Genomic DNA, 112202 nt, shown 5'->3' on the forward strand with positions numbered 1-112202 from the left:
GTGTCAGTGGAACTTTGGCAGCAGTGCGTGGAGCTTCTGCGCGATGAACTGCCTGCCCAGCAATTCAACACCTGGATCCGTCCGCTACAGGTCGAAGCCGAAGGCGACGAGTTGCGTGTATACGCACCCAATCGCTTCGTACTCGATTGGGTGAATGAAAAGTACCTCGGTCGCCTGCTCGAACTGTTGGGTGAACATGGCAACGGCATTGCGCCCGCCCTTTCCTTATTAATAGGCAGCCGTCGTAGTTCGGCCCCTCGCGCCGCGCCTAATGCACCGGTAAGCGCTGCTGTGGCTGCATCTCTTGCTCAGAGCAGCCAGGCTCAGCCTGTTGCTGCTCCCGCTCTTGCGATTGCAGAACCGGTGATATCCACAGTGGCCGAGCCTGTACTGGTTCATGACGCGGCTGAAGCAGCCTCGCGTGACAGTTTCGACGCGATGGCAGACAGCGCCTCGACACCTGCATCAACCGGCCGGACCGAACAACGCACTGTCCAGGTTGAAGGTGCTCTCAAGCACACCAGCTACCTTAACCGGACCTTTACCTTCGAAACCTTTGTCGAAGGTAAGTCGAACCAATTGGCTCGCGCGGCTGCCTGGCAGGTTGCCGACAACCCCAAGCATGGTTACAACCCGCTATTCCTCTATGGTGGTGTTGGCTTGGGTAAGACCCACTTGATGCATGCTGTGGGTAACCACTTACTGAAGAAAAACCCGAATGCCAAGGTGGTGTACCTGCATTCGGAGCGATTCGTGGCCGACATGGTCAAGGCGTTGCAACTGAACGCCATCAACGAGTTCAAGCGTTTCTACCGTTCGGTCGATGCCTTGTTGATCGATGACATTCAGTTTTTCGCGCGCAAGGAACGTTCGCAGGAAGAGTTTTTCCACACCTTCAACGCGTTGCTCGAAGGTGGCCAGCAAGTCATTCTCACCAGTGACCGCTACCCCAAGGAAATCGAGGGCCTGGAAGAGCGCCTGAAGTCACGTTTTGGCTGGGGCCTGACGGTGGCCGTCGAGCCGCCGGAACTGGAAACCAGGGTCGCGATCCTGATGAAGAAGGCCGACCAGGCCAAAGTGGAACTGCCGCATGATGCCGCGTTCTTCATCGCCCAGCGCATTCGCTCCAACGTGCGTGAACTGGAAGGTGCATTGAAGCGTGTGATTGCTCATTCGCACTTCATGGGCCGTGACATCACCATTGAGCTGATTCGTGAGTCGCTCAAGGATCTGCTGGCGCTGCAAGACAAGCTGGTGAGTGTGGATAACATTCAGCGTACTGTCGCCGAATACTACAAGATCAAGATCTCTGATCTGTTGTCCAAGCGTCGGTCGCGTTCTGTAGCGCGTCCGCGTCAGGTAGCCATGGCGTTGTCCAAGGAACTGACCAACCACAGCTTGCCGGAAATCGGCGACATGTTTGGTGGCCGTGACCACACTACCGTGCTGCACGCCTGTCGCAAGATCAATGAATTGAAGGAATCCGACGCGGACATCCGCGAGGACTACAAGAACCTGCTGCGGACGCTGACGACCTGATGGTTGTCTGCGCAGCTAATTGAAGGCAAGGGACTAGACCATGCATTTCACCATTCAACGCGAAGCCCTGTTGAAACCACTGCAACTGGTCGCCGGTGTCGTCGAGCGCCGTCAGACCTTGCCGGTGCTGTCCAACGTATTGCTGGTCGTGCAAGGGCAGCAGTTGTCGTTGACCGGCACCGACCTTGAGGTCGAACTGGTTGGCCGTGTGCAACTGGAAGAACCAGCCGAACCCGGCGAGATCACTGTCCCGGCGCGTAAGCTGATGGACATCTGCAAAAGCCTGCCAAACGACGTTCTCATTGATATCAAGGTCGATGAGCAAAAACTGTTGGTCAAGGCCGGCCGAAGCCGTTTCACCTTGTCCACGTTGCCTGCCAATGATTTCCCTACTGTGGAAGAAGGCCCAGGCTCGCTGACCTGCAACCTGGAGCAAAGCAAGCTGCGTCGTTTGATCGAACGCACCAGTTTTGCGATGGCCCAGCAGGACGTGCGCTACTACCTGAACGGTATGCTGCTTGAAGTTTCTACCGACACACTTCGCGCTGTTTCTACCGACGGCCATCGCCTGGCCCTGTGTTCGATGCATGCTGCAATCGGGCAGGCTGACCGCCACCAGGTTATCGTGCCACGCAAAGGTATTCTTGAGCTTGCACGTCTGCTCACTGATCCAGAAGGCATGGTCAGTATTGTTCTTGGGCAGCACCACATCCGCGCCACCACAGGTGAGTTCACTTTCACCTCTAAACTGGTCGACGGAAAATTCCCTGATTACGAACGCGTTCTGCCCAAAGGCGGTGACAAGCTTGTAGTCGGCGACCGCCAAGCGCTGCGTGAAGCCTTCAGCCGGACTGCGATTCTCTCCAACGAGAAGTACCGTGGTATTCGCCTGCAACTGGCTGCTGGTCAGCTGAAAATCCAGGCCAACAACCCTGAGCAGGAAGAAGCCGAAGAAGAGATCAGCGTGGATTACGAAGGTAGTTCGCTGGAGATCGGTTTTAACGTGAGCTATCTGCTGGACGTGTTGGGCGTCATGACCACTGAGCAAGTTCGTCTGATTCTGTCTGACTCCAACAGCAGCGCGCTGCTGCAGGAAGCGGGCAATGACGATTCTTCCTACGTTGTCATGCCGATGCGTCTGTAATCCGTAGCAGGCCAAATGTCCCTTCGACGGATCATGGTCACCGCGGTGCGTAATTTGCACCCGGTGACCCTCTCACCCTCCCCCCGCATCAACATTCTCTACGGCGCCAACGGCAGTGGTAAAACCAGTGTGTTGGAAGCCGTGCATCTGCTTGGCTTAGCCAGATCGTTTCGAAGTACCCGCCTTAATCCGGTAATTCAATACGAACAGCCCGCCTGCACTGTTTTTGGTGAAGTGCAGCTAGCAGAGGGCGGTACAAGTGCCTTGGGCGTATCGCGCGAGCGACAGGGAGAATTTACCATCCGCATTGACGGGCAGAACGCCAGAAGCGCTGCGCAACTGGCCGAATTGCTTCCACTGCAGTTGATCAACCCGGATAGTTTTAGGCTCCTGGAAGGCGCGCCCAAAATCCGCCGGCAGTTTCTGGATTGGGGCGTGTTCCACGTGGAACCTCGGTTCATGCCTGCCTGGCAACGGCTGCAGAAGGCGCTGCGACAGCGGAACTCATGGTTGCGGCGTGGTACACTTGACCCCGCTTCGCAAGCCGCCTGGGACCGGGAATTATGCCTGGCCAGCGCGGAAATAGATGAATACCGTCGCAATTACATCACGGCCTTGAAGCCCGTCTTCGAGCGTACCCTGAGCGAACTGGTCGAGTTGGACGGGTTGACCCTGAGCTACTACCGAGGCTGGGACAAGGATCGGGAACTGCAAGAAGTCCTCGCCTCCTCCGTCCTTCGCGATCAGCAGATGGGCCATACCCAAGCCGGTCCTCAGCGTGCTGATTTACGCCTTCGTCTTGCTGCCAATAATGCAGCAGACATTCTGTCGCGTGGTCAGCAAAAGCTGGTGGTGTGCGCACTACGCATAGCCCAAGGCCACCTCGTCAGCCAGGCTCGCCGCGGTCACTGTATTTATCTGGTGGATGACTTGCCGTCCGAGTTGGACGACCAGCATCGTCGCGCGCTGTGCCGCTTGCTAGAAGAATTACGCTGCCAGGTGTTTATCACCTGTGTAGATCACGAATTACTGAGGGAAGGCTGGCAGACGGAAACGCCAGTTGCTTTGTTCCACGTGGAACAAGGCCGTATCACCCAGACCCACGACCATCGGGAGTGAAGGCATGAGCGAAAATCAAACGTACGACTCCTCCAGCATCAAGGTGCTGAAAGGTTTGGATGCCGTGCGCAAGCGTCCCGGCATGTACATTGGCGACACCGATGATGGTAGCGGCCTGCACCATATGGTTTTCGAAGTGGTCGACAACTCGATCGACGAAGCCCTTGCTGGCCACTGCGACGACATTACCGTAATTATTCATCCGGACGAATCCATCAGTGTGCGCGATAACGGTCGCGGCATTCCGGTCGATGTGCATAAGGAAGAAGGCGTTTCCGCAGCTGAGGTCATCATGACCGTACTGCACGCCGGTGGTAAGTTTGACGATAACTCCTACAAAGTTTCCGGCGGCCTTCACGGTGTAGGTGTTTCGGTGGTGAACGCGCTGTCCGAAAAACTGGTGCTGACGGTTCGCCGCAGCGGCAAGATCTGGGAGCAGACTTACGTTCATGGCGTTCCACAAGAGCCTATGGCTGTGGTGGGCGACAGTGAAACCACCGGTACTCACATTCACTTCAAGCCTTCGGCTGAAACCTTCAAGAATATCCACTTCAGCTGGGACATCCTGGCCAAGCGGATTCGTGAACTGTCTTTCCTTAACTCCGGTGTCGGTATCCTGTTGAAGGATGAGCGCTCTGGCAAAGAAGAGTTCTTCAAGTACGAAGGTGGTCTGCGAGCTTTCGTGGAGTACCTGAACACCAACAAGACGCCGGTCAACTCGCAAGTATTCCACTTCAACGTCCAGCGTGATGACGGTGTGGGTGTTGAAGTCGCGCTGCAGTGGAACGACAGCTTCAACGAGAACCTGCTTTGCTTCACCAACAACATTCCGCAGCGTGACGGCGGTACTCACTTGGTGGGCTTCCGCTCCTCCCTGACCCGCAGCCTGAACAGCTACATCGAACAGGAAGGCTTGGCCAAGAAGAACAAGGTCGCAACTACTGGTGATGATGCGCGTGAAGGCTTGACCGCGATCATTTCCGTTAAGGTGCCGGACCCTAAGTTCAGCTCCCAGACCAAGGACAAACTGGTTTCCTCGGAGGTGAAAACCGCCGTGGAACAAGAGATGAACAAGTACTTCGCCGACTTCCTTCTCGAGAACCCGAACGAAGCCAAGGCCGTTGTCGGCAAGATGATCGACGCCGCTCGCGCCCGTGAAGCAGCGCGCAAGGCGCGTGAAATGACCCGCCGTAAAGGCGCACTGGATATCGCCGGCCTGCCAGGCAAGCTCGCGGACTGCCAGGAAAAAGACCCTGCCTTGTCCGAACTGTACCTGGTGGAGGGTGACTCTGCGGGTGGCTCCGCCAAGCAAGGTCGCAACCGTCGCACCCAGGCAATCCTGCCGCTCAAGGGCAAGATCCTCAACGTCGAGAAAGCACGTTTCGACAAGATGATCTCGTCCCAGGAAGTCGGCACGCTGATCACTGCATTGGGCTGTGGTATCGGCCGTGAAGAGTACAACATCGACAAGCTGCGTTATCACAACATCATCATCATGACCGATGCTGACGTTGACGGTTCGCACATCCGTACGCTGTTGCTGACCTTCTTCTTCCGTCAGTTGCCGGAGCTGGTCGAGCGCGGCTACATCTACATTGCCCAGCCACCGCTGTATAAAGTGAAGAAGGGCAAGCAGGAGCAGTACATCAAGGACGACGAGGCCATGGAAGAATACATGACCCAGTCCGCCCTTGAAGACGCCAGCCTGCACCTGGACGAATCGGCGCCAGCCGTTTCCGGCGTACAGCTGGAAGCTTTGGTGAATGAATTCCGTGCAGTCATCAAGACGCTCAAGCGCCTGTCTCGCCTCTACCCGGAAGACATCACCGAGCACTTCATCTACCTGCCGGAAGTCACCTTGGAGCAGTTGGCCGATCACGCTGCCATGCAGGCTTGGCTGGTCAAGTTCCAGGCGCGCTTGAGCAATGCCCAGAAGTCGGGCCTGGTTTATCAAGCCAGCCTGCGCGAAGACAAAGAGCGCAATGTCTGGCTGCCAGAAGTGGAAGTAACCTCCCACGGCCTGGCCAGCTACGTCACCTTCAACCGTGATTTCTTCGGCAGTAATGACTACCGTTCGGTGGTTAACCTGGGCACCAAGCTCTCTACACTGCTGGGTGAAGGCGCGTACGTGCAGCGTGGTGAACGTCGCAAGGCGATCAATGAGTTCAAGGAAGCGCTGGACTGGCTGATGAACGAGACCACCAAGCGCCACACCATTCAGCGATACAAAGGGCTGGGTGAAATGAACCCGGACCAGCTGTGGGAAACCACCATGGACCCAACCGTGCGTCGCATGCTCAAAGTGACGATCGAGGACGCAATTGCTGCTGACCAGATCTTCAACACCCTGATGGGGGATGCGGTGGAGCCACGCCGTGACTTCATCGAGAGCAATGCGCTGTCGGTATCGAACCTGGACTTCTGATCAGGTACAGCCTCAAAAACAAAGCCCGCTTTCGCGGGCTTTGTTTTTTGTGGAGCCTCTGCCATTCAAGATCAATGCACCTTGATGGGCCCTTGGTTCAATCCGTTGATTGCCTGCTGGGCAACCTCACGCGCCTGGCGCAATACGTCGTCCTTCCACTGTGGTTCGTCGATGTAGAACGCATCACGTAATTGCTGTTTGATTTGCTGGCGCCTGGGCTCACCGATACGAGGGTTGTTGTGCAACCATTGCTCGGCTCGCAGCGCATCCAGTACCTGTGAACCTGGCAAGGTCCCGAACTCCAGCGTCAGCGCCGTGAAATCTGCAGGCGTGCATTCACCCGCCGCGCCGTACACCATCAGCCCGCTGAGCGGCACCGATACGGACTGCCCCTCTTGTGACGAACGAACACCCTCCCCCCACCAACGCCTTGCGCGTTCAAGCATGGGGGAGTCGGCCGGCCCGGAGTAGATGCGTTCACCGTAACCCTTCGGCCCGAGCCCTGTGTGGATATCGAGCCAGACCAGATGCTGGCATTGGCTGGCATGTTGGCGGACGACTGTGCGTATCGCATCGTTGCTCCACGTTGGTGATGTGCCGGTGTAGAACAAGCCGTCGGGATGACTGTGCTGCCCGCTGGATACTGCTTTCTGCAATCGCTTGCGCCCAAATCTCACCAGTTGTGAAAGCAGGTGCAGCCGATTAGCCAACGTCCCCGGCCAGCGTCTTGGAATCATCACAGAGTGCAGCGCTGAATAGTCAGGGTTGTGCGCCCGGGCCTGGCTGAAGTCACGAAAGTTGCGGTTCAGGTCGACGTTCTCGTGAGTCCAGCGGCGAAGCCAGGAAAACCCGTAAGGGTTGGCCGCATGCAGGTACACCACCGCACATCCGGCGTCTTTGGCCTGGCGCTGGAACTCTTCATCTCGCAACAACGCTATCTGAACGGCTGACCCGCAAAAGCCCTCAACGCCATGGCATCCACTGCTGATCAACACCACGTGCTCGGCGTCGAGTGAGCCACTGCGCGCCACATCGATGGCCAGCTCTTCATTTTCGGCACCCCGCAATGGGTGCACGTGAGACTCGACTGGCAAACCGAGATCGGCGCAGGCTTTCAGGAACTTGTGTCGCGCTTGCGCGTACGTCTGTGAAAAGCAGGCAGCAGAGTTCATTGCAGCTCCGGGTTTTTTTATGAGTTGACCCGGCCAGCGCGCAGCCGCATGCCGGCCTGAGTTCAGGAAAATTGAAAAGGGGGAAAAGGCCGCGAGACCGCGGCCAGGCAATCAGCTGGTATGCAGCGCGTGTTGCAGTGAAGATTCGTGGGTTTGCAGGTGGTCACGGGTGCGCTCTGGCCGCACGAGCCAGAAAGCACTTAACGTGCAGACGATGATGAGTGCGCCGATCAGCGCCAGCGCAGACTCAAAGCCATGCGCGATATCACCACCGCGCAATGCCACCATTTGCCCCACCAGCCAAGGCGCAAGCATGCCGGCGCTGGTCACCCCACCAATATGAATCGACAGCATTGAACCTCGGCGCTCGCTGGGTGCAATAAAGGCGACGATGGTATTTGCAAACGTAGGCAACACATTGATCAGCACCGCGCCAATCGCGTAAAGCGCAAGCGTTGCCATCATGTGCCCGTGGGCCTGCGTGATCAGCAGGAAAGCCAGGCCGGCAATCAGGCAGCAGGCCAGCGGCAATACCACCATTGCCGATTGCGGTTTGGTGCCTCGCTTGAGTGCCCTCTGGGAGAGTGCCGAGACGCCCAGGTTACAGAGGATGACCGCCAGGGTAACGCCCATGACCACGTACCCCGATTGCATCGCGGTCATGCTCAGCCCTTTTTGCAGATAAACAGGCACCCAGCTGTAAACCAGCGCGTTGGGCAAAAAGCCCATGAAGCCAACCAAAGTAATACCGAGGAAGGTGCGGTTGAGCAGCAACCGGCGGTAGCCCGGCAAGGGTTGCCCGGCGTTGTTGCTCACCTCATCCACCTGGGTTCCTTCGCGCCCGAAGACCAACCACAGCAGCATCCACGCCAGCCCGATCAGCGCCAGCGCCAGGTAGGCCATGCGCCAGCCGACCTGGGCAATCAGAAACGGCAGGCTGACCGCGGCAAGTACAGCGCCGAGCATGATTGAAACCTGAATCAGCGATGCCGGCATTACCCGTTCGGTGGGGCCGAACCATTTGAAGCAGGCGTGTTGAGTAACGGCCGTGCCTGGGCCGGTACCGGCACCCAGCATCAAGCGGCTGAGAACCAACGCGGCGAAACTGCTGCTGATGCTTACAAGCAGCTGCGAAACCATCCACACCAGCGACATGCCCACCAGGATCCAGCGGCTGGGAAAGCGGTTGGCAAGGAAGCCCACCGCCACACCGGAGATTGAATAGAGAAAAAAGAACGCGCTGCCGACGAAGCCGAATTCAGCAGGCGTAAGCTTTAACTCATCAATGATCTGGGCGCCGGCGAAGGCAAAGATACTTTTGTCCAGCACGCTGATGATCATCACTGCCATCAGCATCACCAGCACGAGATTACGACGGGAGAACGGCATACAGGGCTACTCCAGGTTTCATGCAGGCAGGATGCCGCAGCCGCGGATCGCTGAATAATGATCTATCGGCATGCTTATCAGGGTTGGTTATGGAGCGGTGAACGCAACACTTGCGGGTTTTTGAAGGCATAGACGATGTCGTCGACGAGCATCTGTGTTTCACGGGTCATCAGTTCCGCAGGCCGGCAAACCAGGGAGATATCGGTGCCAGGCACGCGCTCTGCAATCGGCAGCATGTCGAGGTTGCCAGACACTACGGGCAAGTCGAACACTCGACGTGACCAGATACTCACGGCATCGGTGGTGGCCGCGAGCTCGGCATACAGCACCACTGATGCGCAGACAATCGTTCGCTCTGGCGGCTTGACGCCGTACTCTTCAAACATGCGACCGGCCAGTGAGGTATCCAGCGCATCGGGCAGTAGCCATTCCTGGTCGAGCAACTCGCTTAAGGAGCGGACCTTCGACAGCGGGTGGCCTTTGCGCACGGCCAGGGTGGTCGGTTGGGCGTACAGCTCATGCCATTCGAAGCCTTCGACGCTGCGCACAGGCGGGTGTGATGTCAATGCCAAGTCCAGCTGACCCTCACGCAAACCTTCCAGCAGCTTGGCCGGGCGCAGTTCGTGGATCTGCAGTTGCACTTTCGGGTAACGCTTGCGATAGCTCTGGATGCAGCTGACAAACTGTTGGCTAGGTGTTACGGGTGAAACGCCGATGGTCACCTTGCCGTCCATGGTGCCCTTAAGCGTCTCGATCTCGTCCCGCGCTCGGCGCACTTCCTCGACGACCAGGCGTGCGCGGCGGACCAGGTGTTCACCGTAGAGGGTGGCGGTGATGCCACGATTGGATCGCACCAGCAGGGGCACGCCCAGTTCCGACTCCAGTTCCTTGATGCTCTTGGAAAGCGCCGGCTGAGAGATATGCAGTAACCGTGATGCCTCCTGGATACTGCCACTTTCGCAGATCGCAACGATTGCGCGCAGTTGATGCAATTTCATGGGCACACACCTGAAGCTGGGGGAAGCGAACTAGAGCATAAAACGCAGTGACCGACGAGTCCGCGCCCACGGGTGCCTTGCGAGCCCGTGGGCGTAGCGGGTTGTTAGCGAATGCCGGTAGCACGCAAGGCGTTCGGGGTGAACTCTTTGCTCGACGCGTTCAGCGAGAAGTCGTAGCTGCCCTTCTGCTCTTCGTTACGCAGGCCCGAAACGGTGTAGCGGCCGTTCGTTACGTCGTAGTGCGTCTCGGCCGTCAACCAAGGGAACTGCTGGTCATAAAAGAACCGTGCATGCCCTTCAGAAACCCGCCACAAGTTGCCGCGTCCGTCGTAGGCATCGGCTTCGGCAACCTGCCAGCTGTCCTCGTCGATGTACAGGTCGCGCTTGCTGTAGATATGGCGCTGGCCTGGCTTCAGCGTGGCGACCACATGCCAGACCCGGTGCAGTTCATAACGGGTATGGTCGGGGTTGAGATGGCCGGGGCGAATGATGTCGTCGTACTTGAGCTTCGGCGAGTCCAGGGCATAGCTGTTGTAGGGGATGTAGACCTCCTTCTTGCCCACCAGCTTCCAGTCATAGCGATCTGGCGCACCGTTGAACATGTCGAAGTCGTCGTAAGTACGCATGCCCTCAGCACCTGGGCTGTCATAGCCAACCTGAGGCGCGCGACGCACCCTGCGCTGGCCGGCGTTATACATCCACGCCATGCGCGGCTCGGCGACCTGGTCGAGGGTTTCCAGTACCAGCATCACGCTGCCCGCCCGCCGGGGTGGCGAGAGGATTTCCTGGCGGAAGTAGAACAGGATGTTGGCCATTTTCTGCGGGTCGTAATCCTTCAGCCCGAACGGGAAGGCAAACTGTTCCTTCATCATGCTGACGGTATAAGTGCCGTTTTCTTGCGGGTTCATCTGCGCGGTGTTGCGCAGGATCGAATCGCCCCGATAACGGGTGATGTGGTTCCAGATCACTTCCAGCCCGTTTTGGGGGATCGGGAACGGAATCGACATTTTGAAATTCTGCAGGCCGTTACCGCCTTCTGCGAGCGTGGTGCGTGTGGCGTTTTCCTTCACGGCGGCAAACACTTTTGGCGGCAGTGTGACGCTGCGATGCGTGGTGTACACCGGTATGCGATAGGTGTCCGGGAAGCGCTCGAACATTGCCAGCTGACCGGGTGTCAGGCGTGCCTTGTACTGTGCGGCGTTCTGCGCGGTGATGACGAACAGTGGTTTTTCGCCAGCGTAGGGGTTGGGGATAAAACCGCCAGCGTCCACTGCACCGGTGCTGGCCGGAAGGCCTCCGGTCCATGCCGGGATGCTGCCGTCGGCGTTGCCGGCTTTCTCGGCGCCGATGGGGGTCAGGTCACTGCCCAAGCGCGCGGCTTCCTGCTCGGATACCGCCGCCATCACCTGGCTGGCCAACAGGCTCAGGGCCAGGCAGCTGTTGCGAATCAAGGCTTTGCGAATCATGGTCTACCTCCAGAAACAAAGGGACGTTAGAAACTCACGCCCATGCTGACGGCGAGGAAGTCGCGGTCGGTATTGGTGTTGAAGTCACCGCCGAAGTAATCGGTGTAACTGATGGCGAGGTTGTAGCGGGTCATGTACTCGGCATCCAGGCCAACGCTTATCGACTTGTCCCCTTCGTTGAAGGTCGGGCCAAAACCCTCTACGTCGTGGGCGAAGGACAGGCTTGGGCGAAGTACGACGCCGCCGATCAGGTCGGCGTATTCCAGCGTGGCCCGCAACCGGTAGCCCCAAGAGTCGGCGGTGTAGAAGCCTTTGCTGTTGCATTGGTCAGGGTTGGCGGAGTTGGCTACCTGGCGGCACAGGTTGTTGCCGGAAATGCCACCTAGCAGCGGAGCGCTGCCAGCCCCCGCCAATTCGCCATTGCCATACACGCTGCTGCGGCCAAAGCGCAGGTCCGAACCATCGGTCGCACCCAAGTCGGCGATGTGGCTGTAGCCGAATTCGCTCACCAGCGTCAGCCGGTCTGCACCGATGAAGGTCAGTTGGTCGATGGTGCGGGTCAGCGTGACCTGCGCCTGAGTGAAGGGCTTGCGTACATAGCCGTTGATCAGCGAGCCATAAGCGGAGCTGGCGAAACCAGTCTGGAAGACGGGCAGGCCTGCATTGACCAGTGGGTTGGTGGCGGCGGAACCGAGAGTGGCGGCTGCCGAAACATCACTGGCGTTCAGAGACATGGGCATGTTTGGCCGGTAGCTGATTTCGCCCGCTACGGCGGTGGCGCCGACAGTCGTGCTGAAGCTCAGGCCGTACAGGCGAATGTCTTCCGGGTATTCAAGGTAATACCGCGCTGTACTCACACCACCCCGCCCCGCAAGCCCGCCAACAGGGTCGACCAATGCGCCACGGCCCACCGACCAGGTGCTGGTTGGGGTGCGGCTGTGATAGTTCATGGCGTAGAAGCCAAACTCAGTGTCGTTGAGCTCCGGCACCATCCAGCGCAGGGCCACGCCGAACTGGCCGCTGTTGCGCGGATCCTTGTCCGACAGCCTTGGCACATAACCGTAACCACCGAGCACTCCGGTGCCGTCAGTGTCCCGGTCGAAGTCACTGCCGTTGATTGCCATATTGATGTCGCAGCCCTTGGCGGCCACATCGCTGCTGAAAAAGGTGCCGCAGTTGTCTGCGACGGATTTTTCCCACTGCAACTGGTAAAACGCTTCGACGGACAGGTTGTCGGTCAGGCCCTGGTTGAAATAGAGCATGTTGACCGGAATCAGCGCTTCCTTGACCTCCGAGCCAGGGCGGCGCAAGGCTGAGACATCGACCGGGTTGATGCTGTTGATACCGTTCTGGATAAACGTGCTTTCACCCCAGCTGACTACTTGGCGGCCTGCGCGCACGGTGCCGGGCAGGTCGTTGAGGTTGTAGTTGTGATAGACGAAGGCATCCAGCAACTCGACGCCCGACGCTTTGGCAGCGTTGTCCCGGTGGCTGTCGTCGATGTCATAGAGTGGGCGACTTTCGTCTTTCAGCTCGAAGTCATACCAATACTTGCCACGTACGAACACGCCGGTATCGCCGTACTTGAGCTCAAGGTCGTGCACGCCTTTGAAGATCTTCGAAAAGGTTTCGCCCTTCTTGAAATTCAGACGGCCGTCGTCGGAAGTCTGGGTGGACGCGGTCCCCCCATTGCGACTGCCGATGAATGCGCGGTCCGGGCTGTCCATCGCCCAGCTCGCCCCGATGGACAGGCTGGAGTCGAAACGCCCTTCGATTTCCCCAATGTTGAACGTAACGGCCTGCGCGCTGGTTGCCGCGAGTGCCAGGCTGACTGCCAGCGGTAGTGCGCGAAGCCCAAGGCCCGCGACGCCGGTTGTTATTTTTTTCATAGTGCTCTGCGCCTTGAACTTGCTGTTCATGAGAAAGCCTCCCCTTCGGCGGGGCGGTTGCATGGTAAGCAGCGAGTCACATCGACGGCTTCTGAAAAAAAGTGATGCCCATAGCCAAATGAGAGGGTGGCCGGTGTTGATAACCGGCGGCTATCGGGATGAACCGTATTCAATCTGATGCCGTGCAGGCTTGCCCTATAGTCCGGTCGTTTCTCACCCCTTCCGAGGTTGACCATGAAGATTGCCCTGACCGGCGACAGTATCCTGCAGCGACGCCTGCACAGCCGGGATGACCAAACGCTGAGCCCCTTGTTTGACCTGATCCGCGCGGCAGATGTGAGCTTTACCAACCTTGAGGTGCTGCCCAACGACTTTGCCGGTGACCCGGCACTGGAAAGCGGTGGCTCACATTTTGGTGCTCCGGCCTGGGTGCTCGATGAGTTGGTCGAGGGTGGTTTCGACCTGTTCTCAACCGCCAATAATCACAGCCTGGACTACGGCATCAGCGGCCTGCACGCTGCTCACGAACAGTTGCGTAAACGTGAACTGCTGTTCGCTGGCACCGGGCGCAACCTCGAGGAAGCCCGCCGCCCGGTGTACTGCAGCACACCGGCTGGTACCGTTGCGTTGCTGGCCTGTAGTTCGACCTACGGCAAGGGCCAGGAAGCCAGCGACCAAAGCCGTGATATGCCGGGGCGCCCGGGCCTTAACCCTTTGGGCTACGACACCCTGCATGAAGTCAGTACCGAGCAGATGGCCCAAGTGCGCCAGCTGATTGCTGACCTTGGTCTGGATCGTCTTTACCAAGGGGCGGTGGATTTGGGCTTTGCTCATCCCCTGCCTGACCCTTCGCTTCAGGTGTTCGGGCCGTTTACCCCGTTGTTGTTCCGTGAAGGCGCCAGCACCCGGCTACGCACGCTCGCGCGCAAGAAAGACTTGGATGGCATTTTGCGCTGGGTCGAGGAAGCACGGTTGACCTCGGACATTGTGATGGTCAGCCTGCATGCCCACGAACTGGGCTACAACGATGAGGGCGAATGGGACCTTGAGGTGCCTGCTGAATTTATCCAGCCGGTGGCGCGCAAGCTGATCGATGCGGGCGTTGATATCGTTGTTGGCCATGGCCCGCACTTGCTGCGTGGCATGGAAATTTACCAGGGCAAACCAATCTTTTACAGCCTGGGCAATTTCATCGGCCAGAACGAATTGGTAGAGCGGCTGCCGGTGGATAGCTACGACCAATTCCGGGTCGACCGACAGCAGACGCCATCCAAGGTGTTTTTGCAACGCACCCGTAACGATACGCGTAGCTTCCCGTCTGACGCGCGATTGTGGGAGAGTATTGTGCCGATCTGCACTTTTGACGGCCGCACGCTGACAGGTATTGAATTGCACCCGGTGCACCTGGGGCTTGGTGAAGCCATCCACCGTCGAGGTCGACCAAGGCTGGCGGCAGGTGAACAGGCCAGAGCCATTCTGCAACGCTTTGCGGCATTGTGTGCGGGCTATGAAACCACGCTGGAAATAAACGCAAACACGGCTCGCGTGGTGCTCTGAAAGTATTTGCACCCTACCAATGTCAGCCCCGTTAGTGAGCTGACATTGGCGTTTTGATATTTCACAGCCAGCGATAACTTGGCCATGTTCCACGTGGAACCTTGGTTTTGCAGGTGCCTCAATATCCGCTGAGGATGTTGACGATCACACCGCTGGCGATGGCGACCAACACGTAGTCACCGTTTACATACAACCAACGATGGTCGTGAGGTGGTGCGTACAGGTGGCGTGAACGCCAGTCAGTCACCCAATACCGGTCACCCCGATAGATCGGCTCTACCACCCTGCCCCGCTGCCACTGTTGATGCGGTACCGGCATGCCGGGTTGCGGGCGGAAGTTTGGGTTGTGGTAAGCCGGTGCGCGGCCATTGTCGTGCCTGCCATTTTGTTTGGGTTGCCCATGCGGCGGGTTGCCCTGGTGTGAAGGCCCGCCATCGTATCGGTCGGGAGGGCCAGGCTGCGCGAAGCTGGCCAGTGGAGCGCCGAGCATCAGTGTGGCGCAGAGCACGGTTAGGGTTTTCTTCATGAATGCTGTTCCTATGCAGGTTAACGCTCGGCGCAAGTGGCCATCGCGCCAGGTGCGGTTAACTGATCTGACAGCGGTTTCTGCGTTGTGCTGCAGGCACTGAGGTAAAGGTCAGGTAAAGGTGGGTAACCGCTAGCCTTTACACTGCACCCAGCCCCAGCGCCTTCAAACGTCGATACAGTGTGCGTTCACTCAAGCCCAGATGACGCGCCAAATCACTGCGTGAGCCTTTGAACTGTTCCAGTGCCTGAGCCAGCTCGCCAAGATCGTGGGCCTTACCAAATGCCTTGGAAACAGACGGCGGGTGCGCAACGTCTTCCGGCAGATGCTCCGGCCGAATCAACCCATCGTCTGCAAACAGCCGAGCCCTCTCAAGCATGTTGCGCAATTCTCGGATGTTGCCCGGGAACGGATGCAGCCGCATGTGCGCGAGCGCTTGTTCGGTCAGCGTAGAGATCGGCTTGCCCGGCATACGCTTGAGCAGGCTTTCGGCGAGCAACGGAAGGTCTTCCAGACGCTCGCGCAAGGCAGGCAGACGGATAGGAAACCCACTGATTCGGTAATACAGGTCTTCGCGGAATGTGCCTGCTGCCACCATTTGTTTCAGCGGCTTATGGGTTGCTGAAACCAGCCGGAAATCTGCGTGAACCGTGCGCAGGCTGCCCACAGGGCGGAAACTGCCGGACTCGATCAGCCGCAGTAACTTGACCTGCATCGCCAAGGGTACTTCTCCAATTTCATCGAGGAACAACGTGCCACCATGTGCCGCCTCGGCCAAACCGATCTTGCGCTGATTGGCGCCCGTAAACGCCCCCTTCTCATAGCCGAACAGCTCACTTTCGAACAACGACTCCGTCAGCCCCGTGCAGTCGACCACCACCAGCGGCCCATTGGCGCGCGGGCTGCCCATATGGATTGCACGGGCAAACAACTCTTTGCCCGTGCCTGATTCACCCTGCAGCAACACCGGAATTTGCGCGGGTGCCGCCCGTTGCAGGCTGGCCAGTGCGGACTTGAAAGCAGGTGCTCGCCCGACCAGGCCTTGTTGTTGAGGCTGGGCTGAAGCCAGCGTGATACTGGTCAGGCGCTCGACAAAGGCAACCACCGCACCCTGCTTGTCCAGAATCGGCCGAAGCTCCACATCCACATGTTCGGGGCCACGGGGGGTGTGATGAATGTGCAGCACCCGCTCTGGCACCTTGCTGTCCCAGGCCTTGCGCATCGGGCAGTGCTCCCCGGCTTGATCGCATGGCATAGCGTAATGATGGGAAACCCGATGGCACTTTTGCCCGATCGGCGCTTGGTCGTTGTGGCCAAACTGCCGCCTGTATGCGGCATTGGCAGCAAGGATGTTGTAGTCGGTGTCCAGCACGATGGCAGGCAGCGCATCGTGTTCGAGGTACGAAACCAAGGCTAGGATTAGGGTATGGGGTTCAGGCATGACAGCACCGGATTGAAGACGCGCCCGAGAGTAACAAGGACTGCCACTCACTGCCATTGACTGTCAGTCGACTGCCAAGCGGACTGCCATTTCGCCATGCCGTTGTCACCGTTGCCCCGATTTCATGCGCTGTTGCGAGCGAGAACGCCTGGCATGCATCTTGATAAACCTCCTTTCACTGCCTGGAGCCTTTGACGGAACAGGCGGACAATCTGGAGAACGCGATGATCATCGGCAACAACCTGCAAGTGGAAGCCTTTTTCGACAAGGCAACCTCGACTATCAGCTACCTGGTGTTGGACCGTGAGACCAGCCACTGCGTGCTGATAGACAGCGTGCTGGATTACGACCCCAAGTCCGGCCGTACTGGCACCGAGTCGGCTGATCGATTGATCGGGCGGGTAGCTGAGCTGGGCGCCAAGGTGCAGTGGATTCTTGAAACACATGTTCACGCCGATCACTTGTCTGCTGCTGCCTACCTAAAATCCAAGGTTGGTGGGCATACCGCCATTGGTGCGCGAATCACCCAGGTCCAGAAAGTCTTCGGCGCGCTGTTCAATGCTGAGCCGGACTTTGCGCGGGACGGCAGCCAGTTCGATGTGCTGCTCGAAGATGAGGAAGGCTTCCGTATCGGTAACTTGCGAGCTCGCGCCCTGCACACGCCCGGCCATACGCCGGCCTGCATGAGTTACGTAGTGGAGGATGCAGGTGAAAAAGCGGTGTTCGTAGGCGACACCTTGTTTATGCCCGACTACGGCACTGCCCGCTGCGACTTCCCTGGCGCTGACGCCCGAACCTTGTACCGCTCGATACGACGATTGCTGGCCTACCCCGATCAAACTCAGCTGTTCATGTGCCACGACTACCTGCCAGGTGGGCGTGAAATGAAGTACGTCACCACCGTAGCCGAGCAGCGCGCCAACAATATCCACATCCATCAGGGCATCGACGAAGACAGCTTCGTGGCCATGCGTGAGGCGCGCGACAAAAGCCTCGACATGCCCGTGCTGATTTTGCCATCGGTGCAGGTGAACATGCGCAGTGGTCAGCTACCCAAGCCGGAAGAGAACGGAGTGCGCTACCTGAAGATCCCGTTGAACAAGTTCTGAGCGCACTGCCCCGCCATAAGATTTAAGGAAGTAACATCCCATGCCTGCCTTGCAACCCCCCGCCAGCGCCAACCATCACAAGGTGGTTGTCGTCGGTGCTGGCGCCGCCGGAATTGCCACCGTTGCCAGTTTGATTGCTCGTGAACCGTCGCTGGACATCGCCCTCATCGATCCCGCCGAAGTGCATTACTACCAGCCCGGTTGGACCATGGTTGGTGCGGGTGTATTCGATGCGCCAAGTACTGCTCGCGCCATGGCCTCAGTCATCCCGCGCGGCGTGCGCTGGGTGAAGGCGAAGGTGCGAACCTTTGACCCATCCGGCCAATCGGTAACCCTCGAAGACGGCCGCGTCATCTCCTATGAACAGTTGGTGGTCTGCTCTGGCCTCAAGCTTGACTGGGAGGCCATCGACGGCCTTGTCGACACGCTTGGGCGTAACGGAGTGACCTCCAACTATCGTTTTGACCTGGCGCCCTACACCTGGGAACTGGTGCGCAAGCTGAAGCAAGGACGCGCCCTGTTCTGCCAGCCACCCATGCCGATCAAATGTGCTGGCGCGCCCCAGAAAGCACTCTATCTGTCTTGTGACCACTGGTTACGCAGCGGCCGATTGGGCGCCGTCAAGGCTAGCTTCTTCAATGCAGGCGCTGTGCTGTTCGGTGTGCCTGACTATGTGCCAGCCCTGATGGGTTACATCGACAAGTACGGCGTTAACCTCAGTTACAGCCACCGGCTGACAGCGGTAGATGGCCCCAACCAACGTGCCACGTTCATTTGCACGCTGCCTGACGGCAGCACGCAAACGCGTACCGAGCCCTTCGACATGCTCCATGTGGTGCCACCGCAGTCAGCCCCCGACTTCATCCGCCAAAGCCCGCTGGCGGACGCTGCCGGATGGGTTGATGTCGACCCGCACACCCTGCGCCACCGCCGCTTTGGCAACATTCATGCACTGGGTGATGTGGCCAGCACCAGCAATGCCAAGACTGCCGCGGCGGCACGCAAGCAGGCACCGGTGGTGGCCAATAACGTGCTGGTGGCTTTAGGCAGGTTGCAATCGCTTGCCCACTACGACGGCTATGGTTCCTGCCCACTGACTGTCGAGCGAGGCAAGATTGTCCTGGCTGAGTTCACCTATGGGGGCAAGGTGGCACCGAGTTTTCCGCACTGGCTACTCGATGGTTGCAAGCCCACTCGTTTGGCGTGGTTGCTAAAGGCAAAGCTGCTGCCGCCGCTGTATTGGTATGGGATGCTCAAGGGGCGTGAATGGCTGGTGCGGCCCAAGCCGTTGGCGAACGAGGCAAGCCAGTGATTGAACATCAATTGTTGGGCGCCGGCTTAGGCGCGATCATTGGCGCGGTGTTGGCACTGACCGGCGCGGGTGGCGGCATTCTGGCTGTGCCACTATTGGTGTTTGGGCTCGGGCTTTCGATGGTCGAAGCCGCCCCCATCGGTTTGCTTGCAGTGGGCCTGGCCGCTTCGGTAGGTGCCGTGCTTGGCTTGCGTGAGGGGTTGGTGCGCTACCGTGCTGCATTGTTTATTGCGCTCATTGGTATAGCTGCCGCACCTTTGGGGTTGATGCTCGCGCATCGTTTGCCTAATACGCCATTGGCACTGATTTTTGCCGCCGTGCTGGTTTATGCCTGCTTGCGGATTTGGCGCAAAGCGGCCAAGGCATTGCGCGGGGAAGGCAACGAGGCCCATCGCTACATTGAGCCTTGTGTGCTCAATCCGCTGCAGGGGCGGCTGCGCTGGACCTTGCCGTGCGCACGCGCACTGGCCTTCACGGGAGCGATGGCGGGGCTGCTGTCAGGGTTGCTCGGTGTAGGGGGCGGCTTTGTCATCATCCCTGCGTTAAACCGTTACACCAACCTGCGCATGACGAGCATTGTTTCGACATCATTGGCGGTTATTGCACTGGTTTCCACGGGTAGCGTGGTCAGCGCCAGCATCGCTGGGCTGATGCACTGGCGTATTGGTGCGACTTTCGCTGTTGGCGCGGTGGTGGGTTTATTGCTGGCGCGGCCAATGGCCACCCGTTTGGCCGGGCCACGCCTGCAGCAGATGTTTGCCGTGGCGGGCTGGTTGGCGGCTGTGCTGCTGGCTGGCAAGGCGCTACTCGGCCAGTAAGTCCGCCTGTTCGGCAGCGCACAGGGCCAGCAGGTAGTCCCAGACAACCCGAAGGCGCACCGACTTGTGCAGCTCGCGCCGTGTGCAAATCCAATAGCTGCGCTGGATGGTTTCGTTGGGCAGTACGCGTACCAGCGTGGGGTCGTGGCGGGCCATGTAGTTGGGTAGCACAGCAATTCCCAGCCCGGTTCGGGCGGCGGTTTGCTGGGCGATCACGCTGGTACTGCGAAACACCACGTTAGGTGCCCGGCAGAAACTGTTGAGAAACAGTAGCTCCTGGCTGAACAACAAATCGTCCACGTAGCCAATCCAGCTGTGGCGGGCCAAATCCTCCCGGTTGCGCAGCGGTGGCGAGCGGTCCAGGTAGGCTTGGCTGGCATACAGTGCCAAGCGGTAATCGGTGAGCTTGCGGGTAATCAGCAGGTCCGCATTCGGCCGTTCCAGATGAATGCTGATTTCCGCTTCGCGATTAAGGATGCTCACGAACCGCGGCACGGCCACCAACTCCACTTCCAGCCCCGGGTAGCGAGCAAAAAGCTCACTCATGCGAGGCGTGAAGAACATGATGCCAATGCCTTCTGTCACGCCCAGCCTGATTTTGCCCAGCGGGGTAATGGCCTGGGTAATTTCTTCCTGCGCCAGCAGGGCGACATTCTCCATGGCTTCTGCATGTTTGAGCAGTGCCTGGCCCGAAGGCGTCAGCTCGTAACCCTGGGCATGTTGCACAAACAACGGCGTACCCAGGCTCTTCTCGATGCTTTCGATATGCCGGGCGACGGTGCTGTGAGTGGTATTGAGGCGCTTCGCTGCAGTCAGCAGGCGACCGCTGCGCTGCAATTCGAGGAAAAACCGCAGATCGTTCCAGTCGAACATGCTGATCCTTGTGGCTGTGCTAAAACGCACAACAGCTGCGCGAAATCTCGTGTTTCCACAGCGAAAATAATCAATAAGATGTAGGACGACAAGAACAATAATCAGGCGCGAGGTTGCACATGCCGTCAGCCGATTCTGTCTTTGATTACGTGGTCGTAGGTGCCGGTCCCGCCGGCTGCCTGTTGGCCAATCGCCTCTCCGCCGACCCTTCCTGCCGCGTCCTGCTGCTCGAAGCCGGTGGCCGTGACAACTATCCCTGGATTCACATTCCTGTCGGATACCTCTACTGCATTGGCAACCCACGAACCGATTGGTGCTTCAAAACCGAAGCACAGCCGGGGTTGGGCGGTCGCAGCCTGGGTTATCCAAGGGGCAAGGTGCTGGGTGGTTGTTCCTCAATCAACGGCATGATCTACATGCGTGGCCAGGCCGCCGACTACGATCAATGGGCCGAACAAGGTAATGAGGGGTGGGCCTGGAAAGACGTGCTGCCGTTGTTCAAGGCAAGCGAAAACCACTTTGCCGGCGCCAGCGAGCACCATGGCAGTACCGGAGAATGGCGCGTTGAGCGCCAGCGCTACAGCTGGCCGATACTCGATGCCTTCCGCGATGCCGCCGAGCAGAGCGGCATTGGCAAGGTTGATGACTTCAACACTGGTGACAACCAAGGCTGTGGATATTTTCAGGTCAACCAGCGAAGCGGTGTGCGCTGGAACGCTTCCAAGGCTTTTTTACGCCCCATCAAGAATCGCCCCAACCTTACCGTCCTGACGGGTGTGCAGGTTGATCAGGTATTGCTCAACAATACCCGTGCGCGTGCTGTGAAAGCCCTGTGGCAAGGCGCGTGGCATGAGTTCGGTGCGCGTCGCGAAATCATTCTGTGCGCGGGTGCCGTGGGTTCGCCCGGCATCCTCCAGCGCTCAGGCATTGGCCCGCGCAAGCTTCTCGAAAGCCTCGGGATTGGCGTGCGTCACGACATGCCCGGCGTGGGTGGCAACCTGCAGGACCACCTGCAACTGCGGCTGATCTACCAAATTCGCAACACTCGTACCCTCAACCAGATGGCCAACAGCCTGTGGGGCAAGGTGGGCATGGGCCTGCGCTACCTCTACGACCGCAGCGGCCCGCTGGCCATGGCGCCGAGCCAGCTGGGCGCTTTTGTGCGTTCAGGCCCGGAGTACGCCACCCCTAACCTGCAATACCATGTGCAACCCCTGTCGCTGGAGCGATTCGGCGAGCCGTTGCACCGCTTCCCGGCCTTTACCGCTTCAGTATGCAACCTGCGCCCTGCCAGCCGAGGGCGCATCGATATTTGCAGCACGGACATCAACAGTGCGCCGCGGATCGACCCGAACTACCTCAGTGACCCGCAAGATTTGCGTGTGGCCGCCGCCGCCATTAGCCTCACCCGTCGCATCGTTCAGGCCCCTGCCCTTGCCGCATTCGAACCTAAGGAGTACCTGCCAGGCCCTGCGCTGCAAACCGAGCAAGACCTGTTCGACGCTGCCGGCAAGATCGGTACAACCATCTTCCACCCGGTCGGTACGTGCCGCATGGGCAATGGTGATACGGACGTTGTGGATAACCAGCTGCGTGTGCATGGCATCCCTGGCCTGCGCGTGGCGGATGCTTCGATCATGCCGCAGATCACTTCCGGCAATACCTGCTCACCCACTCTCATGATTGCCGAAAAAGCGGCACAACTGATCCTTAAAGGAGCTGCCACCCAGACCTACTTAAACGAAGACGCGATACCGACGCCCTGACCCGGGTGCGTGCAGTAGCGGCAGCTTGCGGTCGAAGGCTGCCGACAGTGGAACAACAAGAATAATCACTGTGGCCTGCGGGCCGAGGACAGCAACGATGTCGGATTACATCCAGGAGCAGGGTGCGGCTGCGAGCAGTTCCAGCCGTCGTGAAGAACGCAAGATCATTTTCGCGTCATCCCTCGGGACAGTGTTCGAGTGGTATGACTTTTTTCTCTACGGCGCGCTGGCCGCGGTCATCAGCAAGCAGTTCTTTGCTGGTGTGAACGACACCACCGCCTTCATTTTCGCACTCATGGCCTTTGCTGCCGGCTTCCTGGTGCGGCCCTTCGGCGCGCTGGTATTCGGCCGCCTGGGTGACATGATCGGGCGCAAATACACCTTCCTTATCACCATCGTGCTGATGGGTCTGTCGACCTTTGCGGTTGGTCTTTTACCTACTTACGCCAGCATTGGTATTGCCGCACCGATCATCTTGGTGATCCTGCGCATGCTTCAAGGGCTGGCGCTGGGCGGTGAATACGGCGGCGCTGCTACTTATGTGGCGGAGCATGCCCCACCAGGAAAACGTGGTTTCCATACGGGCTTCATCCAGTCCACGGCAACACTCGGCCTGCTGCTGTCGCTGCTCGTGGTATTGGGCAGCCGCTATATCAGTGGGGATCAGTTCGAAACGTGGGGCTGGCGCCTGCCCTTCCTGCTGTCGATCGTGCTGCTGGCGATTTCCACCTGGATCCGCATGAGCATGCACGAGTCGCCAGCCTTCGTGAAAATGAAGGCTCAGGGCAAGGTCAGCAAGTCGCCTATACGTGAATCGTTCACTTCCTGGCCCAACCTCAAGGTCGTGCTCACTGCCCTTTTCAGCATCAACGCAGGGCAAGCTGTCACCTTCTACACAGCGCAGTTCTATGTGCTGTTCTTCATGACCCAGATGCTCAAGATGGACCCGGCCCAGGCCAACACCCTGTTGATCATCAGCGTGGTGATTGGCGCCCCGTTCTTCGTATTCTTTGGCTGGCTATCGGACCGAATCGGGCGCAAGCCGATCCTCATGCTTGGCCTGTTGCTGGCCACGGTACTGTACTTCCCGATGTTCAAGGCCTTGAGCCATTACGCCAACCCGCAAATCGATGCAGCCAGCCGTCAGGCGCCCATTGTGGTCACCGCTGATCCGCAAACCTGCACCTTCCAGTTCGACCCGGTTGGCAAGGCGCGCTTCGACAGCCCGTGCGACAAGGTCAAGACGTTCCTGGTCAAACAGGGTCTGCCTTACAGCTCGGTGAATGTGGCGGGCAGCGCGGTGGTGGTGAACATCGGTGACAAGTCCATCAACGGGTTTGATGAAGCGGCCATGCGAACCGCAATTGAACAGGCTGGCTACCCGGCGAAGGCGGACCCGGCGCAGGTCAATCAAGTGATGGTAGTGGTGCTGATCGTGGCGATGATCCTGATCGCGACCATGACCTACGGCCCGCTGGCAGCGGTGATGGTCGAGCTGTTCCCGACCCGCATCCGCTACACCTCGATGTCCCTGCCCTATCACATCGGCAATGGCTGGTTCGGTGGTTTCCTGCCGACGGTATCGTTTGCGCTTGTGGTGTACACAGGGGACATTTTCTATGGGCTTTGGTACCCAGTGTTAGTGACCGGGATCAGCCTGGTGGTGGGGATCTTCTGCCTCAAGGAAACCAGAGACGTGGATATCGACAAGGTCTGAGATAGCCATAAAAAAACCGGCTGTAAAAGCCGGTTTTTTTATGCCCCGAAAAAACTTATGCACGATTTTCAGAAAAATGTCATACAAGGAAATAAATAGCTAATTCATGCACTTAGCATCGACTTCAAGCATTTCATCCAAAAATTGCACACAAGTTATCCACAGATGGTCAGGCAATTTGCTCTTGCGGTTTTTCGTCCACCGGAGGCAGTGACCCCATTGCCCGCTGAGTGGCTTCGTTCCACGCTGCCGCGCGATCATTAAGCTCGGCAATGGCGCGTGGCCCTGTCCCTTCTGCGTACATTGGCTTGCCAATCACCACTTCGATGGTGCCCGGGCGCTTGCCCCACCCAGCCTTGGGCCAGAACTTGCCAGCGTTGTGGGCGATCGGCAGAACCGGCAGCCCGGCGTTCACCGCCAGCGCTGTACCGCCTCGGGAAAACTTGCCCACCGTACCGAATGGCACGCGAGTGCCTTCCGGGAAGATCAATACCCACACCTTCTGCTTGAGCAGCTCGTCACCCTTGCTGGCCACCTGGCGCAGGGCTTCCTTGGGGTTGTCGCGATTGATGGCGATCGGCCGCAACATAGCCATGGCCCAGCCAAAGAATGGCACATACAGCAGTTCACGCTTGAGCACCTGGCTCAGTGGCGAAAAGTACTGGGAAAGGAAGAAGGTTTCCCAGGTGCTCTGATGGTTCGACAGGATCACGCAAGGCTCATTCGGCACGTTCTCGGCGCCGGTGACCTTGTAATCAATGCCAAGAACAGTGCGGCTCAGAAACACCGCACAGCGGCACCAGTAAACGTTGATGAACTTGTAGCGCTTGGGGAACGACAGAAAAGGCGCGACAAAAAAGCTCAGGGAGCACCACAGCAGCGAACTGGTGCCCAGCAGCAGGTAAAAAAGAAAGATTCTGATCGCCTGCAGGATCGACATAGTGGCATGTACCGTTGCGGGCTTGCCCGCCTAAGAAAAATGCGCCAACGAAGGCGCATCGTTTAAATTAGTTCTCTGGCGATAGCTGCCAGATCGTCGAAAATGAGTGTAGTTTCAGGGACACCTTTTTCCAGGGTCCGCTCGCCCTTGCCGGTTTTCACCAACACGGGTTGTGCACCGACGGCCAGGGCGGCCTCCAGGTCACCTTTGCTGTCGCCGACGAACCATACACCGCGCAGGTCGGCCTGGTAATGGTCGGCGATTGCCCGCAGCATGCCGGGTTTGGGCTTACGGCAATCGCAGCCTTCGTCCGGCCCGTGCGGGCAATACACGATATGGCCCACTTCGCCGCCCAGTTCGGCCACCAGCACGCGCAAACGCGCATGCATGGCGTCTAGGGTTTCCAGCGGGTAATAGCCGCGTGCAATGCCGGACTGGTTGGTGGCAACGGCCACCGTCCAGCCAGCTTTGCTCAACTGCGCGATTGCCTCGATCGAGCCGGGGATCGGGATCCACTCCTCCAGCGACTTGATGTAGGCGTCGGAGTCTTGGTTGATCACCCCGTCACGATCGAGAATCAGCAGTTTCAAGGCTTACCCCAGCAGCGAAATGTCGGCAACGCCCAGGAACAGGCCGCGCAGGCGGCTGAGCAGGGCATAACGGTTGGCACGTACCTTGGCGTCCTCGGCGTTGACCATCACCGCCTCGAAGAAGGCGTCGACCGGGTCACGCAGGGCTGCCAGGCGGGCCAGCGACTCACTGTACTGGCGTGCGGCAGCCATCGGCTGCACGGCCTGGTCGGCCTGCTGGATGGCCGAGTACAGGGAGAACTCGTTGGCGTTGTCGAAGTACTTGGGCTCCACCTGCTCGGCGATGGCACCTTCGGCTTTGCTCAGCAGGTTCGACACGCGCTTGTTCACCGCCGCCAAGGCTTCGGCTTCCGGCAGCTTGCGGAATGCCTGCACGGCCTGTACGCGCTGGTCGAAGTCCAGGGCAGAGCCCGGCTTCAGGGCACGGACCGACAGATAGGTCGCCACGTCGATGCCTTCGTCTTCATAACGCGCACGCAGACGGTCGAAGATGAACTCCAGCACCTGATCGGCCAGGCCGGCAGCCTTGACCTTGGCACCGAACTGCTTGACCGCGAACTCGACCGCGGTGGTCAGGTCCAGGTCCAGTTGCTTCTCGATCAGAATGCGCAGCACGCCCAGGGCGGCACGGCGCAGGGCGTACGGGTCTTTGCTGCCGGTGGGAAGCATGCCGATGCCGAAAATGCCGACCAAAGTGTCGAGCTTGTCGGCAATGGCCACGGCAGCACCGGTCAGGGTCTGCGGCAGCTCGGCGCCAGCACCACGCGGCATGTACTGCTCGTTCAGGGCCAGGGCGACGTCTTCCGGCTCGCCGTCGTTCAGTGCGTAGTAGTAGCCGGCAACGCCCTGCATTTCAGGGAATTCGCCGACCATTTCGGTGGCCAGGTCGCACTTCGACAGCAGGCCGGCACGGCCAGCGCGCTGGGCGTCGCCGCCGATCAGCGGGGCGATGAAGGCAGCCAGTTTGGAAACACGCTCGGCCTTGTCATAGACAGTGCCCAACTGAGCCTGGAAGACCACGTTTTTCAGGCGCTCGTTGAAGGTTTCCAGCGGCTGCTTCTTGTCTTGCTTGAAGAAGAACTCGGCGTCGGTCAGGCGTGGGCGCACGACCTTCTCGTTACCCTGCACGATCTGCTTGGGGTCACGGCTTTCAACGTTGGCCACGGTGATGAAGCGTGGCAGCAGCTTGCCTTCGCTGTCCAGCAGGCAGAAGTACTTCTGGTTGTCCTGCATGGTGGTGATCAGGGCTTCTTGCGGCACCTCGAGGAAACGTTCCTCGAACGAGCACACCAGCGGCACCGGCCACTCGACCAGCGCGGTCACCTCGTCCAGTAGCGCCGGCGGCACGATGGCAGTGCCTTCCTGCTGCATGGCCAGCTCGGCGGTACGCTTGCTGATCAGCTCGCGGCGCTCGGCGAAGTCTGCCAGCACGTAGGCTTTGCGCAGGTCTTCGGCGTAGTTGGCCGGGGTGGTGATGACCACGTTTTCCGGGTGGTGGAAACGGTGCCCACGGGATTCACGGCCAGCTTTCTGCGACAGGATGGTGCAATCCACAACCTGGTCGCCGAGCAGCATCACCAACCACTGGGTTGGGCGCACGAACTCTTCACGGCTGGCAGCCCAGCGCATGCGCTTGGGAATCGGCAGGTCGTTAAGCGAGTCTTCGATGATGGTCGGCAGCAGGCTGGCGGTGGCTTTACCCGGGATGTGCTGGGAGAAGCGCAGCTTCGGGCCGCTCTGGTCGATTTCGGACAGCTCAACGCCACACTTCTTGGCAAAGCCCAGCGCAGCCTGAGTCGGTTGGCCTTCTGCGTTGAACGCCGCCTGCATGGGCGGGCCGTCGATATTGATGCTGCGGTCTGGCTGCTGCACATCGAGCTGGCGGATCAGTACGGCCAGGCGACGTGGCGCGGCGTAGACCTGCTTGCCGGTGTAGTTCAGGCCAGCGGCCTGCAAGCCTTTCTCGATACCGGCCAGGAAGGCGTCACCCAGCGAAGCCAGGGCCTTGGGTGGCAGCTCTTCGGTGCCCAGTTCTACCAGGAAATCTTGAGCACTCATTGTGCAGCCTCCAGCTTCGCCAACACTTCGTCACGCAGTTCAGGGGTGGCCATCGGGAAGCCCAGGCGTGCACGGGCTTGCAGATAGCTTTGCGCCACGTCCCGGGCCAGGGTACGTACGCGCAGGATGTAACGCTGGCGCTCGGTTACCGAGATGGCGCGGCGGGCGTCCAGCAAGTTGAAGGTGTGCGAGGCCTTCAGGACCATTTCGTAGGTCGGCAGCGGCAGTTCCAGCTTGATCAGGCGGTTGGCTTCGCTTTCGTAGAAGTCGAACAGTTCGAACAGCTTCTCGACGTTGGCGTGCTCGAAGTTGTAGGTCGACTGCTCCACCTCGTTCTGGTGGAACACATCGCCATAGGTCACCTTGCCGAACGGGCCGTCAGCCCATACCAGGTCGTACACCGAGTCGACGCCTTGGATGTACATGGCCAGGCGTTCCAGGCCGTAGGTGATTTCACCGGTAACCGGGTAGCACTCGATGCCGCCAACCTGCTGGAAGTAGGTGAACTGAGTCACCTCCATGCCGTTGAGCCAGATTTCCCAGCCCAGGCCCCAGGCGCCCAGCGTCGGCGATTCCCAGTTGTCTTCGACGAAGCGGATGTCGTGGACCAGCGGGTCCAGGCCGATGGCTTTCAGCGAGCCGAGGTACAGCTCCTGGAAGTTGGCCGGGTTTGGCTTGAGCACCACCTGGAACTGGTAGTAGTGCTGAAGGCGGTTGGGGTTTTCGCCATACCGCCCGTCGGCAGGGCGACGGCTAGGCTGCACGTAGGCGGCGTTCCAGGTTTCTGGACCCACCGCGCGCAGGAATGTAGCGGTGTGGAAAGTGCCGGCGCCTACTTCCATATCGTAGGGCTGAAGCACCACACAACCTTGAGCTGCCCAGTAGTTTTGCAGGGCGAGGATCAGGTCTTGGAAGGTACGCACGGCTGGCGTAGGCTGGCTCACGAAATTCACCTGTATCTGGGGATGCGGATGTAAAGAGCGGGAGTATAACCTGATTCGCCTCGCCCTCTACTCATTGGAGCCTTATGCCACGCTGCTTTTGGTGTACCGACGATCCGTTGTACCAGGCCTACCACGACCAGGAATGGGGAACGCCACAGCGTGACCCGGCGTTGCTCTTCGAGATGCTTTTGCTCGAAGGGTTCCAGGCGGGGTTGTCGTGGATCACCGTTTTGAAGAAACGCGAGCGTTACCGGGAGGTGCTGCATGGCTTCGACCCGGTGAAACTGGCGCAGATGAGTGACGAGCGGATCGAGGAATTGATGCTCGACGCCGGCATCATCCGCAACCGCCTCAAGCTCAAGGCTGCCCGGCGCAACGCGCAGGCCTGGCTGGCTGTGGATAACCCGGGCGAGTGGCTTTGGTCGTTCGTCGGCGGTAAGCCGAAGATCAATCACTTCAATGATCGCAGCCAGGTCCCAGCCGTTACCGACGAAGCCAAGGCCATGAGCAAAGCATTGCAGAAGGCCGGCTTCACCTTTGTGGGCCCGACCATTTGCTACGCCTTCATGCAAGCCACCGGCATGGTCATGGACCACACCACCGATTGCGATCGCTACGCCGCCTTGTTGCGCTGAGGGGTTACAATGCCCGCCTTGCTGAAATAAGGAATTCGCCTGTGGAAAAGTTCAAGGGCGCCCTGATGGTCGGGGTGCTGCGTCTGTTTGCCAAGCTGCCCTGGGGCGCGGTGCAGCGCGTCGGCGCCGGGATAGGCTGGCTGATGTGGAAAGTCCCCAATGGCTCGCGCAATGTCGTGCGCATCAACCTGGCCAAGTGTTTCCCGGAGATGGACCCTGCCGAGCGTGAGCAGTTGGTGGGCCGTGCACTCAAGGACATCGGCAAGTCTTTTGTCGAAAGCGCCTGTGCCTGGATCTGGCCACCGCAGCGTTCGCTGGAGCTGGTCAAGGAAGTGCATGGCCTGGAAGTGCTGGAGCAGGCCTTGGCCTCGGGCAAGGGCGTGGTCGGCATCACCAGCCATCTGGGTAACTGGGAAGTGCTCAACCACTTCTATTGCAACCAGTGCAAACCGATCATTTTCTATCGCCCGCCAAAGCTCAAAGCCGTGGATGACCTGTTGCGCGAACAGCGCGTGCAGATGGGCAACCGCGTGGCGCCTTCGACCAAGGAAGGCATTCTCAGTGTGATCAAGGAAGTGCGCCGTGGTGGCCAGGTGGGTATTCCGGCTGACCCGGAGCCGGCTGAATCGGCTGGGGTGTTCGTGCCTTTCCTGGGTACACAGGCGCTGACCAGCAAGTTTGTGCCGAACATGTTGGCGGGTGGCAAGGCGGTAGGCGTTTTCCTGCATGCCCTGCGGTTGCCGGATGGCTCGGGCTTCAGAGTGATTCTGGAAGCGGCGCCTGAAGCGATGTACAGCACGGATGTGACCGAGTCGGCGGCGGCCATGAGCAAGGTGGTTGAGCGCTATGTGCGCGAGTACCCAAGCCAGTACATGTGGAGCATGAAGCGCTTCAAAAAGCGCCCGGCTGGCGAGCCGCGCTGGTATTGAGCATTTCACCGTTCCTTGTAGGAGCGGCTTTAGCCGCGAACACCGGCGAAGCCGGTGCCATGCACCGCGTTGCCTGCTTCGCGGCTGAAGCCGCTCCTACAGGGGCCGCGTCAGCTTGAAGCTTTGTTGAGCTTCTTCAGGAACACGGTCATCTCTTTCTCGGCCTGCTTGTCCCCATGCGCCTGCGCCGCTGCAATCCCCTCCTCCCAAGCCTTGCGCGCCGCCGCAAGGTCACCCTGCTGCTGATGCGCCTTGCCCAACAGCTTCCAGGCTGCCGAATACTTCGGGTCCTGCTCCACGCACCGCGCCAGGTGCACGGCCGCCTCGGCACCATTGCCCTCATCCAGCCAGGCTTTGCCCAGGCCAAACCGCAACAGCGGGTTGTCCACACCCTTGGCCAGCATCTTTTCCAGCGACTCGCGCATGCCGTTTTTCCTTAGAAGAAGGTCAAGCCGACGTGGAACAGTTTTTCCACATCGCGGATCTGCTTTTTATCCACAACGAACAGGATCACATGGTCACCCGTCTCGATCACCGTATCGTCATGGGCGATCATCACTTCTTCTTCGCGAATGATTGCGCCAATGGTGGTGCCCGGTGGCAGGTTGATGTTCTCGATGGCCTTGCCCACCACCTTGCTCGATTTCGCATCGCCATGGGCCACCGCTTCGATCGCCTCTGCCGCACCACGACGCAGCGAGTGCACGCTGACGATATCGCCACGGCGCACATGCGCCAGCAGTGTACCGATGGTGGCCAGCTGCGGGCTGATGGCGATGTCGATATCGCCACCCTGCACCAGGTCGACATAGGCCGGGTTGTTGATGATGGTCATCACCTTGCGGGCACCCAGCCGCTTGGCAAGCAGCGACGACATGATGTTGGCCTCGTCGTCGTTGGTCAGGGCCAGGAAGATATCGGCGTCGGCGATATTTTCTTCCAGCATCAGGTCCTTGTCCGAGGCGCTACCCTGCAGCACCACGGTACTTTCCAGGGTGTCGGACAGATGACGGCAGCGGGCCGGGCTCATCTCGATGATCTTCACCTGGTAGCGGCTTTCGATGGCCTCGGCCAGGCGTTCGCCGATCTGGCCACCACCGGCGATGACCACGCGCTTGTTGGTTTCGTCGATGCGGCGTAGCTCACCCATCACGGCGCGAATGTCTTTTTTCGCGGCAATGAAGAACACTTCGTCGTCCGCCTCGATCACCGTATCACCGCGCGGGGTAATCGGCCGGTCGCGGCGGAAGATGGCCGCCACGCGGGTGTCGACGTTTGGCATGTGCGCACGGATCTGGCGCAGTTGCTGGCCTACCAGGGGGCCGCCGTAATAGGCCTTTACTGCCACCAGCTGCGCTTTGCCTTCGGCAAAGTCGATCACCTGTAATGAGCCCGGGTGCTCGATCAGGCGTTTTATGTAGTTGGTAACCACCTGTTCGGGGCTGATCAGCACGTCCACCGGAATGTGGTCGTTGTCGAACAGCTCTTCGCGGGTAAGGTAGGCCGATTCACGCACCCGGGCGATCTTGGTTGGGGTATGGAACAGCGAGTAGGCCACCTGGCAGGCCACCATGTTGGTTTCGTCGCTGTTGGTAACGGCCACCAGCATGTCGGCATCGTCGGCGCCGGCTTGGCGCAGCACGGTCGGCAGCGAGCCGCGGCCCTGTACGGTGCGGATGTCCAGACGGTCGCCCAGATCCCGCAGGCGCTCGCCGTCGGTGTCGACCACAGTGATGTCGTTGGCTTCGCTGGCCAAGTGCTCTGCCAGCGTGCCGCCGACCTGCCCTGCGCCGAGGATGATGATCTTCATCCGCTAGTTCCTACCCTTCTTGTTCTTAACCGCGCGAGGCGGCGATTTTGATCAGCTTGGCATAGTAGAAGCCGTCGTGGCCGCCTTCCTGGGCCAGCAACTGGCGGCCGTGAGGTTGGCGGATACCGGCTTCGGTAGCCAGGTCCAGCTCACGGGCGCTCGGGGTGCGGGCGAGGAAGGCGTCGATCACTTCGGTGTTCTCGGTCGGCAGGCTGGAGCAGGTGGCGTATAGCAGCATGCCGCCTACTTCCAGTGTCGGCCACAGGGCATCGAGCAGTTCGCCTTGCAGGGCAGCCAAGGCAGGGATGTCGTCTGCCTGGCGAGTCAGCTTGATGTCCGGGTGACGGCGGATTACACCGGTGGCTGAGCACGGGGCATCGAGCAGGATGCGCTGGAACGGTTTGCCATCCCACCAGCTGGCAGTGTCGCGGGCGTCGCAGGCGATCAGCTCGGCGTCCAGTTGCAGGCGGTCGAGGTTCTCGCGCACGCGGGTAAGGCGTTTGGCTTCCAGGTCGATGGCCACCACATGGGCCAAACCGGCTTCGGCTTCGAGCAGGTGGCAGGTTTTGCCACCGGGGGCACAGCAGGCGTCGAGCACACGTTGGCCGGGAGCCAGTTCAAGCAGGTCGGCGGACAGTTGCGCCGCCTCGTCCTGAACGCTCACCCAGCCTTCGGCAAAGCCCGGCAGACCGCGCACATCGCAGGCTTCGGCGAGGACGATGCCATCACGGCTGAACTGGCAGGCGCTGGCGCTGACGCCTGCCTCGGCCAGCAGTGCCAGGTAGGCGTCGCGGCTGTGGTGGCGGCGGTTGACCCGCAGGATCATCGGCGGGTGGGCGTTGTTGGCAGCGCAAATGGCATCCCACTGCTCGGGCCAGAAGGCCTTCAGCGACTTTTGCAGCCAGCGCGGGTGAGCGGTGCGTACTACCGGGTCACGTTCCATACCTGCCAGCAGTTCTTCACCTTCGCGTTGTGCGCGGCGCAGCACGGCATTGAGCAGGCCCTTGGCCCACGGCTTTTTCAACTTGTCGGCACAGCCGACGGTTTCGCCGATGGCGGCATGGGCCGGAATGCGGGTGTAGAACAGCTGATAAAGGCCGACCAGCAGCAGCGCCTGCACGTCGGCGTCAGCGGCCTTGAACGGCTTCTGCAGCAGTTGCGCGGCCAGCAAGTCGAGGCGTGGCTGCCAGCGGGCGGTGCCGAAAGCCAGGTCCTGGGTCAGGCCACGGTCGCGTTCTTCGACCTTGTCCAGTTGCGCCGGCAGCGAGCTGTTCAGCGAGGCCTTGCCGCTGAGTACGGCGGCAAGGGCACGGGCGGCGGCGAGGCGAGGGTTCATTGACCAAGCACCTTGCCGTTGGCGAATTTCTCGCGGCGGCTGTTGAACAGGTCGCTGAAGTTCAGAGCCTTGCCGCCGGGCAGTTGAAGGCGGGTCAGGCTCAGCGCGCCGTCACCGCAGGCAACGACCAGGCCGTCCTTGCTGGAAGACAGGATTTCACCTGGGGCACCTTTGCCTGTGGACAAGTTGGCGGCCAGTACCTTCAGGCTTTCCCCGTCCAACGTGCTGTGGCACACCGGCCATGGGTTGAAGGCGCGTATCAGGCGCTCCAGCTCGACCGCCGGGCGGCTCCAGTCGATGCGTGCTTCGTCCTTATTGAGCTTGTGGGCATAGGTGGCAAGGGCATCATCCTGCACCTCACCGTGCAGCGAGCCGTCGGCCAGGCCGGCGATGGCTTGCACCACCGCAGGCGGACCCATCTCGGCGAGGCGGTCGTGCAGGCTGCCGCCGGTGTCTTCGGCGCTGATCGGGGTGACTACCTTGAGCAGCATCGGGCCGGTATCCAGGCCTGCTTCCATGCGCATGACGGTCACGCCGCTTTCGGCATCGCCCGCTTCCACGGCGCGCTGGATCGGCGCGGCGCCGCGCCAGCGTGGCAGCAGCGAGGCGTGGCTGTTGATGCAGCCCAGGCGCGGGATATCCAGCACCGCTTGCGGCAAGATCAGGCCGTAGGCCACTACCACCATCAGGTCGTGCTTGAGCGCAGCGAGTTCGGCTTGCGCGTCGGCATTGCGCAGGGTTGGCGGCTGAAACACTGGGATGTCATGGGCCACGGCCAGTTGTTTGACCGGGCTCGGCATGAGCTTCTGGCCACGGCCGGCCGGGCGATCGGGCTGGGTGTACACGGCCACGATCTCGTACGGGCTGTTTAGCAGGGCCTTGAGGTGTTCGGCGGCAAACTCTGGAGTGCCTGCAAAGACGATGCGCATGGAGTTCTCGCTTCAAAAAAGAAAAAGGCTTGCCGGAGCAAGCCTTCTGGAAGGGTGGGATCAGGCTTGCTGGCGGTGCTGCTTTTCCAGCTTCTTCTTGATCCGGTCGCGCTTGAGCTGCGACAGGTAGTCGACGAACAGCTTGCCGTTGAGGTGATCGAACTCGTGCTGTACGCATACGGCCAGCAGGCCTTCGGCTTCGAGTTCGAACGGTTTGCCATCACGGTCCAGGGCCTTGACCCGTACGCGCAACGGGCGGTCGACGTTCTCGTAGAAGCCCGGCACCGACAGGCAGCCTTCCTGGTACTGGCCCATGTCGTGGGTCAGCTCCTCGACCACAGGGTTGATGAACACCCGCGGCTCGCTGCGATCTTCGCTGAGGTCCATGACCACCAGCTGCTTGTGCACGTTGATCTGGGTTGCGGCCAAGCCGATGCCGGGCGCTTCGTACATGGTTTCAAACATGTCGTCGATCAGCTGGCGCAGGGCGTCGTCGAACTCCGTCACCGGTTTGGCGATGGTGCGCAGGCGCGGGTCCGGGAATTCGAGAATGTTCAAGATGGCCATAAGGTCAGGCAGTCACTGTGCGTTCGGTTGAAAACTGAGCACACATAATAAAGGGAATTGGGGCGTTCGGCACCTGCCAAAGCTCGGCTAGGGTCTCTATAGGCTTGATAGCTACCAATCAATGGACAGCTTTTCAAAGTGTTACCCACAAAGTTATCCACAGTTTGTGCCACGTAAATGGCCCTGTTTTGATCAAGGATGATCCCCATGCTCACCCACCATTCGTCGCATTGCCCGCCTGCTGAACTGGAAGCGCGGTTGCGCCTGCATCGCCTTCCGGAAACAGGATTGCGTCGCTTTCATACCTTGCTGGAAGCCTTTGGCAGTGCTTCTTCGGCGCTGACTGCACCTGCGGGGGCGTGGCGTGCCTTGGGGGTGCCTCAAGCGACCATCGATGCCAGGCGAAGTGCTGAAGTACGCGACGGCGCGCTGGCTGCAATGGCCTGGCTAGAGCGTCCGGGCCAGCATTTGTTGATGTGGGACAGCCCTGGTTACCCGGCTTTATTGGGAGAAATTGATGATGCGCCACCGCTGTTGTTCGTGGCGGGCAACCCTGCGTTACTGGAGCGGCCGCAAATCGCAATCGTGGGCAGCAGGCGTGCCACACCCACCGCGCTGGATACGGCGAGGGCGTTTTCCCGCTATTTGTCCCAAGCCGGTTTTGTGGTCACCAGCGGGCTGGCGCTGGGCATCGATGGTGCCGCTCATCGGGCGGCATTGGAGGCTGGCGGGACTACGATAGGCGTGCTCGGTACCGGTCTTCAAAAACTTTATCCACAGCGCCATCGTGACCTTGCCAGGCAGATGCTCGACTTGGGTGGCGCGCTGGTTTCCGAGTATCCGCTGGATGCCGGGCCGCTGCCTGGCAACTTTCCACGGCGTAATCGCATTATCAGCGGCATGTCGCTGGGTGTGCTGGTCGTCGAGGCGAGCCTGGCCAGTGGGTCGCTTATCACCGCGCGACTGGCGGCTGAACAGGGGCGTGAGGTGTATGCCATACCTGGCTCGATTCACCATCCTGGCGCCAAGGGCTGCCACCAACTGATTCGCGATGGCGCGCTGTTGGTGGAGAGCGTCGAGCAGATTCTGGAAACGCTCCAGGGTTGGAAGAATTTGCCGCCAGCAACTGTGGATAAACCCGACCACCCATTGCTTGCGCTGCTGCTGGCGGCACCGCAAACCACGGAAGCCTTGGCCCATTGCAGCGAACAGCCGCTGGCCCAGGTGCTTGCGCAACTGACTGAACTGGAGCTTGAAGGCCGGGTCAGCAATGAAGCCGGGCGTTGGTTTGCCCGCGTGGGCTGAGTAAACTGCGCGCAAGGCATATTTGGTGGAGAGAAAAATGGTGAGCAGTTGGCGTGTGCAGCAAGCCGCACGTGAAATCCGCGCGGGCGCGGTAATCGCCTACCCGACCGAAGCGGTCTGGGGCCTGGGCTGCGACCCGTGGAACGAAGACGCGGTGTACCGCCTGCTGGCGCTGAAGTCGCGGCCTGTGGATAAAGGCCTGATTCTGGTTGCCGACAACATCCGCCAGTTCGACTTCCTGTTCGAAGACTTCCCTGAAGACTGGATCGACCGCATGGGCGCCACCTGGCCGGGGCCGAACACTTGGCTGGTGCCGCACCAGGACCTGTTGCCGGAGTGGGTGACGGGGCAGCATGACACCGTTGCGCTACGGGTCAGCGACCACCCGCAGGTGCGTGAACTGTGCGCGCTGGTGGGGCCGTTGATTTCCACCTCATGCAACCCTGGCGGGCGCCCGGCGGCGAAGACGCGGTTGCGGGTGGAGCAATACTTCCATGGCGAGCTGGACCTGGTGCTCGGTGGGGCGCTGGGTGGGCGGAAGAACCCGAGCGTGATCCGCGATCTGGTCACTGGCGAAGTAGTCCGCGCAGGCTGATGTAGGAGCGGCCTTGTGTCGCGAAAGGGCTGCGAAGCGGCCCCAGATTTCAGTGCAAACGCATAAATTGCCGGGGCCGCTTCGCGGCCCTTTCGCGACACAAGGCCGCTCCTACACGAGGTATGCAGACTCTTTTGGCTGCACGCCATGCTGATAAAGAAATTTCCTACTCTCTGCGTCCGAATTCATCACCTTTCCATCAGATACCCTCGCCTCTAGCTTGCTAACCATGCGTTGCATGGGAGCTTCTGGAGAAATGCCGCTTTTTGAAAATGCCGAGTACCTTATAAGGGCGAATCTTGAGCAGCTTGCGTCCAACCATCGGGTCAGGGCGGTGGAAATAGGGACATTCACCATTGATCAGTTCGAAGCTATCAACAGGCAGAAGGAATCGCAGGATTTGCCGCTCTTGGAGGATCCGGGCATCGTTTTCATAGGAAGCCATGCTTACCGAAGCCGGGTAATACGAGATGGGTACACCATTGATGACATGGTTTTGCAAATCAAGTCGGCACTGGCGACGACGTCGATCTGGAAAAATGCTACGCACATGACCGCTCTTCGCAGCACCATTGCCCGTGATGATGGCTATGGCAATGAAATTTTTGATGAGGCGATTTTTGAACTGACGGCTCGCAAGCCCAAGGCAGAGCTGTATTCCATCATCCCGAAAGGGGATAGAAACAAACCCAAAAAATAAAGGCCGCTTAAGCGGCCTGAATGATGAGGCTGCACTCGCCCGGATAACTTGAAACTCAACCGGCGCACCAGCACAACCTCAGTGTCAAAGGCTACGCTTCCGAATCTGTTGGGTCAAGCCGATGCCTTGCGCCTTAACGGTGTTATGTGCGGCATGCGGTTTTTGTGATTTCGGCCCAAATGGCAGTGCGGGTTGAATTTCGGAAATTTCCTACAGCCCGTATCTAATACCATCACCTTCTCAGTAGGAACTCCTGTCTCTAGGATTCAGACCGTCGCCGAATAACTTGGCGATCGGGTGTGGTAACCCGGGTGATCTGGAGATACAGCCGCTATGGTGGCTGTACGCGGGAGGCATTTGCCTGCCGGGGAAGCTCCAGCCCGGTTTACCACCCCGCGTACAGCTGCCACCCATTCCGTGTGGTAACGGTTTGGTGTCAGCTCCTATGACTGGAGCGAAAGATGAAGAAGCTTGTACCCGATCCACCCATCCCCTGCACGTCCACCCGCGCCTTCGGCCGCTGAGACGCCGGCCATCCCCCACTCTTCACCGTAAACCCCGACATTCCTGCCGCCGACGCCCTGGTCCACGTAGCGCTTTACCTGCGCAGCGCCTACGAAACGGGCTACAAGGCACTCGATTACCTGCGCGAGGAAGGCCGAGGCATGTACTGGTCGAACCTGCACGCAATCGAAATGGCGGAGGGGCTGGTGGAAGCGATGCTGGATGGCATTGAGTCCGGATATTCGTCAAACAGCACTGCTGGCTGAGCGGACGTATTCGCGGGGCAAGCCTCACCTCAACGGCGTTGGCTTCATAATTATGCTGCCGAGGTCGGGGCTTGCCCCGCTTATTGGCCACAGAACCATACTCAGCAGAAATCTCCTACAGACACGATGGACACTGATCACCTCCCCGCTTGAAGTCATTCAATTTATGCTTCATGCCCTCAACGTATCCGACCATGAGTGGTTGAGGTTTGTACTTAGGCTTGTACAATGTTTTCAAGCCTATTACCCAGCCCGCCTCGCTGGGTTGAGAGAAACCTCCAGGCTCAGTCTGGGAAGGATTTGATGAAATGCATGTACTGACTTTTAGCCAGGCTCGCGCCGACCTGAAGCAGACAATGGATGACGTATGCCGTGACCATGAACCCGCGATAATCACACGCCAGCGCGGTGAGCCGGTGGTCATGATCTCGCTTGAGGACTACAACGGGATGCAAGAGACCTTGTATCTGCTGAGTTCTTCCGCCAACGCTAAGCGCTTGCGTGCGTCCATCGATCAGTTGCGGTCGGGTAATGCTGCTACCCATGAGCTGTCCCTAGATGAACATGAAGTCAAAACAACGCAACAAGACTGAAGCTCGTAACACAGTAAGCGTTGCGTTCACTTCGGAAGGTTGGGAGGATTACTGCCATTGGAAAGATGCAGATACGGACGTGTTTGCAGCGGTCAATGCCTTGATCAAGGAATGCCTACGTACTCCCTTCAGAGGCACGGGTAAGCCAGAGCCGCTGAAGGGCGATCTTTCAGGGTTCTGGTCCCGACGTATTACTCGCGAACACAGGCTGGTCTACTTCTTCGAGGGTGGGCGGCTCACCATATTGCAGTGTCGATATCACTACGATGATTGATCGTCTCCCGCCCCTGTAGCGGGCTGGTCCCGCGAATGGGCCGCAGAGCGGCCCCAATTACGTTAAGGCAACAATACAGTCGACCCCACCGTACGTCGCGCCGATAACTCAGCCTGCGCCTTCGCCGCCTCGCTCAACGGATACCGCTGCTGGATATCCACAACCAGCTTGCCACTGGCAATCATCGCAAACAGGTCATTCGCCATCGCTTGGGTGTTTTCGGCGTTGTTGGCATAGGTCGCCAGCGTGGGCCGGGTGACGTACAGCGAACCCTTTTGCGACAGAATCCCCAGGTTCACCCCGCTCACCGCCCCGGACGCATTGCCAAAGCTCACCATCAGCCCGCGCGGTTGCAGGCAGTCGAGCGAAGTCAGCCAGGTATCGGCCCCGACACCGTCATAGACAACCGGGCACTTTTTGCCGTCTGTCAGTTCCAGCACGCGTTTGGCAACATCCTCACGGCTGTAGTCGATGGTTTCCCACGCGCCCAGTGCCTTGGCCCGTTCCGCCTTCTCGGCTGAACTCACGGTACCGATCAGCCTGGCGCCAAGCGCCTTGGCCCATTGGCAAGCCAAAGACCCCACACCGCCTGCCGCCGCGTGGAACAGGATCACGTCACCCGCTTTAACCTCATAGGTCTGCTTCAGCAGGTACTGCACCGTCAAACCCTTGAGCATCACCGCCGCCGCCTGTTCAAAGCTGATGCTGTCAGGCAGCTTGACCAGGTTGGCCTCCGGCAGTGTGTGCACTTCGCTGTAGGCGCCCAGCGGCCCGCCGGCATGGGCCACGCGATCTCCGACCTTGAGCCGGGTCACGCCCTCGCCCACTGCCTCGACCACACCCGCCGCTTCAGTACCTAGCCCCGAGGGCAAGGAAGGCGGCGCATACAGCCCGCTACGGAAATAGGTGTCGATGAAGTTCAAGCCGATCGCATGGTTACGCACTCGCACCTGTTGCGGCCCGGGCGGGGCAGGTTCGAACTCCACAATCTGCAGCACTTCCGGGCCGCCATGCTGGCTGAACTGGATACGCTTGGCCATCTCGCACTCCTGTTGTCGGGATCGGGAAAGGCCTTCTATCGGACGCCTTTGCCTGATCGCCGTCAACTGCGGCGTGCCGCCTGCCGGTGGTATGCTACGCGGCGAATTCTTCCCTGCCCGTTCCTGGTGACCCGATGACTAGCCGCACCGAGGCCGTGAAAGCCTACCTGCTCGACCTGCAAGACCGCATTTGCTCTGCCCTCGAAACCGAGGACGGTGGCGCCCGCTTTGTCGAGGATGCCTGGGTGCGCGAAGCCGGTGGCGGGGGCCGCACGCGGGTGATTGGTGAAGGCAAGGTGATCGAGAAAGGTGGCGTGAACTTCTCCCACGTGTTCGGCGCCGGGTTGCCGCCATCGGCCAGTGCTCACCGCCCCGAGCTGGCGGGCCGTGGCTTCGAGGCCTTGGGCGTGTCGCTGGTGATCCACCCGCACAACCCGCATGTGCCAACGTCCCACGCCAACGTGCGCTTCTTCATCGCCGAGAAGGAAGGCGAAGAAGCGGTGTGGTGGTTCGGTGGCGGTTTTGACCTTACGCCTTACTACGGCAACGAAGAAGACTGCATACATTGGCACCGCGTCGCCGAGCAGGCTTGTGCGCCATTTGGTGCCGATGTGTACCCACGCTATAAAGCCTGGTGCGATCGCTACTTCCACCTCAAGCACCGTGGCGAGCCACGCGGCATTGGCGGGTTGTTCTTCGATGACCTCAACGAGTGGGACTTCGACACCTGCTTCGCCTTCATTCGCGCCATCGGCGATGCCTTTGTTGATGCGTACCTGCCGATTGTACAGCGTCGCAAGGACACGCCTTACACTGCCCAGCAGCGTGAGTTCCAGGAGTACCGCCGTGGCCGCTATGTGGAATTCAACCTGGTCTACGACCGGGGTACCCTGTTCGGCCTGCAGTCGGGCGGGCGCACCGAGTCGATCCTGATGTCGCTGCCGCCGCAAGTGCGCTGGGGCTACGACTGGAAGGCCGCACCCGGCAGCGAGGAAGCGCGCTTGACCGAATACTACCTGCAAGACCGCGACTGGCTTGGCCAGTAAGCCTGTGGATAACCAAGGAGCCGTCATGGATCAGTACGTCGTTTTTGGTAACCCCATTGGCCACAGCAAGTCGCCGCTTATCCACCGCCTGTTTGCCGAGCAGACCGGGCAGCAACTGGAATACGCGACCTTGCTGGCGCCGCTGGACGAATTCAGCGATTGCGCGCGCGGCTTTTTCAAGCAAGGCAGCGGTGGCAACGTTACTGTGCCGTTCAAGGAAGAAGCTTATCGCCTGTGCGACAGCCTGACCCCCCGTGCCCAGCGTGCTGGCGCGGTGAACACCTTGAGCAAGCTGGCTGATGGCAGTTTGCAAGGCGACAACACTGATGGCGCGGGCCTGGTGCGTGACCTGACGGTGAACGCCGGGGTTGAGCTGGCAGGCAAGCGCATCCTCGTGCTTGGGGCCGGTGGCGCCGTGCGTGGTGTGCTGGAGCCGATTTTGGCCCACAAGCCGCAGACGCTGGTGATCGCCAACCGCACGGTGGAAAAGGCCGAGCAGCTGGCGCGTGAGTTTGATGAGCTAGGGCCGGTGGTGGCCAGCGGGTTTGCCTGGTTGCAGGAGCCTGTGGATGTGATCATCAATGCGACATCGGCAAGCCTGGCCGGTGAGATGCCGCCGATTGCCGACAGCCTGGTCGAGGCTGGGCGTACGGTTTGCTACGACATGATGTATGGCAAGGAGCCGACGCCGTTTTGCCAGTGGGCCAGCCGTTTGGGTGCTGCCAAGGTGCTTGATGGGCTGGGCATGCTGGCCGAGCAGGCGGCGGAGGCATTCTTTATCTGGCGTGGGGTGCGGCCGGATACGGCGCCTGTGCTGGCCGAGCTGCGCCGGCAGTTGGCTCGGGGCTGAGGTTGTTGGGGCCGCTTTGCGGCCCATCGCGGATGAATCCGCTCCTATAGGCTGATCGCGGGCCCTTGTAGGAGCGGATTTATCCGCGATGGGGTGCGAAGCGCCCCCTTCACTCTTCAAACTGAATCGGGCAAAGCTCCACCCCTTCGAGCTTCTGCAACTCCTCGATCACTTGCGGCCTAGCCCGGTGCAGCGTCAGGCTACCGCCCGTGCGTATCAGCCGCCTTGCCTCGCGGTGCAACATATCCACACCCGAGTAATCGATGAAATTCACCTGCCGCGCATCAATCACCACATGCGGGCCTTGGCAGCGTTGCAACCGCACCTGCAGGTAATGCGCCGCACCGAAGAAAATCGACCCGCCCACCCGCAGCACATCAGCCTCCCCTTCCCGGCTCTGCTGCACCCGTGGCCGCGACGTGCGCTTGAGGTAAAAGAACAGCGATGCCAGCACCCCGGCATAGATCGCCGTTTGCAACTCCAGCAGCAAGGTTGCCGCAGCGGTCAGGGCCATGACCAGAAATTCCGACCGGCTGACCCGGAACAACGCCCTGATAGCCCGATGGTCCACCAGCCCCCAACAGATCAGCAAAATGCTGCCGGCCATGGCCGGGATGGGCAGGTGTGCGATCAACCCGGCACCGGTGACGGCGAACAACGCCACCCACAGCGCCGAAAATACCCCGGCCATTGGCGATCGGGCACCCGCGTCGTAGCTCAGGCCCGAGCGAGTGAAAGACCCCGAGGACAGGTAACCGGAAAAGAACGCGCCGACGATGTTCGAGAGGCCCTGGGCTCGGATTTCCTGGTCGGCGTCGATCAACTGTTCGGAGCGCCCAGATAACGAGCGGGCAATCGACAGGCTGGTAACCAACCCGAGCATGCCCACCGCCACGGCGCTAGGTAACAGGCGCAGCATGAGCTCGACGTCCAGAAGCGGCAGCGGGCTCAAAGGAGGAAGCTGGCCAGTGAACGCGGGCACACGGGGGACATGGCCAAAAAAGCCCGGCATCAGCCAGGCCAGCAGGCTTACAACGATCAGACTTATCAACAGGCTCGGCCAGCGTGGCCGCCAGAGTTTCAGGGCCATGCCGATCACGACCGTTGCCAAGCCCAAAAGCAGTGACGGCAAGTCGACGTCACCTGCATGGCTGGCCAGGTCCTGCACGGTCTTTAGCGCCGTGGCCTGGCTTGGCAGGTCCATGCCCAGCAGGTTGGGTAACTGGCCCAAAGCAATGACGATGGCTGCGCCCAGCGTGAAGCCGAGCACCACTGAATGAGAGACGAAATTGACCAATGCGCCGAAGCGCATCAGGCCGAGCAGCAACTGGAAGATGCCGCCGAGAAACGTCAGCAGCAGTACCAAGGTCACGTAATCGGCGCTGCCCGCCACGGCCAGCGGGCTGATGCTGGCGTAGAGGACGATGGAAATGGCGGCGGTCGGGCCGCAGATCAGGTGCCAGGATGAACCCCACAGGCAAGCGATGAGTACCGGAACGATGGCCGCGTAAAGCCCGTATTCGGCAGGCAGGCCGGCGATCAGGGCGTAGGCGATGGATTGTGGCAGGGCGAGGATGGCACCGCTGAGGCCTACCAGCAGGTCTTGGCGCAGGCTGCGGCCGGTTTGGCGGGGGAGCCAAGCCAGGAAGGGCAGCAGTTGGTGGGCTCGGGGCATGCATTGATCCTGTTCAAAAGCGCAGGCGAGGGCTTTGCCCTCGTTTCGCGACACAAGGCCGCTCCCACAGGCGATTGTGTTCCGCTGTATGAGCAGCCTAACAGACGAAAATCAGAGTTTGGCCTTCAACCTTTGCGCAGCATCCGCGCCTTTTAATGTAGTCACGCCCGCCAGCCACACATCCAGTACTTCAGGATGTGCCTTCACCCAAGCCCTGGCGGCCTCATCAAAGCTGATCTTTTTATCCACAACCTCGGCCATGATGCTGTTTTCCATGTCCAGCGTGAAGCTCAGGTTACTCAGCACTTTCGCTGCATTCGGGCAGGCTTGTGGATAACCTTTGCGCGTCAGGGTAAACACTTCACCCTTGCTGCCAAACCATTTTTCCCCGCCGGTGAGGTAATGCATCTTCAATTTCACGTTCATGGGATGGGGCGTCCAGCCTAGAAACGTAATGAACTGGTTCTTCTTCACTGCACGGTCCACCTGCGCCAGCATCGCCTGCTCGCTGGACTCCACCAGCTTCCACTGGCCGAGGTTGAACTCGTTCTTGTCGATGATCTCTTTCAGCGACAGGTTGGCCGGCGCGCCGGAGCCGATCCCGTAAAGCTTCTTGTCAAACTGGTCGGCGTGCTTCTGCAGGTCGGCAAAGTCTTTTACACCGGCGTTCCACACATCGTCCGGCACGGCCAGGGTGAACTCGGTGCCTTCGAGATTGCGCGACAATTGCTGCACATCGCCTGTGGCAATGAATTTGTCATGGAAGCCTTGCTGCGCTGGCATCCAGTTGCCCAGGAAGGCATCGACCTTGCCGTCCTTGAGGCCGCCATAAATGATCGGCACCGCCAGGCTGTCGATTTTTACCTGGTAGCCGAGGCTTTCGAGCAGCAGGCGGGCTACTGCGTTGGTCGAGGCGATGTCGCTCCAGCCAGGGTCGGCCAGCTTCACGGTGTTGCATTGCGCGTCGTCGGCGTAGGCCGTGGCGGTGCCCAGGCTCATTACAAGGGCAATAACGGCTGTGGAGAACTTCTGCATGGCGGCCTCTCTTCTCAATCCATGGGTGCGGGCTGTGGATAACGTGCCTTGCGCTCGAGGTCGTCGAGATCGATGTGGTTGCGCATGTACTGTTGGCTGGCGTCCACCAACGGTTGGTGGTCCCAGCTTTTCAGCTTGCCGATGGCCAGCGCCTCAGCCACCAGGCGGCGGCGGCGCTGGCTGGCCAGTACCTGCTGGCGCAGGTTGGGGATATCCCAACGCTGGCGTGCTTCATCGACAAATGCCTGCAGCAGCGCCTGGTGGTCCGGGCTGCCGGTGAGGTTCTCCCGTTCGTGCGGGTCGCGGCTCAGGTCATAGAGTAAACATGGGTCGTCTTCGCTGTACACGAACTTGTAGGCGCCGCGGCGGATCATCATCAGCGGGCCGACCGTGCCTTCGGCCATGTATTCGCCGATCACCTCGTCATGGCCCCCCTGCCCTTGCAGGTGGCCGAGCAAAGAACGGCCGTCGAGGTGAAGCTGGTTATCCACAGCGCCTCCGGCCAGTTCCACCAGCGTCGGCAGCAGGTCACAAGTCGACACTGCAGCGGTCACGCGGCCCGGCGCGAAGCGTTTGGGCGCATGCACCAGCAGCGGTACGCGTGCCGACATCTCGAACCAGTGCATTTTGTACCAGAGGCCCCGCTCGCCAAGCATGTCGCCATGGTCGCCGGAGAACACGATGAGAGTGTTATCAGCAAGATTGCATTCTTCCAGCGTCTGCAGCAGCTGGCCGATGTTGTCGTCGATGTAGCTGCAGGCGCCAAAGTAGGCGCGGCGGGCATCGCGGATTTTGTCCACAGGCAGGGGTTTGTTCCACAAGTCGTAAACCTTGAGCAAACGCTGCGAGTGCGGGTCGAGTTCGTGCTGGGCAAATTCTGCGCGGGGCATGGGGATATCCACAGCCTCGTAGCGATCCCAGTAACGCTTCGCGATGGTGTACGGGTCGTGGGGATGGGTCATGGATACCGTCAGGCAGAACGGCCGACCATCGTTTTCGCGGACATGGTCATAGAGGTACTGGCGGGCCTTGAACACCACCTCTTCGTCGAAATCGAGCTGGTTGGTGCGCACGCAGGGCCCGGCCTGCAGCACCGACGACATGTTGTGGTACCAGCTTGGGCGCTCGTCGGGAGCATCCCAGTTCACGGCCCAGCCATAGTCGGCCGGGTAGATATCGCTGGTCAGGCGCTCTTCGTAACCATGCAGCTGGTCCGGGCCGCAGAAGTGCATCTTGCCCGACAGTGCGGTGCGGTAGCCGAGGCGGCGCAGGTAGTGGGCGTAGGTTGGTACATCGGCGGGAAAGTCGGCGGCGTTGTCGAAGGCACCGATGCGGCTGGGTAACTGGCCGCTTACCAGGGTGAAGCGCGAGGGCGCGCATAGAGGGCTGTTGCAGTAGGCAGCATCAAAGACTACGGCCTGCTCCGCCAGGCGGCTCAGGTGTGGCATCTGGATAGGGGACGAGGCGTAGATCGGCAGCAAGGGCGCGGCCATCTGGTCGGCCATGATGAACAGGATATTCGGGCGCGTCATGGTGGCTTCCATCGTTGAGGATTATGCGAACCGCTTGCCTACCAAGATGCGACTGTGGATAACATGGGTAAAGCCCATGGCGGGCAATGACTGGGATTAGCTGTGCTTATGTTTGACCACCTTGCCGAACTGTCCCTCGATGCATTGCGTGTGTTTGAAGCCGCCGCTCGACTACGGGGTTTTACCGCTGCGGCGCTGGAGCTTGGCACCACGCAGCCGGCAGTGAGCCAGCAGGTCAAACGCCTGGAGGCGCAACTGGGCACGCGGCTGTTTGACCGGATCTACCGGGGTATAGAACTGACCGAAGCGGGCTTGGCACTTTTCCAGCAAGTTCACCAAGGCTTGCAGGCCATGGATGACGGGATTGCCCAGGTCAGTGGCCGGGGCCAGCGTGAGGTGCTGCAGGTGGCCACGGACTTTGCGTTTGCCGCGTTCTGGTTGATGCCGCGCCTGCAGCGCTTCCATGAAGCTTATCCACAGGTGGATGTAAGCCTGGTTACGGGTGAGCGAAGCCAGGGCATGCTGCGTCCAGACATCGACGTTGCGGTATTGTTTGGCGACGGGCGCTTTCATCAAGGTGAGAGCCGATGGCTGTTTGATGAAGAGGTTTTCCCTGTCTGCAGCCCGCGGTTGATCCATGGCAAACCCTTGTCAGCCGTGGCTTTGCAGCGTTTGCCCCTTTTGCATTTAAGGGGTGAGCAGGCTAGCCGCTGGTTCGATTGGGCCGGGGTGTTTCGCGGGCTTGGCGTGGACAGCCCGCCGCCCGCCGGCCAACTGCGCTTCGACAACTACACGCTGCTGATCCAGGCCGCGATTGCTGGCCAGGGCGTGGCGATCGGTTGGCGGCATCTGGTCGATGGCCTGGTGGACCAGGGCTTGCTGTGTCGCCCACTGGAGGGCAGTTTGAAGTCGCGTCGGGGCTATTATGTGGTTTTGCCGCCGCGTAAACGGCGCGGGGCTTTGATCGAGCGGTTTGTCGACTGGCTGGAGCAGGAGCGCGTGGGCTAGTGGCAATGTATTCAGGAGTTAACGTGCAGAGAATCAAGGGCTATCACGCCCATGTGTATTACGACGCGTCGACTATCGAGCAGGCGCGGGAGCTGTGCGAGGAAGCGGCGCGGCTGTTCGCCGTGACCATGGGGCGTATGCACCAAAAGCCTGTGGGGCCGCACCCGGACTGGAGCTGCCAGTTGGCGTTCGGGCCAGAGGTGGTGGGTGTGGTTTTGCCGTGGCTGGCACTTTATCGCAAGGGGTTGGTGGTGTTTCTGCACCCGTTGACCGGGGATGAGCTGGCGGACCACCGGGATCATGCGATCTGGATGGGGGCTATACGGCCTTTGGATTTGTCGATTTTTGGAGGATAGTGCTGCCTTCATCGCGGATGAATCCGCCCCTACGCGTGTAGGAGCGGATTTATCCGCGATGCTGGCGACGCGGTTCAGCGGCGGGCGCCGCGCACCCCTTCAGCCAGTGCCGAGCACAGGCTCAATACACCAGTTACCGCCTGATCGGCATCCTTGGCCTGGGCAATCTTGTCGACAAGCGCCGACCCCACCACCACGCCATCGGCCAGGCGGGCGATCGCTGCAGCTTGCTCCGGCGTACGAATACCAAAACCAACACTGATCGGCAGGTCGGTATGGCGACGCAGGCGGGCAATCGCCTCGGTCACGTGCTCGGTGGTTGCGGAACCCGCACCGGTGACACCGGCTACCGACACGTAGTAGACGAAGCCGGAGCTGCGCTCCAGCACGCGCGGCAGGCGAGCGTCGTCGGTAGTCGGCGTGGTCAGGCGAATAAAGTCGATACCTGCCGCCTGAGCCGGGGTGGCAAGTTCTGCGTCGTGCTCTGGAGGCAGGTCGACGATGATCAGGCCATCGACGCCTGCTTCTTTCGCATCGGCGACAAATTCAGCCACGCCAAAGCGGTGGATCGGGTTGTAGTAACCCATCAGCACGATCGGCGTGGTCTGGTTATCCACACGGAATTCACGAACCATCTGCAGGGTTTTGGCCAAGGTCTGGCCAGCTTCCAGCGCACGTAGCGTGGCGAGCTGGATGGCCACGCCGTCAGCCATCGGGTCGGTGAACGGCATGCCCAGTTCGATCACGTCGGCGCCAGCTTCCGGCAGGCCCTTGAGGATCTGCAGCGAGGCGTCGTAGCCGGGGTCGCCAGCAGTGATGAAAGTGACCAGCGCGGAGCGGCCTTCGGCTTTCAGGTCGGCGAAGCGTTGTTCAAGACGGCTCATGCCTGTTTCTCCTGGGCGGCCATGTGGTTCATCACAGTTTGCATGTCTTTGTCGCCACGGCCCGACAGGCAGATGACCATCAGGTGGTCCTTCGGCAGGGTTGGCGCGCGCTTGATGGCTTCAGCCAGCGCGTGGGAGCTTTCCAGCGCCGGGATGATGCCTTCCAGGCGGCACGTGGCGTGGAAGGCGTCCAGCGCCTCGTCGTCGGTAATGCTGACGTACTCAACACGCTTCACTTCGTGCAGGTAAGCGTGCTCCGGGCCGATGCCCGGGTAGTCCAGGCCTGCGGAAATCGAGTGGGCGTCGGTGATCTGGCCGTCGTCATCCTGCAGCAGGTAGGTGCGGTTGCCGTGCAGTACGCCCGGCACACCACCATTGAGGCTGGCGGCATGCTTGTCGGTGTCGACGCCATGGCCACCAGCCTCGACGCCAATGATCTGCACGCTGGCATCATCGAGGAAATCGTGGAACAGGCCCATGGCGTTGGAGCCACCACCGACGCAGGCGATCAGGCTGTCAGGCAGGCGGCCTTCCTTTTCCTGCAACTGGGCGCGGGTTTCCTTGCCGATGATCGACTGGAAGTCGCGGACCATTGCTGGGTAGGGGTGCGGGCCGGCCACAGTACCGATCAGGTAGAAGGTGTCATCGACATTGGTAACCCAGTCGCGCAGCGCTTCGTTCATGGCATCTTTCAGGGTGCCGGTGCCTGCGGTGACCGGCACGATCTCGGCGCCCAGCAGTTTCATGCGGAATACGTTGGCCTGCTGTCGCTCGATGTCGGTGGCGCCCATGTAGATAACGCAGGGCAGGCCGAAGCGCGCAGCCACGGTGGCGGTCGCCACGCCGTGCATGCCGGCGCCGGTTTCGGCGATCAGGCGTTTTTTGCCCATGCGCTTGGCCAGCAGCACCTGGCCAATGCAGTTGTTCACCTTGTGTGCGCCGGTGTGGTTGAGCTCTTCACGTTTGAAGAAAATCTTGGCGCCGCCGCAGTGCTCGGTCAGGCGCTCGGCGAAGTACAGCGGGTTCGGGCGGCCGATGTAGTCACGCTGGAAGTAGGCCAGTTCTTCAAGGAACTTGGGGTCGGCCTTGGCCGCTTCGTATTCGCGGGCCAGGTCCAGCACCAGCGGCATCAGGGTTTCAGCCACGTAGCGGCCGCCGAACGAGCCGAACAGGCCGTTGGCGTCAGGGCCGGCGCGGTATTGGGTCTGGGTCATGGGGCGCTCCAGGGCGTTATGAATGAGTGATGGGCTTTACTGTAACCACCACACGCCCGGCTGAAAACCGATAAGATTGCGTAAACATGTCAGGAAAACTCACATATCAATGGCCCACGACCTCCCTCCTCTCAATGCTTTGCGCGCCTTCGAGGCGGCGGCACGCTTGAACAGCGTTAGCCAGGCTGCGGAAGTGCTGCATGTGACGCACGGTGCAGTCAGCCGTCAGGTCAAGGCGCTGGAAGAACACCTGGGTGTGGCCCTGTTCGTAAAAGAAGGGCGTGGCATCAAACTCACAGATGCCGGGGTGCGACTGCGGGACGCCAGTGGTGAGGCCTTCGACCGGCTGCGCAGTGTGTGTGCCGAGTTGAGCCGTGACGTCAGCGAAGCGCCTTTCGTGCTGGGCTGTTCTGGTAGCCTGCTGGCGCGCTGGTTCATTCCCCGGCTCGGGCGGCTGAAGGCAGATCTGCCGGAACTGCGCCTGCACCTGTCGGCAGGTGAAGGTGACCTCGACCCACGGCGCCCCGGGCTGGACGCACTACTGGTTTATGCCGAACCGCCCTGGCCTGCCGACATGCAGGTGCATGTGCTGGCGGAGGAACGCATCGGGCCGGTGCTCAGCCCGCATTTCAGTGGTTACGAGCGCTTGCGTGATGCCCCCGCCAAAGCGTTGCTCGATGAGGCTTTGCTGCACACCACGTCACGCCCGCAGGCATGGCCTACGTGGGCTGAGCAACAGGGCCTTCATGCCGCGGACTTGCAGTTTGGCCAAGCGTTCGAGCATTTGTATTACTTGCTGGAGGCTGCAGTGGCCGGGCTTGGAGTGGCTATTGCACCACAACCTTTGGTGGCCGATGACCTGCGTGCCGGGCGGCTGAGCGCACCCTGGGGGTTTTCACCCACACCGGCCGCCTTGGCTCTGTGGGTGCCACGGCGCACCGCTGATGGGCGCGCCGAGCAGTTGGCGCAGTGGCTGCGCCGCGAACTGGCTTAGTTGCGACGGTAAAGCAGGTAAGCCGCCAGCAGGCCAAGGGCGCCGATAGCCACGCCGGCGGTGGTGACCGGGTGTTCCTGCGCATAGTCGCGGGTTGCAATGCCCGTCTGGCGGGTTCGGTTCTTCACTTCCTCGTAAGCATCGCTTAGCAGGCTGCGCGAGTGTTTAAGCGCGCTTTCGGCGTTGCTGCGGATGGCCTTCACGGACTTCTGGGACTCTTCCGAGGCGTCATGCTTGAGGTTTTCCAGGGTTTTCAGAAGGCTCTCGATCTCCGCTTCCATGCTTTCCAGGGATGTTTTACGCAGCGAGTTGCGGTGCATGTTGACTCTCCTTCGCAGGGTGGGCTGTACAGGTTGCGACTGCGCTGCAACAAGAAAGTGCGATCGAACTTTGGTGCGAGGTGACGGCTCGCAGGTAAACCAGGCCTGCGCTGCTAGGCTGAACCAAACCGTCATTGAAGGAGAACACTCATGTCCGATCATCACACCTACAAGAAGATCGAACTGGTCGGCTCTTCGGCCACCAGTATCGAAGAGGCGATCAATAACGCCCTGGCGGAAGCGGGTAAAAGCATCAAGCACCTGGAGTGGTTCGAGGTGGTCGATACCCGCGGCCATATCCGGGACAACAAGGCGGCGCACTTTCAAGTAACCCTCAAGGTCGGCTTCCGGATTGCAAACAGCTGATTGAGCTGGGTGCCTTGTTGGCGCTCATATCGAATTTCATCGGTACAAGGAAAGCGAGTGATGAAGAAACTGATAGTGGCGGTAGGCCTGATGACGCTGGCGGGTAGCGCGCTGGCGGCAGGCAAGCCTTGTGAAGAGCTAAAGGCGGAAATTGCGGCGAAGCTGGATGCGAAGGGCGTCAGCGGCTACACGCTGGAAATCGTCAGCAAGGGCGAACCGGCAGGCAAAGTGGTGGGTACCTGTGAGGGTGGCACCAAGGAAATTGTCTATCGTCGGGGTTAGACGGCAGTTCTTCGCGGGTAGCCCAACTTCCCACCCTGTGGGAGCGGGTTTACCCGCGAACAGCCTTACTCGGACTTGAGCGCCTGCGCCAACAGCTCGTAAGACCTGACCCGGTCGGCATGTTCATACAAATCACAGGTGAAGATCAGCTCATCCGCACCGGTCTGCTCCAGCAGCACTTCCACCTTGGCCCGTACTTTCTGCGGGCTGCCAATCATCGCCAGCCCCAGGAAGCTGCCCACGGCATCCCGTTCATGGGGCAGCCACAGGCCATCCATGCTCGGAACCGGCGGTTTCTGCATCAGGCTCTGGCCACGCATCAGGGCCAGGATGCGCTGATACACCGATGTCGCCAGATACTCGGCCTGCTCATCGGTATCGGCGACCACCATTGGTACGCCAAGCATCACGTACGGCTTGTCCAGTGTGGTGGAGGGCTTGAAATGGTTGCGGTACACGCGGATCGCCTCATGCATGTAACGCGGCGCGAAGTGCGAGGCGAAGGCGTAGGGCATGCCGCGCATGCCAGCCAACTGGGCGCTGAATAGGCTGGAACCCAGCAGCCACATCGGCACTTCGGTGTCATGACCCGGCACGGCGATCACTTTTTGATCATCGGTACGCGGGCCAAGGTACCGCGACAATTCCTCTACATCATCCGGGAAGTCGTCGGCACTGCCCGAGCGCTCGCGCCGCAGGGCGTGGGCGGTCATCTGGTCTGAGCCGGGGGCGCGGCCCAGGCCCAGGTCGATGCGCCCTGGGTAAAGGCTGGCGAGGGTGCCGAACTGCTCGGCGATTACCAGCGGCGCATGGTTGGGCAGCATGACCCCACCCGAACCAATGCGGATGGTTGAGGTACCGCCAGCGAGGTAGCCGATCAACACCGAGGTGGCGGAGCTGGCGATACCATCCATATTGTGGTGTTCAGCCACCCAGAACCGGTTGTAGCCAAAGCGTTCGGCATGCTGTGCCAGGTCCAGTGAGTTGCGCAGTGACTGCGCTGGGCCTTGATCGGCACGCACCGGCACCAGGTCGAGGGTGGAAATTTTCAGGTCACGCAGCTGCGTCATCGGAGCCTCCGCAGAAAGTGGGTGGCCACAGGGCCTTTCAGACTCTGTATGGGCACATTGCGTCGATTCCAATGCCAGTTGAGCGATTCGTCTGAACTTGCCGTAGGGCGATGGCCTCACAAGGCATAGATACCAGACCGAATGACCAGGAGGCATCATGAAAAAAACAGCATCGGCGATCTGGCAAGGTGGCCTGAAAGACGGTAAAGGGTTGTTGTCCACCGAAAGCGGCGCGCTCAAGCAAAACCCTTACGGTTTCAACACCCGATTCGAGGGGCTGCCCGGGACCAACCCCGAGGAGCTGATTGGCGCAGCGCACGCCGGATGCTTCTCGATGGCGTTGTCGATGATGCTCGGCGAGGCGGGGCTTACCGCAGATCGAATCGATACCATCGCTGAAGTTACTTTGGACAAGCAGACTGATGGCTTTGCCATCACTGCCGTGCATTTGACCCTCAAGGCCAAAGTGCCCGGGGCAGATGTCGCGCAATTTCTTGAAATCGCCAACAAAGCCAAGGCCGGCTGCCCGGTATCGAAAGTATTGAATGCGAAGATCACCCTGGACGCTTCGCTGGTGAGCTAGGCCAGCGCGATGGCGATGCTTTGCGGTAGTCTAAACAGCGTTGGCAGCGCCGCTGCTTTTGCAGGAGCCGTTTCATGATTCGCGTAGCAATTGCCGTACTGGCTTCCCTGATGGCCACGTCCTCGTTGGCGGCAGTGAAGCCGTGCGAGGAGCTGAAGGCTGAAATCGAGGCCAAGATCCAGGCTCGGGGTGTTACGTCGTACACCCTGGAAATCGTGCCCAACAGCGAGGTCAAGGACCAAAATATGGTCGTTGGCAGCTGTGATGCCGGGACGAAGAAAATCATCTACCAGAAAAACGACCGGTAGAGCGCCAAGGGCCGTTATGCGGCCCTTGGGTTCACGGTATGCAGAACACGTTGCTGGGTTCGTTGACCAGCACCTTGCGGCTCGAGTCGTAGAGCAGGATCTGCGGCTCCATGACTGGCGCCCTTGCTTCAAGACGATAGCGCTCACCCGCTTTGAAATCGTCAAAGCGTACCGTCAGATAGCACGTCCGGTCTTTGGGCGAGGTCAGCATGCCGCCTGCGTAGATTTCATAATCAAACCGCACCACGAGCTCATGCTTGCCAGGCGTCACCTGGAAGTATCGGCCGTCATTCAGGCGCTTGCCGTCGAGGCGGTCGGCCATGATCACGCGGCCGGGCGTCATGGTGTATAGGTCTACCCAGGCTTGTTTGGGGTCGGCGGGCGGCAAGGGGCTGGCGCAAGCCCCCAGTGCACTGAGGGCGATCAGCATCATGGGCTGGCGCATGGTGAAACTCCCACTTGCAGTTACAAGGTACAAGCATAGCGCCGTTTGCGGGTTTCAGGTGCGTTGGCAGCCCGCTGGCAGGCCTTGACCGACCAGTTTTTGCTGATGGTCATACAGCTTGATCCACGGGCGGAAACCGATGCTGCCCGCTTGCAGCTGGTAGCGCTGGCCAGCGCTGAAATCCTTGAAGGTGAGGTTGAGCTGGCAGTCGCGCCACAGCGGCTCTTCCACCGGGCCAATGTTGCTTGGCGTAACCGCGAACTGGTAGCGCACAGTCAGCTCATGACTGCCGGGTTGAACCTCGAAGTAACGGTTGTCGGCCCACTCTCGCTCGTCCACCTGCACGGCGTGCAGCGATGTGTCGTCGTTGGGGGCCAGTTCAACCCAGGCCTGGTTGGGGTCGGGGTCGGGCAGGGTCGAACAGGCAGAAACCAGCAACAGTGAGCTGGCGACGAACAGTGCACGCATGGCGAAACTCCCCCTGGGCGAGATAGTCTTGGAGCGCAATGGCCGTGAGCGAGCTGGATAGCCAAGATGGATCGACTTTTTCTTTTGAAGCGCTCAGGCCCTGGGCCACTCGACCGTGTTTTCAGGCTTTTGGTTCCCGTAGTGGGCATGTTTCTGCTGAGTGGTTGCAGCACGCTGGGTTATTACGGCCAGCTGGCTGAGGGCCAATGGCAACTGTTGCGCGCCCGCCAGCCAGTGGAAGCCGTGATCGCAGACCCCGGCAGCAACCCGCAATTGCGCGCTCGCCTGGAGCATGCCGAGCAGGCGCGGGCGTTTGCCAGCCAGCAGCTGAAACTGCCGGATAACCGTAGCTATCGTGTTTACGCCGACCTGGGCAGGCCTTATGTGGTGTGGAACGTGTTTGCCACGCCGGAGCTATCGCTACAGCCGGTGACGCACTGTTTCCCTGTGGCGGGGTGCGTGGCTTATCGCGGCTACTATCGCCAAGGCGCGGCACGCGGTGCAGCGGCGGTAATGCGTGAGCAAGGCCTGGACGTGTACGTGGGCGGTGTCGAGGCGTATTCGACCCTTGGCTGGTTTGATGACCCGATACTGTCATCGATGGTCGGCTGGGGTGATGAGCGGCTGGCCACGCTCATCTTCCATGAGCTGGCGCATCAGCGTTTTTATGTGAAGGACGACACTGCATTCAATGAGTCTTTCGCCACCTTTGTAGAACAGGAGGGAACGCGGCAATGGCGCGTGTCCCGTGGGCTTGCAGCCGTTGGTGATGATCACGGCAAGCAGCGTGAAGAGTTCGTCCGCCTGGTGCTGGCCAGCCGGGAGCGGTTGCAGGCGATTTATGCCGGGCCGCTGGATGATGACCACAAGCGAGCGGCCAAGCAGGCGGAGTTCGAGCGGTTGCGCGCGGAGTATCGTGTGGTGCGTGACAGCCAGTGGGCCGGGGATAAACGCTATGACGCTTGGGTGTATGGGGCGATGAGCAACGCCAAGCTGTTGCCATTCGGTCTGTATGACCAGTGGGTGCCGGCGTTTGCGGCATTGTTTCAGTCGGTTGATAGAGACTGGGTGAAGTTTTACGAGAAGGTTGAGGCGCTGGGGCGGTTGCCGACGCCGGAGAGGAATGACGTGTTGCAGCAGTTGATGTGAGTTTGGGGCTGCTGTGCAGCCCATCGCGGATGAATCCGCTCCTACAGGGATACGTTTGTAGGAGCGGATTCATCCGCGATGGGCCGCAAAGCGGCCCCAAGGCTAGCGAACGAATGCCTGATGCATCTCGGCGACCGTTGCAAAATGGAAGGCGGGTTCTTCTGCCATCAGCTCTTCCCGGCTGCCAAACCCATACCCGACCGCCACGGCCTGCAACCCATTACTACGCGCCCCGATCAGGTCATGCTTACGATCACCGATCATCAGGGTTTGCGCCGGGTCCAGCCCCTCCTCGTCCAGCAAGTGGCGAATCAGCTCGACCTTGTTCGTGCGAGTGCCATCCAGCTCACTGCCGTAGATCACTTTGAAGTGATGGTCGAAGGCAAAGTGCCGGGCAATTTCGCGGGCGAACTCCCAAGGTTTGGAAGTAGCCACGTAAAGCGTTCGGCCTTGGTTGTTGAGGGCTGCAAGCAGTTCAGGCACGCCTTCGAACACCGAGTTTTCGTAAAGGCCGGTGACACGAAAGCGCTCTCGGTAAAAATTCACCGCATCCCAGGCTTTGGCTTCGTCAAAACCATAGAACTGCATGAAGGCCTGCAACAAGGGCGGGCCGATGAAGTGCTCCAGACGTGTCAGGTCCGGTTCGTCGATGCCCAGTTTGGCCAAGGCATACTGAATTGAACGGGTAATGCCCAGCCGAGGGTCGGTCAGGGTGCCGTCGAGGTCGAAGAGGATGTTTTGCTGATGCATGCGCGTCTCGGTAGTCGGGGTCATTCCGGTTGATCGAAGCCTTCGGCCAAGTGCTGGTCCTTGAGCTTCACATAGTTGCCGGCGGTATACGGGAAAAATCCGCGCTCCTTGTCGGTCAGCACGCGCACCTGTTTCACCGGGCTGCCCATGTAAAGGTGGCCGCTGACCAGGCGTTTGCCCGGCGGCACCAGGCTGCCGGCGCCGATGATCACTTCGTCTTCGACAATGGCGCCGTCCATGATGGTGCTGCCCATGCCTACCAGGATGCGGTTGCCGAGCGTGCAGCCGTGCAGCATGACCTTATGGCCGATGGTTACTTCGTCGCCGATGATCAGCGGGAAACCGTCCGGGTTGAACGGGCCGGCGTGGGTAATATGCAGCACACTGCCGTCCTGCACGCTGGTGCGGGCGCCGATGCGGATGCGGTGCATGTCACCGCGCACCACGGTCAGCGGCCAGACCGAACTGTCCTCGCCGATCTCCACGTCGCCCAGCACCACCGCCGAGCGGTCGACGAATGCCCTGGGTCCAACTTTCGGAGTGTGTTGCTGGAAGTTACGGATGGCCATGATAGCGTCTCTCATGTGTGCCGATAGGCAGGCTGCCTGCTGCGGTCGGCGTCGATTGTAATTAAGATGGGGCAGTGTTTCTTCTGCCAAGGTATCCAAACGTGAGTGCGAACAACCCGCTTCTGCAGTCCTACGATCTGCCGCCCTTCTCGGCTATCCGCGCCGAACACGTGCTGCCAGCCATCGAAGAGATCCTGGCCGACAACCGTAAAGCCATTGCCGATATCCTCGAAAAGCAGGGCAAGAACCCCACCTGGGCCGGCCTGGTGCTGGCCATGGACGAACTGAACGACCGCCTGGGCGCCGCCTGGAGCCCGGTCAGCCACCTTAATGCGGTGTGCAACAGCAAGGAGTTGCGCGAGGCGTATGAGTCCTGCCTGCCTGCATTGAGCGCCTACTCTACCGAACTGGGCCAGAACCGTGCGCTGTTCGAGGCGTATGAAGCGCTGGCCAAAGGCCCTGAAGCCACGAGCTTCGACACTGCTCAAAAAACCATCATTGAACACGCGCTGCGTGACTTCCGCCTGTCGGGTATCGACCTGCCAGCCGACAAGCAGCAGCGCTATGCCGAAGTGCAGAGCAAGCTGAGCGAACTGGGCAGCCGTTTCTCCAACCAGCTGCTGGATGCCACTCAGGCCTGGACCAAGCACGTCACGGATGAAGCGGCGCTGGCCGGCCTGACTGACTCGGCCAAGGCACAGATGGCCGCTGCTGCCCAAGCCAAGGGCCTTGAGGGCTGGTTGATCACCCTGGAATTCCCCAGCTACTACGCGGTGATGACCTACGCCAGCGACCGTGCACTGCGTGAAGAACTCTACGCCGCCTACTGCACTCGCGCTTCGGACCAAGGCCCGAATGCCGGCCAGTTCGATAACGGCCCAGTGATGGGCGAAATCCTCGATTTGCGTCAGGAACTGGCGGCATTGTTGGGTTACAAGAACTTCGCCGAGCTGAGTCTGGCCACCAAGATGGCCGAGTCCAGCGACCAGGTGCTGAGCTTCCTGCGAGACCTGGCCAAACGCTCCAAGCCGTTTGCTGCCCAGGATCTGGAGCAGCTCAAGGCCTACGCCGCCGAGCAAGGTTGCCCCGAGCTGGCCAGTTGGGACGCCGGTTACTTTGGCGAGAAACTGCGTGAGCAGCGCTACAGCGTGTCGCAGGAAACCCTGCGTGCCTACTTCCCGATCGACAAGGTGTTGTCCGGCCTGTTCAGCATCGTCCAGCGCCTGTACGGCATCGAAATCGCCGAGCTCAAGGGCTTTGATGCCTGGCATCCTGATGTACGCCTGTTCGAGATCAAGGAAAACGGCCAGCACGTTGGCCGCTTCTTCTTCGACCTGTACGCCCGCGCCAACAAGCGCGGTGGCGCCTGGATGGACGGCGCCCGCGACCGTCGCCGTACTGCTGGCGGCGAACTGCAAAGCCCTGTGGCCAACCTGGTGTGCAACTTCACCCCGGCCGCACCTGGCAAGCCTGCCCTGCTGACCCACGACGAAGTGACCACCCTGTTCCACGAGTTTGGCCACGGCCTGCACCACCTGCTGACCCGTATCGAGCACGCCGGGGTTTCCGGTATCAACGGCGTGGCGTGGGATGCGGTCGAGCTGCCGAGCCAGTTCATGGAAAACTGGTGCTGGGAGCCGGAAGGCCTGGCACTGATTTCCGGCCACTACGAAACCGGCGAAGCGCTGCCTCAGGACCTGCTGAACAAAATGCTGGCGGCGAAAAACTTCCAGTCGGGCATGATGATGGTGCGCCAGCTTGAGTTCTCGTTGTTCGACTTCGAGCTGCACGCCAGCCACGGTGATGGCCGTAGCGTGTTGCAGGTGCTCGAAGGCGTGCGTGATGAGGTGTCGGTCATGCGTCCACCGGCGTACAACCGTTTCCCGAACAGCTTTGCACACATCTTCGCTGGCGGTTACGCGGCGGGTTATTACAGCTATAAGTGGGCTGAAGTACTGTCCGCCGATGCGTTTTCCCGTTTCGAAGAAGAAGGCGTGCTCAACGCAGAAACAGGCCGCGCCTTCCGCGAGGCCGTGTTGGCCCGTGGCGGTTCGCAGGAGCCGATGGTGTTGTTTGTCGACTTCCGTGGCCGTGAGCCGTCCATTGATGCATTGCTGCGCCACAGCGGCCTGAGCGAGGACGCGGCGGCATGAGCGAGGTAGCCGTGAACAAGACCAAGAAGCGCTTCATCGCCGGGGCTGTATGCCCGGCGTGCAGCGAGCCGGACAAGTTGATGATGTGGAGCGAGGACGACGTTCCGCACCGTGAGTGCGTGGCCTGCGGGTTTACTGACACCCTCAACGAACAGGGCCTGTCAGTACCAAAGGAGCTGGGTACGCGGGTCAACAACCTGGCGCCCAAGGCGGCGCCGGCCAAGGTCCAGACGGTGCAGTTCTTCCCTAATCCGAAGCTGAAGAAACCGGCTGAATAAGGCAGGGCGGCCCCGCCCTGACCAGAGGCGCTGGAGCGATCACGCTCACTGTTGTACTGTATATGTATACAGCGCAGAGGTGAGCGATGATTCCCCCAGCACCGCAAAAGGGCCGTGGTACGGCGCACAACCCGCACAATCGTTTCGCCCCGAGCCATTCGGTGGCGGAAGATGACGGCTGGTACCAGGAGGCGCCGCTTACCCAAAGCACCGAAGTTCGGGTAGAGATCGCGAAAACGGTCATCACCCGCAATACTTCGCCCGACCTGCCCTTCGATCGCTCGATCAACCCTTACCGTGGCTGTGAGCACGGCTGTATCTACTGCTACGCCCGCCCCTCTCATGCCTACTGGGACCTTTCCCCCGGCCTGGACTTCGAAACCAAGCTGATCGCCAAGACCAACGCCGCCGATGTGCTTGCCCAACAGTTGAGTAAGCCGGGCTATGTGTGCGCACCGATCAACCTGGGCTCCAACACCGACCCCTATCAACCCATTGAACGCGAACAACGCCTCACGCGGCGCCTGCTGGAGGTGTTGTTGCGTTTTCGTCACCCGGTCACCATCGTGACCAAGGGGGCGCTGGTGCTGCGTGACCTGGATCTGCTTGCAGAGATGGCCAGCCAGCGATTGGCGCGGGTGATGATCAGCCTGACCACGCTGGATGATGACCTCAAGCGGGTACTGGAACCGCGTGCGGCGGCGCCCAAAGCTCGGTTGAGGGCTATACGGGTCTTGCGCGAGGCGGGTGTACCGGTGGGCGTACTGTGTTCGCCGATGATTCCTATGATCAACGACAGTGAACTTGAGCACTTGCTGGAGGCGGCCAAGGAGGCCGGCGCACAAAGTGCGGCATACATGATGCTGCGCCTGCCACTGGAGGTGGCGCCACTCTTTGAGCAATGGCTGCTGGAGCATTACCCACAGCGGGCTGCCCACGTGCTGAGCCTCATTCGCCAGAGCAGGGGTGGTGAACTTTACGACAGCCGTTTTGGAGCACGTATGCGGGGCGAAGGCGTGTTCGCGGAGTTGCTGGCCCAGCGCTTTGCCAAGGCTGTGCGTCGCCTGGGTTTTGAGGGGCGCGAGGCACAGGCTCTGGACTGTTCGGCGTTCTGCCCACCGGGCGGGCAGATGGCATTGTTCTAAGCCAGATAGCCATCAAGGCGACCCTCAACTTAACTAATAGCTATGCACAATTTCATTAAAGGCTATTGGCGTTTGATGCTTTTTTGCTATTATCCAATTCCCGCCATTAAGTTCTGGAACATGCGTTCTAGAGCGCTCCGAATTAAGTTTCAGTTAAGTTTTCCCCGCTAGCGTAGAAACCCAGTTCACCAGGACTGTGATCTATTGCCTGTGCGCGTCATCTAAATCCTCGCATAGCCAGAATCTTTCACCGGTAAAATGGATTTACCTACACACCGTCAAGAGGATGAATCATGCCCGTCAAGGACCCATCCAAGGTCGTTCCGGATGTACCCGCCGAGAGCGCCGATGCCGCCCTGAAGCACATCGTCGACGGCTTCCTGCGCTTCCACCATGACGTCTTCCCCGAGCAGCAAGAGCTGTTCAAGAAGCTCGCGACCGCGCAAAAGCCCCGCGCCATGTTCATCACCTGCGCCGACTCGCGCATCGTCCCTGAGCTGATCACCCAGAGCTCCCCAGGCGACCTGTTCGTGACACGTAACGTCGGCAACGTGGTACCGCCTTATGGCCAGATGAACGGTGGTGTTTCCAGTGCCATCGAATACGCCGTGTCGGCGTTGGGTGTGCACCACATCATCATTTGCGGCCACTCCGACTGCGGTGCCATGCGTGCGGTACTCAACCCGCAATCGCTGGCCAAGATGCCGACCGTTTCCGCCTGGTTGCGCCATGCCGAAGTGGCCCGCACCGTGGTCGAAAACAACTGCTCTTGCGGCAGCGAGCACGAAAGCATGCAGGTGCTGACCAAAGAAAACGTCATCGCCCAGCTGCACCACCTGCGCACGCACCCGTCGGTGGCTTCGCGCCTGGCGGCTGGCCAGTTGTACATCCATGGCTGGGTTTACGACATCGAGACCAGCAAGATTGAAGCTTACGACGCGGCCAGCGACAGCTTCATGCCCCTGACCGCGGGCGAGCCAATCCCAAGTGCTACCCCGAGAGGCCGCTACTAAGCGACCCTTCCACCTGCAATGACCTTGATAGCCGGCTGCACCCCGTAGGGGTGTGGCGCGGCCTTCGGCTGCCTTGAATTCCCTGACTGCCCTGCCGGCATGCTCGCTGGCGGCCCGCGCCTGCGCGTTCGTCAGGGGCCAACGTGCCCACGACCAGAGGAATGGCCGTGTGACAAAGAAAGGAGAAACACGGTGAACATTACACAGTTGAAAGCGGCCTTGCCGCGCGAGTTGCTGGCCTCGGTCGTCGTCTTTCTGGTGGCCCTGCCCTTGTGCATGGGCATTGCGATTGCCTCCGGCATGCCGCCGGCCAAAGGCCTGATCACCGGGATCATCGGCGGCATCGTGGTGGGCTTTTTGGCGGGTTCGCCCCTGCAGGTGAGCGGCCCCGCTGCAGGCCTGGCGGTGCTGGTCTTTGAACTGGTGCGCCAGCATGGCATGGCCATGCTCGGGCCAATACTGTTGCTGGCGGGTGTGTTGCAACTGTTGGCCGGGCGCTTGCGTCTGGGCTGCTGGTTCCGGGTCACGGCGCCCGCGGTGGTGTACGGCATGCTGGCAGGCATTGGCGTGCTGATCGTACTGTCGCAGGTGCATGTGATGTTCGACACGGCGCCGCAGCCGTCCGGCATGCAGAACCTGCTGGCGTTCCCGGCGACCGTGGCCTCTGCCCTGCCTTTGGAGAACGCAGGCGCTGGCTGGCAGGCGGGTGCGCTTGGCTTGGGGACCATTGCCATCATGTGGGCCTGGGAGCGCTTGCGGCCCCAGAAGCTGCGCTTTGTCCCTGGCGCCTTGCTGGGTGTGGCAACGATGACGGTTGTCAGCATGTGGTTGGCGTTGCCCGTGAATCGGGTGCAGGTGCCGGCGGATCTTTCCGAAGCCATCGACTGGATTCGTCTCGATGACCTGATGAAACTGGCCGACCCTACCCTGCTGGTCGCGGCCTTTGCGCTCGCGTTCATCGCCAGCGCCGAGACCTTGTTGTCAGCAGCTGCCGTGGATCGCATGCACAGTGGCCAGCGTTCGGACTTTGACCGCGAACTGTCCGCGCAAGGTATCGGCAACATGCTGTGCGGTGTACTGGGGGCGTTGCCGATGACGGGTGTGATCGTGCGCAGCTCGGCCAACGTCCAGGCGGGTGCACAGACGCGGGCTTCGGCGATCTTCCATGGCTTATGGCTGTTGGCGTTTGTAGTGGCATTGAGCAGCGTACTGCAGCAGATTCCGGTGGCGAGCCTGGCCGGGGTTCTGGTGTTCACCGGTGTGAAACTTGTGGATTTCAAAGCGTTTCGCGGTTTGGGCCGGTATGGCCGTATGCCGATGTTCACCTACGCTGCCACTGCGCTGGCGATCATCTTCACCGACTTGCTGACCGGCGTGCTGCTCGGCTTTGCCCTGACGCTACTGAAGCTGGCCTTCAAGGCAGCCCGCTTGAGAATCAACCTGGTTCAGTTGCCGCGCCCCGGGCATATGGAGTTGCGCCTGAGCGGTGCGGCCACCTTCCTGAAAGTGCCAGCGTTGGCTCAGGTGCTGGAGAGCGTACCGGCAGGAACGCACCTGCATGTACCGCTGACGAACCTCAGTTACATCGACCACTCGGTACTGGAGCTGCTGGAGGACTGGGGGCGCACCAGCCGAGCCAACGGTTCCAGGCTGACAGTAGAGCAGCGAGGGCTCAAGCGCAGGGTTGAAGGGCGCACGCGCCGGGCCATCCAGGCCTAGCCAATACGCCCCCTGGGTTTCAGGCAGCCTTGGGTACCAGTTTGCGGCAACCCTCTTTGCGGCTTGGGTACTGATCACACTTGCGCAGCACCTCCTGCACCTGGCCATCGGCTTTCAACTGCCGGTTGGCCAGGAGTTTTTCGGTGATGAACAGCTCTTCTGACCCCAGGTTTTGCTCAGCCTTGTCAATCATGGCCAACGCAGCCCGGGGGTCATTGTTGCGAAGGTGATGGCCGATCATCAGGTCGTAGATCGATGGGCTGGCCAGGGACCAATCCTGAATCGCCTGCAGGTCGGCAAGCGCTGCCTTGCTGTTGCCTTGCGCCATATTCAGGCCATAGGCAGCCCGACGGATACCAGGCTGGTTGCTGACCGGCGAGGCCAGTGCGCGGGCCATGAATGCTGAAGCTTCGGGAATCTTCTTTTGCTCCAGTGCGGCCATGGCCGCATAAGCGTCGCGGTAGGCCTGCAGCGAGCGCTGCACATCAGGGGCGCTGCGCACGTGTGGCCAGCCTTTGCGATCAACCCGAGCCCGTGATTGCGGCTTGTACTCGCGTTGCAGGTACAGACGAAGGTCTTCATCACGCTTGATGGGCGACATATGCGAGCGCGTCAGATACTGGCTGGTAGACGCAATGGCGGTGCCGAGCCCTTGGTTCAGTAGCGTCTGCAGCTCCTGTGTGGTGCGGTTGATGTCGAATTGCTTTAGCGACGCGGTCATGGCGACCTGACGTTCCTCCAGGAAACTGGTCAACAATGGTTTCTGCTTGCCCTGGAAGTCATTCAGGCGTTGCAGGCTCATGCTCGAAGCGCGTGGAGCGTAGCCGGCCCGAATCATCAAGTCCGCGCCGAGCAAATCTGCCTGATCTTCCTGGCTGCGGCCCCAGGCGGTACTCCACACGTTGTCCGAAAAACTGTTGGCCAGCGCGGTGTAGAGTACGGTATTGCCGATGGTTTTCTGGGTTCCGAGCGGGTCTTTGCTGATGAACTTGCCGGTTGTGCGGTTCAGGCGGGTGTCCTGGGCAATGGCAGCAATGACCACGGTGCTGGCAATGTTGACCATCAGTTGCTTCTGTTGCTGGAAGGCGGCGAGGCGATCGTGATGGCGCAACAGGACATGGCTCATCTCGTGCCCCAGCATGGCTGCGATCTCGTCCTCGCTTTCGACATTTTCAAGCATGCCAAGCGGAACGAAAATGTTGCCGTAGGGATCGGCTGAAGGGCCGAAAGCAAAGCTGTCGACAATACGGACCTGCAGGCTTGGCGCTTGGCCGGGCCAGCTTTTGGCAAGCCGATTGACGATACCTTGCAGGTAGCTTTCCAGCTGCGGAATGCGCACCACGTTTTGTTGGCGAATTTCATCTGCGGGCAGAGTCCGGCCGTCAAAGCTCAGGCGGAGCTGGCCGCTGTGCTGAGGGTCCAGTCGGTAATACTGGCGAACATCGGCATGCTCCACGTAAGGGCCTTTCACACGGGCTTGGGTCGAGGGCCCAACCAGGTTCATCACCGCATCGTTAGCGCCGTTGAGCGTCTGGCAACCGCCCAGAAAGCCAGCCAAGGTGATCGACAGGGTTGCCATCACTGCTTTAAAGGGCCTCATTTGGCGCAGCCTGCGCCGTAGCCCAGGGTCGAATTGTTCTGATGGTCTTCTGCAAGGCTGGTGGAGAGCTTCTGGCAAGGCATGCTGCTTACATACAGCGGTGGATTGACCCGCACGCTCATGGTATCCAGCCATACCTTTTCACCGGCCAGATCGACCTGAATCAGGTCCAGCTCCTTGTTCCACTGCAGCACCTCGAGGTTTTGCTTGGGCAGGTTCGCGCGGGTGATCTCGCGCAGCGGTTTTCCCTGGGCGTCCAGTATCGGCAGCGGGTCATCCACATATGCCTCGATCATGGACGCGGCAAACATGCATTGGCTGAATAGCGCGGACAGCAAAAAAAGGGAGATCTTGTTCATCTCTTGGCTCCTTGAGTTGAAAGTTCCGATTGGCCGTGGCGCGAGCCTCCGAGCAAGGCTTCGATCCTGGTACTGAACAACGTGAGGGAGAGCAGCAACAGCCCCAGAACGTTGGCGGGTGTGAAGTTGTTGAACCACAAGGTTGCACTCACGCCTGCCAGCAGCAGAATCACGATTACCCATGCGCTTAGCGGTTCCAGATGCAGGCGTGAGCGTTCGCCCCGTACAGAAGCACTCACCACTGGGGCCTCAAGTGGGCCCTTCAAAAGGGTGATCAGCGCTAGCAACGCAAGCTCGATGAAGTCGAGTACATCAACAGAACCAATCAGGCTCGGTGTTGAGCGGTAATAGCCCATGCCCCAGTTGATGAGGTTGTCCAGGGCCATGGCGTGCAAATACACCCCGGGAGTCTTGCCGTGCAGTGGGGACACTGTGATGTCGCCGGTACCCGCGATCTGCGCGCCGACCAGTACCAGTTTGTCCTGCAGCAGCTCGCGGATCAGCGCCTGGTCTTGCGAGGCGGTCACTTCCAGGTCGCGTGCCGACAATGTCAGGCTATAAGCGCAATTGGCTTGAGCGTTGTTGCCCAGCCGCCAGAACACGGCTTGCAGCAATTGATCAAGCAGGCCGGGGACTTTGCATTCAGAAACATCCGATACCAGTGCCTGGCGCGGCGAGCGGTGGGCGCCCCATTGCACTGTCATGGGCGCAAGGTCTGCCGCTGCTTCGGCATTGGCGGGTAGCGATTTACAGGCGTTGCGCCTGCAGTACTCGCGATACAGGCTCAGGGCCGGGGTTTCCAGCACGCCTAAAGATGTTGGGGCAGCCAGAGGATACTGGTTACCAAACCCACTCCAGCTGACCAGGGTAGGCGAGCTGACGTGCAAAAGGCTGGGTAACGTATTGACGGCACCGTCTTTCCCCCGCTCCAGCCCAGAGTTGGCCAGAATCAGCGGAATATTTTGCTGGCGGTATCGTTCGAACACATTGGCCAGCAGTTGGCTTTCCATGCCCGATGGCTGCCCCGGAAAGACCCGGGAATGGTCATGGCTGTAAAGCAGGTCGACGAATACTGCCCCAGGCTTGTAGGCAAGCAGCCGCTTGAAAAGCTTGCTCTGCTCCGCGTACGGCAATGGCCAATAAGTGTGGTTGCGCTGGAGGTAGTCGTCGTCGATCAGTACGACCACGACCTGTCGCTGGCCAGTATCGGCATAGCTTGTTGCCAACAGCCGATTCAGCCAGCGCGATGACGCATCGTCAGTGGAGCTTGCGAGGCCTATAGGGTCCAGCAGCGCAATCAGCACTGCTGCGAGGCCAAACAGCGCCTGGCGAAAAGACAAATGAAAGTGCTTGAGCATCCGTGCCTCAAATCAAGAGTTGCGGCATTTTGCCATCATTGATTTGAGGTACGGAAGTGTTACCTGATTGTTGTCATGGCAACGGCGATGGACTCAATCTACAGCTTGCAGTTGAAGCTCGACGCTCAGCTGCCGCGAGAGACAAGGCCAACGCTTCCATGCTGCTCCAGTCGCCGGGCTCGACAGCGTTTCACGATAAGCCTCCACCGACTCTGCAGCGAAGCTCTCTTCATTGAGCATTTCATCAACCGAGTGGTGCACCACTTCATCCAGCTGGTTGGCAAACTTCTCGCCAATCAGCTGGTGGGCAATCAGGTTCGCCATGGTGGTGTCGAATGGGATCAGCGGCTGCTGGAAGTAACGGATGTACAGATCGTTCACCTCCTCCACCAGGCGATGTGCCAGGTAGGCTTCGTCCAGCAGGCAGTCGAGCCCCACATGCCCTTGCATCACGCTGGGCGGCTGCAGGAAGTAGGCTTCGGCAATCTTCAGAACGGGTTTGATCTGCGAATCGATACCGGCTTCGAGGGCTACTTCGTGGGCAGCCTCCAGCAGTTCCGGGACTTGTTCGATGTAGGCGCTGACGAAGCGCGCCAAAGTACCCTGGGCGTCCTGCTCAGGCAGTTGGATCGAGGGATGAAGGTGCGGTAGTTGCGCCTCGAGACGCTGTTTCAGTTGGCCAGTACGGCTCTCGTGTTGGTGGGCTTGGCTAATCTGCTCGCGTACAGCAGCGATGTTCATGACAACTCCAGGGACAGGACGTTTCAAACGGAAGACACTAAATTAGCTCGGTATACAGCATACCTAAGACCTATTTGTTATAAACCACGCAAACGTGTGCGCACGAGGTTATATGTGAATGCCACTATTGTGCCATGGCCTGTCAAGCGCGCGGGTTTCGGGGTGTTGACCGATTTCATGAAGTTCATTTCATGGCTGCCATTGCGTGCCATTGGTCGCTGTCTATACTCCGGTTGAACGTGATTCGTTGATGAGGCCCGACTGCTTTCGCAGGGGCTCGGTCGTCGAAGTCAGGCAGTCTTGACCGCCGTTCCCTCTTGCCGCAGGCCACGCCTCCGGGACAACAAGAATTAGAAGGGGAACCCGCAATGATGCGACATCCACATGTCTGGATGGGCCTTCTGTTGTGGTCGGTTTTCGGTCAGGCCAACGCCGCCTGGACCGTGAACATGGCGCCAGGGGCGACGGAAGTCTCCAACGCCGTGTTCGACCTGCACATGACCATCTTTTGGGTCTGCGTGATCATCGGCATCGTGGTGTTCGGCGCGATGTTCTGGTCGATGGTCATTCACCGCCGCTCCACAGGCCAGCAGGCCGCGCATTTCCACGAGCATACCTGGGTGGAAATCCTCTGGACGGTGGTCCCCTTCCTGATCCTTGTGGTGATGGCCATCCCGGCCACCAAGACGCTGATCGATATTTACGATGCCAGCGAATCGGACATCGACATCCAGGTTACCGGTTACCAGTGGAAATGGCATTACAAGTACTTGGGCCAGGATGTGGAGTTCTTCAGCAACCTCGCCACCCCGGCTGATCAGATCCACAACAAGGCCCCCAAGGACGAGCATTACCTGCTTGAGGTCGACCAGCCGCTGGTGCTGCCGGTGGGGGCGAAAGTGCGCTTCCTGGTTACCGCTGCTGACGTGATCCACTCTTGGTGGGTGCCTGCCTTTGCGGTCAAGCGTGACGCAATCCCGGGCTTCGTCAACGAGGCCTGGACCCGTGTCGAGAAGCCTGGCATCTACCGCGGCCAATGTACGGAACTGTGTGGCAAGGACCATGGCTTCATGCCCGTGGTGGTCGAGGTGAAGTCCAAGGCCGACTACGACACCTGGCTTGGCGAGCGCAAGGCAGAGGCGGCCAAGCTCAAAGAGCTGACCAGCAAGGAATGGACCCTCGAAGAGCTGGTAGAGCGAGGCGACAAGGTCTACCACACCACCTGCGTGGCCTGTCACCAGGCTGAGGGCCAAGGCCTGCCGCCGATGTTCCCGGCACTCAAGGGCTCGAAAATTGCCACCGGTCCGAAGGAAGACCACCTGGGCATCGTCTACCACGGCAAACCCGGCACGGCCATGGCCGCCTTCGGCAAGCAGCTGTCGGAAGTCGACATCGCCGCCGTGGTTACCTACGAGCGCAACGCCTGGGGCAACAACAAAGGCGACATGGTCACGCCGAAGGACGTGCTGGCGCTCAAGCAGGCAGAAGCGCAATGAACCGGGTTACTCGCGGCAATCAATGGATTGCAGGAGACAGGACATGAGTGCAGTGATCGACGACCACGCCCACGGCCATGACCACGCGCATGGTCCGGCCAAGGGGCTGATGCGCTGGGTGCTGACCACCAACCATAAAGACATCGGCACGATGTACCTGTGGTTCAGCTTCATCATGTTCCTGCTCGGCGGCTCGTTCGCCATGGTGATCCGTGCCGAACTGTTCCAGCCGGGCCTGCAGATCGTGGAGCCGGCGTTCTTCAACCAGATGACCACCATGCACGGCCTGATCATGGTGTTCGGCGCGGTGATGCCGGCATTTGTCGGCCTGGCCAACTGGATGATCCCGCTGATGATCGGCGCACCCGACATGGCATTGCCGCGGATGAACAACTTCAGCTTCTGGCTGCTCCCGGCGGCGTTCCTGCTGCTGGTGTCGACCCTGTTCAGCCCGGGTGGCGGGCCGAACTTTGGCTGGACGTTCTATGCCCCGCTTTCCACAACCTATGCCCCGGCCAGCGTGACCTTCTTCATCTTCGCCATCCACTTGATGGGGGTCAGCTCGATCATGGGGGCAATCAACGTGATTGCCACCATCCTCAACCTGCGTGCGCCTGGCATGACGTTGATGAAGATGCCTCTGTTCGTATGGACGTGGCTGATCACCGCGTTTCTGCTGATTGCGGTTATGCCAGTACTGGCGGGCGTGGTGACCATGATGCTGATGGACATCCACTTTGGCACCAGCTTCTTCAGTGCTGCCGGGGGCGGTGACCCGGTGCTGTTCCAGCATGTGTTCTGGTTCTTCGGCCACCCCGAGGTATACATCATGATCCTGCCGGCCTTTGGTGCGGTCAGCTCGATCATCCCGGCGTTTTCGCGCAAGCCGTTGTTCGGCTACACCTCCATGGTGTACGCGACCGGCGCCATCGCCTTCCTGTCGTTCATTGTCTGGGCGCACCACATGTTCGTGGTTGGCATCCCGGTGGTAGGCGAGCTGTTCTTCATGTACGCGACCATGCTGATTGCCGTGCCGACGGGCGTTAAGGTGTTCAACTGGGTGAGCACCATGTGGGAAGGCTCGCTGACGTTCGAAACACCGATGCTGTTTGCCATCGCCTTTGTCATCCTGTTCACCATCGGCGGCTTCTCCGGCCTGATGTTGGCGATAGCCCCGGCAGACTTCCAGTACCACGACACCTACTTCGTGGTAGCCCACTTCCATTACGTGCTGGTGCCCGGCGCAATCTTCGGCATCTTCGCCTCAGCCTATTACTGGCTGCCGAAATGGACCGGCCACATGTACGACGAAACCCTCGGCAAGCTCCATTTCTGGCTTTCCTTCATCGGCATGAACATGGCGTTCTTCCCGATGCACTTCGTTGGCCTGGCCGGCATGCCACGGCGCATACCCGACTACAACCTGCAGTTCGCCGACTTCAACATGGTTTCGTCAATCGGTGCCTTCATGTTTGGCGCCACCCAGGTGTTCTTCCTGTTCATCGTCATCAAGTGCATCCGTGGGGGCGAGCCTGCGCCGGCCAAGCCGTGGGATGGCGCCGAGGGGCTGGAATGGTCGATCCCGTCGCCGGCGCCTTATCACACCTTCCAGACCCCGCCGGAAGTCAAATAGGTAACCGCCCATGAACGGCCTGCCGCTCAAACGCCTGGTGCTGCGCCTGCTGATGCTGACGGTGGTGATGTTTGCCTTCGGCTTTGCCCTGGTGCCGATCTATGACGTGATGTGCAGGGCGTTCGGCATCAACGGCAAGACTGGCGGGCAGTACGAGGGCAGCCAGGTCAGTGACCCGACACGGTCGGTAAGGGTGCAGTTCATGTCGACCAATGCCAGCGACATGGTCTGGGACTTCTATTCCACCGCCGATCAGCTTGAGGTCAACCCGGGGGCAGTCAACCAGATGATCTTCATTGCCCACAACCCGACCGACCGACCCATGAGTGCCCAGGCCATACCGAGTATCACCCCGGCCGAGGCTGCGGCGTATTTCCACAAGACCGAGTGCTTTTGCTTTACCCAGCAGGTGCTGCAACCCGGCGAACGCATCGAGATGCCGGTGCGCTTCATCGTCGACCGCGACCTGCCGGCCGGTGTGAAGCACCTGACACTGGCCTACACCTTGTTCGACATCACTGCGCGTCACCCGCCGGTCGCCCATGCCGCGGTCCCGAACGCCCAGGGCGCCCGCTGAGGGAAGGAGAACAGCAATGGCAAGTCATGAGCACTACTATGTTCCGGCGCAGAGCAAGTGGCCGATCATTGCCACCATCGGCATGTTCATCACGGTGTTTGGCCTTGGTACCTGGTTCAACGACCTAAAAGCTGGCCACCCCGAGTCGCACGGGCCGCTCATCTTCTTTGTCGGGGCGTTGTGCCTGGCCTACATGTTGTTCGGCTGGTTTGGCGCCGTGGTGAAAGAGAGCCGCGCCGGGTTGTACAGCCCGCAACTGGACCGCTCGTTCCGCTGGGGCATGAGTTGGTTCATCTTCTCCGAGGTGATGTTCTTCCTGGCGTTCTTCGGTGCGCTGTTCTATGTGCGGGTGCTGGCCGGGCCGTGGCTGGGCGGTGAAGGCGCCAAAGGCGTTGCTCACATGCTGTGGCCGACGTTCGAGTTCACCTGGCCATTGCTGCATACGCCCGACCCTAAGCTGTTCCCACCGCCCAAGGAAGTGATCGACCCATGGCACCTGCCGTTGATCAACACGATCCTGCTGGTGAGCTCAAGTGTAACCATCACCATTGCCCACCACGCCCTGCGGCGTGACCATCGTGGGGCGCTAAAACTGTGGATGGCACTGACCATCATTCTGGGGCTGAGCTTCATCGCCCTGCAGGCCTACGAATATCACGAGGCCTACACCAAGCTGGGGCTGACGCTGGGATCGGGAATCTACGGTGCAACGTTCTTCATGCTGACCGGCTTTCACGGCGCCCACGTTACCTTGGGCACGATCATCCTGATCGTGATGTTCGTACGCATCTTGCGGGGGCACTTCAACCCAGACAAACACTTCGGCTTCGAGGCGGCCAGCTGGTACTGGCACTTTGTGGATGTGGTGTGGGTGGGGCTGTTCATCTTTGTGTACGTTTTGTAGGAGCGGATTTATCCGCGATCACCGGCGAAACCGGTGCAAAGGTGGTTTCAAAACGGCGCGTGGGAGACCAGCTGGCCACTGATCAAGCCCCAGGCCACCAGGCCAACGGTCAACGCGGCCAGGGTTACACGCACTGTCAGCGCCTTCAGCAAGCGGGTCGAGTTTTCATCGTCCTTGACCAGAAACACCAGGCCACTGAACAAACTGGCAATTGTGGCCAACAGCATCAGGACAATCGCGGCCTTGAGCATGGCGCTACTCCGGGGGGATGCGGTGATGTGGATAAGTATAGCGAGGCGGCCGTGAGGCCGTTTCGCCCAGGCTGGATACCAACCCTGGTGGTGCTTGCGCTGCTACCAGGATTGATTGCACTCGGCTGCTGGCAACTCGGCCGGGCCGACGAAAAGCGCACTTTGCTGGCAACGTATGCCGAGCGCAGTGCCGACGCGCCGCTTGCCACCACTCAACTGCTACAGAGCGAAGACCCCGCCTTCCGCCGCGTGCACCTCTACGGCCTTTTCGATGCTGCACACAGTGTGTTGCTGGATAACCGCATGCGCGACGGCCAGGCCGGGGTGGAGCTGTTGCAGCCCTTCCACGACCAGGCCAGCGGCCTTTGGCTGTTGATCAATCGGGGCTGGCTGCCCTGGCCAGATCGCCGTGTGCCGGTGAACTTTGATACCCCCACTCAACCGTTGGCGCTGGATGCCTCGGTCTACGTGGCAACGGGCAGCATGTTCCAGCTCCACCCAGACCCTGAGGGTGGGCAGTGGCCGCACTTGTTGACGGCCGTAGCACCCACTCACCTGTGGCAGCAGCTTGATCGAGAAGGGTTCGCCCATGAGTTGCGCCTGGCACCCGGCCCGGCTGCCTATCGGCTGGACTGGCCGGTAGTTGCCATGGGCCCGGAAAAGCATCTGGGGTACACCGTGCAGTGGTTCGCCCTGGCCGCTGCCTTGGTGCTGCTCTACCTCTACTTTGGCTGGCATCACAAGAAGGAGAAACCCCATGGCCGCCGCCACTCCACTGGACCTGCCTGAACGTAGCAAACCCAGAGCCCGCGGGCGTTTGCAGCTGATCCTGATTTTGCTGGTGGTGCTTGGCCCGATGATCCTGGCCACTAGCATGTACAAGCTCCAGTTCTGGGTACCTGAAGGGCGCAGCTACCACGGGGCGATGATTGGGAATGGAGAAACCCGCGCCGATATCGGGGTTGCTGGCCAGGATGAACGTTGGCAACTGCTGGTTACCGCGCCACAAGCCTGCACCGAGGACTGTCAGCGCCTGGTGTACCTGGCGCGGCAGATCCAGGTTGGCTTGGGCCGGGATGCCAGCCGTGCCAGCCATGCGCTGGCTGCGGCCTCGACCTTAAACGATGACTACCAAGCGTTGTTGGGGCGTGAATATCCCCAGTTGCAGCGTTACCCATTGGATGCGCAGCGGTATCTGCAGAAGGTTGGTGAACCCGGCCCGCAGCTGTGGATTGTCGACCCGCACGGCAACCTGGTACTGCGCTACGACGGCAAGGTCAACGGCAAGCATGTGCTGGATGACCTGCGTCACCTGCTCAAGCTGTCCAACATTGGCTAGGAGCCTGCCATGGCCAGACCCGGATTCCGCCTTGCTGTGTTCGCCACCCTGCTGGCGCTGCTGGTCGTGCTACTGGGTGCCTATACCCGCCTGACACACGCCGGGCTGGGCTGCCCGGACTGGCCTGGCTGCTATGGCTTTATCAGCGTGCCCAAAACGCAAGCCCAGTTGGCCCACGCCGAGTTGCATTTCCCCGAGCATCCCGTTGAAGAGGCCAAAGGCTGGGCCGAAATGGTCCACCGCTACTTTGCTGGCACTTTGGCTCTGGTAATTGCCTGGCTTGCGTATCACGCGGTTCGCCGGCATGCGCGCGATGGCCAGCCCTACCGCCTGCCGGTACTGCTGCTAGGCGTTGTGCTGGCTCAGGCTGCCTTCGGCATGTGGACCGTGACGCTCAAACTGTGGCCGCAGGTGGTAACCGCCCATTTGCTTGGTGGCTTCACGACATTGAGCCTGTTGTTCCTGCTATCGCTACGTCTATCCCGGGCATTTGCGCCGTTGCCAAAACTGCCGCTCAGCCTGCGTCGGCTGGCAGCGCTGGCGTTGTTGGTTGTGATCGGCCAGATAGCGCTGGGCGGTTGGGTCAGTGCCAACTACGCGGCGGTTGCCTGCATCGACCTGCCTACCTGCCATGGCCAGTGGTGGCCGGCTGCCGACTTCAGCAACGGTTTCCACCTTACCCAGCATGTCGGCCCCAACTACCTGGGGGGGCAACTGGACAGCGATGCGCGCACGGCGATCCACATCAGCCACCGGCTGGGAGCATTGATGGTTGTGTGCGTTTTGCTGATGCTCAGCTGGAAGCTGCACCGCTGTGGGCTTGGCGGCTTGGCCCGGCTGGTGCTGCTTGCGCTGTGCCTGCAAGTCGGGTTGGGCATCAGCAACGTGCTGTTCCACTTGCCGCTGGCGGTGGCCGTGGCACACAACGCGGGGGGCGCCTTGCTGTTGATGAGCACGGTGTTGGTGAACTACCGCATCCGCGTAGTGGACAAGGTGCGTGTGGGCCACGGCTGGCGCCTGACGCCGGTTACCGACGTGGGTACGACTCATCGGATGAGGAATGATTCGTGGCGACGCTTCTGAGTGCACGACGCGCAAGCTGGCGGGACTACCTGGAACTGACCAAGCCCAAGGTCGTGCTGCTGATGCTGATCACCTCCCTGGCCGGCATGTTCCTGGCCACCCGCGCCGGGGTGAGCTGGAGCGTGTTGTTGTTCGGCAACCTCGGCATTGCCCTGTGTGCAAGCGGCGCCGCGGTAGTCAACCATGTTGTGGACCGGCGTATCGACGCAGTCATGGCGCGTACATACAAGCGCCCCATCGCCCAAGGCCGGGTCGAGCCACTGCCCGCATTGTTGTTTGCATTGGTGCTGGCGGTATCAGGCATGGCTGCCTTACTGGTGTTCACCAACGCCCTCACCGCCTGGCTTACCCTTGCCTCGCTGCTCGGTTACGCGGTGCTCTACACCGGCTATCTCAAGCGTGCCACACCTCAGAACATCGTGATCGGCGGGTTGGCGGGTGCCGCCCCGCCATTACTGGGTTGGGTGGCAGTCAGTGGCCATATCAGTGCCGAACCCTTGTTGCTGGTGCTGATCATCTTTGCCTGGACCCCACCGCACTTCTGGGCTTTGGCCATCCACCGCAAGGAAGAGTACGCAAAGGCCGATATCCCGATGTTGCCGGTGACCCACGGCGAGCGCTACACCAAGCTGCATATCCTGCTGTACACCCTGATATTGCTGGCGGTGAGCCTTTTGCCTTACGCCATCCACATGAGTGGCCCGCTGTACCTGGCTTGCGCCCTCGCCTTGGGCCTGCGCTTCCTGCATTGGGCCTGGGTGTTGTACCTTGGCAGCCGGCCGCACGCGGCGATTGGCACCTTCAAGTACTCTATCGGCTACCTGTTCGCGCTGTTTATCGCGTTGCTCGTTGACCACTACCTGCTGCTGAACCTATGACCCGAACCCAGAAAACCGTCTTTATCCTCGTTGCCCTGGTCGCGCTGATCATGGGCCTTACCGTCAACAAGGTGCTTAATGGCCGCGATCAGCCCAACCCTACGGAGCTGATCGACGCTGGCATCATCCTCCTGCCGCAAAGCCGTGCAGTAGCTGATGTGACCATGACCAATCAGGATGGCCAGCCCGTACAGCTGGACGACCTCAAGGGCAAGTGGTCGCTATTATTCTTCGGCTACACGTACTGCCCGGACATCTGCCCGACTACCCTGGCCCAGTTGCGCCAAGTGAAAAGCGAGTTGCCTAAAGAAGCGGTGGACCGCCTGCAGGTGGTGTTGGTGAGCGTGGACCCGAACCGGGACACGCCGAATCAGCTCAAGCAGTACCTGGGCTATTTCGACAAGGATTTCGTGGGGGTGGCGGGGTCGATTGAAGATACCCAGAAGCTCGCGAACGCCTTGAGCATTCCGTTCATCCCGGCGGATACCAGCAAGCCGGGGTATACCGTGGATCACAGCGGCAACCTGGCCATTGTCGGGCCGGATGGGCGCCAGCGCGGTTTCATTCGGGCGCCGTTCAATAACCAGAAGCTGGTGGCGCAATTGCCGGGCCTGGTCAAACGGGATTGAGCAGGCCTCAAAAGCTTCGCGGGTAAACCCGCTCCCACAGGTACGGCACCGCCTTTCAAGCCCGTGCTATCCCTGTGGGAGCGGGTTTACCCGCGAAGAATCAAGCGCGAAGTTCAGCTTAGAACGCTGGAACCACAGCGCCCTTGTACTTCTCTTCGATGAACTTCTTCACCTCAGGCGAATGCAGCGCAGCCGCCAGCTTCTTCATGTCGTCCGAATCCTTGTTGTCCGGGCGGGCAACCAGGATGTTCACGTACGGCGAGTCGCTGCCTTCGATGGCCAGCGCATCCTTTTCAGGGTTCAGCTTGGCTTCCAGTGCATAGTTGGTGTTGATCAGCGCTGCATCCACCTGGGTCAGCACACGCGGGATGGTGGCCGCTTCCAGTTCACGGAACTTGATGTTTTTCGGGTTCTCGGCCACATCCTTCACGGTCGACAGGATGTTTTTGTTGTCCTTGAGCTTGATCACGCCGGCTTTGTCCAGCAGCAGCAGTGCACGGCCGCCGTTGGTGGCATCGTTGGGGATGACCACGGTGGCGCCGGAGGACAGCTCGTCCAGCTTCTTGATCTTGGCCGAGTACACACCCAGCGGCTCGATGTGCACGCCGGTAACGCTCACCAGCTGAGTGCCCTTGGCCTTGTTGAATTCATCCAGGTACGGCTGGTGCTGGAAGAAGTTGGCGTCCAGGCGCTTTTCCGCCACCTGCACGTTTGGCTGGATGTAGTCGGTGAATTCCTTGACCTTCAGCTCCACGCCCTCCTTCGCCAGTTGCGGTTTGACGAAGTTGAGGATTTCGGCGTGCGGCACCGGGGTAGCGGCAACGGTCAGGTCACCCGCGTGGGCCGAGAAGGCCGCGACAGCGGCAGCGACAGCAAGCAGTTTCTTCATTGATCACTCCTTGTGAGGGCCGCGACGGCCCCCGAACGGGTCGGCGGGGCCGACCCCATTGGGGTTACTTACGGGAAAAATGCACGACCAGTTTGTCGCCCACGCTTTGCAGTACTTGAACCAGAATCAGCAGCAGCACGACGGTAACGATCATCACATCGGTCTGGAAACGCTGGTAGCCGAAGCGGATTGCCAGGTCGCCAAGGCCGCCGGCACCGACTACACCCGCCATGGCGGTGTACGACACCAAGGTGATGGCAGTGACGGTGATGGCCGCGAAAATGCCCGGCCGGGCTTCTGGCAGCAGTGCATTGGTGATGATCTGGCGGGTGGTGGCGCCCATCGACTGGGTGGCTTCGATGATGCCGCGGTCCACCTCACGCAGGGCGGTTTCCACCAGCCGCGCGAAGAACGGCGTGGCGCCCACCACCAGCGGCGGAATGGCACCGGCTACGCCCAGCGACGTGCCTGTGATCAGCACGGTTACCGGAATCATCACGATCAGCAGGATGATGAACGGCAGCGAACGCAGTACGTTGACGATGAACGACAGCAGCGCGTAAACGCCCTTTTGCTCGAACATCTGCCGCGGGCCGCACAGGAACAGCAGCACGCCCAGTGGCAGGCCCAGCAGCACGGTGAAGAACAGCGAGCCGAACAGCATGATCATGGTGTCGATGGTGGCCAGCCAGATTTCGGCCCAGTCGACGTTGGCGAAGAAATTGAGCGCGTCCATCAACGCAGTACCTCCATATGTACGTCAGCTGCCTTGAAGCGGTCGAATGCTGCGTCCATGTCGCCGCCTGTGACGGCAAGGGTCAGCTGCCCATAGGGCACATCCTTGATGCGGTCGATGCGCCCGGCAAGGATGCTGTAATCCACACCGGTTTCGCGGGCAACGGTGCCCAGCAGCGGAGCGTAAGTGGCATCGCCCTGGAACGTCAGGCGCACGATGCGGCCCGGGACGTGGGCGAAATCATCGCGCTGTTCGCTCTCGTCGATCTGCTCGTCTTCTTGCACAAAGCGTTTGGTGGTCGGGTGCTGCGGGTGCAGGAACACTTCGGCCACGGTGCCTTGTTCGACGATTTGCCCGGCGTCCATCACTGCAACGCGGTCGCACACGCGACGGATCACATCCATTTCGTGGGTGATCAGCACGATGGTGAGCTTCAGTTCCCGGTTGATTTCGGCCAGTAACTGCAACACCGAAGCCGTAGTTTGCGGGTCGAGGGCGCTGGTGGCCTCGTCGCACAGCAGGATTTTCGGGTTGGTGGACAAGGCGCGGGCAATGCCGACGCGCTGTTTTTGGCCGCCCGACAGCTGTGCGGGGTATTTCTTCGCGTGGTCCTGCAGGCCAACACGGGCCAGCAGCTCGGTGACGCGCTTGTCGATTTCGGCGCGCGACAGCTCGCCGGCCAGGGTCAGCGGCAGGGCCACGTTGTCGGCAACGGTCTTGGAGGCCAGCAAGTTGAAGTGCTGGAAGATCATCCCGACCTGCTGGCGGAAGCCGCGCAGCTGGCTGGCGTTGAACGCGGTCACGTCTTCGCCATCCACGATGATCTTGCCGCCGGAAGGCTGCTCCAGGCGATTGATCAGGCGCAGCAGGGTGCTTTTGCCCGCGCCGGAATGGCCGATCAGGCCAAAGACCTGGCCGTTTTCGATGCTCAGGCTGGTCGGGTTTAGCGCGGGGATTTCCCTACCGGCGACGCGGTAGGTTTTATGTACATGTTGGAACTCGATCACGTAGCGAACCTTGTGGGGCGCATGGAATTAGGGTCAGCGGTTAGCTGGGGTCGCGCATTTTAGCCTTTTCCCATAGCTGTTCTTAGCATTTATTTCGTAATGCACCAATCCATCGGGCATATCGCGACAACCGGTAAACCCGATTGAACGCTCGCCAAAGCCCTCCAGTCACTTGTTGAACAAGCCCGAAACGGGCACGCCTGAAGACTGACGAGGAGAGCCGACCATGCCCAGCAAGAAGACGGACGCGCCCAAAACCAGTGAAGCGGCCGGTACCCAAACCCCCGACCGGGCCAATACCAACGTAAAGCTGCAGAGCCTGGAAGCGTTTCGCAGCGATGCCACCGGCCAGGCCCTGCGAACCAATCACGGTGTGAAAATTGCCGATAACCAGAACAGCTTGAAGGCAGGACCGCGTGGGTCGTCCCTGCTGGAGGATTTCATCCTGCGGGAGAAAATCACCCATTTTGACCATGAGCGAATCCCGGAGCGGATTGTTCATGCTCGCGGCACGGGGGCGCATGGTTACTTTCAGAGCTATGACAGCCACAGCGAATTGACCAAGGCCGGTTTCCTGCAAGACCCAGAGAAGATAACCCCCGTTTTCGTGCGTTTTTCCACAGTCCAGGGGCCGCGCGGTTCCGGCGATACGGTGCGCGATGTGCGTGGCTTCGCGGTGAAGTTTTACACCGATGAAGGCAATTTCGACCTGGTGGGCAACAACATGCCGGTGTTCTTCATCCAGGACGCCATCAAGTTTCCAGACTTCGTGCATGCAGTGAAACCCGAGCCCCATAACGAGATGCCCACCGGCGGCTCGGCCCACGACACCTTCTGGGACTTTGTTTCACTGGTGCCGGAGTCGGCACACATGGTCATCTGGGCTATGTCTGACCGCGCCATCCCACGTAGCCTGCGGATGATGGAAGGCTTTGGCGTGCACACTTTCCGCCTGATCAACGCCCAAGGGGTAGCCAGTTTCGTCAAGTTTCACTGGAAACCGCGCCAAGGCGTGCATTCGATGCTGTGGGACGAAGCCCAGAAGGTGGCAGGCAAGGACACGGACTACCATCGCCGCGACCTGTGGGATGCCATCGAAAGCGGTGACTACCCCGAATGGGAGTTAGGCGTGCAGGTCGTGCCTGAAGCTGACGAACACAAGTTCGATTTCGACTTGCTGGACCCTACCAAGCTGATCCCTGAAGAGCTGGTACCGGTGAGGCCGCTGGGCAAGATGGTGCTCAACCGCAACCCGGACAACTTCTTCGCCGAAACCGAGCAGGTTGCCTTCTGCCCAGGGCACATCGTGCCGGGCATCGACTTCAGCAACGACCCCCTGCTACAGGGCCGCCTGTTCTCTTACACCGATACCCAGATCAGCCGGCTTGGTGGGCCGAACTTTCACGAAATCCCGATCAATCGCCCGGTGGCACCGAACCACAGCAGCCAGCGCGACGCCATGCACCGCATGACCATCGACAAGGGCCGTGCCGCCTACGAGCCCAATTCGATTGACGGCGGCTGGCCGCGAGAAACCCCGCCAGCTGCACAGGATGGCGGCTTCGAGAGCTACCAGGAGCGTATCGACGCGCACAAGATCCGCCAGCGCAGCGAGTCGTTCGGCGATCATTTTTCGCAGGCGCGGCTGTTCTTCCAGAGCATGAGCGAGACCGAGCAGCAGCACATTATCAAGGCTTACTGCTTCGAACTGGGCAAGGTTGAGCGCGGCACCATCCGCCAGCGGGTGGTCAACGAGATACTGGCCAATATCGACCTGAAGCTCGCAGCAGCGGTGGCGGATAACCTGGGCCTGGCGGCACCGAAGCAGGCGACGGTCAAGGTAAAAGGCAGCAAACCCGCAAAATCCAAAGCATTGAGCCAGATGAACCACCCAGGGGATGTGGGTATCAAGGGCCGCAAGATAGCTCTGCTGGTGTCAGACGGCGTGGATGCCGGGAGCGTCGACAGGCTGGTGAAGGCACTGGAAGCAGAAAGCGCGAGGCTGATGCTGTTGGGCCCCAGTTCGGCTCCCGTGAAAACGGCGGATGGAAAGCAGATGCCGGTGGATGCATCAATTGAAGGCATGCCATCAATCATGTTCGATGGGGTTGTGGTGCCTGCGGGCAAGGCTTCCATTGAAGCCCTGATGGCCAGTGGCGTGGCCAAGCATTTCCTGCTTGAAGGTTACAAGCACTTGAAGGCGATGGTGCTGCCTAACGAGCTGGCAAAGGGTTTGGGGCTTAAGTCAGATAAAGGGCTTTTGGTGGGCGATGAGCAGAAAGTGGTGGATGGCTTTGTGAAAGCGGTTGAGGGGCATCGGGTTTGGGCGCGGGAAGCGGCAGCTGAGTCTGTGCCTGCCTGATGGGGCACTTCGCGGGGCCTTGCCCCGCGAAGGTCTCAGCGCTGATGCGGGACCAGTACCACTTGGGCCGGCATCGAGCGCTGAATCTCATGTTTCTGCTTCAAGCTGAAGCCACTATCGATCTTGTGCACCCGCTTCTGCAGCAACGTCTTCAACCAGGGTGCGTCCTCGGTGCGTGGCACCTGAAATACCACCTCACATTGATAATTCACGACGTCCTTGGCAATTTCGTCCAGCTGGCGACGCATTGCAGCAATGTCAGTGGTTTTCAAGGCGATCACGGTGCTTGGCGCCGTTGGGTCGATTACGCGTGCCTGAGGTTTGGCCTCCGCTGCCTTCAGCGCTGCTTCGGCTTTTTCCAGCTCGGCCTTGCGGGCTTGGCTGACGGCATCACCACCCGTTACTGCCGGGGCTTGTGGCATTAACGCACGGGCACGCGCCAACGCGGTTGCAGCCGCGTTCACATCGCCCTTCTGCAGCACGATCTGGCTGCGCTGCAGGTAAGCTTCGGCAAGTTGGCGCTGATACTGCTCCAGGCGTGCATCATCGGGCGACTGGGCCTGCAGGGTGGCCAGTTGATCTTCGGCGGTGGCCAGCTCATTGCTGGCGATACTCTGTTGCAGCTGCTGCCAGGCATCGGCTTGGGCAGGTGCAGCCTGCTCGACCGGTGCGCTGGAACACGCAGCCAGGAACAGGGAAAACGCGGCAACAAGCAGATAACGGGATGCGAACGGCTTCATTCCTGCGACTCTCTAATTTGCGCAAAAAGCGAGCAAGTCTACACCCAGGTGCGCACGCTCGAAAACAGGTCTTACAGACCCTTTACTTGCGAAAAGGTTGCAGGGTGTGCCATCACACACCCCGGTTTTCAGCGCTTTGGCAGGGCCAGGCTCAGCAAGAATAGCATTGCTGCGCAGACCACGATCGAAGGGCCGGCAGGGGTGTCCTTGAACCACGACATGGCCAGGCCCCCGCAAACAGCCGTGATGCCTAGCAGGCTGGCGCCCAGCGCCATCTGTTCGGGTGACCGTGCGTGGCGTTGTGCCGCAGCGGCGGGAATGATCAGCAGCGAGGTAATCAGCAGCACGCCGACAATCTTCATGGCAACGGCGATGACCACCGCAATCAGCAGCATCAGCGCCATGCGCAGGCCCGCGACAGGCAGGCCTTCGACCATGGCCAGTTCCTCATGCACGGTGACTGCCAGCAGAGGCCGCCACAGCACTGCGAGCAGCAGCAAGACCAAGGCGCTGCCACCGAGGATCCAGGACAGGTCGGTGGTGCTGATGGCCAATAGGTCACCAAACAGGTAGGCCATCAGGTCGATACGAACATCATGCATGAAGCTCAGCACTACCAGGCCCAGCGAGAGGGTGCTGGGGGCCAGGATGCCTAGCAGCGTGTCCGAGGCCAGAGGCTGGCGTTGCTGCAAGGTCACCAGCAGGATCGCCAACAACAGGCAGCCGACGGTTACCGCTAATGCCGGGCTCACGTCCAGCGCAAAGCCCAGCGCGACCCCCAGCAAAGCGGCATGGGACAACGTATCGCCGAAATAGGCCATGCGCCGCCACACCACGAAAGAACCCAAAGGGCCAGCTACTACCGCCAGGGACAAACCCGCAAGCAAGGCGTAGAGAAGAAAATCAGCCATGCTTGCAGTGCTCTCCGTGAACATGGGTGCCGGGGGCGATGACCGAGTCATGCAGGTCGTGGCTGTGGTCGTGATGGTGGTGATAGACGGCCAGGCTCGGCGCGTTCTGGCCGAACAGCTCGACGAAGGCCGGGTCATTGCTGACCTGTTCGGGGTGGCCGGAGCAGCACACATGGCGGTTCAGGCACACAACCTGGTCGGTGGCGCTCATCACCAGGTGCAGGTCATGGGAAACCATCAGCACACCGCAACCATGGCGATCGCGCAGGCGGGTGATGAGGTTGTACAGCTCGGTTTGGCCGACCACGTCGACGCCCTGTACTGGCTCGTCCAGGACGAGCAGTTCAGGTTCGCGCAACAGGGCGCGGGCCAGCAGCACGCGCTGCATTTCACCGCCGGAAATGGTCTGGATCGGGCTGTCGATAACCTGCTCAGCCCCCACTTCCTGCAGCGCCGACAAGGCTGCCGCGCGGTCTACGCCGGGCACCAGGCGCAAGAAGCGCAGCACCGACAGCGGCAGCGTGGCGTCTACCTGAATTTTTTGCGGCATGTAGCCGATGCGCAACTTCGGCCGGCGCCACACCTTGCCCCGGTGTGGCTTGAGCAAACCGAGCACGGCACGCACCAGCGTGGTCTTGCCGGCACCGTTGGGGCCGATCAGGGTCACGATCTGCCCAGGGGCAACCGAAAGCTCGATACTGTCGAGCACGGCCTCGCCACCAAACGTGACACCGACCTGCTCAAGGCGGATCAGCGCATCGCTCATGCCGCGCTCCGGCAGTTGCCGCACAAGCCGACAATTTCCACCGTCTGGGTTTCAACGCTGAAACCCACGGCATTCGCGCTGGCGACGATTGCGCCGCTGATGCTTTCCTGCTCCAGCTCAATGGCCACATGGCATTCACGACAAATCAGGAACTGGCCCTGATGCACGTGCTCCGGGTGGCTGCAGCCGATGAAGGCATTCAGCGACGCGATGCGGTGTACCAGCCCGTTTTCCAGCAGGAAATCCAAGGCACGGTAAACGGTGGGTGGCGCAGCCCGGCGCCCGTCCTGCTCGCTCAGCACGGCCAGGATGTCATAGGCACCCAGCGGTTTGTGGCTTTGCCACACCAGTTCCAGCACCCGCTTGCGCAATGCGGTCAGGCGCAAGCCTTGGCGGGTGCACAGGGCATCGGCTTCGGCCAAGGCGCTGTGGACGCAGTGGGAGTGATCGTGAGGACGGTGAGCCAGCGGCGTGATGGACATGGGCAGCGACGGTTCTGGACAGAGACGTTATTATGTTACCTGTTTCTGACGAGTCGAGTATTCATCGTGTCCCGATTCCTTGTGCTTTTTGTCGCTTTCATCGCCTGTTCGGCCCAAGCCGACGTGCGTGTGCTGACCAGTATCAAACCCCTGCAGCAGATTGCCGCCGCCGTGCAGGACGGTGTCGGCAGCCCCGACGTCTTGCTGCCCCCCGGCGCTTCGCCGCATCACTACGCCCTGCGCCCGTCCGACGTACGGAAGGTTGGCGATGCTGACCTGCTCTACTGGATTGGCCCGGATATGGAAAACTTCCTGCCGCGAGTGCTGGCTGGCCGCAGCAAGCCCACAGTGGCCGTGCAGTCGCTGTCGGGCATGAGCCTTCGCCATTTTGGCGAGGACAGCCATTCCCACGAGGAAGAGGACCACGACGATCATGACCACGATCACCGGCCAGGTAGCCTGGATGCGCACCTTTGGTTGTCGTCCGTGAACGCTCGCGTGATCGCCACGAAGATGGCGGCCGACATGGCTGCTGCCGACCCGGCCAACGCAGCACGCTATCAGAGCAACCTGAAAGGCTTCGTTGAGCGCCTTGATGGGCTGGATGCGCGGATCAAGGCTCGTGTGGCCGGTATTGCCGACAAGCCCTACTTCGTGTTCCACGAAGCGTTCGATTACTTCGAGGCTGCCTATGGCCTGAAGCATACCGGCGTGTTCAGCGTGGCTTCCGAGGTGCAGCCGGGAGCTCAGCATGTGGCCGCAATGCGCAAGCGCCTGCAGGAAGTGGGCAAGACGTGTGTGTTCAGCGAGCCGCCACTGCGGCCTCGGTTGGCCGAAACGTTGACCGCCGGGTTGCCGGTGCGGTTGGCTGAGCTGGATGCCTTGGGTGGTACTGACCCGGTAGATGCCAAGGGTTATGAGCGTTTGCTGGAGAAGCTGGGCGGGGATTTGGCGGGGTGCCTGGAGCAGCTTTGAAACCTGTGCCGGCCAATCGCGGATAAATCCGCTCCTACACTTGTAGGAGCGGATTTATCCGCGATGCGGGTCACAAGGCGAACGGCAGCTTCAAGGCCACCTGTTGCCGTTGTGCCAAACGCACCTCGAATTCGCTCGGGTCATGGATCATCACATCCATCCCGGCAAACGACTCCGCCGCAATCAGGCGCGACAGCCAGAAGCGCACGCACCCTACCCGCAGCATCTCCGGCCACAGCTCGGCCTCGGCCGCCGTGAAAGGCCGCAAAGCCGCATAGGCCGCCAGCAATGCCTGTGCCCGAGGCACATCAATGGCACCCTGCTCATCCAGGCACCAGTCGTTCACGGTGATGGCGATGTCATACAGCATCGGGCCGGAGCAGGCGTTGTAGAAGTCGATCACGCCCGTCAGGTGCGTCCCCTCGAACATCACGTTGTCGCGGAACAGGTCGGCATGCAGGTTGGCCCGTGGCAACGCCAGGATCTGCGCCTTGTGCGCGGTAATTTCGGCGAGTGCCGGCTGCAGCAGCGCAGCCTGTTCAGCAGTAAGGCGCGGCATCAGCTCGGCGCCGGAAGCCAGCATCCAGTCCAGGCCCCGATCGGTCTTGCGCTCAATGACCTTATTGCGGGTAGCCAGGTGGATGTGCGCCAGCAGCTCGCCAACTTGCGCGCAGTGCTGGTTATTCGGCGCCTTGATGTGCTTGCCCGACAACCGGGGCTGCAGCAGCGCCGGCTTGCCGCACAGCTCGCGCAGGCCATTGCCGTCGCGGTCACGGATGGCGTACGGCACCGGCATGTCGGCGGCGTGCAGAGTGTCGAGCAGCTCGATGAAGAACGGCATGTCCTCGCTGGGCCCGCGCTCGATCAGCGTCAGCACGAACTCCCCCTGTTCAAGGCTGACGAAGAAATTGCTGTTCTCGGTGCCGGCGGCAATGCCCTGGAAGTCGAGCAGACGGCCCAGCTCGTACGGCGCCAGAAAGGTTTCCAGCTCGGGCCGGGTCACGGGGGTGAAGACTGACATGATGAAAGTTTGCCCATACGGGCACTCCGCCGGGAGTGCCAGGTTGATGTGAACGGTGCGCGTCAGATTACCACTCGAAGATCTTCCAGGACGGAATCAGCATGTCCGGTTGGTCGGAACGAATGAAATTGCCATCGGAGCCATCGGCGCGTACCAAGAAATACGGCTTGCCGTTTTTCGGCGTTACCTTGATTGCATACAGGAAGCCGTTTTGCCGGTACTCCTGGATGGTTCTATCGCCTTCCGTGCGAATGGTGACATCGGGATCTGCCGATGGGGCGTCTTCCGCCGCCTGGGTGACGACAGGCATGGTTGCCAACAGGCCGAGCAGTAACAGGCGATTGAGTGTACGCATGATAACCTTGTCCCTTTGTCGTCATTGATCCGGCTATTCTAGCCCCGGACCCGCCGAAAAGGTTGATTCTCCTCATGAGCCAAGCGCCTCTCGTCCTGGTGGACGGTTCCTCCTACCTCTACCGCGCCTTCCACGCGCTGCCACCACTGACCACCTCCAAGGGCTTGCCCACCGGCGCGGTCAAAGGTGTGCTGAACATGCTCAAGAGCTTGCGCCGCCAGTACCCGGACAGCCTGTTTGCCGTGGTGTTCGACGCCAAGGGCGGCACTTTCCGCGACGCCATGTTCGCCGACTACAAGGCCAACCGCCCGAGCATGCCGGATGACTTGCGGGTTCAGGTAGAGCCGTTGCATGCCAGCGTGCGGGCGCTGGGCTATCCGCTGCTGTGCGTGGAAGGGGTCGAAGCCGACGATGTGATCGGCACCCTGGCACGCAGCAGCGCGGCACAGGGCCGGCCGGTGATCATTTCGACCGGCGACAAGGACATGGCGCAGTTGGTGGACGGGCACGTTACTTTGGTCAACACCATGACCGGCAGCGTGCTGGATGTGGCGGGTGTGCACGAGAAATTCGGTGTTGGCCCTGAACACATCATCGATTTCCTGGCCCTGATGGGGGACAAGGTTGACAACATTCCTGGCGTGCCTGGTGTAGGTGAGAAGACTGCGGTAGGCCTGCTGACTGGTATCGGCGGCGGCCTGAGCGACCTGTACGCCAACCTCGACAAAGTACCGGCTCTGGCGATTCGTGGCGCCAAGACGCTACCAGCCAAGCTCGAAGAACATCGGGATGCGGCATTCCTTTCGTATGAATTGGCCACCATCAAGGTAGACGTGCCGCTTGATGTGGAAGTTGAGGCGCTGGTCTGCGGCGAGCCGGACCGTGAAACGTTGCTAGCGCTCTACACCGAGATGGAATTCAAAAGCTGGGTTGCCGAAGTACAACGTGATGCGGTGAAGGTTGGTGAGGAAATCGTGCCGGTTGATGCGCCAGCCGCCAAAGTCGAGCCCACGTACGAAACCATCCTCGATCAAGCCCGCTTTGACGCATGGCTGGAAAAGCTTCGCCAGGCGCCACTGTTTGCCTTCGACACGGAAACCACCGGCCTCGATGCCCAGCAGGCGCAGTTGGTGGGCCTGTCGTTCGCGGTCCAGGCCCATGAAGCGGCCTACGTGCCCCTGGCCCATGACTATGAGGGAGCACCGGTTCAGCTCGACCGCGAAGCTGTGCTGCTAGCCCTCAAGCCACTGCTGGAGGACCCGGCAAAAGCCAAGGTCGGGCAGAACGCCAAGTACGACATCAACATCCTTGCCAACGGCTCGCCGGCCATTCAGATGCGCGGTGTTGCTTACGACACCATGCTTGAGTCCTACGTGCTGAACTCGACGGGCACACGCCACGACATGGACAGCCTGGCGCAGAAGTACCTGGACCACGCCACCATTGCCTTCGAAGACATCGCCGGCAAGGGTGCCAAGCAGCTTACCTTCAACCAGATCCATCTGGACAAGGCCGGGCCCTACGCCGCAGAGGATGCCGATATCACCTTGCGCCTGCACCAAGCGCTGCAAACGCGCCTGGCCCAGACGCCCAGCGTGCTGCCGGTGCTGATGGACATCGAGATGCCACTGGTGCCTGTGCTGGCCAAGATCGAGCGCCAGGGTGCTCTGGTAGACCCGGAGCTGCTGCACAAGCAAAGCGGTGAGCTGGGCGCCAAGATGATCGAACTGGAAGCACGCGCCTATGAGCTGGCGGGTGAAACGTTCAACCTCGGCTCGCCAAAACAGCTGGGCGCCATTCTTTACGACAAGCTCGGCATGCCTGTGCTGAGCAAGACTGCCAAAGGTCAGCCGTCTACTGCCGAAGCCGTGTTGGACGAGCTGGCCGAGCAAGGCTTCCCGCTTCCCGAAGTACTGATGCAGTACCGCAGCCTGAGCAAGCTCAAGAGTACTTACACCGACAAACTGCCGGGGCAGATCAACCCACGTACCGGGCGTATCCATACCTCGTACCAGCAAGCCGTGGCCGCGACTGGGCGGCTTTCCTCGAGCGACCCGAACCTGCAGAACATTCCGATTCGTACGGCCGAAGGCCGTCGCATCCGCCAGGCCTTTGTGGCCAGCCCAGGCTATAAGCTGCTGGCCGCGGACTATTCGCAGATTGAGTTGCGCATCATGGCCCACCTGGCCAAGGACGAAGGCTTGCTGCATGCCTTCCGCAACAACCTCGACGTACACCGTGCCACAGCAGCGGAAGTGTTTGGTGTGGACCTGGAGGCGGTCACTATCGACCAGCGTCGTAGCGCCAAAGCCATCAACTTTGGCCTGATCTATGGCATGAGTGCATTCGGCCTGGCCAAGCAGATTGGCGTAGACCGCAAGCAGTCGCAGGACTACATCGACCGCTACTTCGCCCGTTACCCAGGTGTGCTCGCCTACATGGAACGCACACGTGCCCAGGCCGCTGAGCAGGGCTTTGTCGAAACCCTGTTTGGCCGCCGCCTGTACCTGCCGGACATCAACGCCAAGAACCCTGCCTTGCGTAAAGGTGCCGAGCGCACGGCGATCAACGCGCCGATGCAGGGTACTGCAGCGGACATCATCAAGCGTGCGATGGTCAACGTGGACAACTGGCTGAGCGCGAGCGGCCTGGATGCCCGTGTGATCCTGCAGGTGCACGACGAACTGGTGCTGGAGGTGCGTGAAGACCTGGTCGAGCAGGTGAAAGATGAAATTCTCCAGCAGATGAGCAGCGCTGCGCAACTGGATGTGCCGCTGCTGGTCGAAGCAGGTGTTGGCTCGAATTGGGACGAAGCTCACTGATTGAGACGGCAAAGCTGTGTAGGATCTGCGACGTAGTGACGCGGATCCTGGCATGGCTCGATGCCATTAGTTCAGAAGTTTCATGAAACTATCGCAAATAGTTTTCTGGGGCCGGGAACTAAACCGGTGAAGCGGAACTCAGAGTCACTGAATGGCTGGTGAAGCCTTTCGATGCTCCTATGTTGTGTTAAGTGTTGGCAGATACCCGGACCCCGCCCTAGCGGTCCGGACTTGAACCCCGAACTTCCCCCTCCCCATATGAAGTCCGGGGTTTTTTTTGCCCGGAATTTGGCATGCGGTCTGTTGGGAGCCCTGTGGGAGCTGCGAACCGCCGCCCCCACAGCGGACGAGCAAACCCTCAAATGGCCGGCTTGTCTTCCAGTTCCATCCATTCAGCCAGCACTCGATAGGCTTCTTCCAGCCCCAGTCGCTTCGGCGCGGAGAACAGCTGGATGGTGGCGGTATCACCCCAACCCTTGCGAATTTCCGACTGCACCTTGAGCAGGGTGTTCTTGCCAGCGCCATGGGTAAGTTTGTCTGCCTTGGTCAGCAAAATGTGCATCGGCATGCCGCTGGCCTTGGCCCAGTCGAGCATCATTTTGTCGAAGTCGGTCATCGGGTGGCGCACATCCATCATCAGGATGATCCCTTTCAGGCACTCACGGCTGCCCAGGTAAGCTTCCAGGTGGCGCTGCCAGTGCTGCTTGAGCGGAATCGGGACTTTTGCATATCCGTAGCCCGGCAGGTCGACCAATCGCCGTTCATCGTCCAGACTGAAGAAATTCAACAGCTGGGTGCGCCCCGGGGTTTTCGAGGTACGCGCCAGGCTGGCATGAGTCAGGGTGTTGAGGGCGCTGGATTTACCGGCATTGGAACGGCCGGCAAAAGCCACCTCGTAACCCTGGTCGTCCGGGCATTGTTCGACCTTGGCAGCGCTGAGGGCGAATTTGGCTTTCTGGCAGAGGCCGAGGATGGGGTTTTTGACTTGCATGGGATTTCCGATGTGGGTGTTGCCTAAGCCTGGGCCGGCAAGCGGTGTCGTTTCCGTTTGGATGGCGGAAGTATATAATGCCCCAGTTTTTGTGTGCTCATTCTCCCAGCGAAGGAGAACGGGCATGGGGTGTCGAACAATAGCTCGCGCATCAGAACGCAGCGCGTCCCCCAACCCTGTCAGGTCGTTCCGCATGGCGAAATGGCTGCTAGCTGTCGGTATGTTCCTGCCGTATTTCAGCGCACAGGCTACACAGGATCCCGAGGCGTTGTACAACCGCACGTGTGCGGCCTGTCACGCCGGGCAGTTGCCACAGGCGCCCAAGAAGGGTGACCGGGCAGCTTGGGAGCCAAGGCTGGCGCAAGGCATGGACGTACTCACAGCGCATGTTACCCAGGGTTTCAAGGCTATGCCGCCGCGTGGATTGTGCATGGACTGCAGTGCCGAGGACTACCGTTTGGTCATCCTTTGGATGAGCGGCAGTCCCGATACATAACATTTCACCCTTAGCCGTGTTGGATTAGCTGATGAACAAACTAGTCGTGAGTCTGCTGTTGACCCTGGGTGTCGCAGGTGCGGCCACTGCTGCTGACCCCATCAAAGGCGATGCTGCCGCCGGCCAGGCCAAGACGGCCGTTTGTGGTGCCTGCCACAACCCTGACGGCAACAGCCTGGCGCCCAACTTCCCGAAACTGGCCGGCCAGGGCCAGCGCTACCTCGAAAAGCAACTGCACGAGATCAAGGCGGGCAAACGTACCGTGCTTGAAATGACCGGTATGCTGGCCAACTTCAATGATCAGGACCTGGCCGACATTGCTGCCTACTTCGCCAGCCAGAAAGGCAGCGTGGGTGCCGCCGACCCGAAACTGGTCGAACGGGGCCGTGCACTGTTCAATGGCGGCGACATCGAGAAAGGCTTGCCTGCCTGCACGGGTTGCCATTCACCTAATGGCGCCGGTATTGCGCTTGCCGGCTTCCCGCACCTGAGCGGCCAGCATTCGCAGTATGTGACCAAGCAATTGACCGACTTCCGCGAAGGCAACCGCACCAACGACGGCGATGCCATGACCATGCGCACCATCGCCGGCAAGCTGAGCAATCACGACATCGAAGCTCTGGCCAGCTACATCCAGGGGCTGCATTAACATTCGGTTAATGCTGTAGGACCAAGATGAAAGGGCGGTTTAACCGCCCTTTTTTCCGTTCACTGCCGTTACACTACAGAACTCGGGCCCTTCCCGGCCGGTCTTAGTACTGGTCGCGTCGAGGCGACCAATGAATGCTCAGGAGTAAAGCATGCGTAAACTGATTCTCAGCGCCGCGCTGGTCGCTGCCAGCGTATTCGGTATGACCGCCGTACAGGCCGCGGAGCCTGTGGCAGGCAAGGAATATATCGAGCTGAGCAACCCCGTTCCGGTTTCCGTTCCGGGCAAAATCGAGGTAGTCGAGCTGTTCTGGTATGGCTGCCCTCACTGCTACCACTTTGAGCCGACCATCAACCCGTGGGCCGAGAAGCTGCCAGCCGACGTCAACTTCAAGCGTGTACCTGCCATGTTTGGCGGCCCTTGGGACGCGCACGGCCAGATGTTCCTCACCCTCGAAGCCATGGGTGTCGAGCACAAGGTTCACGCCGCGGTATTCGACGCTATCCAGAACCAGCGCAAGCGCCTGACAGACCCTCAGGACATGGCTGACTTCCTCGCCACCCAGGGCGTCGACAAGGACAAGTTCCTCGCCACCTTCAACTCCTTCGCAATCAAAGGCCAGGTCAACCAGGCCAAAGAACTGGCGAAGAAGTATGAAATCACCGGTGTACCGAGCATGGTGGTCAACGGCAAGTACCGCTTCGACCTGGGCACGGCCGGCGGGCCGGAAGGCGTGTTGAACGTCGCCGACCAACTGATTGCCAAGGAGCGCGCCGCTAAGTAAGCGGCGCCCCCATGCCCCGCTTCAGAAGCACGCGTGGCATTGGCCTGCACCAGCCGCAGGTCAACGAGCATCACCTGCAGGCCCCTGGCCTGCCCGAGGATGGTCGCCTGCGGCTGCTCAGCTTCAACATTCAGGTTGGCATCAGCACCGAGCGTTACCGGCACTATCTGACCCGCAGCTGGCAGCACGTGCTGCCGCACACCGGCCGTGCGGGCAACCTGCAGAAGATTGGCGACCTGCTCAATGATTTTGACCTGGTTGCCTTGCAGGAGGCTGACGGCGGCAGCATGCGGTCGGGCTACGTCAATCAGGTGGAGCACTTGGCCCAGCTTGGGGCGTTTCCCTACTGGTATCAGCAGCTCAACCGCAACCTTGGGCGTTTTGCCCAGCACAGCAACGGTGTGCTCAGCCGTTTGAAACCACACCTGCTGGAAGATCATCCACTGCCCGGCCCTGCTGGCCGAGGTGCGATTCTGGTGCGCTTCGGTGAGGGTGAAGATGCGCTGATCGTGGTCATGATGCACCTTGCGCTGGGTGCCAAGACACGCGCCCGGCAACTGGCTTATATACGCGAGCTGATCGGCGGCTACCGCCATCAGGTGCTGATGGGTGACATGAACACCCATGCCACCGACCTGTTGGACCACTCTCCCCTGCGTGACTTGGGCCTCGTTGCACCCCAGGCCGAAGCAACCTTTCCCAGCTGGCGCCCACAGCGTTGTCTGGACCATATCCTGCTAAGCCCTACCCTTGCTCTGGAGCGGGTCGAAGTACTGGCGCAGCCAATTTCAGACCATCTTCCGGTTGCCGTGGAGATCCGATTGCCTGATGCACTGACTGTGGATACGCTGCCGGTCTTGAGCTAGATCAGCAAGTGCGTGCCCAAACCCTCAAGAGTTTGTGCCACTCGCCGACAGCCTTTAATTACCCCCACAGCTGCATTACCCGTCGCGGATCCAGGCATGACCGAAGAAGCCGAGCGCTGGAAAGAAAAATACCTCAAGAGTATCGAGCAGCAGGAGAAGCTCGAGCGTCGTTGGGAAGCACGCCTCGATCTGCTGCGGCGCGGCCTGGTGCGCAGCTCGCTGGCGGCAGAAGGCAGCGACAAGGTAGTCGACCAGTGCATGAAGGAAATGCGCGAAGTCATCCGCAGCGACACGATGGATGCCGGCCTTGCCGGGCTTATCCCTCGCCTGGAAAAAGCCGTGCTCGACTCGGAGCAGCGCCGCGAAACGCGGATGAACCAGGTCAGTGATGCCTTGAATGCGCTGGTTGCCCAGCTTCAGGGCCTGCCGTTGCCCGGCGATGTGTCTCGCCCGCTGAAAAAACTGGCCAAGAAGCTGGACGGTGGTGTTAGCCAGTCGCGTGAACTGCCGCCATTGCTGGGTGAACTCAGTGGCTTGCAAGGGCGCGCCTTGTCATCGCTTAGCAAAGGTGAAGAGGAGGCAAAGCCGGGGTTACTGCAGCGGCTGTTCGGCCATCGTGAGGATGATCCTCAGCCCGAAAGCGCTCCGGTGGCCACCGTGCCAGCTGCCCCGCCAGCCGAGGTTCAGCACCAACCGTTGCCGGATGGCCCTGTATTGGTCGACTTGCCTCCACGCGATATGGATGAGCTGCGGCCTGTTGCCCAGCCCCTTGAGAAGCCACAGCCGGAAGCAAACACGGTACCTGTCGTCGAGCCGCGAGCGCTCGACGAACCTGAGGCGACCACCTTGGAGCCAGAAGCTCCAGAGATGGGCGAGCCTCAAGCCGTACCCGAGCAGCCTCCCGTCCCCGTCGAACAGAAAGACGAAACTCTGGCGCCTTTGGCAGAAACCTTCGGCGAAGATGGGCCGTATGCACTGCCGGATGCGGTCGAGCCGCCCTACAGCCAGGTAGCCGCGCACATCGAGCAAACGCTGATCGGCTTGCTGGACGACCTCAGCCTGCCCGAACGCCACAAGGCGCAAGCTTTGGAGATGCGCGAACGCGTGGCACGGGGGCTGAACTGGTATGAGCTGATTCCGGTGCTGGATGACCTTGCTGTGCTGATGCTAGCCATCACCGACAGTGGCCAGCATGAATTCGAGACCTACCTGCAACAGCTCAATGAACGCCTGGAAACTTTCCAGAGCCACCTTCACGAGGCCAGTGCTGGCCACGCAGACAATAGCTCCGCCGCCCGTGAGCTGGACAGCCAGTTGCGCGAACAAGTCGATGGCCTGCAAAGCAGCGTGCAGGGTGCAGTTGACGTTGTCAGCCTGAAACAGATTCTGGAAGGCCGCCTGGAAGGCCTGTTGGTCACCATGGATGACCACCAGCACGAACGCGACCGCCGCGAACAGGAACTTGCCGGCCGCCTGCAAGGTTTGGCCGAGCGCGTGGCGAACATGGAGCAAGAAGCGCTCGGCTATCGCGAGCACCTTGAGGAACAGCGGCAAAAAGCCCTGATCGACCCGCTGACCGGCCTGCCCAACCGTGCGGCGTGGAGTGAGCGTGTAGAGCGCGAGATGGTGGATTGGCAAGAGAATGGTGGCCATCTGGCCATGGCGATTCTTGACCTGGACCACTTCAAGCGGATCAACGACAGTTATGGCCACCTGGCTGGCGACAAAGTGCTGAAAATTGTCGCCGATCAGTTGCGCAAACGCCTGCGTGCCCGTGATTTCATCGCCCGGTTTGGTGGTGAAGAGTTCGTGCTGCTGCTGCCGCAAACCTCACCGGCCGCCGCAGCGCAAGTCGCAGAAGCCTTGCGTGCGGCAATCGAAGCCTGCCCGTTTCACTTCAAAGGCGAGCGGGTAGTCATCACCACCTCCATTGGGCTGGGTGCATTCCGTACAGGAGAGCGCGGCGACCAGGTGCTCAAACGTGCCGATGCCGCGTTGTATCGGGCCAAAGAACTTGGCCGTAACCGCGTGGAACAAAGCTGAACGGGTGAGCCGGGCACGCATACGTTATGCTGTTGCGTTACTGGCAAATCACCCTGGCTTCCCTAATGAAAGCGTTTTTTACCGCATTGCTGCTGATTGCCCTGGCGGGTTGTTCGACCGGCCTGCGCATTGACCGCAGCCACCCCTCGGCCAACCAGGACAATCGCATTCAGTTTGTTGTCCTGCATTACACCAATGCCTCACTGGAGCGCTCGCTGGCGCTGCTTACCCATGGCGAGGTCAGCAGCCATTACCTGATTGGCGATGGGCCGGCCACCGTCTACCAGCTTGTTGATGAAAACCGTCGTGCCTGGCACGCGGGTGATAGCCAGTGGGATGGGCGTACCTGGCTGAACTCGAGCTCAATCGGCATCGAAATCGTCAACCCCGGGTTCACTGATACGCCGAATGGGCGGGTATGGCACCCCTACAGTGAGGCCCAGGTTCAAGCGCTGATCGCCCTGCTCAAGGACATCGTCAAGCGCAACAATATTCAACCCCGCTACATCATTGGCCACAGCGACATTGCGCCGCTGCGCAAGCTTGACCCGGGCCCGCTGTTCCCATGGAAACGCCTTGCCGATGCAGGTGTTGGCATTTGGCCAGAGGCCAACGCCGTGGCGCGGCAACAAGCTTACTTCAGCGTCAACCCGCCAAGCATCGCTTGGTATCAACAGCAGTTGGCGCGCTTTGGCTATGCCATAGAGCAGAGTGGCGAACTGGATGTAGAAACCCGGCATGTAATCGCTGCATTCCAGATGCGCTTCCGCCCACAACGCTTCGACGGTATGCCGGACGCGCAGACCGCGGCCATGCTGCAGGTTCTCAATCGCCTGCGTTGAAGCTTCCGCCAAACGGCGCGAGCCAATGTGCATTTCAGTTGCTATACCTTGGTAATCAACTGGATGCTGCCCATGTCGGCCCTGATAACTGCCTTGCGCCAATTTTTTTACCGTCCCTGGATGCTGGCCTCACTGGCAGCATTGGCCAGCGCCGCCGTGCTGCTGACTGCCAGCATTGGCATCGCATTGCAGCAGATGAAGCAGAGCGAAAGCGCGCAGATGAACGCTCAGGGCGAGCGCTTTCTTGATCGGCTGGAGCAGGTGTTTGGCCAGTTGCGCGAAGGGGTCGACGAGCTGCAGGCTCAGCCATTGCGCGGTTGCAGTCCGGCGATGGTGGCGGCTTTGCAGCAAGTTGGCCTGGGGTCTCGCTTTATCTACGAAGCGGCCTACGTAGACAGTAATGTGGCATGTTCCAATCGAGGTGGCGCGAGAGCCTTCGTGCCAACAAGGGCCCCGGATATTCAGGGCCCGACATACAGTTACTGGCTCAATACCACCACTGAACCCAACGAGAACCTCGCCGCATTGATGCTGGCGCGCGGCAACTTTCTGGTTTCCACCTCGCGCGGCCACCTGACCGACGTGGTTGACTTGCCGCCGGGCGGTAGCTTGTTGGTGGTGCTCGATAATGGCACCCGTGCCATTCCGGTGTTGGGGCCATCGCAGGTCTGGCCGCCCGCCAGCGATTGGCCACCGCCCAGCCAGAACTCGCTGTATGAGTTGCATGACCGCCTGGTGTACCGGATGCCGACGAAGTCCCCGGATTACCAGCTGGTGCTGATTGCCCCTCGTGCCAGCTTGCCCTTGCGGATGAACGGCATGCTTTGGCTGCTGTTCCCAGGCAGCGTGCTGGCAGCGTGCTGCATCGGCTGGTTGGTGCTGCAACTGATCTTGCAGCGGCGTTCAATGAGCTCGGAGTTGCAGAATGCGCTGCGCCGCGGCGAGCTACAGGTGCTTTATCAGCCAATCATCGAGCTCGACAGCCGGCGCTGTGTCGGAGCCGAGGCTCTGGTGCGCTGGCGACGGCCTGATGGCACATTGACCAGCCCTGACCTGTTCATCCCTTTGGCCGAGAACACTGGGCAGATTCGCCAGATCACCGACTTTGTTCTACAGCGTGTGCTTGAACAGTTGGGGCAGTTGCTGCGGTCGCACCGCAATTTGTACATCTCCGTGAATCTGGCAGCTTGCGATGTGATGGTGCCGCGTATTGGCCGGGTGGCGGCACGGTTGCTGGCATTGCATCGAGTCGCCGCCAGCCAGATCGCCTTCGAGGTCACTGAGCGGGGGCTGATTGACGTGGTGGTGGCACGCGATAACCTGCAGGCCCTGCGTTCGGTTGGGCATCAGGTGCTGATTGATGACTTTGGCACGGGTTACTGCAGCCTGGCCTACTTGCAGACCTTGCCGGTGGACTGCCTGAAGATCGATAAAGCGTTCATCGATGCGCTGGGCCATGACGCGGCCAGTAGTGGGGTGGCGCCGCATATCATTCGTATGGCCCATGACCTGCATTTGAGGGTGATAGCTGAAGGTATCGAGTGCGAGGCCCAGGCAGTGCTGCTCAATAGCGAAGGGGTCAATTACGGCCAGGGCTGGTTATTTGCCCATCCGCTCAATGCCCGGCAGTTTGCCGAGCTGGTGACCCGAGGGCGGCAGGTGCGTCGGTCGCGGATTGACGATGAGCCTTGAGGCCTGCCTCACCAGCCTGCTTCAGACTGGCAAAGCCATATAGAACTGTGTCCCCTGCCCTGGCCTGGAGAACACGCCCATACGCCCCCCGTGCAACTGGACGATCTCCTTGCACAAGGCCAAACCTAACCCGGCCCCGCCCTTCTTGCGCCCTACCTGCACGAATGGCTCGAAAATCCGCCCCTGCTGCCCATAGGCAATCCCTTCGCCGGTGTCCTCGACACTGACGATTACCCGCTCGACATGTCTTCGGGCATGCAGCCTGATTCGCCCGCCGCTGGCGGTGTGCCGGATGGCATTGTTGAGAAGGTTGTCGAGCACTCTGTCCAGTTGCGCAACGTCGGCCTGGATGCGAGGCAGCGGTGGTTCAAGTTCCATCACCAGCTCAACTTGCTTGGTCGAAGCCTGTTCACTGAAACGAGCCTGAGCGCGTTGCAGCAGGTCATCAATGGCGCACGGCGCAAGCTCAAGCTTTTGCAGCCCGCTTTGGTACCGCGAGAAGTTCAGCAGATCATTGATCAACTGCGTCAGGCGTTGCATTTCTTCGCCGATAGTCTCCAGCAGGTCGCTTTCGCGGGCTTCAGGTGGGAACTTGACTCGCTCGCGAAGCAAGCCAAAGGCCATGTGCATGCCAGTTACCGGGGTGCGCAGTTCATGCGAAGCGCGCAGCACGAACTCGCTGCGCACGCGTTCGAACGCCCGTTGTTCGGTGACGTCGTGGAGCACCATCACAGCACCAAGAATCGGCCCTTGCGGGTGGCTGACCGGTGTCAGGCTGTAGGTCAGCAACCGCGACTCTTCATCCACCTCGATACACAAGTCGTCGGGCTGGCGGTCCAGGCTGCCACCGCGCAACACCTGGCGCAGTTGCTGTTCCAGCTCTGGGCGTTGCAAGGCCTCGGCCAGGCCGCTGCCAACGCGGCTGTCACTCCAGCCGAGCTGGCGCTGGGCCACCGGGTTGAGGTGCTCTAGGTGGCCTTGGCGGTCAATGATCAACAGGCCGTCGTCGATGCTGTCGAGTACAGCCTGCAGGCGTTGCTGGCCGGCCAGCAATTCATCAACATTGGTCGCCTGATGCTTGCGCAGTGCGTCGGCCATGAGGCCGAAGCGGCGGGTAAGCTGATTGAGTTCGATGGCTTGGGTTACAGGCAAGGTGACATCGAAATTGCCCTGGCCTAATTGGTCTGCGGCTTTCGCCAGGGCCTCGATGGGCTGGCCAAAGCGCCGCGCGATGTTGTGCGCGGTGACAAATCCGAGCACCAGCACGACCAACCCCATCAGGCCAAGCACGCCACTGACCAACAGCGCCCGGTCGCGGGTGTGTTCTTCGCTACGAGTAATCGTGTCCAGCGCCTGCTTGTGCGAGTCGAGCAGGTCTGTGCGAACCTGGTTGAATGCGGCCCCCAGTGGTTGATCAATGCCCATGCTTCTGGCGGGTGCCGAACTGTCTCGATAAGCCTGGAGAAATGCCTGGTAGTTGCTGCTGGCTTTGCTGAGGCCCGTACGTTCTCCGCCCTGCTCAAGGCCTTTGTTCAGCAGGGTCTGGAAGTTTTCCTGCAACGCCTGGAGGTTATCCGGCGCTGTACTCTCATCCAGCATCAGCGTCAGTTGTTCACCCAGGTTTTGCCGCAGTTTGAGGCCAACCTCCAGCGCGTGAGTCATTTCACCCACCGACCTCTGCTGCACGGTTGCCATTTGCAGCACACTTACAAGGCCTAGCAGCAAACCCAGCAGCGCGACCGTGACCAGCGCCGATATGCTCAGGAAAAGCCGCGTGCGCAGCTTCATTGGCCATCTCATAGGTTGTACTGCTTACGCTTGCGATAAAGGGTGGAGGCATCGATACCCAGTGTCTTGGCGGCTTGGTCGAGGGTATCGCTGGCAGCCAGTACGGCGCCGATGTGAGCGCGCTCAAGCTCGTCGAGGCTTAATGCCGCACCGACCCGTGGCGCGTTGCTGGCTGGTTGTTCGCCCATGCCCAAGTGGCTGATTTCGACCCGTTCCTGTGGGCAGATGATGCTGGCACGCTCGATCACGTTGCGCAGTTCGCGGATGTTGCCGGGCCAGCGGTAGTTGAGCAGTGCGGCACGCGCCTCTTCGCTGAAGCCTCGTGCCGGGCGGGAGTACTCCTTGACGAAGCGTGCCAGGAAGCGATCTGCCAGGGTAAGAATGTCTTCACTGCGTTCACGCAGGGGCGGCAGGTGCAAGGTGATGACGTTCAGGCGGTAGAGCAAGTCTTCCCGGAAGCGGCTTTCCCGCACCATCTCTTCAAGGTTCAGGTTGGTTGCCGCCAGAATGCGCACATCGGCCCGGCGGGTGACCGGGTCTCCGACCCGCTCGTACTCTTTGTCCTGAATGAAGCGAAGCAATTTTGGTTGCAAAGTCAGGGGGAAATCGCCGATTTCGTCGAGAAAAAGCGTGCCCCCGTCCGCCTGGCTGACCCGGCCCAGCGTACTTTCGCTGGCACCGGTGAATGCGCCACGGGTATGGCCAAACAGCTCGCTTTCCATCAGTTCTGCATTGAGCGACGGGCAGTTGATAGTGACGCATGCCTTGCGTGCTCGCTTGCTCCAGCCGTGGATGGCGCGGGCCAGTTCACCTTTACCGGTACCCGACTCGCCGAGGATGAGGATGTTGGCATCGGTGGTCGCCACCTGCCGCGCGGTTTCCAGCACGGCCATCATGGCCGGGCTGTGCGAGTCCAGGCCGTCCTTGGGCTTGCGCATTTCCCCTTCAAGCGCTTCGAGCCGCGCAGACAGCTGGCGGACCTCCAGTTGTTTGGCGGTGGCAAGGCGCAGTTGATCCGGGCTGCAGGGCTTGACCAGGTAATCGGCGGCACCCGCCTGAATGGCATCAACCGCGGTGTCGATGGCTGAATGAGCGGTGACGATGACTACCCGCATCCACGGCGCTTGAACACGCATCTGAGCCAATACGTCCAGGCCATTGTCTTCGCCGAGGCGCAAATCGAGGAAACATAGGTCGAACACCTGGCGTTGCAGCAGCGCTTCGGCCTGTGAAGCACTGTTGGCGGTGGCCACGCTGTAGCCTTCGTCTTCGAGGCAGTAGCGGAAGGTGCGCAGGATCGCGGACTCGTCATCCACCAGCAGAATGCGGCCTTGCTTGTCCTGGGCTGATTCCATGTGCTGCGCTCCTTAGGGGTCGATCTCAATTAGTGTGGGGAAAATCGGGCAAGTTGCATGGTCAATTCTGAAGGATTCTGTCCTTTGCATGCTAGCCAATGGCCAATGACTGCCGTGAAGCCGCGATATCTCGATGATTTTCTTAGAGCAGAGCGGTGGCACATTGGTTGCGACGATTTTCAGATTTTGCCAACAAAAGGAGTGCGCACATGCTCATTTCCACTCGAATGAGTCTTCTCGCTGCCAGCCTAGTGTTCATTTGCGCGTCGGTATCGGCGGACCCGATACAGAACGCCCGCCTTGAGGGTTCACTGCAAACAGCCCTGTCGCTTAATCGAATGCTCAACCCGTTCCGCATCGGCGTCGAGGTCGAAGGCCACCAGGCGCGGCTTTCAGGCGAAGTGGAGAACGAGGTCGAACGCCAGCTGGCTGAACATATTGCGCTGGCGACGCGCGGAATTGAGCAAGTTGATAACCGGTTGCAGGTTAAACCCGAATTGGTAGAGCGCCCGCTTGAGCTGCGTGCGTATGCCCAGCGGTTGGAGGACGCCACCCTGGCTGCCGTCATTCGCGCTCGATTGCTTTGGAGCCGAACCACCGAAAAGGCACCTATCGAGGTGCAGAGCAGTGACGGTGTAGTGACCCTGCGCGGCAGGGTCGACAGCCCTGAAGCCAAGGAGCTGGCGGGTGTAGTGGCACGCACAACCGACGGCGTGCACCTGGTCAACAACCTGGTGAGCCTGGACACCGCTGCCATGGCCAAGGCCAGAGAGAATCCAGTTGGTGCGCCGACCGGCCCGCAGCCCAGCGATAGCTGGGTGGTAGACAAGATCCAGAACAGCTACCGCTTCAGCCGCAACCTGGATGGGTTGAACATCAAGGTGGCCAGTGAAGAGGGCATGGTTCGGCTGTCCGGTGAGGTGGTCAGCAGTGAGCAAAAAACCATCGCTGTGGAAATCGCCCGCCAGATCATTGGAGTTCGGGGCGTTGATGCAGATTTGCTCAAGGTAGCCACCAAGGTCGAAGGCTGATCGTGCAAATCGCACGACGCCATAGGGGGCATCGTGCAGGATACGTCCTCACAGGATTACCGATTATTATTTAACTATATGATTTACAAGGATTTTTTATTATAGAAACAGCTGGCATGCAGGCTGCAATTACCTGTTCAGGTTTGAATAGAAAAATTACAGCAGGAGAAGCCGGCATGAACCGCCAGTCCGTCAACCGTCCGCAGGCCGCCGCACTGCCCATCCGCCACTTCGTGATGATTGGAATGGCGGTACTGCTGACATTGGCCGCCGGCCTCTTCTACTACAGCTGGCAAACCGCGCGACTGGCCGATCAGGTGGCCGCGCAAACTGCCTTGCTGGCACAGATTCAGGCATCTCATGCCAAAACCTTGGTGAAGGCAGCTGAACCGCTGCCATCTGCCAGTACCCCACCGGCCACTGTCGAAACTGTTGTGCCTCAAGAGCGCTGGGTGTTTTGAGGCCTGAGGCCGGGCTGTTTTCCAAAAAGAAAGGAGATGCATCATGCTGAGTTGGGCTATCACTTTCCTCATCATCGCCATCGTCGCTGCCGTACTGGGTTTCGGTGGCATCGCCGGCGCCGCCACGGGTATCGCGAAGATCCTGTTCATTGTCTTCCTGGTGCTTTTCGTAGCCTCCTTCTTCTTTGGACGCGGTCGAGGTTGAACATGAGCAGGAAGCCAATCACATCGCTGGCTGCGGCCCTGCTTCTGGCTGGAAGCGCAGCAGCGATGGCGGCCAATGATGGCCAGGTCCGGGTCGACCAGCTGCTCGGCTCGGACCCTGAATATCGGGAAACCTGGCAGGACACCATCAAGGGCGAGGAACGCCTGCCTGACTGGGTGATCAACCTGACCGGCAGTGCTCAGGAGCAGATGTCTGCCGTCACCGAGGACGGTGACCAGTATTTGGTTGGCCCGTTGTGCGAGGCTCAGGACAAATGCACCTACAAGCGTTTGATCGTGGCCTTCAGTTGGGACAAGGAAGATGCCTACGGGATGCTCGTGGAAGTGCCCGAAGGCCTGCCCAGCGACAAGTCTCCTACCCGCCATGCGCAGTACCGTTGGCTGGGTGAGCCTGACGATGGCATGAAGGCCATGCTTCAGGAGCAACTCAAGCGTGACCCGCACTGGTACTGACCATCGGTCACGCACTGTCATTAAATAGAAGCGGAACCTTTCTATCTTTCTCGCTTCTATGATGCGCCGCCTCGAGGAGGGGTGGCTCATGACCAAGGGGCCGGGCTGTTCTGATTGTTGCAGGATCGGAGTGGCCTAGGGGTACAGGGAGTGCCTCCAGTGTTGGGCCGGGTCAGGAAAGGCAGATCGGAAGCTTCAGGTCAGGCGTATGCGATGCATACGTAATCCAGGCCTGGCTTCCGAGGCGCCATCTAAGGTTTCCCTTCCGACTTTCACGAATTGTCCGCCAGGACACATTTTGTCTCGACCGTACATCAACTTTTTTTCGCCCTTCCCTTGCGCTTAACAAGTGCCATTTCAGCCATTCGGATTGTCGAACAAGCCATTTCTTGACGCCTTTCAACCCAGTCAAATCGGCCTAAATATGGCGGTTTGGTCTTGTTCGGATTTCCGAACGTTATAAATCAATGACTTGCGAACGCCCTTTTCCAGTGCAAAGCACTATGCCGTATCGGCATGGGGTATGCGTTTCCGGCATTAGATTTCAGCCTTTCCCATCGCAATAGTTGCCGCCTTTTTCGCTGGCCCGAGCGCCCTGTCGCTCGCTCGCGGTGTCCTTACATGAGGTCTCCGGACGGAAGCTATTGCTGCCCGTGACGTTGCCAACGGCTCTGTTACGCGCTTTTCCGGTCGGTGCCCATGACCACTAGAACAAAGGGTAAAGACATGAAGAAGGCAAAACTGAGCCTCGCCTGGCAGATCGTGATCGGTCTGGTCCTGGGCGTTGCAATCGGCGCGCTACTGAACCACTTCAGTGCGGAGAAGGCCTGGTGGATCAGTAACGTCCTCCAGCCCGCTGGTGACATCTTCATTCGTTTGATCAAGATGATCGTCGTCCCGATCGTGATTTCGTCGCTGATCGTGGGTATCGCCGGGGTTGGCGACGCGAAGAAACTGGGCAGCATCGGCCTGAAGACCATCATCTACTTCGAGGTGGTGACCACCATCGCCATCGTTGTTGGCCTGGCATTGGCGAACCTGTTCCACCCGGGTGCTGGCATCGACATGAGCACCCTGGGTACCGTCGATATCTCCAAGTACCAGGCCACGGCGGTTGAGGTGCAGCATGAGCATGCGTTCATCGAGACCTTGCTGAACCTGATCCCGTCGAACATTTTTGCGGCGCTGATGCGTGGCGAGATGCTGCCGATCATCTTCTTCTCGGTCATGTTCGGCCTGGGCCTTTCGAGCCTGCAGTCCGACCTGCGCGAGCCGCTGGTACGTACCTTCCAGGCCGTATCGGAAACCATGTTCAAGGTCACCCACATGATCATGAACTACGCGCCGATCGGTGTATTTGCCCTGATCGCCGTGACGGTTGCCAACTTTGGCTTCAGCTCGCTGCTGCCATTGGCCAAGCTGGTGTTGCTGGTGTACTTCGCCATCGCCTTCTTTGCCTTCATGGTGCTGGGCCTGATTGCACGCATGTTCGGCTTCTCGATCATCAAGATCATGCGCATCATGAAAGATGAGCTGATTCTGGCCTACTCCACCTCCAGCTCCGAAACCGTGCTGCCGCGCGTCATCGAGAAGATGGAAAAGTACGGTGCACCTAAGTCGATCTGCTCGTTCGTGGTCCCGACCGGCTACTCGTTCAACCTGGATGGTTCGACCCTGTACCAGAGCATCGCCGCCATCTTCATTGCTCAGCTGTACGGTATCGACCTGTCCTGGAGCCAGCAGCTGCTGCTGGTGCTGACCTTGATGGTCACCTCCAAGGGTATCGCCGGTGTACCGGGCGTGTCGTTCGTAGTGTTGCTGGCTACCCTTGGCAGCGTGGGTATCCCGCTGGAAGGCCTGGCCTTTATCGCCGGTGTCGACCGCATCATGGACATGGCACGTACCGCCTTGAACGTGGTTGGCAATGCCTTGGCGGCGCTGGTGATCGCACGTTGGGAAGGCATGTACGACGCGGCCAAAGGCGAGAAGTACTATGCCTCGCTGATGGCGGATACGCAGGAAACTGTTGTGGTTGGCGAAGCTGCCAAGCGCTGAATCTGATGCGTTGAACAAAAAACCCCGACTTGTCGGGGTTTTTTGTTGTCTGTAAGGGCTTGGCATCGGTAAACGCGGCCTTTCGCGACACAAGGCCGCTCCTACAGCTATCATTCGGGCATTTTTCAGGGGGTATACACGGATGCTCAATGGCCTTTGGCTCGGCTTTTTCCTGGTGGCGGCCATTTCCGCCCTGGCTCAATGGCTGATAGGCGGCAACGCTGGCATCTTTGCGGCGATGGTCGAGAGCATCTTTGCCATGGCCAAGCTCTCGGTAGAGGTCATGGTGCTGCTGTTCGGTACCCTGACGCTGTGGCTGGGCTTTCTCAAAATTGCCGAAAAGGCTGGCATCGTCGAGTGGCTGGCCAAGGTACTCGGCCCCCTGTTCGCCCGCCTCATGCCTGAAGTACCGCCCGGCCACCCGGCCCTGGGGCTGATCACCATGAACTTCGCCGCCAACGGCCTGGGCCTGGACAACGCCGCCACCCCGATAGGCCTCAAGGCCATGCGTGCCTTGCAGGAGCTCAACCCCAGCAGCACCACGGCGAGTAACGCGCAGATCCTGTTCCTGGTGCTCAACGCCTCGTCCCTGACGCTGCTGCCGGTGACGATCTTCATGTACCGCGCCCAGCAGGGTGCGCCCGACCCGACCATGGTGTTTCTACCTATCCTGCTCGCTACCAGTGTTTCCACGCTGGTCGGGCTGCTATCGGTAGCGGTGATGCAGCGCCTGCGACTGTGGGACCCGGTGGTGCTGGCCTATCTCATCCCCGGTGCACTGCTATTGGGAGGCTTCATGGCCTTCCTCGGTACGTTGTCGGCGGCAGCGTTGGCGGGCCTGTCGTCGATCCTGGGTAACCTCACGCTGTTCGGTGTGATCATCCTGTTCCTGGTCATTGGCGCGCTGCGGCGGGTGCAGGTGTACGAAGCCTTCGTGGAAGGTGCGAAGGAAGGCTTTGACGTTGCCAAGGGCCTGTTGCCTTACCTGGTCGCCATGCTGGTGGCTGTGGGTGTACTGCGTGCTTCCGGGGCCCTGGAACTGGCATTGGACGGCATTCGCCACGCAGTGACCTGGATGGGCCTGGATACCCGCTTTGTTGAGGGTTTGCCGACTGCGTTGGTCAAACCGTTCTCCGGCAGTGCGGCGCGGGCGATGTTGATCGAGACCATGCAGACTCATGGCGTCGACAGCTTCCCGGCGCTGGTGGCCGCGACCATTCAGGGCAGCACCGAAACCACCTTCTACGTGTTGGCGGTGTATTTCGGGGCTGTAGGTATCCAGCGCGTGCGGCACGCCGTGGGCTGTGCGTTGCTTGCAGAGTTCTCCGGGGTTATCGCCGCGATCTTCGTCTGCTACTGGTTCTTCGCCTGAAGCTGACTTTGCGAAACGGTCCAGTTCACCACTTGCTCGGCTAGTTTATCGCTGGCCGAGCCGAAGCCCGCGACCACCGCTGAGACCTGGGTATCAGCCAGCGGTTGGCGCACTTCGAAACGCTTGCTGGCGAGGATGCGCTGGCTACGGCCCTGAACCAGGCGGGCATCGTAGCGAATCACCACATCCACCGCGCCGCCGGGCAGGTATTCGCTTTGAAACGCCTGCAGCTCGCCGGCCAGCTCATAGTCGGCCTGCAAGTTGCTGTCGTCGGCGCTCAGGCGCTGCACCCGCCCATCGCGTTGGAAGCCATCGAGCAGGCGATTGCGCAGCAACAGTGGCGCGGGGTCGCTCCAGCGTGCGCCTTTGTAGCTGCTGATCACATTGCCTTGCGGGATCACTGCAATACGCGGCCCGGCAAGCACTTCACTGGCCAATGGCTTGTTCAGGCGCAATGACCATTCCACGGGAGAGGCAGCGTGGCTGGCCTGGTTTACCGGCAGGCGGTAGATATCCACAGGCTCGGTCTGCGGCAGGATTGAGCAGGCGCTGGCCAGGCTAAGCGTGGTGGCCAGGGCAAAAAGGCGCAGCGACGGGGTCATGGCTGGAACTCCTTGTTGTTGTCACGCCCCAGCAGATACCCGCTGGGGTCAGCCTCCAGGCGCCGGGAAATGCCCTTGAGTGCATTCAGGGTTTCGCGCAGTTCGCGTATTGCCGGGGTCAGCTGGTTCAGGCCTTGCGCGCCGTCGTCGATGGACTGGCGGTTGTCCTTGAGCAGGCTGTTGATGGTCGCGGTGCTCTCGGCCAGCGATTGCATGGCTTGCTCGGCGCTGCCAATGGCTTGTTTGCCTTCGGTGCCCAGCAGGCCGTTGGCATTACGCATGAGCGTTTGGGTCTCGGCCAGGGTGGCATTTGCCTGCTTGCCGACTTGAGCCAGCTGTTCGATGGCTGCGCCGATTCCGCCTTTTTGGTTGGCAAAAGCTCCGGTGGTTTGCTCAAGGTTCGCCAAGGTATTGCTCAGGCGCTCGATGTTGCTCTCCGAGAACATCTGGTTGGCGTTGTGCAACAGCAGGTTGATATTGGTTACCAGATCGCTGCTGTCGTTGAGCAGGCGTGATATCGGCGACGGTGAGGCGACGATCACTGGCAGTTTGCCGTCCTTACCCTTGAGCTCCGGACTTTGCGGCGTGCCGCCGCTGAGCTGGATGAACGAGTTGCCGGTGACGCCAGCCAACGTCAGCTTGGCCTGGGTGTCCTCCTTGACCGGGGTATCGCCACTCAGGCGGACCCGGGCCAGTACGCGGCGAGGGTCTTTCGGGTCCAGGCGCAGGCTGGTCACATCGCCCACCTTGATGCCGTTGTATTGCACCGGGCTGCCGCGGGACAGGCCAGAGACGGCTTCGTTGAAAATCACTTCATAGTCTTTGAATGCATCATCGACACTGGACTTGGTCAGCCACAGGCCAAACAGCATGGCACCGGCGACCACCAGGACAGTGACCAGGCCTATCAGAACGTGATGAGCTCGGGTTTCCATTGTTCAGCGCTCCTGCCCTGCTGCGGTGGCAGCGTGTTCCGCTGCTCGCCCACGTGGGCCGTGAAAGTATTCGTGGATCCAGGCGTCGTTGGTCTGTTCAACCTCGGCCAAGGGGCCTGCCACCAGCACCTTCTTCTGGGAAAGCACGGCAACCCGGTCGGTGATGGTGTAGAGGGTGTCCAGGTCGTGAGTGATGAGGAACACACTCAGGCCCAAAGCATCGCGCAGGGTCAGGATCAGTTGGTCGAAGGCGGCGGCGCCTATAGGGTCCAGGCCTGCGGTGGGTTCGTCGAGGAACAGGATGTCCGGGTCCAGGGCGAGGGCGCGGGCCAGTGCGGCGCGTTTGATCATGCCGCCGGAGAGCGACGATGGGTATTTGTCTGCTGCAGAGATCGGCAGCCCAGCCAGAGCCAGCTTCACGCCGGCCAAGTGCTCGGCATCAGCGCGGGACAGGCCGGCGTGTTCGATCAGTGGCAGGGCTACGTTTTCGGTCACTGTCAGTGAAGAGAACAACGCCCCCTTCTGGAACAGCACGCCGAAACGTCGCTCAACCAATGACCGTTGCTCCTCGCCGAGTTCCGCCAAGTCTTCGCCAAAAACCTTGATTCGCCCTTCGTTGGGCCGGCGCAGACCGATGATGCTTCGCAGCAACACCGATTTGCCGCTGCCCGAGCCACCGACCACCGCGAGAATCTCGCCACGGTAAAGGTCCAGGTCGAGATTCTCATGCACGCTTTGGCTACCGAAGCGGTTGCATATGCCACGGGCCTCAATTACTGCTTCGCGCCCTGTCACCAGCCCATCTCCATGCAAAACAGCGCTGCCACCGCGTCCAGCACGATGACGACAAAGATCGACTGCACCACCGCGGAGGTGGTGTGAGCCCCTACTGACTCGGCACTGCCGCTGACCTTGAAGCCTTCCAGGCAGCCGATGGCTGCGATCAGGAAGGCGAAGAATGGCGCCTTGGCCAGGCCGACCAGGAAATGCTGCACGCCGATATCGCTTTGCAGCAGCGAAAGGAACATGGCAGGCGAAATATCCAGGCTCAGCGCGCAGACCACGGCGCCACCAACGATGCCGCAAATCATGGCGACGAAGGTGAGCAAAGGTAGTGAAATCAGCAACGCCAGCACGCGTGGCACCACCAGCAGCTCGATGGGGTTCAGGCCGAGGGTGCGGATGGCGTCTATTTCCTCGTTGGCCTTCATTGAACCGATTTGCGCGGTAAAGGCGCTGGCTGTGCGCCCTGCGAGGAGGATGGCGGTCAGCAACACGGCGAATTCACGCAGGAACGAGAATGCCACCAGGTCGACAGTGAAGATGGTCGCGCCGAATGCAGCAAGCACTGTGGCACCGAGAAACGCCACCACCGCGCCCACCAGGAATGTCAGCAATGCCACGATGGGAGCTGCATCCAGGCCAGTTTGCTCGATGTGAGCCACTACCGGGGTAACGCGCCAGCGATGGGGCTTGAACAGCCGGGTGAACAGGGTTTGCAGGATCAGGCCGATGAAACCGAGCAACTGCATGCTGTCTTGCCAGAGCGTGCCGACGGCTCGGCCAATACGCTCAAGCAGCATCAGCAGTACGTTCCGCTCGGGTTCCTTTACGGGTATGCAGTAGTCCTGCACAGAGCAGTAAACGTTCTTCAGCAGGGCGCGGCTGGCTTCGGGCAGCCCGTCGCTGCACTGCGACAGCCGTTCGGAGCCGAGCAGTTCAGCGAGCAGCGAAGCGCCGGCGGTATCAAGACGGCCCAACTGGGTAAGGTCGGCGACGGCGTCAGCGTCGTACTGAGCACGCAGGTGCTCGCTTTCGCGCTTGAGGCTGGCGTAGTGAGCCAGTGTCCAGTCACCGGCAATACGCAGGCAGGCCGGCTGGCAGTGGGTGTCCAGGGTGGCGCTGGGGGTGGTCATAGGCTCCATGCTTCTGACGGGCGTAGAGCCTGATCATAGCGCACGAAGCCTGGCGGGGTTTGTTGAGAATGTGCTGTGTATGCGCCTTAACCGGCAGGTGCGTCTTCCACCACCTTGAAGCGCAGCACCCCGATGACCTGGCCATCTTCGGTCAAAACGCGTACTTGCCACTTACCCACCGGGTTGGGCGGGAAGTTCTGCTTGTGGGTCCAGGCCCGGTAGCCTTCCTTGCGGCCACCGTGAATGTCCAGGGCAATGCGGTCGACTTCTTTGCCGTCTTTTTGCCACACATGGTAGATGCGTTCGTTCAGGCCGCGGGGCGCGTTGATGGCGGTGTAGGCGTACAGGCCACTGGTGCGGATACGGCTGGCGGCGATTTCGTCCAGCGAATCGCCGGGTTGGCGATTGATCACTTCGGTGCTGACCGCCACATCGGTCATCCACAGGGTTGCAGGTGGTACCCATGAGCGCAGCAACCAACCTCCACCGCCCACTGCCAGCGTGACCAGCACCAGTGCCATGCCGCGCCGCCAGGTATTGATCGGGAAGCTGCTGGCCAGGCTCGGGAACGACAGCACCATGGCCGCGATCAGTGCCAGCTTGAAGCTTTGCGCCGTTGTCAGGTGCAGGATGATCGGCAGTGCGGTCAGCATGGCCGCAAACAGCGTGAGGGTATGTAGCGCCAGGAACAACCAACGCCGTGGAGCCAGCCACTTGTAGTAAAGGGGGTCGACGATCGAAACCAGTCCCGCCGCAGCCAGCAGGCCGGTGAACACCAACTGGCCGCTGTTCCAGGTTGTGGTGATGAAGAAGAACGGCAAAACGAAGAACAGGCTTTCCTGATGAATCATTTGCGTCGCGTAGCGCAGCAGTGGCTGCGGGATTTCGCGCTTGAAGGTGCGGGCAAACAGCCCGGTAAGCGTGTTCTCCAGCATCAGCCAGACCCAGCTGACCAGCATGAGCACAGCAATCCAGCTGGCAAGGCTGGCTTGACGATCGACCAGAATGAAACTGCCGATACCGGAAAGGAAACCACCAAGCGCGATGATACCGGGGTAGCGCTTGAGCAAATCGATGATGCGTTGGACAGTGCGGGGGATTGGCGGCATGGGTCTACAACAGGATGAAATGAGGTGGCTGTGCCGGCCACACGAAGCGGGCGGTACTGGCAAAAGGATACCTCTGTTCCCTCACTCCCGTGTAGCACCACTCGGCTTGCGAGGCGTGTGACGGCGCCATTTGAACAACCCGGCTGCCAAGACCAGGCCTAATGCCAGCGCAATCAGGCCATACAGTTCGTCGTACCCCAGAAACGGCTTCTCGATCCGCACATAGCCGTCCTCTTTGAGCAGGTCCTTCAATGCCGCATTGGCCTGCTCCAGGCTCACTTGCCGAAGCTTGCGTGCGGGGTCGGCGAAACGCCCATTGCTGTAATCGTTCAGTGCCCCCCAGTAATAGTCAGCCAAGGCGCTATTACCCTGGGTACTCCAGCTTTCCTTGGCAACAGCAGCATCCTTGATGCGGGCAAAGGTGTCTGGGTCCAGCCCTTCCTTGCGCAGGTGCTCGAACAGCTGCTGCATCACCTTTACCGCCTGGTCCACATCTTCCCGCTCAAGGTCCGCGTTGAGGCTCATCATGCCGCTGTCGCCAAAGCTTTCACGCTGTACCGAAGGGCCATAAGACAGCCCTTCACGCAGGCGTAACTGGTCGTACAGGGCCCAATCCAGATAACGCGACAGCAGTTCCAGCGTTTGCTGGTGGTCGTTGTCCTGCACAGGCTCGATGAAGAGCCAGTGAAGCTTTACGCTGTCGCCCAGAAATCCTCGGGTCAGGTCACGTCGCTGTTCGGCTTGCTGGGTAATGGTTTCCAGGTCGCGTCGCTCTTCGGGTTCTGTGGCTGGCAACTCGCCGAAGGTGCGATCCAGGTAGGCTGGCAATAACCGGTCCAGACCGCCGACGATGATCAGGGTCATGTTGTTGGCGGCATACCAGCGATCGCGCAGGGCCTGGACCTGCTCCAGCGTCATGTCGTCCAGGTTGGAGCGTTCGGGGCATTTGAGGCCCAGTTCAGTGGCCAGCTGGTCGCTGGCCGGGTGGCCGATATCCTGGCGGTCCAGCCAACGCTGCAGGTGGCCATAATGGCCCCCATCTTCACGCTCGATGATGCGCTTGGCAGTGGCCAGTGACTTGGCGTCGATACGGGTGTCGCGGATGATTGCCAGCAGCAGGTCCAGCACTTTGCGCT

At 60.3% G+C, this 112202-nt stretch carries 109 protein-coding genes and 1 pseudogene (1 of these 110 running past the window's edge); 58 read left to right on the forward strand and 52 right to left on the reverse strand.

Translation table 11 applies throughout. The features are described from left to right. The 4 genes from dnaA to gyrB are packed head-to-tail and all read left to right on the forward strand — an operon-like array spanning position 1 to position 6227. On the forward strand, positions 1 to 1539 hold the full coding sequence (dnaA, locus tag PVV54_RS00005; RefSeq protein ID WP_274908007.1) for a chromosomal replication initiator protein DnaA: 1539 nt from the start codon (positions 1 to 3) through the stop codon (positions 1537 to 1539). Positions 1540 to 1579: 40 nt separating this feature from the next. Continuing rightward, a complete protein-coding gene (dnaN, locus tag PVV54_RS00010; protein ID WP_274908008.1) occupies positions 1580 to 2683 on the forward strand; it encodes a DNA polymerase III subunit beta in 1104 nt (367 codons plus the stop codon). A gap of 15 nt (positions 2684 to 2698) precedes the next feature. Continuing rightward, a complete protein-coding gene (recF, locus tag PVV54_RS00015) occupies positions 2699 to 3802 on the forward strand; it encodes a DNA replication/repair protein RecF (protein WP_274908009.1) in 1104 nt (367 codons plus the stop codon). Between the two features lie 4 nt (positions 3803 to 3806). After that, the gene (gene gyrB, locus PVV54_RS00020; protein WP_274908010.1) at positions 3807 to 6227 is read left to right on the forward strand and encodes a DNA topoisomerase (ATP-hydrolyzing) subunit B; all 2421 of its coding nucleotides are present in this window, start codon (positions 3807 to 3809) and stop codon (positions 6225 to 6227) included. 71 nt (positions 6228 to 6298) lie between these two features. Here the strand turns inward: gyrB and PVV54_RS00025 are convergent, their stop codons facing one another. From PVV54_RS00025 to PVV54_RS00045, 5 genes are all read right to left on the reverse strand, one after another. After that, positions 6299 to 7399 (reverse strand): M14 family metallopeptidase, encoded by a 1101-nt coding sequence (locus tag PVV54_RS00025; protein ID WP_274908011.1) that lies wholly within the window; start codon positions 7397 to 7399, stop codon positions 6299 to 6301. Positions 7400 to 7510: 111 nt separating this feature from the next. Next, positions 7511 to 8788 carry an MFS transporter gene (locus PVV54_RS00030; protein ID WP_274908012.1) on the reverse strand — a complete coding sequence of 426 codons (1278 nt, stop codon included), beginning with the start codon at positions 8786 to 8788 and terminating at the stop codon, positions 7511 to 7513. A 77-nt stretch (positions 8789 to 8865) separates the two neighbouring features. Continuing rightward, a complete protein-coding gene (locus tag PVV54_RS00035) occupies positions 8866 to 9786 on the reverse strand; it encodes a LysR family transcriptional regulator (protein ID WP_274908014.1) in 921 nt (306 codons plus the stop codon). 104 nt (positions 9787 to 9890) lie between these two features. Then, entirely contained in the window at positions 9891 to 11252 is a 1362-nt protein-coding gene (locus PVV54_RS00040; RefSeq protein ID WP_274908015.1) for a DUF1329 domain-containing protein, read from the reverse strand. 26 nt (positions 11253 to 11278) lie between these two features. Further along, positions 11279 to 13141 (reverse strand): DUF1302 domain-containing protein, encoded by a 1863-nt coding sequence (locus PVV54_RS00045; RefSeq protein WP_274910510.1) that lies wholly within the window; start codon positions 13139 to 13141, stop codon positions 11279 to 11281. 234 nt (positions 13142 to 13375) lie between these two features. On the opposite strand from PVV54_RS00045, the gene PVV54_RS00050 reads away from it, so the two are divergent. Beyond that, positions 13376 to 14698, forward strand: a complete 1323-nt coding sequence (locus PVV54_RS00050; RefSeq protein ID WP_274908016.1) for a CapA family protein — start codon at positions 13376 to 13378, stop codon at positions 14696 to 14698. 118 nt (positions 14699 to 14816) lie between these two features. Here PVV54_RS00050 and PVV54_RS00055 read toward each other — a convergent pair whose 3' ends face one another. Further along, on the reverse strand, positions 14817 to 15224 hold the full coding sequence (locus tag PVV54_RS00055; RefSeq protein WP_274908017.1) for an RcnB family protein: 408 nt from the start codon (positions 15222 to 15224) through the stop codon (positions 14817 to 14819). A 139-nt stretch (positions 15225 to 15363) separates the two neighbouring features. Beyond that, positions 15364 to 16665, reverse strand: a complete 1302-nt coding sequence (locus PVV54_RS00060; RefSeq protein ID WP_274908018.1) for a sigma-54 interaction domain-containing protein — start codon at positions 16663 to 16665, stop codon at positions 15364 to 15366. Between the two features lie 224 nt (positions 16666 to 16889). Here PVV54_RS00060 and PVV54_RS00065 point away from each other — a divergent pair, with 224 nt between their 5' ends. Genes PVV54_RS00065 through PVV54_RS00075 form a run of 3 tightly spaced genes read left to right on the forward strand, consistent with a single transcriptional unit; the run spans position 16890 to position 19904 of the window. Continuing rightward, a complete protein-coding gene (locus PVV54_RS00065; protein WP_274908019.1) occupies positions 16890 to 17774 on the forward strand; it encodes an MBL fold metallo-hydrolase in 885 nt (294 codons plus the stop codon). Positions 17775 to 17814: 40 nt separating this feature from the next. Next, a complete protein-coding gene (locus PVV54_RS00070; RefSeq protein ID WP_274908020.1) occupies positions 17815 to 19086 on the forward strand; it encodes an NAD(P)/FAD-dependent oxidoreductase in 1272 nt (423 codons plus the stop codon). Further along, on the forward strand, positions 19083 to 19904 hold the full coding sequence (locus PVV54_RS00075) for a sulfite exporter TauE/SafE family protein (protein WP_274908021.1): 822 nt from the start codon (positions 19083 to 19085) through the stop codon (positions 19902 to 19904). The genes PVV54_RS00070 and PVV54_RS00075 overlap by 4 nt, the downstream gene beginning before the upstream one ends. On the opposite strand, the gene PVV54_RS00080 is transcribed toward PVV54_RS00075, so the two are convergent. Beyond that, the gene (locus tag PVV54_RS00080) at positions 19890 to 20777 is read right to left on the reverse strand and encodes a LysR family transcriptional regulator (RefSeq protein ID WP_274908022.1); all 888 of its coding nucleotides are present in this window, start codon (positions 20775 to 20777) and stop codon (positions 19890 to 19892) included. The genes PVV54_RS00075 and PVV54_RS00080 overlap by 15 nt on opposite strands. 119 nt (positions 20778 to 20896) lie before the next feature. Between PVV54_RS00080 and PVV54_RS00085 the strand changes: the two genes are divergently transcribed. Both PVV54_RS00085 and PVV54_RS00090 read left to right on the forward strand, forming a co-directional pair. Beyond that, the gene (locus PVV54_RS00085; RefSeq protein ID WP_274908023.1) at positions 20897 to 22543 is read left to right on the forward strand and encodes a GMC family oxidoreductase; all 1647 of its coding nucleotides are present in this window, start codon (positions 20897 to 20899) and stop codon (positions 22541 to 22543) included. A 97-nt stretch (positions 22544 to 22640) separates the two neighbouring features. Then, a complete protein-coding gene (locus PVV54_RS00090; protein ID WP_274908024.1) occupies positions 22641 to 24260 on the forward strand; it encodes an MFS transporter in 1620 nt (539 codons plus the stop codon). Positions 24261 to 24429: 169 nt separating this feature from the next. On the opposite strand, the gene PVV54_RS00095 is transcribed toward PVV54_RS00090, so the two are convergent. The 4 genes from PVV54_RS00095 to glyQ all read right to left on the reverse strand — a co-directional run bounded on the left by PVV54_RS00095 (position 24430) and on the right by glyQ (position 28792). Next, on the reverse strand, positions 24430 to 25200 hold the full coding sequence (locus PVV54_RS00095; protein WP_274908025.1) for a lysophospholipid acyltransferase family protein: 771 nt from the start codon (positions 25198 to 25200) through the stop codon (positions 24430 to 24432). Positions 25201 to 25262: 62 nt separating this feature from the next. Next, on the reverse strand, positions 25263 to 25790 hold the full coding sequence (gene gmhB / locus PVV54_RS00100; protein WP_274908026.1) for a D-glycero-beta-D-manno-heptose 1,7-bisphosphate 7-phosphatase: 528 nt from the start codon (positions 25788 to 25790) through the stop codon (positions 25263 to 25265). A gap of 3 nt (positions 25791 to 25793) precedes the next feature. Continuing rightward, positions 25794 to 27848: a glycine--tRNA ligase subunit beta gene (glyS, locus tag PVV54_RS00105; protein ID WP_274908027.1), complete on the reverse strand. Its 2055-nt coding sequence runs from the start codon at positions 27846 to 27848 to the stop codon at positions 25794 to 25796. Then, positions 27845 to 28792 carry a glycine--tRNA ligase subunit alpha gene (gene glyQ, locus PVV54_RS00110; RefSeq protein WP_027592054.1) on the reverse strand — a complete coding sequence of 316 codons (948 nt, stop codon included), beginning with the start codon at positions 28790 to 28792 and terminating at the stop codon, positions 27845 to 27847. The genes glyS and glyQ overlap by 4 nt, the downstream gene beginning before the upstream one ends. An 83-nt stretch (positions 28793 to 28875) precedes the next feature. On the opposite strand from glyQ, the gene PVV54_RS00115 reads away from it, so the two are divergent. Together PVV54_RS00115 and PVV54_RS00120 are read left to right on the forward strand one after the other, a co-directional pair. Next, positions 28876 to 29427 carry a DNA-3-methyladenine glycosylase I gene (locus PVV54_RS00115; RefSeq protein WP_274908028.1) on the forward strand — a complete coding sequence of 184 codons (552 nt, stop codon included), beginning with the start codon at positions 28876 to 28878 and terminating at the stop codon, positions 29425 to 29427. Positions 29428 to 29468: 41 nt separating this feature from the next. Next, positions 29469 to 30356 (forward strand): lysophospholipid acyltransferase, encoded by an 888-nt coding sequence (locus tag PVV54_RS00120; RefSeq protein WP_274908029.1) that lies wholly within the window; start codon positions 29469 to 29471, stop codon positions 30354 to 30356. A 110-nt stretch (positions 30357 to 30466) separates the two neighbouring features. Here the strand turns inward: PVV54_RS00120 and PVV54_RS00125 are convergent, their stop codons facing one another. The 5 genes from PVV54_RS00125 to def are packed head-to-tail and all read right to left on the reverse strand — an operon-like array spanning position 30467 to position 34998. Beyond that, positions 30467 to 30781 (reverse strand): tetratricopeptide repeat protein, encoded by a 315-nt coding sequence (locus PVV54_RS00125; protein ID WP_274908030.1) that lies wholly within the window; start codon positions 30779 to 30781, stop codon positions 30467 to 30469. Between the two features lie 11 nt (positions 30782 to 30792). Beyond that, on the reverse strand, positions 30793 to 32166 hold the full coding sequence (gene trkA, locus PVV54_RS00130) for a Trk system potassium transporter TrkA (protein WP_274908031.1): 1374 nt from the start codon (positions 32164 to 32166) through the stop codon (positions 30793 to 30795). A gap of 25 nt (positions 32167 to 32191) precedes the next feature. Continuing rightward, positions 32192 to 33502: a 16S rRNA (cytosine(967)-C(5))-methyltransferase RsmB gene (rsmB, locus tag PVV54_RS00135; RefSeq protein WP_274908032.1), complete on the reverse strand. Its 1311-nt coding sequence runs from the start codon at positions 33500 to 33502 to the stop codon at positions 32192 to 32194. Further along, positions 33499 to 34431: a methionyl-tRNA formyltransferase gene (gene fmt, locus PVV54_RS00140; RefSeq protein WP_274908033.1), complete on the reverse strand. Its 933-nt coding sequence runs from the start codon at positions 34429 to 34431 to the stop codon at positions 33499 to 33501. Before fmt ends, rsmB begins: the two co-directional genes overlap by 4 nt. Before the next feature lie 60 nt (positions 34432 to 34491). After that, positions 34492 to 34998 (reverse strand): peptide deformylase, encoded by a 507-nt coding sequence (gene def / locus PVV54_RS00145; RefSeq protein ID WP_274908034.1) that lies wholly within the window; start codon positions 34996 to 34998, stop codon positions 34492 to 34494. A 207-nt stretch (positions 34999 to 35205) separates the two neighbouring features. Between def and dprA the strand changes: the two genes are divergently transcribed. The 6 genes and pseudogenes from dprA to PVV54_RS00175 all read left to right on the forward strand — a co-directional run bounded on the left by dprA (position 35206) and on the right by PVV54_RS00175 (position 39235). Then, entirely contained in the window at positions 35206 to 36303 is a 1098-nt protein-coding gene (gene dprA, locus PVV54_RS00150; RefSeq protein WP_274908035.1) for a DNA-processing protein DprA, read from the forward strand. Between the two features lie 37 nt (positions 36304 to 36340). Next, positions 36341 to 36898 (forward strand): L-threonylcarbamoyladenylate synthase, encoded by a 558-nt coding sequence (locus PVV54_RS00155; RefSeq protein WP_274908036.1) that lies wholly within the window; start codon positions 36341 to 36343, stop codon positions 36896 to 36898. A 256-nt stretch (positions 36899 to 37154) separates the two neighbouring features. Beyond that, complete coding sequence (locus tag PVV54_RS00160) at positions 37155 to 37598, forward strand: hypothetical protein (protein WP_274908037.1); 444 nt, start codon at positions 37155 to 37157, stop codon at positions 37596 to 37598. Between the two features lie 461 nt (positions 37599 to 38059). After that, positions 38060 to 38368, forward strand: a pseudogene (locus tag PVV54_RS00165) (hypothetical protein). Between the two features lie 308 nt (positions 38369 to 38676). After that, complete coding sequence (locus PVV54_RS00170) at positions 38677 to 38961, forward strand: type II toxin-antitoxin system Phd/YefM family antitoxin (RefSeq protein WP_274908038.1); 285 nt, start codon at positions 38677 to 38679, stop codon at positions 38959 to 38961. Then, positions 38927 to 39235: a Txe/YoeB family addiction module toxin gene (locus tag PVV54_RS00175; RefSeq protein ID WP_274908039.1), complete on the forward strand. Its 309-nt coding sequence runs from the start codon at positions 38927 to 38929 to the stop codon at positions 39233 to 39235. Before PVV54_RS00170 ends, PVV54_RS00175 begins: the two co-directional genes overlap by 35 nt. A 62-nt stretch (positions 39236 to 39297) precedes the next feature. Here the strand turns inward: PVV54_RS00175 and PVV54_RS00180 are convergent, their stop codons facing one another. Then, positions 39298 to 40275: an NADPH:quinone reductase gene (locus tag PVV54_RS00180; protein ID WP_274908040.1), complete on the reverse strand. Its 978-nt coding sequence runs from the start codon at positions 40273 to 40275 to the stop codon at positions 39298 to 39300. 134 nt (positions 40276 to 40409) lie between these two features. On the opposite strand from PVV54_RS00180, the gene hemF reads away from it, so the two are divergent. Further along, positions 40410 to 41321, forward strand: a complete 912-nt coding sequence (hemF, locus tag PVV54_RS00185; protein WP_274908041.1) for an oxygen-dependent coproporphyrinogen oxidase — start codon at positions 40410 to 40412, stop codon at positions 41319 to 41321. Positions 41322 to 41346: 25 nt separating this feature from the next. Beyond that, the gene (gene aroE, locus PVV54_RS00190; RefSeq protein WP_274908042.1) at positions 41347 to 42171 is read left to right on the forward strand and encodes a shikimate dehydrogenase; all 825 of its coding nucleotides are present in this window, start codon (positions 41347 to 41349) and stop codon (positions 42169 to 42171) included. Positions 42172 to 42280: 109 nt separating this feature from the next. Here aroE and PVV54_RS00195 read toward each other — a convergent pair whose 3' ends face one another. The 3 genes from PVV54_RS00195 to betC all read right to left on the reverse strand — a co-directional run bounded on the left by PVV54_RS00195 (position 42281) and on the right by betC (position 46413). After that, the gene (locus PVV54_RS00195; RefSeq protein ID WP_274908043.1) at positions 42281 to 43846 is read right to left on the reverse strand and encodes a SulP family inorganic anion transporter; all 1566 of its coding nucleotides are present in this window, start codon (positions 43844 to 43846) and stop codon (positions 42281 to 42283) included. A gap of 111 nt (positions 43847 to 43957) precedes the next feature. Continuing rightward, positions 43958 to 44881: a choline ABC transporter substrate-binding protein gene (gene choX, locus PVV54_RS00200; protein ID WP_274908044.1), complete on the reverse strand. Its 924-nt coding sequence runs from the start codon at positions 44879 to 44881 to the stop codon at positions 43958 to 43960. A 14-nt stretch (positions 44882 to 44895) separates the two neighbouring features. Further along, positions 44896 to 46413: a choline-sulfatase gene (betC, locus tag PVV54_RS00205; protein WP_274908045.1), complete on the reverse strand. Its 1518-nt coding sequence runs from the start codon at positions 46411 to 46413 to the stop codon at positions 44896 to 44898. A 108-nt stretch (positions 46414 to 46521) separates the two neighbouring features. On the opposite strand from betC, the gene PVV54_RS00210 reads away from it, so the two are divergent. Then, positions 46522 to 47421, forward strand: a complete 900-nt coding sequence (locus PVV54_RS00210; protein WP_274908046.1) for a choline sulfate utilization transcriptional regulator — start codon at positions 46522 to 46524, stop codon at positions 47419 to 47421. A gap of 23 nt (positions 47422 to 47444) precedes the next feature. Next, the gene (locus PVV54_RS00215) at positions 47445 to 47777 is read left to right on the forward strand and encodes a DOPA 4,5-dioxygenase family protein (RefSeq protein WP_274908047.1); all 333 of its coding nucleotides are present in this window, start codon (positions 47445 to 47447) and stop codon (positions 47775 to 47777) included. Between the two features lie 74 nt (positions 47778 to 47851). On the opposite strand, the gene trpA is transcribed toward PVV54_RS00215, so the two are convergent. Both trpA and trpB read right to left on the reverse strand, forming a co-directional pair. Next, positions 47852 to 48661: a tryptophan synthase subunit alpha gene (gene trpA / locus PVV54_RS00220; protein WP_274908048.1), complete on the reverse strand. Its 810-nt coding sequence runs from the start codon at positions 48659 to 48661 to the stop codon at positions 47852 to 47854. After that, a complete protein-coding gene (gene trpB / locus PVV54_RS00225; protein ID WP_274908049.1) occupies positions 48658 to 49875 on the reverse strand; it encodes a tryptophan synthase subunit beta in 1218 nt (405 codons plus the stop codon). The genes trpA and trpB overlap by 4 nt, the downstream gene beginning before the upstream one ends. A gap of 109 nt (positions 49876 to 49984) precedes the next feature. Here trpB and PVV54_RS00230 point away from each other — a divergent pair, with 109 nt between their 5' ends. Next, complete coding sequence (locus tag PVV54_RS00230) at positions 49985 to 50869, forward strand: LysR family transcriptional regulator (protein WP_274908050.1); 885 nt, start codon at positions 49985 to 49987, stop codon at positions 50867 to 50869. Here PVV54_RS00230 and PVV54_RS00235 read toward each other — a convergent pair. Further along, entirely contained in the window at positions 50866 to 51189 is a 324-nt protein-coding gene (locus tag PVV54_RS00235) for a DUF883 family protein (protein WP_274908051.1), read from the reverse strand. The two genes, PVV54_RS00230 and PVV54_RS00235, sit on opposite strands and share 4 nt — an antisense overlap. A 150-nt stretch (positions 51190 to 51339) precedes the next feature. Between PVV54_RS00235 and PVV54_RS00240 the strand changes: the two genes are divergently transcribed. Together PVV54_RS00240 and PVV54_RS00245 are read left to right on the forward strand one after the other, a co-directional pair. Then, on the forward strand, positions 51340 to 51555 hold the full coding sequence (locus tag PVV54_RS00240; RefSeq protein WP_274908052.1) for a dodecin: 216 nt from the start codon (positions 51340 to 51342) through the stop codon (positions 51553 to 51555). Positions 51556 to 51615: 60 nt separating this feature from the next. Then, positions 51616 to 51837, forward strand: a complete 222-nt coding sequence (locus PVV54_RS00245) for a DUF1161 domain-containing protein (RefSeq protein WP_274908053.1) — start codon at positions 51616 to 51618, stop codon at positions 51835 to 51837. Positions 51838 to 51902: 65 nt separating this feature from the next. Here the strand turns inward: PVV54_RS00245 and PVV54_RS00250 are convergent, their stop codons facing one another. Beyond that, positions 51903 to 52907: an LLM class flavin-dependent oxidoreductase gene (locus PVV54_RS00250; RefSeq protein WP_274908054.1), complete on the reverse strand. Its 1005-nt coding sequence runs from the start codon at positions 52905 to 52907 to the stop codon at positions 51903 to 51905. 157 nt (positions 52908 to 53064) lie between these two features. Between PVV54_RS00250 and PVV54_RS00255 the strand changes: the two genes are divergently transcribed. After that, a complete protein-coding gene (locus PVV54_RS00255) occupies positions 53065 to 53490 on the forward strand; it encodes an OsmC family protein (protein ID WP_274908055.1) in 426 nt (141 codons plus the stop codon). 74 nt (positions 53491 to 53564) lie between these two features. Continuing rightward, positions 53565 to 53798, forward strand: a complete 234-nt coding sequence (locus PVV54_RS00260) for a DUF1161 domain-containing protein (protein ID WP_274908056.1) — start codon at positions 53565 to 53567, stop codon at positions 53796 to 53798. A gap of 31 nt (positions 53799 to 53829) precedes the next feature. Here the strand turns inward: PVV54_RS00260 and PVV54_RS00265 are convergent, their stop codons facing one another. Continuing rightward, positions 53830 to 54243, reverse strand: coding sequence for a PA0061/PA0062 family lipoprotein (locus tag PVV54_RS00265; RefSeq protein ID WP_274908057.1), 414 nt, complete (start codon positions 54241 to 54243; stop codon positions 53830 to 53832). A 54-nt stretch (positions 54244 to 54297) separates the two neighbouring features. Further along, a complete protein-coding gene (locus PVV54_RS00270; RefSeq protein WP_274908058.1) occupies positions 54298 to 54711 on the reverse strand; it encodes a PA0061/PA0062 family lipoprotein in 414 nt (137 codons plus the stop codon). Positions 54712 to 54795: 84 nt separating this feature from the next. Here PVV54_RS00270 and PVV54_RS00275 point away from each other — a divergent pair, with 84 nt between their 5' ends. After that, on the forward strand, positions 54796 to 55860 hold the full coding sequence (locus tag PVV54_RS00275) for an aminopeptidase (RefSeq protein WP_274910511.1): 1065 nt from the start codon (positions 54796 to 54798) through the stop codon (positions 55858 to 55860). 102 nt (positions 55861 to 55962) lie between these two features. Here the strand turns inward: PVV54_RS00275 and PVV54_RS00280 are convergent, their stop codons facing one another. Beyond that, on the reverse strand, positions 55963 to 56610 hold the full coding sequence (locus PVV54_RS00280; protein WP_274908059.1) for an HAD family hydrolase: 648 nt from the start codon (positions 56608 to 56610) through the stop codon (positions 55963 to 55965). A 20-nt stretch (positions 56611 to 56630) separates the two neighbouring features. Continuing rightward, on the reverse strand, positions 56631 to 57179 hold the full coding sequence (locus PVV54_RS00285; protein WP_274908060.1) for a gamma carbonic anhydrase family protein: 549 nt from the start codon (positions 57177 to 57179) through the stop codon (positions 56631 to 56633). 101 nt (positions 57180 to 57280) lie between these two features. Between PVV54_RS00285 and prlC the strand changes: the two genes are divergently transcribed. From prlC to PVV54_RS00310, 5 genes are all read left to right on the forward strand, one after another. Continuing rightward, positions 57281 to 59332, forward strand: coding sequence for an oligopeptidase A (gene prlC / locus PVV54_RS00290; RefSeq protein WP_274908061.1), 2052 nt, complete (start codon positions 57281 to 57283; stop codon positions 59330 to 59332). Then, entirely contained in the window at positions 59329 to 59610 is a 282-nt protein-coding gene (locus PVV54_RS00295; RefSeq protein ID WP_274908062.1) for a YheV family putative zinc ribbon protein, read from the forward strand. Before prlC ends, PVV54_RS00295 begins: the two co-directional genes overlap by 4 nt. Positions 59611 to 59696: 86 nt before the next feature. Further along, positions 59697 to 60755, forward strand: coding sequence for a PA0069 family radical SAM protein (locus PVV54_RS00300; RefSeq protein ID WP_274908063.1), 1059 nt, complete (start codon positions 59697 to 59699; stop codon positions 60753 to 60755). Positions 60756 to 61048: 293 nt separating this feature from the next. Next, positions 61049 to 61768: a carbonic anhydrase gene (locus PVV54_RS00305; RefSeq protein WP_274908064.1), complete on the forward strand. Its 720-nt coding sequence runs from the start codon at positions 61049 to 61051 to the stop codon at positions 61766 to 61768. Positions 61769 to 61960: 192 nt separating this feature from the next. Beyond that, positions 61961 to 63487: a SulP family inorganic anion transporter gene (locus tag PVV54_RS00310; RefSeq protein WP_274908065.1), complete on the forward strand. Its 1527-nt coding sequence runs from the start codon at positions 61961 to 61963 to the stop codon at positions 63485 to 63487. A gap of 19 nt (positions 63488 to 63506) precedes the next feature. On the opposite strand, the gene PVV54_RS00315 is transcribed toward PVV54_RS00310, so the two are convergent. The 4 genes from PVV54_RS00315 to PVV54_RS00330 all read right to left on the reverse strand — a co-directional run bounded on the left by PVV54_RS00315 (position 63507) and on the right by PVV54_RS00330 (position 67545). Next, the gene (locus tag PVV54_RS00315) at positions 63507 to 65087 is read right to left on the reverse strand and encodes a M48 family metallopeptidase (RefSeq protein ID WP_274908066.1); all 1581 of its coding nucleotides are present in this window, start codon (positions 65085 to 65087) and stop codon (positions 63507 to 63509) included. Next, positions 65084 to 65446, reverse strand: coding sequence for a hypothetical protein (locus PVV54_RS00320; protein WP_274908067.1), 363 nt, complete (start codon positions 65444 to 65446; stop codon positions 65084 to 65086). Before PVV54_RS00320 ends, PVV54_RS00315 begins: the two co-directional genes overlap by 4 nt. Next, positions 65443 to 66804: a CHASE2 domain-containing protein gene (locus PVV54_RS00325; RefSeq protein ID WP_274908068.1), complete on the reverse strand. Its 1362-nt coding sequence runs from the start codon at positions 66802 to 66804 to the stop codon at positions 65443 to 65445. Before PVV54_RS00325 ends, PVV54_RS00320 begins: the two co-directional genes overlap by 4 nt. 93 nt (positions 66805 to 66897) lie before the next feature. Beyond that, positions 66898 to 67545 (reverse strand): hypothetical protein, encoded by a 648-nt coding sequence (locus tag PVV54_RS00330; protein ID WP_274908069.1) that lies wholly within the window; start codon positions 67543 to 67545, stop codon positions 66898 to 66900. A gap of 368 nt (positions 67546 to 67913) precedes the next feature. Here PVV54_RS00330 and coxB point away from each other — a divergent pair, with 368 nt between their 5' ends. From coxB to PVV54_RS00350, 4 genes are read left to right on the forward strand one after another with little or no spacing between them, the layout of a single operon-like run. After that, entirely contained in the window at positions 67914 to 69041 is a 1128-nt protein-coding gene (coxB, locus tag PVV54_RS00335; RefSeq protein ID WP_274908070.1) for a cytochrome c oxidase subunit II, read from the forward strand. Positions 69042 to 69084: 43 nt separating this feature from the next. After that, positions 69085 to 70674: a cytochrome c oxidase subunit I gene (ctaD, locus tag PVV54_RS00340; RefSeq protein WP_274908071.1), complete on the forward strand. Its 1590-nt coding sequence runs from the start codon at positions 69085 to 69087 to the stop codon at positions 70672 to 70674. A 10-nt stretch (positions 70675 to 70684) separates the two neighbouring features. Beyond that, positions 70685 to 71251: a cytochrome c oxidase assembly protein gene (locus PVV54_RS00345; RefSeq protein WP_274908072.1), complete on the forward strand. Its 567-nt coding sequence runs from the start codon at positions 70685 to 70687 to the stop codon at positions 71249 to 71251. A gap of 16 nt (positions 71252 to 71267) precedes the next feature. After that, positions 71268 to 72155: a cytochrome c oxidase subunit 3 gene (locus tag PVV54_RS00350; protein ID WP_274908073.1), complete on the forward strand. Its 888-nt coding sequence runs from the start codon at positions 71268 to 71270 to the stop codon at positions 72153 to 72155. Between the two features lie 47 nt (positions 72156 to 72202). On the opposite strand, the gene PVV54_RS00355 is transcribed toward PVV54_RS00350, so the two are convergent. Further along, entirely contained in the window at positions 72203 to 72406 is a 204-nt protein-coding gene (locus PVV54_RS00355; protein ID WP_110742067.1) for a twin transmembrane helix small protein, read from the reverse strand. A gap of 51 nt (positions 72407 to 72457) precedes the next feature. On the opposite strand from PVV54_RS00355, the gene PVV54_RS00360 reads away from it, so the two are divergent. From PVV54_RS00360 to PVV54_RS00380, 5 genes are read left to right on the forward strand one after another with little or no spacing between them, the layout of a single operon-like run. Next, positions 72458 to 73195 (forward strand): SURF1 family protein, encoded by a 738-nt coding sequence (locus PVV54_RS00360; RefSeq protein ID WP_274908074.1) that lies wholly within the window; start codon positions 72458 to 72460, stop codon positions 73193 to 73195. Then, the gene (locus tag PVV54_RS00365) at positions 73164 to 73745 is read left to right on the forward strand and encodes a hypothetical protein (RefSeq protein WP_274908075.1); all 582 of its coding nucleotides are present in this window, start codon (positions 73164 to 73166) and stop codon (positions 73743 to 73745) included. The genes PVV54_RS00360 and PVV54_RS00365 overlap by 32 nt, the downstream gene beginning before the upstream one ends. A gap of 9 nt (positions 73746 to 73754) precedes the next feature. After that, positions 73755 to 74828 (forward strand): COX15/CtaA family protein, encoded by a 1074-nt coding sequence (locus tag PVV54_RS00370; protein ID WP_274908076.1) that lies wholly within the window; start codon positions 73755 to 73757, stop codon positions 74826 to 74828. After that, a complete protein-coding gene (gene cyoE / locus PVV54_RS00375) occupies positions 74813 to 75706 on the forward strand; it encodes a heme o synthase (RefSeq protein WP_274908077.1) in 894 nt (297 codons plus the stop codon). Before PVV54_RS00370 ends, cyoE begins: the two co-directional genes overlap by 16 nt. After that, a complete protein-coding gene (locus PVV54_RS00380) occupies positions 75703 to 76335 on the forward strand; it encodes an SCO family protein (RefSeq protein WP_274908078.1) in 633 nt (210 codons plus the stop codon). The genes cyoE and PVV54_RS00380 overlap by 4 nt, the downstream gene beginning before the upstream one ends. 118 nt (positions 76336 to 76453) lie before the next feature. On the opposite strand, the gene PVV54_RS00385 is transcribed toward PVV54_RS00380, so the two are convergent. The 3 genes from PVV54_RS00385 to PVV54_RS00395 form a co-directional block, all read right to left on the reverse strand. Beyond that, positions 76454 to 77224, reverse strand: a complete 771-nt coding sequence (locus PVV54_RS00385; RefSeq protein WP_274908079.1) for a MetQ/NlpA family ABC transporter substrate-binding protein — start codon at positions 77222 to 77224, stop codon at positions 76454 to 76456. A 64-nt stretch (positions 77225 to 77288) separates the two neighbouring features. Further along, positions 77289 to 77960, reverse strand: coding sequence for a methionine ABC transporter permease (locus PVV54_RS00390; RefSeq protein ID WP_274908080.1), 672 nt, complete (start codon positions 77958 to 77960; stop codon positions 77289 to 77291). Beyond that, entirely contained in the window at positions 77960 to 78967 is a 1008-nt protein-coding gene (locus PVV54_RS00395; RefSeq protein WP_274908081.1) for a methionine ABC transporter ATP-binding protein, read from the reverse strand. The genes PVV54_RS00390 and PVV54_RS00395 overlap by 1 nt, the downstream gene beginning before the upstream one ends. A 226-nt stretch (positions 78968 to 79193) precedes the next feature. Here PVV54_RS00395 and katE point away from each other — a divergent pair, with 226 nt between their 5' ends. Next, positions 79194 to 81329, forward strand: coding sequence for a catalase HPII (gene katE / locus PVV54_RS00400; protein ID WP_274908082.1), 2136 nt, complete (start codon positions 79194 to 79196; stop codon positions 81327 to 81329). A 35-nt stretch (positions 81330 to 81364) separates the two neighbouring features. Here the strand turns inward: katE and PVV54_RS00405 are convergent, their stop codons facing one another. The 4 genes from PVV54_RS00405 to zur all read right to left on the reverse strand — a co-directional run bounded on the left by PVV54_RS00405 (position 81365) and on the right by zur (position 84228). Further along, positions 81365 to 82069, reverse strand: a complete 705-nt coding sequence (locus PVV54_RS00405; RefSeq protein WP_274908083.1) for a PA5502 family lipoprotein — start codon at positions 82067 to 82069, stop codon at positions 81365 to 81367. A 128-nt stretch (positions 82070 to 82197) separates the two neighbouring features. Next, a complete protein-coding gene (gene znuB / locus PVV54_RS00410; RefSeq protein ID WP_274908084.1) occupies positions 82198 to 82980 on the reverse strand; it encodes a zinc ABC transporter permease subunit ZnuB in 783 nt (260 codons plus the stop codon). Further along, positions 82973 to 83746 carry a zinc ABC transporter ATP-binding protein ZnuC gene (gene znuC / locus PVV54_RS00415; RefSeq protein WP_274908085.1) on the reverse strand — a complete coding sequence of 258 codons (774 nt, stop codon included), beginning with the start codon at positions 83744 to 83746 and terminating at the stop codon, positions 82973 to 82975. The genes znuB and znuC overlap by 8 nt, the downstream gene beginning before the upstream one ends. Continuing rightward, positions 83743 to 84228, reverse strand: coding sequence for a zinc uptake transcriptional repressor Zur (zur, locus tag PVV54_RS00420; protein ID WP_274908086.1), 486 nt, complete (start codon positions 84226 to 84228; stop codon positions 83743 to 83745). Before zur ends, znuC begins: the two co-directional genes overlap by 4 nt. Positions 84229 to 84294: 66 nt before the next feature. Here zur and PVV54_RS00425 point away from each other — a divergent pair, with 66 nt between their 5' ends. Then, positions 84295 to 85203 (forward strand): zinc ABC transporter substrate-binding protein, encoded by a 909-nt coding sequence (locus PVV54_RS00425; RefSeq protein ID WP_274908087.1) that lies wholly within the window; start codon positions 84295 to 84297, stop codon positions 85201 to 85203. Positions 85204 to 85273: 70 nt separating this feature from the next. On the opposite strand, the gene PVV54_RS00430 is transcribed toward PVV54_RS00425, so the two are convergent. After that, complete coding sequence (locus tag PVV54_RS00430) at positions 85274 to 86224, reverse strand: homoserine kinase (RefSeq protein ID WP_274908088.1); 951 nt, start codon at positions 86222 to 86224, stop codon at positions 85274 to 85276. A 67-nt stretch (positions 86225 to 86291) separates the two neighbouring features. Beyond that, the gene (locus PVV54_RS00435) at positions 86292 to 86579 is read right to left on the reverse strand and encodes a DUF2782 domain-containing protein (protein ID WP_274908089.1); all 288 of its coding nucleotides are present in this window, start codon (positions 86577 to 86579) and stop codon (positions 86292 to 86294) included. Positions 86580 to 86653: 74 nt separating this feature from the next. Here PVV54_RS00435 and polA point away from each other — a divergent pair, with 74 nt between their 5' ends. Further along, positions 86654 to 89401 (forward strand): DNA polymerase I, encoded by a 2748-nt coding sequence (gene polA, locus PVV54_RS00440; protein WP_274908090.1) that lies wholly within the window; start codon positions 86654 to 86656, stop codon positions 89399 to 89401. Positions 89402 to 89759: 358 nt separating this feature from the next. Here polA and yihA read toward each other — a convergent pair whose 3' ends face one another. Next, positions 89760 to 90392: a ribosome biogenesis GTP-binding protein YihA/YsxC gene (gene yihA / locus PVV54_RS00445; RefSeq protein WP_274908091.1), complete on the reverse strand. Its 633-nt coding sequence runs from the start codon at positions 90390 to 90392 to the stop codon at positions 89760 to 89762. Positions 90393 to 90585: 193 nt separating this feature from the next. Between yihA and PVV54_RS00450 the strand changes: the two genes are divergently transcribed. The 7 genes from PVV54_RS00450 to PVV54_RS00480 all read left to right on the forward strand — a co-directional run bounded on the left by PVV54_RS00450 (position 90586) and on the right by PVV54_RS00480 (position 97764). Further along, positions 90586 to 90888 carry a c-type cytochrome gene (locus PVV54_RS00450; RefSeq protein ID WP_274908093.1) on the forward strand — a complete coding sequence of 101 codons (303 nt, stop codon included), beginning with the start codon at positions 90586 to 90588 and terminating at the stop codon, positions 90886 to 90888. Positions 90889 to 90919: 31 nt separating this feature from the next. After that, complete coding sequence (locus tag PVV54_RS00455) at positions 90920 to 91537, forward strand: c-type cytochrome (protein ID WP_274908094.1); 618 nt, start codon at positions 90920 to 90922, stop codon at positions 91535 to 91537. Between the two features lie 151 nt (positions 91538 to 91688). Next, complete coding sequence (gene dsbA, locus PVV54_RS00460) at positions 91689 to 92321, forward strand: thiol:disulfide interchange protein DsbA (RefSeq protein WP_274908095.1); 633 nt, start codon at positions 91689 to 91691, stop codon at positions 92319 to 92321. An 11-nt stretch (positions 92322 to 92332) separates the two neighbouring features. Then, entirely contained in the window at positions 92333 to 93187 is an 855-nt protein-coding gene (locus PVV54_RS00465) for an endonuclease/exonuclease/phosphatase family protein (RefSeq protein ID WP_274908096.1), read from the forward strand. A gap of 96 nt (positions 93188 to 93283) precedes the next feature. Next, complete coding sequence (locus PVV54_RS00470) at positions 93284 to 95230, forward strand: GGDEF domain-containing protein (protein WP_274908097.1); 1947 nt, start codon at positions 93284 to 93286, stop codon at positions 95228 to 95230. Between the two features lie 65 nt (positions 95231 to 95295). Further along, on the forward strand, positions 95296 to 96072 hold the full coding sequence (locus PVV54_RS00475) for an N-acetylmuramoyl-L-alanine amidase (RefSeq protein ID WP_274908098.1): 777 nt from the start codon (positions 95296 to 95298) through the stop codon (positions 96070 to 96072). A gap of 72 nt (positions 96073 to 96144) precedes the next feature. Next, positions 96145 to 97764, forward strand: a complete 1620-nt coding sequence (locus PVV54_RS00480; RefSeq protein WP_274908099.1) for an EAL domain-containing protein — start codon at positions 96145 to 96147, stop codon at positions 97762 to 97764. 21 nt (positions 97765 to 97785) lie between these two features. On the opposite strand, the gene PVV54_RS00485 is transcribed toward PVV54_RS00480, so the two are convergent. Together PVV54_RS00485 and algB are read right to left on the reverse strand one after the other, a co-directional pair. Then, positions 97786 to 99564, reverse strand: a complete 1779-nt coding sequence (locus PVV54_RS00485; protein WP_274908100.1) for a KinB sensor domain-containing domain — start codon at positions 99562 to 99564, stop codon at positions 97786 to 97788. Continuing rightward, positions 99561 to 100907: a sigma-54-dependent response regulator transcription factor AlgB gene (gene algB, locus PVV54_RS00490; RefSeq protein WP_274908101.1), complete on the reverse strand. Its 1347-nt coding sequence runs from the start codon at positions 100905 to 100907 to the stop codon at positions 99561 to 99563. The genes PVV54_RS00485 and algB overlap by 4 nt, the downstream gene beginning before the upstream one ends. Before the next feature lie 209 nt (positions 100908 to 101116). Between algB and PVV54_RS00495 the strand changes: the two genes are divergently transcribed. From PVV54_RS00495 to PVV54_RS00520, 6 genes are all read left to right on the forward strand, one after another. Then, positions 101117 to 101938 (forward strand): BON domain-containing protein, encoded by an 822-nt coding sequence (locus PVV54_RS00495; protein WP_274908102.1) that lies wholly within the window; start codon positions 101117 to 101119, stop codon positions 101936 to 101938. A gap of 176 nt (positions 101939 to 102114) precedes the next feature. Continuing rightward, entirely contained in the window at positions 102115 to 102399 is a 285-nt protein-coding gene (locus tag PVV54_RS00500; RefSeq protein ID WP_274910512.1) for a hypothetical protein, read from the forward strand. Between the two features lie 43 nt (positions 102400 to 102442). After that, on the forward strand, positions 102443 to 102604 hold the full coding sequence (locus PVV54_RS00505) for a DUF1328 domain-containing protein (RefSeq protein WP_003252966.1): 162 nt from the start codon (positions 102443 to 102445) through the stop codon (positions 102602 to 102604). A gap of 2 nt (positions 102605 to 102606) precedes the next feature. Further along, positions 102607 to 103077 carry an inhibitor of vertebrate lysozyme family protein gene (locus tag PVV54_RS00510; protein ID WP_274908103.1) on the forward strand — a complete coding sequence of 157 codons (471 nt, stop codon included), beginning with the start codon at positions 102607 to 102609 and terminating at the stop codon, positions 103075 to 103077. A 726-nt stretch (positions 103078 to 103803) separates the two neighbouring features. Next, a complete protein-coding gene (gltP, locus tag PVV54_RS00515; protein ID WP_274908104.1) occupies positions 103804 to 105132 on the forward strand; it encodes a glutamate/aspartate:proton symporter GltP in 1329 nt (442 codons plus the stop codon). 142 nt (positions 105133 to 105274) lie between these two features. Continuing rightward, positions 105275 to 106504, forward strand: a complete 1230-nt coding sequence (locus tag PVV54_RS00520) for a nucleoside recognition domain-containing protein (protein WP_274908105.1) — start codon at positions 105275 to 105277, stop codon at positions 106502 to 106504. On the opposite strand, the gene PVV54_RS00525 is transcribed toward PVV54_RS00520, so the two are convergent. The 6 genes from PVV54_RS00525 to PVV54_RS00550 form a co-directional block, all read right to left on the reverse strand. Beyond that, a complete protein-coding gene (locus PVV54_RS00525) occupies positions 106486 to 107106 on the reverse strand; it encodes an ABC-type transport auxiliary lipoprotein family protein (protein ID WP_274908106.1) in 621 nt (206 codons plus the stop codon). The genes PVV54_RS00520 and PVV54_RS00525 overlap by 19 nt on opposite strands. After that, complete coding sequence (locus PVV54_RS00530) at positions 107103 to 108041, reverse strand: MlaD family protein (protein ID WP_274908107.1); 939 nt, start codon at positions 108039 to 108041, stop codon at positions 107103 to 107105. Before PVV54_RS00530 ends, PVV54_RS00525 begins: the two co-directional genes overlap by 4 nt. Before the next feature lie 3 nt (positions 108042 to 108044). Continuing rightward, positions 108045 to 108836, reverse strand: a complete 792-nt coding sequence (locus PVV54_RS00535; protein WP_274908108.1) for an ABC transporter ATP-binding protein — start codon at positions 108834 to 108836, stop codon at positions 108045 to 108047. Further along, the gene (locus PVV54_RS00540; protein ID WP_274908109.1) at positions 108833 to 109966 is read right to left on the reverse strand and encodes an ABC transporter permease; all 1134 of its coding nucleotides are present in this window, start codon (positions 109964 to 109966) and stop codon (positions 108833 to 108835) included. Before PVV54_RS00540 ends, PVV54_RS00535 begins: the two co-directional genes overlap by 4 nt. Before the next feature lie 77 nt (positions 109967 to 110043). Beyond that, positions 110044 to 111066 (reverse strand): DUF5924 family protein, encoded by a 1023-nt coding sequence (locus PVV54_RS00545; RefSeq protein WP_274908110.1) that lies wholly within the window; start codon positions 111064 to 111066, stop codon positions 110044 to 110046. Between the two features lie 81 nt (positions 111067 to 111147). Further along, positions 111148 to 112202 carry the 3' portion of a M16 family metallopeptidase gene (locus PVV54_RS00550; RefSeq protein WP_274908111.1) on the reverse strand. 349 nt of this gene lie beyond the right edge of the window, so the window shows 1055 of its 1404 coding nt (coding positions 350-1404); its start codon lies off the right edge, out of view; the stop codon is at positions 111148 to 111150.

This window comes from Pseudomonas sp. PSKL.D1 (genome assembly GCF_028898945.1).
Lineage (GTDB): Bacteria > Pseudomonadota > Gammaproteobacteria > Pseudomonadales > Pseudomonadaceae > Aquipseudomonas.

Excerpts from the sequence above, each read along its gene's own strand:
- dnaN (WP_274908008.1), top strand. The coding sequence starts at position 1,580 with ATGCATTTCACCATTCAACGCGAAGCCCTGTTGAAACCACTGCAACTG.
- recF (WP_274908009.1), top strand. The coding sequence starts at position 2,699 with ATGTCCCTTCGACGGATCATGGTCACCGCGGTGCGTAATTTGCACCCG.
- gyrB (WP_274908010.1), top strand. The coding sequence starts at position 3,807 with ATGAGCGAAAATCAAACGTACGACTCCTCCAGCATCAAGGTGCTGAAA.
- PVV54_RS00025 (WP_274908011.1), bottom strand. The coding sequence starts at position 7,399 with ATGAACTCTGCTGCCTGCTTTTCACAGACGTACGCGCAAGCGCGACAC.
- PVV54_RS00030 (WP_274908012.1), bottom strand. The coding sequence starts at position 8,788 with ATGCCGTTCTCCCGTCGTAATCTCGTGCTGGTGATGCTGATGGCAGTG.
- PVV54_RS00035 (WP_274908014.1), bottom strand. The coding sequence starts at position 9,786 with ATGAAATTGCATCAACTGCGCGCAATCGTTGCGATCTGCGAAAGTGGC.
- PVV54_RS00040 (WP_274908015.1), bottom strand. The coding sequence starts at position 11,252 with ATGATTCGCAAAGCCTTGATTCGCAACAGCTGCCTGGCCCTGAGCCTG.
- PVV54_RS00045 (WP_274910510.1), bottom strand. The coding sequence starts at position 13,141 with ATGAAAAAAATAACAACCGGCGTCGCGGGCCTTGGGCTTCGCGCACTA.
- PVV54_RS00050 (WP_274908016.1), top strand. The coding sequence starts at position 13,376 with ATGAAGATTGCCCTGACCGGCGACAGTATCCTGCAGCGACGCCTGCAC.
- PVV54_RS00055 (WP_274908017.1), bottom strand. The coding sequence starts at position 15,224 with ATGAAGAAAACCCTAACCGTGCTCTGCGCCACACTGATGCTCGGCGCT.
- PVV54_RS00060 (WP_274908018.1), bottom strand. The coding sequence starts at position 16,665 with ATGCCTGAACCCCATACCCTAATCCTAGCCTTGGTTTCGTACCTCGAA.
- PVV54_RS00065 (WP_274908019.1), top strand. The coding sequence starts at position 16,890 with ATGATCATCGGCAACAACCTGCAAGTGGAAGCCTTTTTCGACAAGGCA.
- PVV54_RS00070 (WP_274908020.1), top strand. The coding sequence starts at position 17,815 with ATGCCTGCCTTGCAACCCCCCGCCAGCGCCAACCATCACAAGGTGGTT.
- PVV54_RS00080 (WP_274908022.1), bottom strand. The coding sequence starts at position 20,777 with ATGTTCGACTGGAACGATCTGCGGTTTTTCCTCGAATTGCAGCGCAGC.
- PVV54_RS00085 (WP_274908023.1), top strand. The coding sequence starts at position 20,897 with ATGCCGTCAGCCGATTCTGTCTTTGATTACGTGGTCGTAGGTGCCGGT.
- PVV54_RS00090 (WP_274908024.1), top strand. The coding sequence starts at position 22,641 with ATGTCGGATTACATCCAGGAGCAGGGTGCGGCTGCGAGCAGTTCCAGC.
- PVV54_RS00095 (WP_274908025.1), bottom strand. The coding sequence starts at position 25,200 with ATGTCGATCCTGCAGGCGATCAGAATCTTTCTTTTTTACCTGCTGCTG.
- glyS (WP_274908027.1), bottom strand. The coding sequence starts at position 27,848 with ATGAGTGCTCAAGATTTCCTGGTAGAACTGGGCACCGAAGAGCTGCCA.
- PVV54_RS00115 (WP_274908028.1), top strand. The coding sequence starts at position 28,876 with ATGCCACGCTGCTTTTGGTGTACCGACGATCCGTTGTACCAGGCCTAC.
- PVV54_RS00125 (WP_274908030.1), bottom strand. The coding sequence starts at position 30,781 with ATGCGCGAGTCGCTGGAAAAGATGCTGGCCAAGGGTGTGGACAACCCG.
- trkA (WP_274908031.1), bottom strand. The coding sequence starts at position 32,166 with ATGAAGATCATCATCCTCGGCGCAGGGCAGGTCGGCGGCACGCTGGCA.
- rsmB (WP_274908032.1), bottom strand. The coding sequence starts at position 33,502 with ATGAACCCTCGCCTCGCCGCCGCCCGTGCCCTTGCCGCCGTACTCAGC.
- fmt (WP_274908033.1), bottom strand. The coding sequence starts at position 34,431 with ATGCGCATCGTCTTTGCAGGCACTCCAGAGTTTGCCGCCGAACACCTC.
- def (WP_274908034.1), bottom strand. The coding sequence starts at position 34,998 with ATGGCCATCTTGAACATTCTCGAATTCCCGGACCCGCGCCTGCGCACC.
- dprA (WP_274908035.1), top strand. The coding sequence starts at position 35,206 with ATGCTCACCCACCATTCGTCGCATTGCCCGCCTGCTGAACTGGAAGCG.
- PVV54_RS00155 (WP_274908036.1), top strand. The coding sequence starts at position 36,341 with ATGGTGAGCAGTTGGCGTGTGCAGCAAGCCGCACGTGAAATCCGCGCG.
- PVV54_RS00160 (WP_274908037.1), top strand. The coding sequence starts at position 37,155 with ATGCCGCTTTTTGAAAATGCCGAGTACCTTATAAGGGCGAATCTTGAG.
- PVV54_RS00170 (WP_274908038.1), top strand. The coding sequence starts at position 38,677 with ATGCATGTACTGACTTTTAGCCAGGCTCGCGCCGACCTGAAGCAGACA.
- PVV54_RS00175 (WP_274908039.1), top strand. The coding sequence starts at position 38,927 with ATGAACATGAAGTCAAAACAACGCAACAAGACTGAAGCTCGTAACACA.
- PVV54_RS00180 (WP_274908040.1), bottom strand. The coding sequence starts at position 40,275 with ATGGCCAAGCGTATCCAGTTCAGCCAGCATGGCGGCCCGGAAGTGCTG.
- hemF (WP_274908041.1), top strand. The coding sequence starts at position 40,410 with ATGACTAGCCGCACCGAGGCCGTGAAAGCCTACCTGCTCGACCTGCAA.
- aroE (WP_274908042.1), top strand. The coding sequence starts at position 41,347 with ATGGATCAGTACGTCGTTTTTGGTAACCCCATTGGCCACAGCAAGTCG.
- PVV54_RS00195 (WP_274908043.1), bottom strand. The coding sequence starts at position 43,846 with ATGCCCCGAGCCCACCAACTGCTGCCCTTCCTGGCTTGGCTCCCCCGC.
- choX (WP_274908044.1), bottom strand. The coding sequence starts at position 44,881 with ATGCAGAAGTTCTCCACAGCCGTTATTGCCCTTGTAATGAGCCTGGGC.
- betC (WP_274908045.1), bottom strand. The coding sequence starts at position 46,413 with ATGACGCGCCCGAATATCCTGTTCATCATGGCCGACCAGATGGCCGCG.
- PVV54_RS00210 (WP_274908046.1), top strand. The coding sequence starts at position 46,522 with ATGTTTGACCACCTTGCCGAACTGTCCCTCGATGCATTGCGTGTGTTT.
- trpA (WP_274908048.1), bottom strand. The coding sequence starts at position 48,661 with ATGAGCCGTCTTGAACAACGCTTCGCCGACCTGAAAGCCGAAGGCCGC.
- trpB (WP_274908049.1), bottom strand. The coding sequence starts at position 49,875 with ATGACCCAGACCCAATACCGCGCCGGCCCTGACGCCAACGGCCTGTTC.
- PVV54_RS00230 (WP_274908050.1), top strand. The coding sequence starts at position 49,985 with ATGGCCCACGACCTCCCTCCTCTCAATGCTTTGCGCGCCTTCGAGGCG.
- PVV54_RS00235 (WP_274908051.1), bottom strand. The coding sequence starts at position 51,189 with ATGCACCGCAACTCGCTGCGTAAAACATCCCTGGAAAGCATGGAAGCG.
- PVV54_RS00240 (WP_274908052.1), top strand. The coding sequence starts at position 51,340 with ATGTCCGATCATCACACCTACAAGAAGATCGAACTGGTCGGCTCTTCG.
- PVV54_RS00245 (WP_274908053.1), top strand. The coding sequence starts at position 51,616 with ATGAAGAAACTGATAGTGGCGGTAGGCCTGATGACGCTGGCGGGTAGC.
- PVV54_RS00250 (WP_274908054.1), bottom strand. The coding sequence starts at position 52,907 with ATGACGCAGCTGCGTGACCTGAAAATTTCCACCCTCGACCTGGTGCCG.
- PVV54_RS00255 (WP_274908055.1), top strand. The coding sequence starts at position 53,065 with ATGAAAAAAACAGCATCGGCGATCTGGCAAGGTGGCCTGAAAGACGGT.
- PVV54_RS00260 (WP_274908056.1), top strand. The coding sequence starts at position 53,565 with ATGATTCGCGTAGCAATTGCCGTACTGGCTTCCCTGATGGCCACGTCC.
- PVV54_RS00265 (WP_274908057.1), bottom strand. The coding sequence starts at position 54,243 with ATGCGCCAGCCCATGATGCTGATCGCCCTCAGTGCACTGGGGGCTTGC.
- PVV54_RS00270 (WP_274908058.1), bottom strand. The coding sequence starts at position 54,711 with ATGCGTGCACTGTTCGTCGCCAGCTCACTGTTGCTGGTTTCTGCCTGT.
- PVV54_RS00280 (WP_274908059.1), bottom strand. The coding sequence starts at position 56,610 with ATGCATCAGCAAAACATCCTCTTCGACCTCGACGGCACCCTGACCGAC.
- PVV54_RS00285 (WP_274908060.1), bottom strand. The coding sequence starts at position 57,179 with ATGGCCATCCGTAACTTCCAGCAACACACTCCGAAAGTTGGACCCAGG.
- PVV54_RS00295 (WP_274908062.1), top strand. The coding sequence starts at position 59,329 with ATGAGCGAGGTAGCCGTGAACAAGACCAAGAAGCGCTTCATCGCCGGG.
- PVV54_RS00300 (WP_274908063.1), top strand. The coding sequence starts at position 59,697 with ATGATTCCCCCAGCACCGCAAAAGGGCCGTGGTACGGCGCACAACCCG.
- PVV54_RS00305 (WP_274908064.1), top strand. The coding sequence starts at position 61,049 with ATGCCCGTCAAGGACCCATCCAAGGTCGTTCCGGATGTACCCGCCGAG.
- PVV54_RS00315 (WP_274908066.1), bottom strand. The coding sequence starts at position 65,087 with ATGAGGCCCTTTAAAGCAGTGATGGCAACCCTGTCGATCACCTTGGCT.
- PVV54_RS00320 (WP_274908067.1), bottom strand. The coding sequence starts at position 65,446 with ATGAACAAGATCTCCCTTTTTTTGCTGTCCGCGCTATTCAGCCAATGC.
- PVV54_RS00325 (WP_274908068.1), bottom strand. The coding sequence starts at position 66,804 with ATGCTCAAGCACTTTCATTTGTCTTTTCGCCAGGCGCTGTTTGGCCTC.
- PVV54_RS00330 (WP_274908069.1), bottom strand. The coding sequence starts at position 67,545 with ATGAACATCGCTGCTGTACGCGAGCAGATTAGCCAAGCCCACCAACAC.
- coxB (WP_274908070.1), top strand. The coding sequence starts at position 67,914 with ATGATGCGACATCCACATGTCTGGATGGGCCTTCTGTTGTGGTCGGTT.
- ctaD (WP_274908071.1), top strand. The coding sequence starts at position 69,085 with ATGAGTGCAGTGATCGACGACCACGCCCACGGCCATGACCACGCGCAT.
- PVV54_RS00345 (WP_274908072.1), top strand. The coding sequence starts at position 70,685 with ATGAACGGCCTGCCGCTCAAACGCCTGGTGCTGCGCCTGCTGATGCTG.
- PVV54_RS00350 (WP_274908073.1), top strand. The coding sequence starts at position 71,268 with ATGGCAAGTCATGAGCACTACTATGTTCCGGCGCAGAGCAAGTGGCCG.
- PVV54_RS00355 (WP_110742067.1), bottom strand. The coding sequence starts at position 72,406 with ATGCTCAAGGCCGCGATTGTCCTGATGCTGTTGGCCACAATTGCCAGT.
- PVV54_RS00365 (WP_274908075.1), top strand. The coding sequence starts at position 73,164 with ATGGCCGCCGCCACTCCACTGGACCTGCCTGAACGTAGCAAACCCAGA.
- PVV54_RS00370 (WP_274908076.1), top strand. The coding sequence starts at position 73,755 with ATGGCCAGACCCGGATTCCGCCTTGCTGTGTTCGCCACCCTGCTGGCG.
- PVV54_RS00380 (WP_274908078.1), top strand. The coding sequence starts at position 75,703 with ATGACCCGAACCCAGAAAACCGTCTTTATCCTCGTTGCCCTGGTCGCG.
- PVV54_RS00385 (WP_274908079.1), bottom strand. The coding sequence starts at position 77,224 with ATGAAGAAACTGCTTGCTGTCGCTGCCGCTGTCGCGGCCTTCTCGGCC.
- PVV54_RS00390 (WP_274908080.1), bottom strand. The coding sequence starts at position 77,960 with ATGGACGCGCTCAATTTCTTCGCCAACGTCGACTGGGCCGAAATCTGG.
- katE (WP_274908082.1), top strand. The coding sequence starts at position 79,194 with ATGCCCAGCAAGAAGACGGACGCGCCCAAAACCAGTGAAGCGGCCGGT.
- PVV54_RS00405 (WP_274908083.1), bottom strand. The coding sequence starts at position 82,069 with ATGAAGCCGTTCGCATCCCGTTATCTGCTTGTTGCCGCGTTTTCCCTG.
- znuB (WP_274908084.1), bottom strand. The coding sequence starts at position 82,980 with ATGGCTGATTTTCTTCTCTACGCCTTGCTTGCGGGTTTGTCCCTGGCG.
- znuC (WP_274908085.1), bottom strand. The coding sequence starts at position 83,746 with ATGAGCGATGCGCTGATCCGCCTTGAGCAGGTCGGTGTCACGTTTGGT.
- zur (WP_274908086.1), bottom strand. The coding sequence starts at position 84,228 with ATGTCCATCACGCCGCTGGCTCACCGTCCTCACGATCACTCCCACTGC.
- PVV54_RS00430 (WP_274908088.1), bottom strand. The coding sequence starts at position 86,224 with ATGTCAGTCTTCACCCCCGTGACCCGGCCCGAGCTGGAAACCTTTCTG.
- PVV54_RS00435 (WP_274908089.1), bottom strand. The coding sequence starts at position 86,579 with ATGCGTACACTCAATCGCCTGTTACTGCTCGGCCTGTTGGCAACCATG.
- polA (WP_274908090.1), top strand. The coding sequence starts at position 86,654 with ATGAGCCAAGCGCCTCTCGTCCTGGTGGACGGTTCCTCCTACCTCTAC.
- yihA (WP_274908091.1), bottom strand. The coding sequence starts at position 90,392 with ATGCAAGTCAAAAACCCCATCCTCGGCCTCTGCCAGAAAGCCAAATTC.
- PVV54_RS00450 (WP_274908093.1), top strand. The coding sequence starts at position 90,586 with ATGGCGAAATGGCTGCTAGCTGTCGGTATGTTCCTGCCGTATTTCAGC.
- PVV54_RS00455 (WP_274908094.1), top strand. The coding sequence starts at position 90,920 with ATGAACAAACTAGTCGTGAGTCTGCTGTTGACCCTGGGTGTCGCAGGT.
- dsbA (WP_274908095.1), top strand. The coding sequence starts at position 91,689 with ATGCGTAAACTGATTCTCAGCGCCGCGCTGGTCGCTGCCAGCGTATTC.
- PVV54_RS00465 (WP_274908096.1), top strand. The coding sequence starts at position 92,333 with ATGCCCCGCTTCAGAAGCACGCGTGGCATTGGCCTGCACCAGCCGCAG.
- PVV54_RS00470 (WP_274908097.1), top strand. The coding sequence starts at position 93,284 with ATGACCGAAGAAGCCGAGCGCTGGAAAGAAAAATACCTCAAGAGTATC.
- PVV54_RS00475 (WP_274908098.1), top strand. The coding sequence starts at position 95,296 with ATGAAAGCGTTTTTTACCGCATTGCTGCTGATTGCCCTGGCGGGTTGT.
- PVV54_RS00480 (WP_274908099.1), top strand. The coding sequence starts at position 96,145 with ATGTCGGCCCTGATAACTGCCTTGCGCCAATTTTTTTACCGTCCCTGG.
- PVV54_RS00485 (WP_274908100.1), bottom strand. The coding sequence starts at position 99,564 with ATGAGATGGCCAATGAAGCTGCGCACGCGGCTTTTCCTGAGCATATCG.
- algB (WP_274908101.1), bottom strand. The coding sequence starts at position 100,907 with ATGGAATCAGCCCAGGACAAGCAAGGCCGCATTCTGCTGGTGGATGAC.
- PVV54_RS00495 (WP_274908102.1), top strand. The coding sequence starts at position 101,117 with ATGCTCATTTCCACTCGAATGAGTCTTCTCGCTGCCAGCCTAGTGTTC.
- PVV54_RS00500 (WP_274910512.1), top strand. The coding sequence starts at position 102,115 with ATGAACCGCCAGTCCGTCAACCGTCCGCAGGCCGCCGCACTGCCCATC.
- PVV54_RS00505 (WP_003252966.1), top strand. The coding sequence starts at position 102,443 with ATGCTGAGTTGGGCTATCACTTTCCTCATCATCGCCATCGTCGCTGCC.
- PVV54_RS00510 (WP_274908103.1), top strand. The coding sequence starts at position 102,607 with ATGAGCAGGAAGCCAATCACATCGCTGGCTGCGGCCCTGCTTCTGGCT.
- gltP (WP_274908104.1), top strand. The coding sequence starts at position 103,804 with ATGAAGAAGGCAAAACTGAGCCTCGCCTGGCAGATCGTGATCGGTCTG.
- PVV54_RS00520 (WP_274908105.1), top strand. The coding sequence starts at position 105,275 with ATGCTCAATGGCCTTTGGCTCGGCTTTTTCCTGGTGGCGGCCATTTCC.
- PVV54_RS00525 (WP_274908106.1), bottom strand. The coding sequence starts at position 107,106 with ATGACCCCGTCGCTGCGCCTTTTTGCCCTGGCCACCACGCTTAGCCTG.
- PVV54_RS00530 (WP_274908107.1), bottom strand. The coding sequence starts at position 108,041 with ATGGAAACCCGAGCTCATCACGTTCTGATAGGCCTGGTCACTGTCCTG.
- PVV54_RS00540 (WP_274908109.1), bottom strand. The coding sequence starts at position 109,966 with ATGGAGCCTATGACCACCCCCAGCGCCACCCTGGACACCCACTGCCAG.
- PVV54_RS00545 (WP_274908110.1), bottom strand. The coding sequence starts at position 111,066 with ATGCCGCCAATCCCCCGCACTGTCCAACGCATCATCGATTTGCTCAAG.